At 37.1% G+C, this 115,343-nt stretch carries 119 protein-coding genes, 4 tRNA genes and 1 rRNA gene (1 of these 124 cut by a window edge); 73 read left to right on the plus strand and 51 right to left on the minus strand.

Annotated features, from left to right (window positions below):
- Nucleotides 1-22 precede the first annotated feature (22 nt).
- Entirely contained in the window at nucleotides 23-1,900 is a 1,878-nt protein-coding gene (locus D1868_RS04640) for an AMP-binding protein (RefSeq protein ID WP_156006022.1), read from the plus strand.
- A 14-nt stretch (nucleotides 1,901-1,914) separates the two neighbouring features.
- Nucleotides 1,915-2,658, plus strand: coding sequence for a CoA transferase subunit A (locus D1868_RS04645; RefSeq protein WP_156007954.1), 744 nt, complete (start codon nucleotides 1,915-1,917; stop codon nucleotides 2,656-2,658).
- On the opposite strand, the gene D1868_RS04650 is transcribed toward D1868_RS04645, so the two are convergent.
- On the minus strand, nucleotides 2,659-3,381 hold the full coding sequence (locus D1868_RS04650; protein WP_231112466.1) for a CoA-transferase subunit beta: 723 nt from the start codon (nucleotides 3,379-3,381) through the stop codon (nucleotides 2,659-2,661).
- Between the two features lie 381 nt (nucleotides 3,382-3,762).
- Here D1868_RS04650 and D1868_RS04655 point away from each other — a divergent pair, with 381 nt between their 5' ends.
- The 4 genes from D1868_RS04655 to D1868_RS11050 all read left to right on the plus strand — a co-directional run bounded on the left by D1868_RS04655 (nucleotide 3,763) and on the right by D1868_RS11050 (nucleotide 6,450).
- The gene (locus D1868_RS04655; RefSeq protein ID WP_156006026.1) at nucleotides 3,763-4,995 is read left to right on the plus strand and encodes a YeeE/YedE thiosulfate transporter family protein; all 1,233 of its coding nucleotides are present in this window, start codon (nucleotides 3,763-3,765) and stop codon (nucleotides 4,993-4,995) included.
- A 5-nt stretch (nucleotides 4,996-5,000) separates the two neighbouring features.
- Complete coding sequence (locus D1868_RS04660; RefSeq protein WP_231112467.1) at nucleotides 5,001-5,252, plus strand: hypothetical protein; 252 nt, start codon at nucleotides 5,001-5,003, stop codon at nucleotides 5,250-5,252.
- A 104-nt stretch (nucleotides 5,253-5,356) separates the two neighbouring features.
- Nucleotides 5,357-6,130, plus strand: coding sequence for a hypothetical protein (locus D1868_RS04665; protein ID WP_231112468.1), 774 nt, complete (start codon nucleotides 5,357-5,359; stop codon nucleotides 6,128-6,130).
- A complete protein-coding gene (locus tag D1868_RS11050) occupies nucleotides 6,127-6,450 on the plus strand; it encodes a hypothetical protein (RefSeq protein ID WP_231112469.1) in 324 nt (107 codons plus the stop codon). Before D1868_RS04665 ends, D1868_RS11050 begins: the two co-directional genes overlap by 4 nt.
- Before the next feature lie 686 nt (nucleotides 6,451-7,136).
- Here the strand turns inward: D1868_RS11050 and D1868_RS04670 are convergent.
- The 3 genes from D1868_RS04670 to D1868_RS04680 form a co-directional block, all read right to left on the minus strand.
- Complete coding sequence (locus tag D1868_RS04670; protein ID WP_338055769.1) at nucleotides 7,137-7,925, minus strand: MFS transporter; 789 nt, start codon at nucleotides 7,923-7,925, stop codon at nucleotides 7,137-7,139.
- A 284-nt stretch (nucleotides 7,926-8,209) separates the two neighbouring features.
- Nucleotides 8,210-8,590, minus strand: a complete 381-nt coding sequence (locus D1868_RS04675; RefSeq protein ID WP_156006030.1) for a hypothetical protein — start codon at nucleotides 8,588-8,590, stop codon at nucleotides 8,210-8,212.
- Nucleotides 8,574-9,254: a radical SAM protein gene (locus D1868_RS04680; protein WP_156006032.1), complete on the minus strand. Its 681-nt coding sequence runs from the start codon at nucleotides 9,252-9,254 to the stop codon at nucleotides 8,574-8,576. Before D1868_RS04680 ends, D1868_RS04675 begins: the two co-directional genes overlap by 17 nt.
- 232 nt (nucleotides 9,255-9,486) lie before the next feature.
- Here D1868_RS04680 and D1868_RS04685 point away from each other — a divergent pair, with 232 nt between their 5' ends.
- Complete coding sequence (locus D1868_RS04685) at nucleotides 9,487-9,927, plus strand: NUDIX hydrolase (RefSeq protein ID WP_156006034.1); 441 nt, start codon at nucleotides 9,487-9,489, stop codon at nucleotides 9,925-9,927.
- Nucleotides 9,928-10,103: 176 nt separating this feature from the next.
- On the opposite strand, the gene D1868_RS04690 is transcribed toward D1868_RS04685, so the two are convergent.
- Nucleotides 10,104-10,191 (minus strand) — tRNA-Met (locus D1868_RS04690).
- Nucleotides 10,192-11,222: 1,031 nt separating this feature from the next.
- On the opposite strand from D1868_RS04690, the gene D1868_RS04695 reads away from it, so the two are divergent.
- Both D1868_RS04695 and D1868_RS04700 read left to right on the plus strand, forming a co-directional pair.
- Nucleotides 11,223-12,197, plus strand: a complete 975-nt coding sequence (locus tag D1868_RS04695; protein ID WP_156006036.1) for an NAD(P)/FAD-dependent oxidoreductase — start codon at nucleotides 11,223-11,225, stop codon at nucleotides 12,195-12,197.
- A 60-nt stretch (nucleotides 12,198-12,257) separates the two neighbouring features.
- A tRNA-Thr gene (locus D1868_RS04700) sits at nucleotides 12,258-12,347 on the plus strand.
- On the opposite strand, the gene D1868_RS04705 is transcribed toward D1868_RS04700, so the two are convergent.
- The 9 genes from D1868_RS04705 to gcvT all read right to left on the minus strand — a co-directional run bounded on the left by D1868_RS04705 (nucleotide 12,329) and on the right by gcvT (nucleotide 19,635).
- Complete coding sequence (locus D1868_RS04705) at nucleotides 12,329-12,475, minus strand: aCcr1 family cell cycle regulator (protein ID WP_156007956.1); 147 nt, start codon at nucleotides 12,473-12,475, stop codon at nucleotides 12,329-12,331. The genes D1868_RS04700 and D1868_RS04705 overlap by 19 nt on opposite strands.
- Nucleotides 12,476-12,544: 69 nt before the next feature.
- On the minus strand, nucleotides 12,545-13,687 hold the full coding sequence (locus tag D1868_RS04710; RefSeq protein WP_156006038.1) for a SufD family Fe-S cluster assembly protein: 1,143 nt from the start codon (nucleotides 13,685-13,687) through the stop codon (nucleotides 12,545-12,547).
- Nucleotides 13,687-15,126 carry a Fe-S cluster assembly protein SufB gene (gene sufB, locus D1868_RS04715; RefSeq protein ID WP_156006040.1) on the minus strand — a complete coding sequence of 480 codons (1,440 nt, stop codon included), beginning with the start codon at nucleotides 15,124-15,126 and terminating at the stop codon, nucleotides 13,687-13,689. The genes D1868_RS04710 and sufB overlap by 1 nt, the downstream gene beginning before the upstream one ends.
- Before the next feature lie 75 nt (nucleotides 15,127-15,201).
- The gene (sufC, locus tag D1868_RS04720; RefSeq protein WP_156006042.1) at nucleotides 15,202-15,939 is read right to left on the minus strand and encodes a Fe-S cluster assembly ATPase SufC; all 738 of its coding nucleotides are present in this window, start codon (nucleotides 15,937-15,939) and stop codon (nucleotides 15,202-15,204) included.
- 25 nt (nucleotides 15,940-15,964) lie between these two features.
- Nucleotides 15,965-16,966: an AbrB/MazE/SpoVT family DNA-binding domain-containing protein gene (locus tag D1868_RS04725; protein ID WP_156006044.1), complete on the minus strand. Its 1,002-nt coding sequence runs from the start codon at nucleotides 16,964-16,966 to the stop codon at nucleotides 15,965-15,967.
- A 76-nt stretch (nucleotides 16,967-17,042) separates the two neighbouring features.
- Nucleotides 17,043-17,414, minus strand: coding sequence for a hypothetical protein (locus D1868_RS04730; protein ID WP_156006046.1), 372 nt, complete (start codon nucleotides 17,412-17,414; stop codon nucleotides 17,043-17,045).
- Between the two features lie 6 nt (nucleotides 17,415-17,420).
- Nucleotides 17,421-18,161, minus strand: coding sequence for a proteasome assembly chaperone family protein (locus D1868_RS04735; protein WP_156006048.1), 741 nt, complete (start codon nucleotides 18,159-18,161; stop codon nucleotides 17,421-17,423).
- 1 nt (nucleotide 18,162) lies between these two features.
- Complete coding sequence (gcvH, locus tag D1868_RS04740) at nucleotides 18,163-18,585, minus strand: glycine cleavage system protein GcvH (protein WP_156006050.1); 423 nt, start codon at nucleotides 18,583-18,585, stop codon at nucleotides 18,163-18,165.
- Between the two features lie 6 nt (nucleotides 18,586-18,591).
- Nucleotides 18,592-19,635 carry a glycine cleavage system aminomethyltransferase GcvT gene (gene gcvT / locus D1868_RS04745; protein ID WP_156006052.1) on the minus strand — a complete coding sequence of 348 codons (1,044 nt, stop codon included), beginning with the start codon at nucleotides 19,633-19,635 and terminating at the stop codon, nucleotides 18,592-18,594.
- A 39-nt stretch (nucleotides 19,636-19,674) separates the two neighbouring features.
- On the opposite strand from gcvT, the gene gcvPA reads away from it, so the two are divergent.
- Together gcvPA and gcvPB are read left to right on the plus strand one after the other, a co-directional pair.
- The gene (gene gcvPA, locus D1868_RS04750) at nucleotides 19,675-21,045 is read left to right on the plus strand and encodes an aminomethyl-transferring glycine dehydrogenase subunit GcvPA (protein ID WP_156006054.1); all 1,371 of its coding nucleotides are present in this window, start codon (nucleotides 19,675-19,677) and stop codon (nucleotides 21,043-21,045) included.
- On the plus strand, nucleotides 21,029-22,543 hold the full coding sequence (gcvPB, locus tag D1868_RS04755) for an aminomethyl-transferring glycine dehydrogenase subunit GcvPB (protein ID WP_156006056.1): 1,515 nt from the start codon (nucleotides 21,029-21,031) through the stop codon (nucleotides 22,541-22,543). The genes gcvPA and gcvPB overlap by 17 nt, the downstream gene beginning before the upstream one ends.
- Here gcvPB and D1868_RS04760 read toward each other — a convergent pair.
- Both D1868_RS04760 and D1868_RS04765 read right to left on the minus strand, forming a co-directional pair.
- Entirely contained in the window at nucleotides 22,535-22,960 is a 426-nt protein-coding gene (locus tag D1868_RS04760; protein WP_156006058.1) for a signal peptidase I, read from the minus strand. The two genes, gcvPB and D1868_RS04760, sit on opposite strands and share 9 nt — an antisense overlap.
- Nucleotides 22,941-23,267 carry a zinc ribbon domain-containing protein gene (locus tag D1868_RS04765; RefSeq protein ID WP_156006060.1) on the minus strand — a complete coding sequence of 109 codons (327 nt, stop codon included), beginning with the start codon at nucleotides 23,265-23,267 and terminating at the stop codon, nucleotides 22,941-22,943. The genes D1868_RS04760 and D1868_RS04765 overlap by 20 nt, the downstream gene beginning before the upstream one ends.
- A gap of 348 nt (nucleotides 23,268-23,615) precedes the next feature.
- Between D1868_RS04765 and eno the strand changes: the two genes are divergently transcribed.
- Entirely contained in the window at nucleotides 23,616-24,860 is a 1,245-nt protein-coding gene (eno, locus tag D1868_RS04770; RefSeq protein ID WP_156006062.1) for a phosphopyruvate hydratase, read from the plus strand.
- A 4-nt stretch (nucleotides 24,861-24,864) separates the two neighbouring features.
- On the opposite strand, the gene D1868_RS04775 is transcribed toward eno, so the two are convergent.
- Nucleotides 24,865-25,113 carry a hypothetical protein gene (locus D1868_RS04775; RefSeq protein WP_156006064.1) on the minus strand — a complete coding sequence of 83 codons (249 nt, stop codon included), beginning with the start codon at nucleotides 25,111-25,113 and terminating at the stop codon, nucleotides 24,865-24,867.
- 169 nt (nucleotides 25,114-25,282) lie between these two features.
- Here D1868_RS04775 and cdvA point away from each other — a divergent pair, with 169 nt between their 5' ends.
- The 5 genes from cdvA (at nucleotide 25,283) to D1868_RS04800 (ending at nucleotide 28,839) form a co-directional block, all read left to right on the plus strand.
- Nucleotides 25,283-25,999, plus strand: a complete 717-nt coding sequence (cdvA, locus tag D1868_RS04780; RefSeq protein ID WP_156006066.1) for a cell division protein CdvA — start codon at nucleotides 25,283-25,285, stop codon at nucleotides 25,997-25,999.
- A gap of 18 nt (nucleotides 26,000-26,017) precedes the next feature.
- Nucleotides 26,018-26,797, plus strand: coding sequence for a cell division protein CdvB (gene cdvB / locus D1868_RS04785; RefSeq protein ID WP_156006068.1), 780 nt, complete (start codon nucleotides 26,018-26,020; stop codon nucleotides 26,795-26,797).
- A gap of 4 nt (nucleotides 26,798-26,801) precedes the next feature.
- Complete coding sequence (cdvC, locus tag D1868_RS04790; protein ID WP_156006070.1) at nucleotides 26,802-27,923, plus strand: cell division protein CdvC; 1,122 nt, start codon at nucleotides 26,802-26,804, stop codon at nucleotides 27,921-27,923.
- Nucleotides 27,924-28,011: 88 nt separating this feature from the next.
- Nucleotides 28,012-28,686 (plus strand): ribose 5-phosphate isomerase A, encoded by a 675-nt coding sequence (gene rpiA / locus D1868_RS04795; RefSeq protein WP_156006072.1) that lies wholly within the window; start codon nucleotides 28,012-28,014, stop codon nucleotides 28,684-28,686.
- A 57-nt stretch (nucleotides 28,687-28,743) separates the two neighbouring features.
- Nucleotides 28,744-28,839, plus strand: a tRNA-Leu gene (locus D1868_RS04800).
- Nucleotides 28,840-28,843: 4 nt separating this feature from the next.
- Here D1868_RS04800 and D1868_RS04805 read toward each other — a convergent pair.
- Genes D1868_RS04805 through D1868_RS04820 form a run of 4 tightly spaced genes read right to left on the minus strand, consistent with a single transcriptional unit; the run spans nucleotide 28,844 to nucleotide 35,649 of the window.
- Nucleotides 28,844-31,009, minus strand: coding sequence for a malto-oligosyltrehalose synthase (locus D1868_RS04805; RefSeq protein WP_156006074.1), 2,166 nt, complete (start codon nucleotides 31,007-31,009; stop codon nucleotides 28,844-28,846).
- Nucleotides 31,006-33,141, minus strand: a complete 2,136-nt coding sequence (gene glgX, locus D1868_RS04810) for a glycogen debranching protein GlgX (protein WP_156006076.1) — start codon at nucleotides 33,139-33,141, stop codon at nucleotides 31,006-31,008. The genes D1868_RS04805 and glgX overlap by 4 nt, the downstream gene beginning before the upstream one ends.
- Entirely contained in the window at nucleotides 33,131-34,807 is a 1,677-nt protein-coding gene (gene treZ, locus D1868_RS04815) for a malto-oligosyltrehalose trehalohydrolase (protein WP_156006078.1), read from the minus strand. The genes glgX and treZ overlap by 11 nt, the downstream gene beginning before the upstream one ends.
- Entirely contained in the window at nucleotides 34,804-35,649 is an 846-nt protein-coding gene (locus tag D1868_RS04820) for a hypothetical protein (protein WP_156006080.1), read from the minus strand. The genes treZ and D1868_RS04820 overlap by 4 nt, the downstream gene beginning before the upstream one ends.
- 113 nt (nucleotides 35,650-35,762) lie before the next feature.
- Between D1868_RS04820 and speD (D1868_RS04825) the strand changes: the two genes are divergently transcribed.
- The 6 genes from speD (D1868_RS04825) to glyA all read left to right on the plus strand — a co-directional run bounded on the left by speD (D1868_RS04825) (nucleotide 35,763) and on the right by glyA (nucleotide 41,420).
- Nucleotides 35,763-36,152 (plus strand): adenosylmethionine decarboxylase, encoded by a 390-nt coding sequence (gene speD / locus D1868_RS04825; protein WP_156006082.1) that lies wholly within the window; start codon nucleotides 35,763-35,765, stop codon nucleotides 36,150-36,152.
- A gap of 159 nt (nucleotides 36,153-36,311) precedes the next feature.
- Nucleotides 36,312-37,358, plus strand: coding sequence for a hydroxymethylglutaryl-CoA synthase (locus D1868_RS04830; RefSeq protein WP_156006084.1), 1,047 nt, complete (start codon nucleotides 36,312-36,314; stop codon nucleotides 37,356-37,358).
- Nucleotides 37,358-38,455, plus strand: a complete 1,098-nt coding sequence (locus D1868_RS04835) for a thiolase family protein (protein WP_156006086.1) — start codon at nucleotides 37,358-37,360, stop codon at nucleotides 38,453-38,455. Before D1868_RS04830 ends, D1868_RS04835 begins: the two co-directional genes overlap by 1 nt.
- A gap of 5 nt (nucleotides 38,456-38,460) precedes the next feature.
- Nucleotides 38,461-38,874 (plus strand): Zn-ribbon domain-containing OB-fold protein, encoded by a 414-nt coding sequence (locus tag D1868_RS04840; protein WP_156006088.1) that lies wholly within the window; start codon nucleotides 38,461-38,463, stop codon nucleotides 38,872-38,874.
- On the plus strand, nucleotides 38,858-40,093 hold the full coding sequence (hmgA, locus tag D1868_RS04845) for a hydroxymethylglutaryl-CoA reductase (NADPH) (RefSeq protein ID WP_156006090.1): 1,236 nt from the start codon (nucleotides 38,858-38,860) through the stop codon (nucleotides 40,091-40,093). The genes D1868_RS04840 and hmgA overlap by 17 nt, the downstream gene beginning before the upstream one ends.
- Nucleotides 40,094-40,118: 25 nt before the next feature.
- The gene (glyA, locus tag D1868_RS04850) at nucleotides 40,119-41,420 is read left to right on the plus strand and encodes a serine hydroxymethyltransferase (protein ID WP_156006092.1); all 1,302 of its coding nucleotides are present in this window, start codon (nucleotides 40,119-40,121) and stop codon (nucleotides 41,418-41,420) included.
- 39 nt (nucleotides 41,421-41,459) lie between these two features.
- Here the strand turns inward: glyA and D1868_RS04855 are convergent, their stop codons facing one another.
- From D1868_RS04855 to D1868_RS04875, 5 genes are all read right to left on the minus strand, one after another.
- Entirely contained in the window at nucleotides 41,460-41,867 is a 408-nt protein-coding gene (locus tag D1868_RS04855) for a universal stress protein (RefSeq protein ID WP_156006094.1), read from the minus strand.
- On the minus strand, nucleotides 41,864-42,898 hold the full coding sequence (locus tag D1868_RS04860; RefSeq protein WP_156006096.1) for a phosphorylating glyceraldehyde-3-phosphate dehydrogenase: 1,035 nt from the start codon (nucleotides 42,896-42,898) through the stop codon (nucleotides 41,864-41,866). The genes D1868_RS04855 and D1868_RS04860 overlap by 4 nt, the downstream gene beginning before the upstream one ends.
- Nucleotides 42,885-44,132 carry a phosphoglycerate kinase gene (locus D1868_RS04865; RefSeq protein ID WP_156006098.1) on the minus strand — a complete coding sequence of 416 codons (1,248 nt, stop codon included), beginning with the start codon at nucleotides 44,130-44,132 and terminating at the stop codon, nucleotides 42,885-42,887. Before D1868_RS04865 ends, D1868_RS04860 begins: the two co-directional genes overlap by 14 nt.
- A gap of 39 nt (nucleotides 44,133-44,171) precedes the next feature.
- Nucleotides 44,172-44,921, minus strand: a complete 750-nt coding sequence (locus D1868_RS04870) for a hypothetical protein (protein WP_156006100.1) — start codon at nucleotides 44,919-44,921, stop codon at nucleotides 44,172-44,174.
- A 293-nt stretch (nucleotides 44,922-45,214) separates the two neighbouring features.
- On the minus strand, nucleotides 45,215-46,096 hold the full coding sequence (locus D1868_RS04875; RefSeq protein WP_231112470.1) for an NAD(P)/FAD-dependent oxidoreductase: 882 nt from the start codon (nucleotides 46,094-46,096) through the stop codon (nucleotides 45,215-45,217).
- A gap of 48 nt (nucleotides 46,097-46,144) precedes the next feature.
- On the opposite strand from D1868_RS04875, the gene D1868_RS04880 reads away from it, so the two are divergent.
- The 10 genes from D1868_RS04880 to D1868_RS04925 all read left to right on the plus strand — a co-directional run bounded on the left by D1868_RS04880 (nucleotide 46,145) and on the right by D1868_RS04925 (nucleotide 58,195).
- Nucleotides 46,145-46,795 (plus strand): type 2 periplasmic-binding domain-containing protein, encoded by a 651-nt coding sequence (locus D1868_RS04880; protein ID WP_156006102.1) that lies wholly within the window; start codon nucleotides 46,145-46,147, stop codon nucleotides 46,793-46,795.
- Between the two features lie 254 nt (nucleotides 46,796-47,049).
- On the plus strand, nucleotides 47,050-49,071 hold the full coding sequence (gene upsX / locus D1868_RS04885; protein WP_156006104.1) for a protein UpsX: 2,022 nt from the start codon (nucleotides 47,050-47,052) through the stop codon (nucleotides 49,069-49,071).
- Between the two features lie 25 nt (nucleotides 49,072-49,096).
- The gene (locus D1868_RS04890) at nucleotides 49,097-50,509 is read left to right on the plus strand and encodes a type II/IV secretion system ATPase subunit (protein ID WP_156006106.1); all 1,413 of its coding nucleotides are present in this window, start codon (nucleotides 49,097-49,099) and stop codon (nucleotides 50,507-50,509) included.
- Complete coding sequence (gene upsF / locus D1868_RS04895; protein WP_156006108.1) at nucleotides 50,472-51,965, plus strand: membrane pilin protein UpsF; 1,494 nt, start codon at nucleotides 50,472-50,474, stop codon at nucleotides 51,963-51,965. Before D1868_RS04890 ends, upsF begins: the two co-directional genes overlap by 38 nt.
- A gap of 27 nt (nucleotides 51,966-51,992) precedes the next feature.
- On the plus strand, nucleotides 51,993-52,424 hold the full coding sequence (upsA, locus tag D1868_RS04900) for a pilin subunit UpsA (RefSeq protein WP_156006110.1): 432 nt from the start codon (nucleotides 51,993-51,995) through the stop codon (nucleotides 52,422-52,424).
- Nucleotides 52,425-52,429: 5 nt separating this feature from the next.
- Entirely contained in the window at nucleotides 52,430-52,840 is a 411-nt protein-coding gene (gene upsB, locus D1868_RS04905; RefSeq protein ID WP_156006112.1) for a pilin subunit UpsB, read from the plus strand.
- 65 nt (nucleotides 52,841-52,905) lie between these two features.
- Nucleotides 52,906-53,592, plus strand: a complete 687-nt coding sequence (locus D1868_RS04910) for an endonuclease III domain-containing protein (protein WP_196770278.1) — start codon at nucleotides 52,906-52,908, stop codon at nucleotides 53,590-53,592.
- On the plus strand, nucleotides 53,543-54,142 hold the full coding sequence (locus D1868_RS04915) for a ParB N-terminal domain-containing protein (RefSeq protein WP_156006116.1): 600 nt from the start codon (nucleotides 53,543-53,545) through the stop codon (nucleotides 54,140-54,142). The genes D1868_RS04910 and D1868_RS04915 overlap by 50 nt, the downstream gene beginning before the upstream one ends.
- Nucleotides 54,136-55,518 (plus strand): glycosyltransferase family 2 protein, encoded by a 1,383-nt coding sequence (locus D1868_RS04920; RefSeq protein ID WP_156006118.1) that lies wholly within the window; start codon nucleotides 54,136-54,138, stop codon nucleotides 55,516-55,518. Before D1868_RS04915 ends, D1868_RS04920 begins: the two co-directional genes overlap by 7 nt.
- A 52-nt stretch (nucleotides 55,519-55,570) precedes the next feature.
- Nucleotides 55,571-58,195: an ATP-dependent helicase gene (locus D1868_RS04925; protein WP_156006120.1), complete on the plus strand. Its 2,625-nt coding sequence runs from the start codon at nucleotides 55,571-55,573 to the stop codon at nucleotides 58,193-58,195.
- 232 nt (nucleotides 58,196-58,427) lie between these two features.
- Here D1868_RS04925 and D1868_RS04930 read toward each other — a convergent pair whose 3' ends face one another.
- Together D1868_RS04930 and D1868_RS04935 are read right to left on the minus strand one after the other, a co-directional pair.
- A complete protein-coding gene (locus D1868_RS04930; protein ID WP_156006122.1) occupies nucleotides 58,428-59,330 on the minus strand; it encodes a CBS domain-containing protein in 903 nt (300 codons plus the stop codon).
- A 37-nt stretch (nucleotides 59,331-59,367) separates the two neighbouring features.
- Nucleotides 59,368-60,054: a DUF2192 domain-containing protein gene (locus tag D1868_RS04935; protein WP_156006124.1), complete on the minus strand. Its 687-nt coding sequence runs from the start codon at nucleotides 60,052-60,054 to the stop codon at nucleotides 59,368-59,370.
- 53 nt (nucleotides 60,055-60,107) lie between these two features.
- Here D1868_RS04935 and D1868_RS04940 point away from each other — a divergent pair, with 53 nt between their 5' ends.
- Entirely contained in the window at nucleotides 60,108-60,500 is a 393-nt protein-coding gene (locus D1868_RS04940) for a hypothetical protein (protein WP_156006126.1), read from the plus strand.
- On the opposite strand, the gene D1868_RS04945 is transcribed toward D1868_RS04940, so the two are convergent.
- On the minus strand, nucleotides 60,487-60,813 hold the full coding sequence (locus D1868_RS04945) for a helix-turn-helix domain-containing protein (protein ID WP_156006128.1): 327 nt from the start codon (nucleotides 60,811-60,813) through the stop codon (nucleotides 60,487-60,489). The genes D1868_RS04940 and D1868_RS04945 overlap by 14 nt on opposite strands.
- Before the next feature lie 53 nt (nucleotides 60,814-60,866).
- Here D1868_RS04945 and D1868_RS04950 point away from each other — a divergent pair, with 53 nt between their 5' ends.
- A complete protein-coding gene (locus D1868_RS04950) occupies nucleotides 60,867-61,733 on the plus strand; it encodes a zinc-binding alcohol dehydrogenase family protein (protein WP_156006130.1) in 867 nt (288 codons plus the stop codon).
- On the opposite strand, the gene D1868_RS04955 is transcribed toward D1868_RS04950, so the two are convergent.
- On the minus strand, nucleotides 61,728-62,927 hold the full coding sequence (locus D1868_RS04955) for an aminotransferase-like domain-containing protein (RefSeq protein ID WP_156006132.1): 1,200 nt from the start codon (nucleotides 62,925-62,927) through the stop codon (nucleotides 61,728-61,730). The two genes, D1868_RS04950 and D1868_RS04955, sit on opposite strands and share 6 nt — an antisense overlap.
- A 50-nt stretch (nucleotides 62,928-62,977) precedes the next feature.
- Here D1868_RS04955 and D1868_RS04960 point away from each other — a divergent pair, with 50 nt between their 5' ends.
- The gene (locus tag D1868_RS04960; RefSeq protein WP_156006134.1) at nucleotides 62,978-63,769 is read left to right on the plus strand and encodes a nicotinamide mononucleotide deamidase-related protein; all 792 of its coding nucleotides are present in this window, start codon (nucleotides 62,978-62,980) and stop codon (nucleotides 63,767-63,769) included.
- Here the strand turns inward: D1868_RS04960 and D1868_RS04965 are convergent.
- From D1868_RS04965 to D1868_RS04980, 4 genes are read right to left on the minus strand one after another with little or no spacing between them, the layout of a single operon-like run.
- On the minus strand, nucleotides 63,743-64,525 hold the full coding sequence (locus D1868_RS04965; RefSeq protein ID WP_156006137.1) for an alpha/beta fold hydrolase: 783 nt from the start codon (nucleotides 64,523-64,525) through the stop codon (nucleotides 63,743-63,745). The genes D1868_RS04960 and D1868_RS04965 overlap by 27 nt on opposite strands.
- The gene (gene pheT / locus D1868_RS04970; RefSeq protein ID WP_156006139.1) at nucleotides 64,522-66,153 is read right to left on the minus strand and encodes a phenylalanine--tRNA ligase subunit beta; all 1,632 of its coding nucleotides are present in this window, start codon (nucleotides 66,151-66,153) and stop codon (nucleotides 64,522-64,524) included. The genes D1868_RS04965 and pheT overlap by 4 nt, the downstream gene beginning before the upstream one ends.
- Before the next feature lie 5 nt (nucleotides 66,154-66,158).
- Nucleotides 66,159-67,553, minus strand: coding sequence for a phenylalanine--tRNA ligase subunit alpha (gene pheS, locus D1868_RS04975; RefSeq protein WP_156006141.1), 1,395 nt, complete (start codon nucleotides 67,551-67,553; stop codon nucleotides 66,159-66,161).
- Complete coding sequence (locus D1868_RS04980; RefSeq protein WP_156006143.1) at nucleotides 67,554-68,237, minus strand: metal-dependent hydrolase; 684 nt, start codon at nucleotides 68,235-68,237, stop codon at nucleotides 67,554-67,556.
- A 52-nt stretch (nucleotides 68,238-68,289) separates the two neighbouring features.
- Here D1868_RS04980 and map point away from each other — a divergent pair, with 52 nt between their 5' ends.
- The 9 genes from map (at nucleotide 68,290) to D1868_RS05025 (ending at nucleotide 76,026) form a co-directional block, all read left to right on the plus strand.
- A complete protein-coding gene (gene map / locus D1868_RS04985; RefSeq protein WP_156006145.1) occupies nucleotides 68,290-69,183 on the plus strand; it encodes a type II methionyl aminopeptidase in 894 nt (297 codons plus the stop codon).
- Between the two features lie 47 nt (nucleotides 69,184-69,230).
- Nucleotides 69,231-70,376: a DUF1512 domain-containing protein gene (locus D1868_RS04990; protein WP_156006147.1), complete on the plus strand. Its 1,146-nt coding sequence runs from the start codon at nucleotides 69,231-69,233 to the stop codon at nucleotides 70,374-70,376.
- The gene (locus D1868_RS04995; RefSeq protein ID WP_156006149.1) at nucleotides 70,373-70,567 is read left to right on the plus strand and encodes a hypothetical protein; all 195 of its coding nucleotides are present in this window, start codon (nucleotides 70,373-70,375) and stop codon (nucleotides 70,565-70,567) included. Before D1868_RS04990 ends, D1868_RS04995 begins: the two co-directional genes overlap by 4 nt.
- A 53-nt stretch (nucleotides 70,568-70,620) precedes the next feature.
- A 5S ribosomal RNA gene (gene rrf, locus D1868_RS05000) occupies nucleotides 70,621-70,739 on the plus strand.
- A 38-nt stretch (nucleotides 70,740-70,777) separates the two neighbouring features.
- A complete protein-coding gene (locus D1868_RS05005; RefSeq protein ID WP_156006151.1) occupies nucleotides 70,778-71,965 on the plus strand; it encodes an HD domain-containing protein in 1,188 nt (395 codons plus the stop codon).
- Complete coding sequence (locus D1868_RS05010; RefSeq protein ID WP_231112471.1) at nucleotides 71,962-72,666, plus strand: phosphoglycolate phosphatase; 705 nt, start codon at nucleotides 71,962-71,964, stop codon at nucleotides 72,664-72,666. The genes D1868_RS05005 and D1868_RS05010 overlap by 4 nt, the downstream gene beginning before the upstream one ends.
- Nucleotides 72,638-74,344 carry a glutamate--tRNA ligase gene (locus D1868_RS05015; RefSeq protein ID WP_156006155.1) on the plus strand — a complete coding sequence of 569 codons (1,707 nt, stop codon included), beginning with the start codon at nucleotides 72,638-72,640 and terminating at the stop codon, nucleotides 74,342-74,344. The genes D1868_RS05010 and D1868_RS05015 overlap by 29 nt, the downstream gene beginning before the upstream one ends.
- 61 nt (nucleotides 74,345-74,405) lie before the next feature.
- The gene (gene rpl7ae / locus D1868_RS05020) at nucleotides 74,406-74,786 is read left to right on the plus strand and encodes a 50S ribosomal protein L7Ae (protein WP_156006157.1); all 381 of its coding nucleotides are present in this window, start codon (nucleotides 74,406-74,408) and stop codon (nucleotides 74,784-74,786) included.
- A gap of 10 nt (nucleotides 74,787-74,796) precedes the next feature.
- The gene (locus D1868_RS05025) at nucleotides 74,797-76,026 is read left to right on the plus strand and encodes a glycosyltransferase family 4 protein (protein WP_156006159.1); all 1,230 of its coding nucleotides are present in this window, start codon (nucleotides 74,797-74,799) and stop codon (nucleotides 76,024-76,026) included.
- Between the two features lie 7 nt (nucleotides 76,027-76,033).
- Here D1868_RS05025 and D1868_RS05030 read toward each other — a convergent pair.
- Nucleotides 76,034-76,120 (minus strand) — tRNA-Arg (locus D1868_RS05030).
- Nucleotides 76,121-76,161: 41 nt separating this feature from the next.
- Between D1868_RS05030 and D1868_RS05035 the strand changes: the two genes are divergently transcribed.
- Nucleotides 76,162-78,825 (plus strand): DNA-directed DNA polymerase I, encoded by a 2,664-nt coding sequence (locus D1868_RS05035; protein ID WP_156006161.1) that lies wholly within the window; start codon nucleotides 76,162-76,164, stop codon nucleotides 78,823-78,825.
- A 38-nt stretch (nucleotides 78,826-78,863) separates the two neighbouring features.
- On the opposite strand, the gene D1868_RS05040 is transcribed toward D1868_RS05035, so the two are convergent.
- Genes D1868_RS05040 through D1868_RS05050 form a run of 3 tightly spaced genes read right to left on the minus strand, consistent with a single transcriptional unit; the run spans nucleotide 78,864 to nucleotide 80,113 of the window.
- On the minus strand, nucleotides 78,864-79,295 hold the full coding sequence (locus D1868_RS05040) for a DUF2286 domain-containing protein (protein WP_156006163.1): 432 nt from the start codon (nucleotides 79,293-79,295) through the stop codon (nucleotides 78,864-78,866).
- A complete protein-coding gene (locus D1868_RS05045) occupies nucleotides 79,295-79,777 on the minus strand; it encodes a protein-lysine N-methyltransferase (RefSeq protein WP_156006165.1) in 483 nt (160 codons plus the stop codon). Before D1868_RS05045 ends, D1868_RS05040 begins: the two co-directional genes overlap by 1 nt.
- A gap of 24 nt (nucleotides 79,778-79,801) precedes the next feature.
- Nucleotides 79,802-80,113, minus strand: a complete 312-nt coding sequence (locus D1868_RS05050; protein ID WP_156006167.1) for a hypothetical protein — start codon at nucleotides 80,111-80,113, stop codon at nucleotides 79,802-79,804.
- Between the two features lie 35 nt (nucleotides 80,114-80,148).
- Between D1868_RS05050 and pgsA the strand changes: the two genes are divergently transcribed.
- Nucleotides 80,149-80,736 carry an archaetidylinositol phosphate synthase gene (gene pgsA, locus D1868_RS05055; RefSeq protein ID WP_196770279.1) on the plus strand — a complete coding sequence of 196 codons (588 nt, stop codon included), beginning with the start codon at nucleotides 80,149-80,151 and terminating at the stop codon, nucleotides 80,734-80,736.
- Here the strand turns inward: pgsA and D1868_RS05060 are convergent.
- Nucleotides 80,718-81,641 carry a DNA primase regulatory subunit PriL gene (locus D1868_RS05060; protein WP_156006171.1) on the minus strand — a complete coding sequence of 308 codons (924 nt, stop codon included), beginning with the start codon at nucleotides 81,639-81,641 and terminating at the stop codon, nucleotides 80,718-80,720. The two genes, pgsA and D1868_RS05060, sit on opposite strands and share 19 nt — an antisense overlap.
- A 53-nt stretch (nucleotides 81,642-81,694) precedes the next feature.
- Here D1868_RS05060 and metG point away from each other — a divergent pair, with 53 nt between their 5' ends.
- Entirely contained in the window at nucleotides 81,695-83,431 is a 1,737-nt protein-coding gene (gene metG, locus D1868_RS05065; protein WP_156006173.1) for a methionine--tRNA ligase, read from the plus strand.
- On the opposite strand, the gene D1868_RS05070 is transcribed toward metG, so the two are convergent.
- A complete protein-coding gene (locus D1868_RS05070; protein ID WP_196770280.1) occupies nucleotides 83,423-85,540 on the minus strand; it encodes a V-type ATP synthase subunit I in 2,118 nt (705 codons plus the stop codon). The genes metG and D1868_RS05070 overlap by 9 nt on opposite strands.
- Before the next feature lie 69 nt (nucleotides 85,541-85,609).
- Between D1868_RS05070 and D1868_RS05075 the strand changes: the two genes are divergently transcribed.
- Genes D1868_RS05075 through D1868_RS05130 form a run of 12 tightly spaced genes read left to right on the plus strand, consistent with a single transcriptional unit; the run spans nucleotide 85,610 to nucleotide 95,852 of the window.
- Nucleotides 85,610-85,912, plus strand: a complete 303-nt coding sequence (locus D1868_RS05075; RefSeq protein ID WP_156006175.1) for a V-type ATP synthase subunit F — start codon at nucleotides 85,610-85,612, stop codon at nucleotides 85,910-85,912.
- A gap of 6 nt (nucleotides 85,913-85,918) precedes the next feature.
- Complete coding sequence (locus D1868_RS05080; RefSeq protein ID WP_156006177.1) at nucleotides 85,919-86,491, plus strand: V-type ATP synthase subunit E; 573 nt, start codon at nucleotides 85,919-85,921, stop codon at nucleotides 86,489-86,491.
- A gap of 1 nt (nucleotide 86,492) precedes the next feature.
- Nucleotides 86,493-88,274, plus strand: a complete 1,782-nt coding sequence (locus D1868_RS05085) for an ATP synthase subunit A (protein ID WP_156006179.1) — start codon at nucleotides 86,493-86,495, stop codon at nucleotides 88,272-88,274.
- Nucleotides 88,274-89,671: a V-type ATP synthase subunit B gene (locus D1868_RS05090; RefSeq protein ID WP_156006181.1), complete on the plus strand. Its 1,398-nt coding sequence runs from the start codon at nucleotides 88,274-88,276 to the stop codon at nucleotides 89,669-89,671. The genes D1868_RS05085 and D1868_RS05090 overlap by 1 nt, the downstream gene beginning before the upstream one ends.
- Entirely contained in the window at nucleotides 89,668-90,309 is a 642-nt protein-coding gene (locus D1868_RS05095; RefSeq protein WP_156006183.1) for a V-type ATP synthase subunit D, read from the plus strand. Before D1868_RS05090 ends, D1868_RS05095 begins: the two co-directional genes overlap by 4 nt.
- On the plus strand, nucleotides 90,302-90,460 hold the full coding sequence (locus D1868_RS05100; protein ID WP_156006185.1) for an ATPase: 159 nt from the start codon (nucleotides 90,302-90,304) through the stop codon (nucleotides 90,458-90,460). Before D1868_RS05095 ends, D1868_RS05100 begins: the two co-directional genes overlap by 8 nt.
- Before the next feature lie 19 nt (nucleotides 90,461-90,479).
- Nucleotides 90,480-90,776 carry an ATP synthase subunit c family protein gene (locus tag D1868_RS05105; RefSeq protein WP_156006187.1) on the plus strand — a complete coding sequence of 99 codons (297 nt, stop codon included), beginning with the start codon at nucleotides 90,480-90,482 and terminating at the stop codon, nucleotides 90,774-90,776.
- A gap of 54 nt (nucleotides 90,777-90,830) precedes the next feature.
- The gene (proS, locus tag D1868_RS05110; protein WP_156006189.1) at nucleotides 90,831-92,282 is read left to right on the plus strand and encodes a proline--tRNA ligase; all 1,452 of its coding nucleotides are present in this window, start codon (nucleotides 90,831-90,833) and stop codon (nucleotides 92,280-92,282) included.
- A 35-nt stretch (nucleotides 92,283-92,317) separates the two neighbouring features.
- Nucleotides 92,318-92,605, plus strand: coding sequence for a 30S ribosomal protein S26e (locus D1868_RS05115; protein WP_156006191.1), 288 nt, complete (start codon nucleotides 92,318-92,320; stop codon nucleotides 92,603-92,605).
- 57 nt (nucleotides 92,606-92,662) lie between these two features.
- Nucleotides 92,663-93,673, plus strand: coding sequence for a pyridoxal 5'-phosphate synthase lyase subunit PdxS (pdxS, locus tag D1868_RS05120; RefSeq protein WP_156006193.1), 1,011 nt, complete (start codon nucleotides 92,663-92,665; stop codon nucleotides 93,671-93,673).
- Between the two features lie 2 nt (nucleotides 93,674-93,675).
- Nucleotides 93,676-94,278 (plus strand): pyridoxal 5'-phosphate synthase glutaminase subunit PdxT, encoded by a 603-nt coding sequence (gene pdxT / locus D1868_RS05125; RefSeq protein WP_156006195.1) that lies wholly within the window; start codon nucleotides 93,676-93,678, stop codon nucleotides 94,276-94,278.
- Between the two features lie 44 nt (nucleotides 94,279-94,322).
- On the plus strand, nucleotides 94,323-95,852 hold the full coding sequence (locus D1868_RS05130) for a holliday junction branch migration ATPase PINA (protein ID WP_156006197.1): 1,530 nt from the start codon (nucleotides 94,323-94,325) through the stop codon (nucleotides 95,850-95,852).
- Here D1868_RS05130 and hjc read toward each other — a convergent pair whose 3' ends face one another.
- The 6 genes from hjc to D1868_RS05160 all read right to left on the minus strand — a co-directional run bounded on the left by hjc (nucleotide 95,853) and on the right by D1868_RS05160 (nucleotide 100,860).
- On the minus strand, nucleotides 95,853-96,287 hold the full coding sequence (hjc, locus tag D1868_RS05135) for a Holliday junction resolvase Hjc (protein WP_156006199.1): 435 nt from the start codon (nucleotides 96,285-96,287) through the stop codon (nucleotides 95,853-95,855).
- Between the two features lie 19 nt (nucleotides 96,288-96,306).
- On the minus strand, nucleotides 96,307-97,305 hold the full coding sequence (ilvC, locus tag D1868_RS05140) for a ketol-acid reductoisomerase (protein WP_156006201.1): 999 nt from the start codon (nucleotides 97,303-97,305) through the stop codon (nucleotides 96,307-96,309).
- Complete coding sequence (locus D1868_RS05145; RefSeq protein WP_156006203.1) at nucleotides 97,286-97,681, minus strand: ACT domain-containing protein; 396 nt, start codon at nucleotides 97,679-97,681, stop codon at nucleotides 97,286-97,288. The genes ilvC and D1868_RS05145 overlap by 20 nt, the downstream gene beginning before the upstream one ends.
- Entirely contained in the window at nucleotides 97,659-99,377 is a 1,719-nt protein-coding gene (locus D1868_RS05150) for an acetolactate synthase large subunit (protein ID WP_156006205.1), read from the minus strand. The genes D1868_RS05145 and D1868_RS05150 overlap by 23 nt, the downstream gene beginning before the upstream one ends.
- A 165-nt stretch (nucleotides 99,378-99,542) precedes the next feature.
- Nucleotides 99,543-100,076, minus strand: coding sequence for a magnesium-dependent phosphatase-1 (locus D1868_RS05155; protein ID WP_156006207.1), 534 nt, complete (start codon nucleotides 100,074-100,076; stop codon nucleotides 99,543-99,545).
- Nucleotides 100,054-100,860 (minus strand): GTPase, encoded by an 807-nt coding sequence (locus D1868_RS05160; RefSeq protein WP_156006209.1) that lies wholly within the window; start codon nucleotides 100,858-100,860, stop codon nucleotides 100,054-100,056. Before D1868_RS05160 ends, D1868_RS05155 begins: the two co-directional genes overlap by 23 nt.
- Before the next feature lie 34 nt (nucleotides 100,861-100,894).
- On the opposite strand from D1868_RS05160, the gene D1868_RS05165 reads away from it, so the two are divergent.
- Nucleotides 100,895-101,845: a hypothetical protein gene (locus D1868_RS05165; RefSeq protein ID WP_156006211.1), complete on the plus strand. Its 951-nt coding sequence runs from the start codon at nucleotides 100,895-100,897 to the stop codon at nucleotides 101,843-101,845.
- A 19-nt stretch (nucleotides 101,846-101,864) separates the two neighbouring features.
- Here the strand turns inward: D1868_RS05165 and D1868_RS05170 are convergent, their stop codons facing one another.
- Nucleotides 101,865-102,707 carry a UbiA family prenyltransferase gene (locus tag D1868_RS05170; RefSeq protein ID WP_156006213.1) on the minus strand — a complete coding sequence of 281 codons (843 nt, stop codon included), beginning with the start codon at nucleotides 102,705-102,707 and terminating at the stop codon, nucleotides 101,865-101,867.
- 43 nt (nucleotides 102,708-102,750) lie between these two features.
- Here D1868_RS05170 and D1868_RS05175 point away from each other — a divergent pair, with 43 nt between their 5' ends.
- On the plus strand, nucleotides 102,751-102,966 hold the full coding sequence (locus tag D1868_RS05175) for a PolB1-binding protein PBP2 family protein (RefSeq protein WP_156006215.1): 216 nt from the start codon (nucleotides 102,751-102,753) through the stop codon (nucleotides 102,964-102,966).
- Here the strand turns inward: D1868_RS05175 and D1868_RS05180 are convergent.
- Nucleotides 102,925-103,836: an NAD(P)/FAD-dependent oxidoreductase gene (locus D1868_RS05180; protein ID WP_156006217.1), complete on the minus strand. Its 912-nt coding sequence runs from the start codon at nucleotides 103,834-103,836 to the stop codon at nucleotides 102,925-102,927. The genes D1868_RS05175 and D1868_RS05180 overlap by 42 nt on opposite strands.
- A gap of 14 nt (nucleotides 103,837-103,850) precedes the next feature.
- The gene (speD, locus tag D1868_RS05185) at nucleotides 103,851-104,219 is read right to left on the minus strand and encodes an adenosylmethionine decarboxylase (protein WP_196770281.1); all 369 of its coding nucleotides are present in this window, start codon (nucleotides 104,217-104,219) and stop codon (nucleotides 103,851-103,853) included.
- Between the two features lie 120 nt (nucleotides 104,220-104,339).
- Here speD (D1868_RS05185) and D1868_RS05190 point away from each other — a divergent pair, with 120 nt between their 5' ends.
- Together D1868_RS05190 and D1868_RS05195 are read left to right on the plus strand one after the other, a co-directional pair.
- Entirely contained in the window at nucleotides 104,340-104,624 is a 285-nt protein-coding gene (locus D1868_RS05190) for a DUF211 domain-containing protein (protein WP_156006219.1), read from the plus strand.
- The gene (locus tag D1868_RS05195) at nucleotides 104,621-105,586 is read left to right on the plus strand and encodes a TIGR00269 family protein (protein ID WP_156006221.1); all 966 of its coding nucleotides are present in this window, start codon (nucleotides 104,621-104,623) and stop codon (nucleotides 105,584-105,586) included. The genes D1868_RS05190 and D1868_RS05195 overlap by 4 nt, the downstream gene beginning before the upstream one ends.
- On the opposite strand, the gene D1868_RS05200 is transcribed toward D1868_RS05195, so the two are convergent.
- Entirely contained in the window at nucleotides 105,562-106,095 is a 534-nt protein-coding gene (locus D1868_RS05200; RefSeq protein ID WP_156006223.1) for a cob(I)yrinic acid a,c-diamide adenosyltransferase, read from the minus strand. The genes D1868_RS05195 and D1868_RS05200 overlap by 25 nt on opposite strands.
- Nucleotides 106,096-106,132: 37 nt before the next feature.
- Between D1868_RS05200 and leuS the strand changes: the two genes are divergently transcribed.
- Nucleotides 106,133-109,006, plus strand: a complete 2,874-nt coding sequence (gene leuS, locus D1868_RS05205) for a leucine--tRNA ligase (RefSeq protein ID WP_231112472.1) — start codon at nucleotides 106,133-106,135, stop codon at nucleotides 109,004-109,006.
- On the opposite strand, the gene D1868_RS05210 is transcribed toward leuS, so the two are convergent.
- Nucleotides 108,996-109,583 carry a hypothetical protein gene (locus D1868_RS05210; protein WP_156006227.1) on the minus strand — a complete coding sequence of 196 codons (588 nt, stop codon included), beginning with the start codon at nucleotides 109,581-109,583 and terminating at the stop codon, nucleotides 108,996-108,998. The genes leuS and D1868_RS05210 overlap by 11 nt on opposite strands.
- A 77-nt stretch (nucleotides 109,584-109,660) precedes the next feature.
- On the opposite strand from D1868_RS05210, the gene hisC reads away from it, so the two are divergent.
- The 8 genes in view from hisC to hisH are tightly spaced (each overlapping or abutting the next) and all read left to right on the plus strand, a layout consistent with a single transcriptional unit that may run on beyond the window.
- Entirely contained in the window at nucleotides 109,661-110,749 is a 1,089-nt protein-coding gene (gene hisC / locus D1868_RS05215) for a histidinol-phosphate transaminase (protein WP_231112473.1), read from the plus strand.
- Entirely contained in the window at nucleotides 110,721-111,578 is an 858-nt protein-coding gene (hisG, locus tag D1868_RS05220; protein ID WP_156006229.1) for an ATP phosphoribosyltransferase, read from the plus strand. Before hisC ends, hisG begins: the two co-directional genes overlap by 29 nt.
- Entirely contained in the window at nucleotides 111,575-112,267 is a 693-nt protein-coding gene (hisA, locus tag D1868_RS05225; RefSeq protein ID WP_156006231.1) for a 1-(5-phosphoribosyl)-5-((5-phosphoribosylamino)methylideneamino)imidazole-4-carboxamide isomerase, read from the plus strand. The genes hisG and hisA overlap by 4 nt, the downstream gene beginning before the upstream one ends.
- Nucleotides 112,260-112,844: an imidazoleglycerol-phosphate dehydratase gene (gene hisBd, locus D1868_RS05230; RefSeq protein WP_156006233.1), complete on the plus strand. Its 585-nt coding sequence runs from the start codon at nucleotides 112,260-112,262 to the stop codon at nucleotides 112,842-112,844. Before hisA ends, hisBd begins: the two co-directional genes overlap by 8 nt.
- Nucleotides 112,841-113,590, plus strand: a complete 750-nt coding sequence (gene hisF, locus D1868_RS05235; protein WP_156006235.1) for an imidazole glycerol phosphate synthase subunit HisF — start codon at nucleotides 112,841-112,843, stop codon at nucleotides 113,588-113,590. The genes hisBd and hisF overlap by 4 nt, the downstream gene beginning before the upstream one ends.
- Nucleotides 113,587-114,771, plus strand: a complete 1,185-nt coding sequence (gene hisD / locus D1868_RS05240; protein WP_156006237.1) for a histidinol dehydrogenase — start codon at nucleotides 113,587-113,589, stop codon at nucleotides 114,769-114,771. Before hisF ends, hisD begins: the two co-directional genes overlap by 4 nt.
- The gene (gene hisE, locus D1868_RS05245; protein ID WP_156006239.1) at nucleotides 114,761-115,051 is read left to right on the plus strand and encodes a phosphoribosyl-ATP diphosphatase; all 291 of its coding nucleotides are present in this window, start codon (nucleotides 114,761-114,763) and stop codon (nucleotides 115,049-115,051) included. The genes hisD and hisE overlap by 11 nt, the downstream gene beginning before the upstream one ends.
- Nucleotides 115,051-115,343 carry the 5' end (the start) of an imidazole glycerol phosphate synthase subunit HisH gene (hisH, locus tag D1868_RS05250; protein WP_156006241.1) on the plus strand. It continues 319 nt past the right edge of the window, so only the first 293 of its 612 coding nucleotides appear in the window; its start codon is at nucleotides 115,051-115,053; the stop codon falls past the right edge of the window. The genes hisE and hisH overlap by 1 nt, the downstream gene beginning before the upstream one ends.

The following is a 115,343-nucleotide window of genomic DNA, read 5'->3' on the forward strand; positions in this document are numbered from 1 at the left end:
AATTCATAAGTTTATTTTTGTAATGAAAGAGATCAGTTTAAGCGATTATCTTGATATTTGGAAGCAAAGTATAAGTAATCCTCAAGAGTTTTGGGATAAGATAGCTAAGGAACTGGTTTGGTTTCGGCATTACGAAAAGATCTTAGACTATAAATCACCGGATAATTACCGTTGGTTTGTAGGCGGAAAAATTAATATAGCGTATAATGCACTGGACAGATGGATTTCTCAGGGTAAGGGAGACAAAACAGCTATAATCTGGTTAAATGAAGAAGGAAAAGAGAGGAAATATACTTACAAAGACCTATATGAATTATCGAGCAAAATATCTACATTTATCGCTCAGTATTCGTCGAAATCCGATACAATACTGTTATACATGCCTATGGTTGTCGAAGCAGGAGCAACAATGTTAGCCTCAGCGAGATCAGGTACAATTCATACTGTAGTGTTCTCGGGGTTCGGTGTTAAAGCATTAGCAGAGAGAATAAAGAGTGCTAAGCCGAAAATAATTTTCACGGCAGATGTTACATACAGAAGAGGAAAAGTCATAGAGTTGAAGAGTGTAGTCGATGAAGCGATAAAGGAAAGCGGAATTAATGTAAACAAAGTCGTAGTTTTAAATAGAGAGAACAAGGCTAGTTTTAAAGAGGATAGAGATGTAGACTTTAATGAAGTCCTTAAGCTTAACACCAGAAAGGAAGTTGTTGAGACGAATTCAGAAGATCCCTTGTTCATACTTTATACTTCTGGGACTACTGGAAAGCCTAAAGGCATAGTTCATGCAATGGGTTCTTATACTGTATGGTGTTATGCTCACGTTAAATGGTTATACGATTTCTCGAACGAAAAGAAGTTACTAACAACTGCTGACCTGGGCTGGATTAACGGTCACTCGTATAGTCTTTACGGACCCTTACTTAACTATGGTACAACGATTTGGTATGAGGGTGCCATGGACTATCCGCATCCCGGAGTTATGTGGGAAATAATAGAGAAATATAAAGTTGAAAACGTGTGGACTGCACCTACATTGGTTAAAATGCTAATGAAGTACGGGGAAGACCACGTGAGGAAGTTCAACACCTCGAGCTTAGAGGTTTTTGTTACCGCTGGTGAGAGCCTGGGAGTTGAGGCAATGAACTGGTTACGTAGAAACGTTAAAGCAAAAAAGATTTTCGAGGTGTGGGGACAGACCGAGAATTCCGGATATATTGCATCTCCAGGAGGTTTTTACTTCGGTTTCCTCAAGATCAAGGATGGAAGTGTTGGTGTCCCGTTACCGTCTATAAATATTAAGATAGTTGATGACAACGGTAATGAACTACCTAGAGGGAAAGCCGGAAATATCATAGTTACTTCACCTTCTCCCGCTTTTATGATTGGTCTGTGGAATGATGAAAGGTATAAAAACTACTACGTCAGGTTCGGTTATTATGAGACTGGAGATTACGGTTATATGGACCAAGATGGGTATTTGTATATTCTAGGCAGGAGCGATGATGTATTAAAAGTCGCAGGTCATAGGCTAGGGGTGGCCGAAATTGAGAATGTCGCTTATATTGAAGAAGTTGCTGAAGTTGCAGTAGTAGGAGTTCCTGACGAGATTAGAAGAGAGGTAATTGTAATATTTGCTGTACCTAGAGAAGGGGTTAAGGACTTATCATTAGTGAAGCAAAAGATCATTGAAAACGTGAGAAAGAATTTCGGGGCAATAGCTGTTGTCAAGGAAGTAATTTTCGTTAATAAACTACCCCACACGAGAACCGGCAAAATTATGAGGAGGGTTTTAAGGGCGTTAGCAACTGGAAAAGATGTAGGTGATGTTTCAACACTGGAGGACGAGACGAGTGTAGAAGAAGCTAAAAAAGCGTTAGCCGATATTAAAGTGGTGTACTGAATTTGAGTAAATTAATGGATATTAAAGAAGCTGTTAACTTGGTGAAGGACGGCGATTCGATCACCATTAGTGGTATGTCATTTCATAGAAATCCTATGGCGTTTATCTATGAGTTGATCAGGAGTGGTAAAAAGGGGTTATATTTTATTGACCGAGAGCCAGGTTTTGGGTTAGAAGTTCTTCTCAAGCATGGTGTGGTTAAAAAGATAAGGGCTGCTATGGCTACTCTCGAATGGTTCGGAATTCCTCCGTATTTTAGGAAGATGATAGAAAATAAAGACGTGGAATTTATTGAAGACACATGTGGTGCTTTTATCGCCGGTATTAGGGCTGGTGCGTTCGGGCTACCTTTTATGCCCGTCAAGGGGATAATAGGCTCAGACTTAGTTAAAATCCACGAAAAGTTAGAAGACTGGAAAGTTACTAAAGATCCCTTTTCTGGTGAAGATATCCTCTTAGTAAAAGCTATAGTCCCCGATGTAGCAATCATCCACGTCCATAAGGCAGATGATGAAGGCAACAGTGAAATATTAGGACCTCTATATGAAGACGAGTATAAGGCCAAAGCAGCCAAAATAACAATTATAACAGCAGAGGAAATTGTTGACAAGAGTTATTTCTACGGCAAAAGGCCTACAATAAATGGCGAATACGTGACCGCCGTAGTTCACGCTCCTAGGGGTGCCGAACCCACAAGTATGTTCGGGCTTTATGATGTAGATTGGGAAAAAGTAGTGGAAGAGTTACAGCCTATCTAGTTATGCAAGGGCAGAACGTAAGTTATAAGGATCCATACTTTTTATATATTCCCTCTCGTCATCTCTGAGCGTAATAATTCGTAAGGTATGTGACGCAGCCACCTCAAATGCTGTATTATTTAAGATCTCTTCAAGTGAGGTGTTTTCATAAATAGCAGTTATGAACCAAGTTTTCTTCTCTCTGTCGTATTTTAGAACCCCTAAGTTAGTAACTACTATTACCATATTATTAGAATATTTTGCTGTTCCCGTCACAAAGTCGACTTTTTCTACGAGAGATCTTTTTGAGTGTTTTAAATTCCATAGTATAGCTTTTCTAGCTAGGGGTAAGATAAATGCAGTTGCGGCTCCACCTGTCAGCCTTACTTTTGGATTGTGGTAGTCTCCTATTACGGAGAGATTTACGTTAGTCTCTTTGTCAATTTGAACCGGTCCTAAAAACATAACATCAAGTCTCCCCTTCTGAGCTAAATCGAAAGCGTCTGCCGTTATAAACACTGGAGTGTTTGAAACCATGAAGGGATTACCGGTTGATGGACTTACTTCTACGGACTTAGGATTATCAGCCTCAGCAACGCCTATTATCCTTATTTTCTTACCGTAAAGGTCTCTTGCCATGAATGAGGCAATAAGAGCTGGAATTGAGTTTAACCCTATGTAAACTAGCTCATTATCTTCAAGCTGTTCAGCAATAGCTTTTATAGCGTACTCTATTTGACTCATCATTAAACTATATCATTAGATGTTAATTAATTCACTTATGTTGGCATTTGTAAAATTTATTAGAAGATTCACGTTTTGTGTGAAAGTATACTAAAAAGGTTTCCTAAAAAATAATTTGGTATCTATAGTGTTTTGGGAAAAAAGAAATTCATATTGTTAGGTGTATAAACTAATTAGCATTTATCTATTTACGTTTAATAATTAAAAAGAGTACTACCAACTCAGGTTTTTTATCTTATCTTATCATTTTTTGTATTATTTTTATAATAACTTTTAATGAAATATCAGTTTTTAACTCAGTTTAATTAATTATCTACAATACTTTTAAAACTCTACTTATATTTTTCAAGGAAAAGTATTAATTTTGGAGGTGAAAGAAAAATGATAACATTTACAGCTCCTCTCTGGGTTGGAATTGTAGTAGGATTCATAATAGGAGCTGCGGCAGAAGCATGGGGCATAGGAAATCCGGAAACACTGATTAGACTTGCTAAATGGGAAGATAGACTGTTCGTGGATTGTATTTTACTAGGAGTTGCAATTGCTACTCCAATAATGTACGGGTTATACGCAGCGGGAGTGGGGTTCCACTGGTCTCCTAAAGCATTATATCTAATCGGAGTAGGTCTCGGCGGCCTCTTATTCGGTATCGGGCTTGCAATTTCGGGCTATTTCCCCGGTTCAACATGGATGGCATTAGGTGAGGGAAGAAGAGATGCAATATACGCAATATTTGGCGGACTTGTAGGAGCTGCTGCATGGACAGCTCTCTTTCAGACTCCAGCAGGACAATGGCTCGTTAATACCCTGAACTTCGGTAGCCAAGTTATAGGTGCAAGCCATCCGGCCGGTAAAGAATACTTAGTACCTTGGAGTGGTCTAACGCCTATCGATCTATTCGGAATTTCATTAGTTTATGCTGCTATACTGTTCACCATAGCATATTACATACCTAGATATAAGGGTGGTCAACACAGCTGTCTAAGGTCTACACTCAAAGGCCAAGTAAGCGATATTGAAAAAGCAAAAAGGCTTGATACAGCAATGTACTTAACTTACGGTGGTCTACCATATAATGACAAGTCAATTGCTAAGAAATTGAACGAATATTGGGCTGTAGAGAGTAACGTAACAAGGTTCTATATGATAAGCATAGGTGGTATAGTGGGCCTTACAGTAGTTGCCGAGATGTTCATGCACCAGATCTTCGGAGAGTCTACTACGTACTCTTGGATGGCAGGTCATATATTTCTTCCAGATTTCAAGTACAGTCAAATAGTGTTCAAAGGTATTGGCTGGGAACCCTTCAGTGATATAGGAACATTGCTAGGTTCGTTCTTCGCTGCGATATTCTTGACCCGGAGGTTTACTGCCTTTAGGAAGAATATTCCTCTAAGCTGGCAGAAGAGGTTTGGCGACAACGAGGCAATAAGGGCTCTTGGGTCATTCGGTGGGACTGCACTAATGATGTTTGGTGCCAGAATGGCTAACGGGTGTGCATCTGGTCATATATTAAGCGGACTCTTACAGATGTCCTTAAGCGGTTGGGAATTCTTAATTGCGGTAATGATCGGAATGCTGGTTACTGCAAGAATAGTATATGGTGAGAGGTGAGAGAGATGGCAGTAATTAAAGATGAAAAAAGATTGGAACAATTGGATAAGACTTTCAAAATAATATTCATAATAGGACTAATAGTGATCTTCGCAGTTGCTATTTTCGAAACTACGGGATATCAAGGATTTTCGCCGACAGCTTCTCAGGTAGCTACTGTAGGGTATATAGTAATCTTATTGCTGATAATAGCAGGTGTCATATATAGTCTATTCCCGCCATCAGTGTTAGGTAAGCCCATAGAAGGCTCACAGTAAAAGCATTCGTTTTTCATAAATAAGTTATTTTTTACAGTTTTTGTTTCCCCATCTTCTTTTCGCATTTACCTCATTTATTTAAGCCTTGAATTCATTATCCCATTGTGCTGGGAGAAGAGCTTTTCAAGCTCGGTGAGGCTATTCATGGTTCCAATAAAGAGAAAGTGATCCTTAACATATTAAAGGAAAGACTCTCAGGTAATTATCCTACATATCGTGAATACCCGGTGAAGACTAAGGAATGGATAATAGACGAATTCCGGTTTACAGTTAACGGAAAGGAAGTAAAAGCTAGTTTATTACCGTATACTTACGGGTACCTAAAAGGTGTAGTAGAGAAGGATATAGCCTTTAACGTAATGCCAGAGCACCCGTTTCTCGTACCTTCGATACACGAGGAGAACTTAAAAAAGAAATATTCAGCTACAGTATTCTATGATAATGGGAAATTAAGGAGGATTAGTGTAAAGGGTGAAAAACCTGCTGTTTTCAGTTCAATACCTTTAAAGCCTGGCGATGTGGTAGAAATAGAATCTAAGAGCAGGTTAGTCGACACAATATCTTACAATCTAGAGTTTACTGTACAAGAAGGTGAAAAATATATCGTTATTGGAGCTCACGTAGATCACTGGCTATCTGGATATCATGATAATATTTTTGCTGTAGAACTTCTTTCTACTATAGAATTTCCAAAGCTTAAACACGGCCTCAAAATTGTTTTCTTCTCATCTGAAGAGGGTCCCAGGTGTTGTAACGGCTCTGTTCAACAACCTAAAGATGGCGTATTTACTATGATATCTCTTGATGCTTTATACCCCGATAGAGTGGTCTTTTCAGCTACTCCTGATCTATGGGATTTATCGCGGTTTTTTACGTGAAAAGAGTGGAGATGCCCACACCTTATTCCGATCACTTCCCTTACGTAATGGAAGGTTACCCAGCTATGGTTCTTTATAACGACGATTTAATTCCCTATTATCATTCAGATCAAGACGTACCAATAGATTCGGACAGAGCGTACGCGGAAGAGCTAAGAAAATCATTGATTAGATTTCTGGTCGAATTAGATAAGATGAGAGATGAGGGGTTAAATGAGAAGTTCTTTAAGTACGCTGAAAGTAGAGGAATAAAATTTCTAGAAAGAAAAGGAAGTATAATTCCTTATGGTCTCACTTCAAAGTTGAGGGGCGAGAGATGACTCCTTCTTGCTAACTAGGGTTTTCCTCATCGATTTCCTCTTAGATTTGGAGGTGATCAAGAGAGTCGAAGACCACCATTCAAGTCCGTTGTTGTAATAATGCTATGGTTTTTTCATAACCACAAGCACATTTATATCTTGTCAGCCTTTTTTAACGGTTGCTTTAGGAGGTTAGATAAATGATAAGGCTATTGAAGAGGATAAATCACAAATTACTTGCCGTATTTTCAGTGTTTTATTATCACTTTTCGTACTACTACTCTCGATTAGTAACTTAGCCTTGGTAGATTCCTTCTGTTCGGTTTATCGTTAATTTATCTTATTCATTCATCAAATATAATCTCGTAGGAGAATGAATTAATATCTAGCAATTATAGAGCGACTGGACTCCTCTCTTTCATTTATAGTTAGGTTTTATCGTATATATACTTGTACCTCCACTAGGTATCTAATTGCTTATGAAGTTAAAACATTCTAAATACTCAATTCAAACAACTTACGATTTAACAAATGAACGTGTTTGATAATTTTATTTATTTTAGATTTAGTTAAAAAATTCAAAAAGTTTATCCATTTAATTTTTCCCAAAATTACTTACTACTACTTTTTATAAAATTCTATGTTAAACTGAAAGATTTTCTTTAATATATTTTGTATCTTTTGCAACAACTATATTAAACTTCTTATTAGAATAATTTAAAAAAGAAGAAAATTAAAAGAATAATAAGGTTAAGGATAATTGATACTGTTAGTTGTGTTCCTAAATTCATGAAAGAAAAGAGATAAATTATTAAAGAGAAAGAAAGTTCTCTAAACAGTAAATAAAGACTCATATATGAATTCCTCTCATTAGCGGTAGAGTATCTAGTTATATAAACTGAAGCTAAGGGATAAATAATACCATGAGAAATGCCAAGTATAAATGCTGCTATAATATCTACAATATAAGTCTGCTCAAAAAGTATTGCAAAGCCTAATGCTGTTAAAATGATAGAAAGTGAGGAAAGAATCTCAAGTTTCTTGGTTTTTATAGTACTAAGTAAAGTCCTTGATAGTACAGTGGATGCAAAAAATGGGATAAAAATAGAGTAAGCTATCCCAGTACTTAAGTGCTTATTAACAACAAGGTAAACTGGTAAGAACGTAGAGATAACACTAAATCCGGTAACGTAAGAGATCGTGATTAAAATTGATATAATGATTCCATAATTAACTTTTAATTTCAGGTTAAACATTTCCTTTTTATCTTCCATTCTTTGTATCAAGCTATAAGTAAAAAGAACTAATGACAATACCAGATAGAATATAAAGAGAAGTTTAAAGCCCATGAAAAGCATTATGAGTGTTTGAACCATTGGTTGTACGATAGTAGAGATACTGAGAATTAAAGAGTAAAGATAGAGATGCTCTTCACCATAAAAAGAGGCGATTGTAAGCATATAAGCTATTATAATTCCGAAAGAAAACCCAGCCATAGCATTAGATATATAAAATAGCAAAGAATTTTTTATAATTATTATAAAGATTATAGAGATAATAACAAAAAATGTAGCTAGGCGAAAAATTAACCTTCTGAATAAAAAGAAAGAGACGAATGTACCTATGAGAGAAAATATGTATAGGTAAACTTCGACTAAACTGAAGTCTATAATGTTGTAATATACTTTTGCCAATATTGGCGAAGTAGTATAAAAGAAATTATAAATAAAGCGAGAAAAGAATAGTGACAAATAAAACAATAAAATGATTTTATCTTTCATTAGTCCACCCAGCCGTTAGGTTTTTCTTGCCTTAACATATTCCATACTATTTCGTCTTGGTCTGGTTTAAATGAGAAACAAAGTGGAACATAGTTATCAAAATACAAATTGATTTGATTAGTACAAGGAGTATATTCGTTCATCTTGTGATTTACTGTTTCGTTTTGATATTCTTCCCAAGTAATTTTCTTATCATCGTAATTAGCTATGTGGTGAATTAAAGAAAGAAGTGATGAACACACTCTAAGTATCCCATTAGGGTGTATAAGAACTCTTTCTCCCATTTTAACTGGACAGTATCCATAAAACTTCTTGTTTTTCTCAAATTCTTCTCTTGTTACAAAGTGCTGAGGTAATCTTACCTTATATTTTATATTCATTATTAACTATTTTAGTTCTAATATTTTTGTATATTTCTATCCAATCATATGGATTTATCGCAACGTGTTGATCCCAAGCATCAACTTCTGTTCCCATCCTAAATATTACGTGGAAGTTTATCCTACTTACTCCTAGCTCTTCTGCAAATCTAATCATTCTATCTACTAAAGCCCACTTTTCACTCCCATCTGTTGGTATTAAGTACTTTGTAACTGTAGTAGTGATGTTAACATTATAACCTTTTTTAATTGCTCGTGTTAAATTACTAATTGCTATTTTAAATGTACCTCTTCCTCTAAGTTTATCATGAATTTCTGGTGTAGGTCCATCAATACTAAAGCTAATTTCATCAAGAAGTTTAAATTCCTCTTTATCAAGTAGTTTATCTATTAAAAGTCCATTAGTAACTATCCTAATATATTTATAATTATATACTTTTTTAGCCGCATAAATTAATGTAAGTAGACCTCTCCATTCATTAGTAATATCATATAGAGTGGGTTCTCCTCCTAGTATTGATAATTTTATTGCGCCAAGTTTTCTAAAGGTATAAATTAGTTTCAATGCTATTTCTAAGGGAATCTCTCTTTTACGTAATTTTCCACTTATTATATTAGGTTTGTAAATACAATGTTCACATAATAAGTTACAATTATCAGTCACATATAAAAAACTTGTCTGATTCTATCTTTAAAATAATTTTTTACTTTATCATCAAGATCCATGGTTTCTAATGGAATTTTATCTACTGTTATCATATTATAAATCTATTGAGTAAGTTTTTTAGTCTTTAGTTTGAAAAGAATATTTATGTCATATTAAACTCTGTTAATCTTTATAGTATTAAGACTTTCCTTAGATTAAGTTTTTTATTTTTTAGTTAATATTGTATCCTATGAACAGACATCCTCAGATACTTTCGGTTCATCTCTTTTTGGTGAAGGAAGGCAAAATTCTTCTGCAATTAAGGAAGAATACAGGATATATGGATGGCTGGTGGAGTGTAATAGCTGGCCATGTTGAAGCTAGGGAATCTGCAACAAACGCGATGATAAGAGAAGCTACGGAAGAGGCTGGAATAAAACTTAGTCGTGAGGATTTAGTGCTTGTCCATGTAATGCATAGATTTGAAAACCAAGAGAGAGTAGACTTTTTCTTTAAGGCGATTAAGTGGATAGGTGAACCCACAATTAAAGAACCCAATAAGGCTGAAGCTTTAAGATGGTTTGAGCTTAGCAAACTTCCAGAAAATGTAGTTCCTTATGTAAGACAAGCACTCGAATTAGGACTATTAAAAGGACAAATATATAGCGAATTTGGTTGGGAAAGGAATTAAATAAATTGAAAACTTACTATATTATCTAAATATCTAACAGTGAGCTTGTCTACCTACCTTTATACCCCTCCCTTCCATAAATTCATTTTACAAAATAATTGCAGTGCATAATTCTTTTTAAACCAGAAATCTTGTAATTAGGAAAAAGTTAAGGTAGATGGATTTAATTTAATTAGTGCCGCCGCGGGGATTTGAACCCCGGACAACCGGATGTCCCCTGCGCCGTATGAGTCCGGCGCTCTAACCAGGCTGAGCTACGGCGGCACTATATTTTTTAATGTTGATTCGGTTATAAAGTTTATATTCAGAAGTTTAGGGGCATATGGTAGAAGAGTCTCTCGGCTTAGTTGGGAGACAGAAAAAGTGATAATGTAACTTAATAATAGTTTTGTGGAATGTTATGTAACATTATAATTAAAATAATGATAGCTTAGTACGAAATAGAGTATGAATTATCTTTTAGATTTAGTTAAAATCTTTTAGTATATTCTATATAGATATTTACTTGATTTATTAAAGACTTAAACTACAAACGTTAAAGAGGAAAAATTCAAAAGTACAGATATACACCTATTATATTTGCAGAGGTTTTGTATCAGTATTTGCAGATACCACAATCTTTTCTACCATTCTATAAATTCTCTCTTCATACAAACATGAATTTCAGGGCTGTTATCTTCTCTCACGTCCAATAGGCTACTTTACCTCTTTTAATAAGGCCTTCAGTCGACATTCGTACAACTGAAGTTACAAAGTCTCTATTTCTAGATTCTCCTTAGTTACGACCTCCCTATTATAGTAACTTTCTCTAGCTTAATCAATGTATAAGCCGCTAAAACTAGGTGATTGACTAAAAACAATCCGTATATAGTAGTTCTGTTTTCTTTCATCATCTGTAGTAACGTGTTATCCCCCTTGCTACTTGCAGCATTACCATCAGTTATAGTATTTATTTTAGGATAGGAGATTATTTACAACTTTTTGCATAGCTTCATAAATTCCTTTTCCTTGTCGATAATTAATATTACCTATACCCGTTATTTTGATTTTCTTTTTATTTTTAATTTCTAATCTGTATCTCTTGCTATTAAAAGTTGACTCTCATCCATTTGCCTAACCCAATGTTGCCAATTCACAATACGTTAATTAATTCGAATTTATAATCAGGAAATGTCTCAAAAACTTCTAGGTATTTTTTAAATTGTCCTTTCCCCTTAATTATTCTTTGGAATAAAAAGTGAAAATTTTAAATGTTACGAAACTAGATTTAAAAAGTTGAAAGTTGATATATACATATGAGGACTATAATTTTAGGCGGAGGATTTGCAGGTTTATCTGCTTTAAAAACAAATCCTGACGCTTTACTTATAGATCAGAAAAGTTATTTTACTCTCACCCATAGGCTAGTGGATGTAATAAAGACTGGGGATCCGAAATTAGCTAAGATCCCTTACCATAAAGTGTTAGTTGCTAGAGTGAGGAATGTAGATTTTAGGAAAAAAGTAGTTATCACTGACAAGGGTGAGTTCCAATATGATAAATTGATAATAGCATTAGGATATTCTCAGAAAATTTTTCCTTTCACTGAGAAAGTCGAGGACATACAGGATTCTCTCGAATTAAGGAATAAACTGTTGAGGGCTAAGTCTGTCACAGTATTAGGCGGAGGTAATTTAGGTGTTGAATTAGCAGGGATTATTAAAGAAATGGATCCGTTGAAGGAAGTTTACCTAATAGAAGTGCAAGATAGGCTTTTACCTTTTATGAGTAAGGAGTCTTCAACTTATGCTTATGAATTGTTAACTGGATTGGGAGTAAAGGTATTACTTAAGAATAAAGTAGAAAAGATAGAGAAGAATCTAGTAGTAACTAACGATCATGAGATTAGGACTGACCTCATAATTTCATCGGTTGGATTTAAGGGGTCCCCGATGATCAGTGAGATTGGACTGACCAATATAAATGGTAGGATGATAGTAGATGATTACCTTAAGTCGGCTGATTACGATGACGTATATGGGGCAGGGGATTGTGCGACGACAAAGAAGTTCATACCAATGTCTGCTCAAGTGGCAGTCCAAGCGGGTAGGAGGGCAATGTTGAATGCGCTAGGGGAGGATGAAAAATTTAGGTTTAACCAACTAGCCATAGTTGTCAGAATAGGAGGAATTTATTTTGGTGACTTTCATGGTAAATTTGTGAAAGGTGAGCTAGCTGAATTAGCAGAAAAAGTGGGTATATTTAGAGCTATTAGGCTTGTAATGCCGTAAAAACGTTTTGACGGTATTAACGAGATAAAACTTTAAAATAATTGGGTAAAATAATAATTTGCCGCCGTAGCTCAGACTGGTAGAGCGCCGGCCTTGTAAGGTCTATCTCGAGATAGCCGGTGGTCCGGGGTTCAAGTCCCCGCGGCGGCTTTCTTTTCTCTCAGATATTTTATTAGGGCCTCTCTTATTATTTCGCTCCTTGTGTTTCTGGAATTAACTGCATAGAGGTCAAGCTCTTGGAGTAACTCTTCTTCGACTTTGAATGTGATAACTCTCATGCTCCCTCAGTATTACCTTTTACGTAGATTATAAATAAGGGATTTTTAGCTTAAGTTAGAATAGAGAGACTAGACTGAAACTAATACCTTTGCCTCCGTAAGTATTTCATCAATTATTTTCTCTAAGAACGGAGGATCATTTTCATCTATTATGAAACCTTTAATTATCATGGACTCTGCCTCTTTTCTGCTGAACCCTCTAGTCTCCAGATAAAAGATAAGCTCATCTGGTACTCTCGAAACTGAAGCTGAGTGCTTTGCTAGTTGAACCCTCCCAGTCTTGACCTCTAACATTGGAGCAACTACTGCTTTAGAGTCCTTACCGATGTTATACGCTCTACCTATTATAGATGTTGAGGAATCTAACGCCTCTTCTGACACTACTGCATCTCCTCCTATTACAGACAATGCGGAATCTGTAGATATAGCCTTTAGCACGCCATCGCTTTTACTCCTTTTACCTTTATGAATCACATTCACTCTTACGTTTATATTATCATCATTTAATCCTATGGCCTTTACTGAAAATTTTGATGCCGCATTTTCCATTAATTCAATTGAGTAATTCAAGTGTGATATAAACGACCTTGAGGTGAAAATGTTGGTGTTAAGCTCTCCTTCGACTAATGCCCTGGAATAAACGAATAAGTTAGGGGAAAGACCTATTATAGTAAGGTTTAACTGTGCATCTCTTCCTACTTCAAAGGATATAACAGAGGACGTCATTCCATCTTTCGGACTATCGCTCATGTAAACGAAGTCCATCGTGTCTCCGTCTTCTACTTTAACCTCTAAATTGAGGGGGTAAAATACTCCTTCAGAAGATGTGTGATAAAATAGGATCTTCTTTGACTTAAAATTGGACGAAGATATTGTGACCTTGTTTGATAATGCGAGGGTTAGGCTTACTAGCTTATGTTCCTCGGCTTTTATAAGTGAGTTAGTGGGTTCATCCTTTGTTTCGATCTCAGATGGATAAGTAATTTCAGTATAACCCTCTATCTTTCTTCCTTCTTTTGACGGTAAAAAATCCTTAACTTGTAGGTTCAATTTTTCAAATCTGCTCCAGTCTGTGTAGTGTTTTAGAGTGGGAGAATCGCTAATCCTCTGGTAAGGGAGGGATAAATATAATGACAAAAGTCTTTCTCTTTCACTTTTATTACTAAACTTTGAAATATATTGTTGAGCTGAGGAAAAATCTATTATGGCCATTATGCGACTGCACCTAACTTGTCGAGTTCTAATTTAATAACTTTGTTTAACATTGTAGCGTATTCGAATGGTAACTCTTTCATTATCTCGTCTATAAATCCTAGTACTAGCATTGACACAGCTTCTTTCTCGTCTATTCCTCTGTTCTCTAAATAGAATAACTGGTCTTCATTCATTCTGAATGTGTGAGCCTCGTGAGCTACGTCTGCATCTTCCTCAAACACTTGATTATGGGGGAATGTATAGGCTTTAGTTTTTTCATCTAACATTAACGAATCACACTTTACAAATGCTTTAGATCCCACTGCACCTTTGTTAACTCTTATTAGTCCTCTGTATATATTAACTCCTCCATTGAATCCGATGTTTTTACTTACGACTTTACTCTTAGTATCAGGTGCAGCATGTATCATTTTTGAGCCACTATCTTTCCACTCTCCTTCGCCACTTGCCAATGTTACTACTAAGCTGGTTGAGGTAGCATTTCTACCTCTTAGGATAGTGGAGGGATATACAAAGCTATATTTTGATCCTAAAGAGCCTTCTACCCATTCTACTGTTGCGTTTTCATCAGCCCACGCTCTTTTATTATTGAAGTTAATTATGTTCTTGCTCCAGTTTTGTACTGTAGTGAATTTAATGTATGCGTTCTTCTTAGCGTAAAGTTCGACCATTCCGTCGTGGAAGGAGAACTTCTTGAACTGTGGGGCACTACACCCTTCTATAAAGTGAATATAAGACCCCTCATCAGCAATTAGGAGTGTGTGTTCAAACTGTCCTTCCATTTCTGTACCTATTATGAAAAACCCTTCAACGGGCATCGTTATTTTTACTCCCTTAGGGACATATACGAATACTCCTCCGCTCCATAATGCTCCATGTAGAGCTGCGAATTTGTGGTCTGATACTGGGAATATTTTTGTGAAGTATTCTTTGACTATATCTGGATACTTCTGGACTGCTTCTTCAGGGGGCATCATAATTACCCCTTTCTTTTGAAGTTCCGCTTTTACGTTACTATATATCGGCTCTGATTCAAAAGTCGCTACTAAACCTCCTAGGTATTGTTGTTCTGATTGTGGTATTCCTAACTGTTCGTAATATTTTCTTATTTCTGGCGGTATTTGATCCCAGTTAGAAGTTCTCTCTATGTCTGGTTTAATGTAAATTTCCATTTTGGAAACGTCTAGCTCTGATAGGAAGTCTGGAAGCCAATTAGGCGTGGGGAGTTTTTCAAACAACTCAAGGCTTCTTAGCCTTAACCTTAACATCCATTCAGGTTCCTTCTTTATCTTAGAAATTTCGGTTATTACGTCTTTGCTAAGTCCAGATTCCACCACTCTCTTATGGAATTCTTGTTGTGTGAGTGAGTGATTTTTAGCTTCTATTGTAGCGTTTATTATTTCGTTTAGATCAACGGATATTTTCTCTTCTGGCAATTGGGATTACCTCACATTAACTGTGTTAAAGATCTAATTTAAACTTGCTTATGAATAATTTGTAAAAAGAGTCTGTCACTTGATTATTCCTTCGTAACCTTTTTCATCTATTAGTTTAGCTAACTCCATACCTCCGCTAGCAACGATCTTTCCTTTATATAGTACGTGAACTTTATCCGCGTTGATATGTTCTAAGATCCTTCTATAATGAGTGATTATCAAATACCCCGTATTGTTTTCCTCTCTGAGCTTTAATATAGCGTTTGAAATCGCTTTTAATCCGTCCACGTCCACTCCTGAATCTGGCTCGTCTAGGATTGCTATTTTAGGTTTCATGAGGAGCATTTGAAGGATTTCTGTTCTTTTCTTCTCTCCTCCACTAAATCCTTCAAAAATTCCTCTGTTTAAAAGTGAGTCTGAAACGCCTACAGTTTTGCTTAGCTCTTTAACTTGTGATATAACTTGTAAAGGTTGTGTTGAGGAGCCGTAAATTCTATTGTATTCTGCTACAAGAAGCGTAGAAAGTTTAACTCCACTAATCTCTATAGGATTTTGGAAAGCTAAGAAAAGACCTTTTCTCACTTTCTCATAAGTCTCTAGGTTTGTTATATCTTCTCCGTCGAGAAGGATTTGACCTTCTGTGATTTTATATTTAGGATGTCCCATTATAGCTAATGATAAAGAGGTTTTACCGCTTCCGTTAGGACCCATAAGTACGTGAATTTCTCTTGAGTTGATTTCAAGGTTTACTCCCTTAAGTATCTCTCTTCCTTCAACTTGCACGTGAAGGTTTTTTATTTTTAGTGTAGTCATTATTTTTCTCCATATCTATTTCTGATCACGCATTAAAATTTCTCTCGATCCACGGCAATTCTTCCAAAAATATTGAGCAAGAGGAGTTTGTTAACGCCTCCTCTAAACTTTGAACTAACTCCTCTAGATAATTTTTGATCAACGGATCTTGCATGTTAAGTTGTTCTAGCCCTTGTTTCAACTGGGAGATTATATTATAGCCGTTAGAGATCCTTTTAACGCTCGGAAATAGTATTGTCATTATGATCTCATCAAATAAGTCATTTATTTTCTGGAACATTTCCGTCAAGATCTTTACTTGTTCTTGAGTAAGGATCGGTTTAGTGTTCTTTATGGTGTTGCTTAATTTAGTCATAATGCTATATACACGGAGAATAACAATCGAGTTAATAGCTATTATGAAGTTTCTTAATGTATCTCTTTCAGACGTGTATCTGCCTCCAATACTCCTTCTTAATAACATTAATTGTACTCTCCTCAAGTCCTCTAAACTAGGCTGCACTTCTGCTAAGGGTTGTCCTTTTAAGTATCCTAGAATTTCATCAACTTTTCTTGTTGCAATGTTCAGAATACGTCTGAGAAGGGACTCGGAGCCTATTTTTTCAGTATCGAGCAAGCAGTCCAGCTTTATACTGTTTTCACTAGTTTCTGCTACTTCAATTCCTACCAAGTGCTTTGAGTAATTTATTACGTCTTCAAATTCTTTAGGATCTATGTTCTTTTTTGAAGTAAATACGATCTCGTCGTATCCTAAGATGTATAAACACGGTATTGCTGTAGTCATGGGTTGTTTATAGCTATCTATATCTATCTTTACATTCCTCCTATTGTAGTTTATCTTTACTTTTTCCGCTACTAGCCTTAGCGTCCCATCCTCAGAGATCTCCATAATAATTTTATCTCCAGGTTTTATTCCCCACTTGTTAATCCACTTCTTGGGTAATGTGATGAAAAGGGAGGATGAACCTAATCTTTGGACTTTTCTAGTCTCCACGTCTTTTGGTGTTTTATTAGTTTCCTCTGCCAAAATAATTCCCTATTATTAAACTTAAACGGCGTTTATATAAACATTTCTAACTTATTCTAAGCTTTTTAAAAAAGAATCACTGCTTCTTTTTAACCGTAATTACGATCAACCACTTGTGTCTTGTTACTTCAACAGAATTAGGATCTGCATCTGGTGGAATTGTGAATTTAAGATAATATGTATTACCGCTTTTTGTCTTGCAATAAACTCTTATAGTGTTTTCACTTGATGTGATTTTAAGGCTTGATGTATCGGCTTTCGGCATGTCTATTACATATTTGTAACAATCTTGTAGCTCCTCAACGGAGTATAAGGGAGATCTTGACTTAATGAAGTTCTCGACTTCTGCAAACTCTCTCTTAATTTCTTGCTCTATCTGCTTAAATTCCTCCTCTTGTTTAGATATTAAGTATCTGATTAATTCATCCAGATCTTTAAAAACTGGCATTTTTCATCACGCGTAGGTCATAGGTTTGCCAGATGCGTATCTTGGAAGTTCGGCTTTTGTTTGAGCCATTAAGCCTTTGATCTTCTCTCTTATCTCTTCTGCCTCTTGCATTAGTTCGTCTACAGATATGTTAAAACCGATGTATTTGGAAAGAATTGAAAGTGCTAGTGCAGATGCTTCGGGATCAGGTAGGTCTAAGAACGATTCCACTACTATGGTGAAGTTATTAACGTTCTCTTTTTTTGCCTCAATTAATAATGGAGCATAGGGACCTGCGATATAACCGTCACCGAATTTCTTCATTAAGTTAATTTTTTCCATTTCTTGAGCGATCTCTTCACTATTACCTATCCAATACGCGTTTATAGTATTAGCATTTAACCTGTCTTCTATCGGAAGACCAGTTATTGAGATGATTCTTGATATGCCGTATTTCTTAGCTATTTTTACTATCTCTCGTGAGATCGGATACAAAGCTTCTGAGGGAATTGCTATCCATGAATGGAAGACAAGTAGGTTATTTCCATGGTAAAGTTTTATGGGTGATTTAGCGATCCCGCCTTTTACGTGGGAAATAGGAGGTAGTAAACCGGGGGCATATAATGTGGCGAATTCCTTCAGACCGAGTTTTTCTATTAGATATTCTGTGGCTATGACTCCAACGAGTCCAGCGTCAGGAATTCCTACAACCATATAAGACGGCTTTGGAAAAACTGGCACATATTCTTCTAATATCTCTATTGACATTTTAGAGTCCCTCCCTCTTTTTAATTGTATTTATGTACTGCTCGTAGTTTAACAGTTTTTCGATCTCTTTTGGGTCTGAAATTTCTAGTTTGAAAATCCACCCTGCACCATAAGGTTCTTTATTTATCAATTCAGGCGAGGTTATCAGTTCTTCGTTTGCTTCCGTTATCTTACCAGAAAGTGGGGAATATATGTCGGCAGCAGCTTTCACTGACTCTACAGTGGCAACTTGTTCTCCTGCTTTGACTTCCCTACCTGGTTGAGGTAAGTCAACTCCTACAATGTCTCTTAGCTTCTTCTGAGCATAATCTGTTATCCCCACCTTCGCCACGTTATTTTCTATAGTTACCCACTCGTCTGTCTCAGTATAGTATCTGTCTTTTAAGACCTTATATTTTCCTCCTACAACGATTTCGTTGCTCATCTTTTATCACTTGATTAATGGGAAGTCTGATATTTTTACATCTATTAATTTTCCCCTTACGTCAATGTTTAAGTTAAATCCTAAGTAAAGGTGACTCGGTTTAACATAGCCCATCCCTATAACCCTGTTTAAGTAAGGACTGTAGGTACTACTTGTAACATATCCAACTTGAGTACCTAAGACTTTAAACGGATTGTCCTTTCTGGGTAAGACTCTCTCGTTCTTTTTTCCTTTAAATCCGATTCTTATCTTATCTACTCCGGTCTTTAGTTGTTCCAAGAGCCTGTCCCTTCCTATAAACTCCTTCTCTAGGGAGAAAACCCAATATCTTGCTTCTATAGGTGTAATAGTTGAATCGATGTCCTCCCCATAAAGTACAAAACCCATTTCTTGCCTCAGACTGTCCCTAGTAATTAGACCTGCTGGCTTCACACCCAAATTAACAAGCCTGGTGATCAACCTTGAGAGTGTTTCGGGAGGTCCCCACAATTCTACGCCGTCCTCTCCAGTCCACCCTGACCTACTTAATAAAAATACATCCTCGCCCATGAATTTTGTGTTTAACCTAAATTCTAAAGGTTGAAGATCTACTTTTTCAATAAAGTTCCACACATTTCTTCCCTGAATTGCAATCATAGCTAAATCGAATGTTAAGTCTTGAACATCGAGTGAGGAATTTTTCTTTATCCAACTGATTATTTTCTCTCTATTTATAGCATTAGTAACAACGAGGAACTCATCCTCTTTGACCTTATATAACATTACGTCGTCTTCAAAACCGCCCCTCTCATTGAGGAATGCGGTAGGTCCTATCATTTTTCCTTCTTTTTCCTTCTTTATATCCTTGGCGACCAGTTTGTCCAACTCGTCATTTTTTCCTTTAATTCTGAGTCTTCCCATGTGTGAAAGATCGAAAAATGCACATGATGTTCTAACAGCCATGTGTTCGTCTTGATAACTTATATATTTCATCGGCATTTGCCAGCCTGCGAATTCTCCTATATCTGCATTTAGCTTTATTTCAATATCCAAAAGAGGTGAACTAAACATTATTAACCGTGATCAAGTATAACTTGTTTAGATATTTATATGGACATGCATCCGTGGCTACCTAACCTAGCCCACATTAAGGAAATGCTTCAAGCAATAGGAGTACACGATATTTATGATCTCTTTTCCGATGTACCTAACGAGATCTTATTGAGGAGAGAGCTTAACTTACCTTATAAAGAACCATTATCGGAGTACGAAATTACGTTAAGGCTTAATGAGTTAAAAAATAAAAGCATGAAATTACTCATGTCCCCATTTATAGGTGGGGGTGTTTGTCCTCATTACGTTCCTGAGGCTGTAAAATTTATAATTAGCCGTTCAGAATTCTACACTTCTTATACTCCATATCAACCAGAGATATCTCAGGGTTTACTTCAGGCACTTTTTGAGTATCAGAGTCTGATCGCGGAGCTATTAGAGATGGAAGTAGTTAATGCATCTCTATATGATTGGGGTTCTGCTTTAGCTGAGGCTGTGATGATGGCAAACAGAATCAACAAGAGGTCTACAGTGTTAGTCCCAGAGAATATGAACCCTTATCATAAGGAGGTATTAAAAACGTGGGTATACGGTAAGGGGATGAAAATTGTTGAGATCCCTTATAACGCAAACTCTGGTCAATTAGATTATGAAAAGGCAAAAGAGATGCTATCGTCTTCTAAAGACATATCTTCGGTATACATACAGCAGCCAAACTATTATGGAGTCTTTGAAGAGAATGTCGAAGAGATAATCGAATACGCTAAAAGGAACAATGTGATAACTATTATGGGAGTTAATCCCCTATCTCTCAGTCTTATAAAGCCTCCAGGTGAATACGGGGTTGATATTGCTGTTAGCGATGGACAAGAACTAGGTTTGCCTTTAAATTACGGAGGTCCTTTGGTCGGAATTATGGCAGTTAGGTGGGACGGGCAACTTGTCAGACAAATGCCTGGGAGAATTGTAGGTCTTACTAAGGACACTAATGGGAACAGAGCTTTTACATTAATTTTACAGACTAGAGAACAGTTTGCTAGGAGGGAGAAAGCGACTTCGAATATTACTACTAATGAGGCTTTAATGGCAATTGCAAATGCAGTATATTTATCTTTATTAGGAAAGAGAGGACTAAGGGAGTTAGCCGAGGAGATTTATAAGAGAAGTCACTATGCAAAAGAACAATTGGAGAAAATAGACGGTGTTTTATCGCCCTTTAAAGGAGACTTCTTTGAAGAGTTCTTACTCAAATTCCCCATTGATTACTCCTTAATTCATTCTCATTTGCTCAAGAAGAAAATTCACGGTGGAATTAAAATAAATAGAAATGAGGCATTATTCTGTGTTACTGAAGTCCACACGAAACAAATGATCGACACTTTAGTAAATGAAGTGAGGGAGGTTATTGAAAATGTGGAGGCAAGCTAAGTGGGATGAACCACTAATAATGGAATATAAGGGGAATGGTGGTAGGATAGGAACTCTGATTCCACATGAGAAGGAAATAGAAATTAAGCTAAGGATACCTGAAAGACTTAAGAGAAGTAAAGAGCCTGAAATACCAGAGCTATCAGAACTAGAAGTAGTTAGGCACTTCATAAGGCTCTCTCAAATGAGCTTTGGAGTAGATACTGGATTTATGCCTTTAGGTTCATGTACTATGAAATATAATCCCAAAGTGGAAGAAAAAACTTCAGAACTTGTTTCTGAATATCACCCGTTACAAGATTTTGACACTGTTCAGGGAATTCTGGAAATGATTTACGAGATGCAAAATATGTTAGCTGAGATTACTGGTATGGATCAATGTAGTCTTCAAGTTCCAGCAGGTGCTGCTGGAGAATTAGCCGGTGTCTTAATGATAAAGAAATACCATGAAGATAAGAATAGAAAAAATCGCGATGAAATGTTAGTAGCAGATTCTGCTCACGGTACTAATCCGGCAAGTGCGGCCATGGCAGGGTATAAGGTAATCTACATAAGAACAAATAAGGATGGGCTTGTAGATATAGACGTATTAAGGGAAGTTACCAGTGAGAAGACAGTCGGGTTCATGCTCACTAATCCTAACACATTAGGACTTTTTGAGAGTGATATTCTAGAGATCTCTAAAATTCTCCATAGGGTTGATGCTAAACTCTATTATGATGGTGCAAACCTAAATGGGATATTAGGTGTAGTCAGACCGGGAGACATGGGCTTCGACGTTGTTCATCTCAACCTCCATAAGACCTTCGGAGTCCCTCATGGTGGAGGAGGTCCTGGTGCTGGAGCTATATGTGCTAAAGGTGAAATGGTAGACTATTTGCCTTATCCCTTAGTTCAGAAAAAGGATGGAAAGTTTACACTAGATTACATTCCGTCTAAAAGCATTGGTAAGATAGCCACCTTTTATGGAAATATTGCTAATGTTGTAAGAGCATATTCTTACATTCTAGGTTTAGGTTCTAAAGGCATTTCTATGATAGGAAAGTTGAGTACTTTGGCTACTAATTATCTAATAAGTAAACTCAAGGGAGTAAGAGGGCTCTCATTACCTTATTCAGATAGACCCAGAAAACATGAGGTTGTATTTTCGGCAAAACAATTGCTTAACGAGACCGGGATTTCAGCTAATGATATTGCTAAAACATTGCTCGATAGGGGCTTTTACGCTCCTACAATTTATTTTCCGCCTAACGTAGAAGAAGCTTTAATGATAGAACCTACTGAAACCGAACCGAAAGAAGTTCTTGATAAGTATGCAGATGCAATTAGGCAGATAGTTGAAGAGGCTTACAAGAATCCGCAATTACTACTAAACTCTCCATCAAATACCTCTGTCGGTAGGATTGATCAAGTTACTGCAAATCACCCCTCCTCAGTGACTCCTACATATAGGGTGTACAGACTTAGAAGTGAGGGGAAAATATCTATCTTAAAGTAATGAGAATAATATAGAAATATATCCGAGATAAGGAATTGAAAATATTATTCCGTGAATCTCTAACACTTTTCCTATAACTAATTGGTGGGGAACACCGTATGGCGGTTCTAAACCTATTCTATTATCAGGCATGGGATTGGTTATTGGATCTATACCTTGTGTTATATAACTATTATATTGAGGATTAATTTGAATAACTCTATGAATTACATAAGTTCCTAGAGTTGATTTATATATAATTATATCTCCTACACTAATGTTTTTTGGAGAAGTATAGAAAGTTAGAAAACCATTTTGAAATTCCGGATACATTGAAACTCCTTCTACGCTAGCCGTCTGTACTACTCCTGAAAATACTCCTATGTAGATTATTAAGATTAGTATTAGAAGTAAGATGTCACTCTTCTTCATCTTCATCGAGATCACTCAAATCAAGTTCAATTACTTCAGCTCTGTTGTCCTCCTTCTCTTGCTCTTCTCCTATCTTCTTAACTCCTTTCTTACCCTCTACCTCTACGGAGCTTCCTCCAGCCTTTATTTTTGAAACTACCGCTTTCCATTTATGCCCGCACTTAGGACATTCATAAGAGCCCATAATTGTTATGGTTATTCTTCCATATGCATCTGGTAAAGGAGATACTAGTTGCCAGGTCTTTGTTGGTTTATCAACTTTTGCTCCACAATTAGGGCATACGTCTGGCTCGCTCTGTTTTTTCCTAGGCATGAGTAATATGTAATATAAATAAACTATAAATTAATTGGCATAATATTGACGCTGTCAGAAGTAAAGGGGATAAGAATTTGTATTTTTTATTCAAAACTATTATATATCCTATAATATTAAAAAATATTAAGATTGGTAAAGTTATTATGGTTTGAAGATAAAAATACGCTACTAAAAACGGTGCTGTGACCCAAGTGATATAAAATGCTTTTTCGTTACTTATCTTTCCCCTTAGGATTCGAGCGTAAACTGGTGTTAATATCCCGTATATAATCAAAGGAATTGAGCTGTAGCAAATAGGTAACATATATTAATCTTCTCTATTTGAATATCAGTCAAGGATTTAAAATGAGCGATTCGTTCAGAATAAGAAAGGTAAAGGGTTATCAAATTCTCGACTCTAGAGGTAACAGGACAGTTAGAGTAAGGGTTGAGACTTACGGTGGGATTTCTGATTTCGGGGACGCTCCTGCAGGCGCATCAAAGGGAACTAGGGAAGCTGTAGAACTTAGGGATAAGGATGGCGGAGTTACAGAAGCTGTTCGAATAATTGATTCCGTAATTAATGATTCACTTCATGGCTTTAGTGTTCTGGATCAGTTAGCAATAGACCAAGCTCTTATTAAGCTTGATGGAACTTCGAATAAGAGTAGAATTGGAGGGAACACTACAATAGCCACTTCTATAGCAGTTCTCAAAACTGCCTCTAAATCTCTAGGGCTAGAATATTTCAAATATATTGGAGGTCCTAGGGTTAGGTATGTTCCTATACCCTTACTCAACATATTAAATGGTGGGCTTCATGCGGGTAACATGCTCAAAATCCAAGAGTTCATTGTCATACCCAAGGAGTTTGATACATTTTCAGAGGCTTTAATCGCCTCGACTTCAATCTATAAGAGGCTAAAAGAACTGATAACAGAGAGATATGGTAAACTCTACACTGCCTTAGGAGATGAAGGTGGAGTCGCTCCACCTCTCGAAAAGACTAGAGACGCTTTGGATCTCATATATACGGCGGTAAAACAGACTGGATACGACGGTCAAGTTTATCTAGGTATGGACGCAGCGGCTTCAGACTTTTTCAAAGATGATGTCTACGAGATAGACGGTAGGAGATACTCTCCGGACGAAATGATAGATTATTACGTTAGCTTAGCAAATGAGTATCCTATTCTATATCTAGAGGATCCATTCAATGAAAATGATTTCGAAAGGTTTTCTATTTTACAGTCAAAGCTTAAGAAGACTATAGTAACAGGCGATGATCTATATACCACTAATGTAGAGTATCTTAAAAAAGGAATTGAGAAGAAGTCGACCAGCGGAACTATAGTTAAACCTAATCAAATTGGTACTTTAAGCGAAACTTTCGACTATATAGAGCTGGCTAAAAAGAATTCCATAAAGGTTATAGTTAGCCATAGAAGTGGCGAGACTGAGGATTCATTTATTGCTGACCTAGCAGTGGGAGTTCAAAGTGACTTTATCAAAACTGGTGCTCCTGCTAGAGGTGAAAGGACTAGTAAATATAATAGAATCATAGAAATAGAAAGGGATTATGGCTTAGAGTACTATGGGAAAAAGTTATAGTATTTTAGGGTATTAATATTCCTATAACTAGTAGGAACGTGGCTATAACTAACATTAAGATAACGAAACCTCTGAACGGCATATTAGGCAAGGTTTTAAAAGCTTGTACTACTCCGTAAGCGATGCCTCCGAGAAGAAGGATTATTAGTATTGACAATCCTATTATAATGAATGTCGAAGCTAGCGGTGTTGGGTTTACATGTAAGAGCTGTGAAAATTGCCCCGTTATATTCTCCAGTGTTTGTAAGCTCATTGTAAATTATAACTTGCGTTAGGAATCCTTTTTTAAATAATCTATCATAATATTACCTAGCCAATGATGAGGGTTAAAAGCACTTATCCGTGATGAGCCTCTACCTGCTGAGGAGCCCAAATCCTTTTAAATAAATCATACTCAGCTGATAATTTTGAGGAGTAATACCATGCCGGTTTCAGTTGAAGTATTAACGAAGTTCATAGGGCAAAAGATAAAGGACATTTACGGTAGAGATGTAGGGATTCTACTTCACGTTTATACTGAAATCGACGGAACAGTAACTGGCGTAGAGATTTCTAAAGGAGATGAGATAAAGAGTTACGCTCCCGACAGTCTGAAATTAGATGGGGATTCATTAGTATTAATTCCTGAGTGGAGGAATGAGGCTTACAAGATTTTAGGATATATGGAAAAAATAAGAAGAAGACAGAAAGCGTTAGAGGAGTTATACTCTAAGAACGAGATCCCAAAGAGTATGTATGATGATATGAAGAGAAAGTTGGACGCCGAAATGTTAAAGGTCAGAGATGAACAAAGTAAACTCAAGGGGAAACTTAAGGATAGGTTAAACAAAATTGAGGATCAGTTATCTCAGATCGATAGGGCTACAATAGCACTTAAAATGAGTTATATCTCGGGAGAGTTACCAGAAACTGCATATAAGAATTCGATAGAGATCCTTAGGCAATCTAAAGAGAGTTATACCGTGGAAAGGGATGATATAAGAAAAACGTTAGATAAGCTAGATGGGCTTGATAAAGAGAGTTTGGATTTAAAGCCTTCTCCCTCATTACCCACGCAGACAGAACAATCTACAAAGACGGAAAGTAATAAGAGTGAAGTGCCTTTGCCAATACCAGTAAGAGTAATAAACACTTTGTAACTAATCTAGTGACTTAGGATGTTTGATAAGTTATCATCAATTTTTAACAATGATAGGAAGCGAAAAGTACAATTAGGGAAGATGATTACTGAAATATCATTGAAGCTAAAGGAACAGCAAGACAGACTTGACGAGGCAATAAGGAGGTTAAAGGAGAGGGACAAGGAGCTCTTCGAAAAAGTAGTTAGAGCCCAAATTGAGGGTGATGTTGCTAGGGCTACTATCTATGCTCAAGAGATCTCCGACATTAGGAAAATGATCAAAATAATTTATACTGCTTATTTGGCAATAGAAAAGGTCAGACTGAAGCTCGATACTGTTCAGGAATTACAAGGTGTATCCCTAGTCCTATTTCCAGTTATGAAAATATTAGGAGAGCTTAAGGATCAGATAAAGGGAGTAGCTCCTGAAGTGGCTTTAGCGTTAGACTCCATAACAAGCAGTGTTAACAGTATTGCTATAGAAACAGGTGCAATAAGTGAGAGATCTGTAGTTCCGGCAATGGTTGACGAACAAGCTAAGCAGATACTAGATGAGGCTCAAAAGATGGCAGAAGTAAAAGTTAGAGAAATCTTGCCAGAATTACCTCATCCTCCGACAGAATTACCTAAACCTAGAGCTCAGGCAATACAAATAAAGCGCCAATTAACAGAAGATATGCTCCTAGATTACATTAGAAGTACGGGAGGATTCCTTGATCTAGAATTTATTTCAAAGAACTATGGAGTAGATAAGGTAGAGATTCTAAATTTGTTAAAGAGATTAGAACAGAAGGGTCTGATAGCATTGGAGGGATGAGTAGATGTCGGCTCAGTCAATGTTAGAAGAAATGGCAAGAAAATATGCTGTGGCAGCTGTAAAAGCTGATAAGGAAGGAAACGTAGAGGAGGCTATAAATAACTATAAAAAAGCTATAGAAGTTTTATCTCAATTGATAGCGTTGTATCATGATTCTAATGCTGTCAGAGTCTATGAACAGATGATTAATGAGTATAAGAAAAGAATAGAGGTACTAAAAGAAGTAGTTCCTGCTAATGGGGGAGAATATGCTAAGACAACATCCGTTAGTATAGAAGATCTAATAGTAAAGGAAAAACCTAAGGTCTCTTTTAACGATATAGTAGGACTTGATGATGTGAAGGAGGCGTTAAAAGAGTCTATAGTATATCCAACAAAAAGACCTGACTTATTCCCTCTAGGATGGCCTAGAGGCATTCTTTTGTATGGTCCTCCAGGTTGTGGCAAAACTATGATAGCTGCAGCAGTAGCTAGTGAAATTGACTCATATTTTATTCAGGTCGACGCTGCTTCGATTATGTCTAAGTGGTTAGGTGAAGCAGAGAAGAACGTAGCTAAAATATTCAACAACGCGAGGGAACTCTCTAAAAAGGAGGATAAACCTGTCATAATATTTATTGACGAAATAGATGCGTTACTCGGTGTGTATAATAGCGAAAACGGTGGAGAGGTAAGAGTTAGAAATCAATTTTTAAAAGAAATGGATGGGTTACAAGATAAGTCTGAGACGTTCAAAGTTTACGTTATAGGTGCAACGAATAAGCCATGGAGATTAGATGAGCCATTCCTAAGGAGATTCCAGAAGAGAATCTACGTTAGACTTCCTGATTTTAATCAAAGGCTGGCGTTATTAAAGTACTACACATCTAAGATCAATTTGGACAGTAGTGTTAATTTGAATCAACTCGCAGAACTAACTGAAGGGTATACAGCGAGCGATATTAAGGATATTGTTCAAGCTGCTCAGATTAAGGTAGTTAAGGAGATGTTTGAAAAGAACTTATCGGAACCTAGACCAGTAACAACTAACGACTTCATTGAAGTTCTAAAGGTTAGAAAACCCAGTGTAAATGAAGAAATGGTTAAAGCTTACGAAGTGTGGCACGAAAAGTTCAAGGCCTTATAATTTGAAATTATTTTTAACTGTTTACAATTAAATTAACCTCTTCTTATTCAAGGGTAAAACCTATAACCTAATTAGAGATTATGCTTCTATGGATGCTAAAAGGGTTGTAGCCGAGTTCGTAGCCCCTTTACTAGCTGATTATAAATTGATCGGAATGGGTACTGGTAGAACAGTGAAGAGGTTAATCGAAGTTATGGAAGAGAAAAACATGATAAAGGGTAAAGTTTTTGTATCAAGTTCTATCGACACGGAAATAGACTTATCTAAAAGGGGAGGTATTGTCTTATCGTTAAGTTCAGGCGCGAAACCAGAGATCTATGTGGATAGTTTCGATTTCGTAACTAAGGATAAAGTTATGATTAAAGGAGGAGGTGCAGCATTACTCAGAGAGAAATTATTATACTATTTTTCTCAAAGGTCAGTATTCATTGGAGAGTATAGTAAGCTTTCAAGCTCAAATCAGTTACCTGTCCCAGTAGAAATCACTCAGGCTGCCATATCTTACGTTTTGTCGGAGCTTACTTCTCTGGGATACAAAGCGAGAATTAGGGAAACTAACGGAAAAATCGGAGGTGTAATTAGTGATAATTGTAATATAATCATAGATGTTGATGTAAATACAAACGAATTGTGTGCTTTTGAGAAGAAAGTGAAGGAGATACCTGGTGTGGTAGAGAGTGGTGTTTTTTGCGGTAAAAAGGGTGTTAAAGATTATGAGGTGATTTTAGGGAACGAAGATGGTCGTATCGAGATTTTAAGTTAAGTTATAATTTCAATAAGTGAAAAACTTAAAATTAATGACGAATATGTAGATAAGTAGGCGGGGGTGCCCGAGCTGGTCAAAGGGGGCGGACTCAAGGCCCCTGGGGATATCCGCTGGCGTAGGCCTGCGTGGGTTCGAAGCCCACCCCCCGCATACCTTAATTTTGCTTTATTAAGACTCGTGGTAAATCTTTTACGGTTACTGAATTTCTAAAGTTTTCACCAGTTAAAACATCTATAAATTCTCCATCCATTTTTACTTCTTGTTCGCTTAAACTTTGTAATGTTTTTACTATAACAAATATCTTATCTCCTCTGACAAAACCACAAAGTCCATAAGGTAAGGAAATTTGTTTATAACTTCCGTTAAGTACTATTTCACTATACTCTTTTCTTAAGTGCAATAATTTATACGTGACGTACATTTTTATCCTACCATCATTCAAGTTGTTTATCATTTCATTATCAAACTTTCTTGACCTATCTAGTAGTTTTCTGAGAGTATTAAAATCGACATTTCTTCTATTGTCGGGGTCTGTTAATAGATATCTCCATGTTTCTGTGCCTTGATAAAAGTCAGGCACTCCTGGTGAAAGTATTTTTAGTGTAACTAGAGATAGTGACTTTAGCATTCCTAATCTTCTAATTTTACTCTCGTAATCTAGGAATGATCTTTGAAAATCACGGTTGGTAAACGTCTCGTCTATAAGTTCTAAAATTTTTTCCTCATATTGGGAGTTAACGTTGAGCCATGAGGTGAATTCCTTAGCTTCTCTTACACTTTTTATCATATAATTCTTAATTCTATTTTTATATTCTTCATTGAATCCTTCGAAGTAACTTCCTACTAGAACTTGATAATATCGATATTCCGTGTTTCTATCTATTTTAGGGTTTAAGATAGAGTGCCATTCATAGATTTTTTTCCTCCACTCTTTAGGATTTTCACTGATGGCGCTTATTTTCATCCTAACGTCTTCACTGAACTTTGTATCGTGAGTACTTGTAGCGTTAAGTGACTTTGTTGAGATTCTTGATTCGTTAAACTTGTGGAACTTATCACACTCTAGTCTGTAGTATCTTAAATTGCTTCCGACTTCATTAAGGGATATTAGTCTATTAAATCTATATAAAAATGTATCTTCGTAGGATTTCGCGTATATAGCGGGCATTAACTGTTGTAATTTAGCGTATTCAGGGCTATTTTTTGCGATTTTTGAAATCTCTTTTCCTATGTCGCATTCTTCTTCTACTTCATTATGATACGTCCTATATCTATTTAGGCAGACGAGATACTCTTCTAAGGTTTCAAAACTGATACCCATTGATTTAGCTAACCGTTCTATTTCAAATTTAAATAATTCTCGTATAATAAGTCTCTTTAATCTTCTGATTTCATCCTCTATTTCTACCGGATGTCCAATAAATTCCGTATAAATTTCTGTCATATCTTTCTCATTGTGAGAAAAAAGTAAGTTGGAGAAATTGAGAAAGTCATAACCTGTAGTTCCATCCGGACCTGGGAATAATTTTTCGTCAAAGGATAGAATTTTTTCTACTAATATTATCTTGTTTCCTGATTTCTCCTTTAACTTCTTTATATACTCCTCAGGTTCGTATAATCCATCAACGTGATCTACTCTGAATCCATCCACATCAAATGATAGAATCTTTTTGTGAGTTTCCTCAAAAACGAAGTCTTTTTCCTGATTTATCGCTATGAGCTCGTTTACATCAAAGAATCGTCTATAAGTAGGAGGTTCTCTCCAAAAGGTTAACTCGTAATTTTGTTTTCTTAAAGTACTGAGCAAGTCTTCACCAAGCTTAGAAATAGGTAATCTCCAGTCATGATACACTAGGGTTAATTCTCCTTTCTTGTCTTTTTCGATCTTAATTAGCCCTTTTGAAATTATCGTGTCAAGTTTGTCCTCTAGGATCGGTAACCTGATTTTTTCGAATTCTTGAAAGAAATCGAAAAACTCGTAATATTTGCTCCTTTTTCCGTTTTTCAATACGTCCATTAGCCTCCAGTTATCTGGATGAACGGCCTCATGATTAGGAACTATATCTTGGATAATACCTATGTTCTTTTCCTTAGCTTTTCGTATTAGTTCTATATATTTTTCCTCTCCTCCCAGCTCTGGATTTATTTGGGAGTGGTCAGTCACATCATAACCGTGAGAGCTATTAGGTCTAGCTTTATATACTGGTGAAAGATAAAGGTGGGAGACTCCTAGGTCGTTAAAGTAGTCTAGATTTTGAATTACTTGGTCGAAGTTGAAATCTTTATTTAATTGTAATCTGTAAGTTGATAGAAACTTCAAGCTTCTACCCTCCTATATACTAATGCAGTCTTTCCCTCTATTTCCTTTTCAGTGTTACCCTGAACTTCTTCCTTTCTCTCATCTGGGTAAGGGTGTAGTACTAGTTCCCATTTACCTAATGGGAATTTGAACTTAACATTATTGTTTCCGCCGTTAAGGATGATCAAAAATGTATCATCAGCTATTCTTTCTCCGAATCTATTTATCTCGTCAATTGCGCTTCCTTCTAGGATGTAGGCGATAAAATTCGTATTGGATTTCCATGTTCCTTCGTCAGCTTCTGTTCCGTCAGGTTTCAACCACGTAACATCCTTCATAGGTAACCCGTGTAGTTTTCTTCCTTGGAAATATCTCGCTCTTCTGAAGACAGGGTGGGCTTTGTAGAAGTATATTAACTCCTTCACAAAGTCTCGGAACTTTAACTTTCTCTCATCTAAATTCCAATTAAACCAACTGATCTCGTTATCTTGGCAAAAGGCGTTATTATTGCCTTTTTGCGTTCTACCAATTTCATCGCCCCCTAGGAGCATTGGTATCCCTTGACTTGTAAATAAGGTAATTAAGAGGTTTCTCTTCTGCTTCTCTCTACACATGATAACATTCAGATCCTCAGTTTCTCCTTCAAAACCACAATTCCAGCTGAAATTTTCGTTCATCCCGTCCTGGTTGTTTAGTTGGTTTGCTTCGTTGTGCTTCTGATTATAACTTACAAGGTCTTCCAAGGTAAACCCGTCGTGGGATGTTATGTAGTTTATACTTGCAAAGGGTGTTTTGTTGTTACCTGCATAAAGGTCTGGAGAGCCGAGAAGTCTATTTGCTAACTCTTCGAAAGGTATCGCATCCCCTTTCCAGAATCTTCTAATAGTGTCACGATACTTACCGTTCCATTCAGCCCACAAGTAAGGGAAATTACCTACTTGGTAACCACCAGGTCCTACGTCCCAAGGCTCGGCAATCAGCTTTACTTGTGATAATATTGGGTCTTGTTGTATAGCAACGAAGAATGTGGAAAGCATGTTTACGCTGTAGAGCTGTCTAGCCAAAGCTGAGGCTAAGTCGAACCTGAATCCGTCAACATGCATCTCCAGTACCCAATATCTCAAACTGTCTAACACCATTTGTAAAACTCTTGGATGGGATAAGTTCAGTGTGTTACCAGTTCCGGTAAAGTCTAGATAGTACCTTGGATTCTTAGGGTCTAGTAGATAGTATGCTCTGTTGTCTATTCCTTTGAAGCTTAAAGTCGGGCCCAGGTGGTTTCCTTCAGCTGTGTGATTATAGACTACATCAATTATTACCTCTAACCCAGCTTCATGTAGCTTGTTTACCATTTTCTTGAATTCTCTCACTTGATCACCTAAGCATCCACTGCTTGAATATCTACATTCTGGTGAGAAGTAGTTTATGGGGTTATATCCCCAGTAGTTCCTAAGACCTTTATCTACTAAAAATCTCTCATCTACGAATTGTTGTATTGGCATTAATTCTACAGTAGTTATTCCAAGGTCTTTTAGATAATCAATCATTGTGTCCGATGACAGACCCTCATAAGTTCCCCTTATATTTTCTGGTAGATCTTGCCTCAATTTAGTAAATCCCTTTACATGAACCTCATAGATTATAGTATTATTCCAAGGCACTTTCTTCTTCATGAAAAAGTGATCATCTGTCCAGTCAAAGTGTGGATCTATCACTACGCTTTTAGGTATAAATTTATCATCCCTTCTTTCGTCAAAAGAAAGGTCCTGATTCGGATCACCGATTTTATATCCAAATACAGAATCGTCCCACGTTAGTAGTCCGTTAATTGCCTTAGCATATGGATCGATCAAAACTTTATTAGGATTAAATCGTAACCCCTCTTCTGGTTTATAAGGCCCATATACTCTGTATGCGTAGAGTTGTCTAGGTCTTACACCTGGGACAAAGATATGCCATAAATCTCCAGTTCTTTGAGTTACTTCTATTACCTCCTTTGGTTCATCTTGCTTTGCTGGTGAGTATAATAAGAGTTCGACCTTAGTAGCATTCTCTGAAAAGATTACGAAGTTTGTACCGTCTTCTTCTTCTATCCATGTAGCTCCTAAAGGATAGGGCTCGCCTGGTCTAAGTGGTCTATCTCTATTTTTCATACAATAAGTATACGCCTACTCCTTTACTAACTTTTATTTCAGAATCCTTAAATATCTTTGATGGGAAATTAACCCCAATTAGTATTTCACCTTCATAGTCAATCCTTATTTTGTTTTCACTAAACGAGGCTATAATTAATATTTTTTCGTTCTTGATACTAATCCAGTTTGAACCTGCATCTACTTTAGCAGGTCTTTTACACTTCGGTAAAAACCTTTTTCTGATCTCAATTAATTTCCGATAGTAGCTTAATACTTCTTTGTCTATATTCCATGATAGTCTTGACTTATGAAATGCCTCATCTGATTGAGGGTCGATGGTTTGACCGTTGTCCTTTAGTCTCCCTTCTCTAACTCCCTTTATTAACTTTTGGTCAGAAAAGTCAGAGAAAAATAAGAACGGATTTCTTTCAAAATATTCCTCGCCCATAAAAATCATTGGGATATATGGAGAAAGAAGGTATAATGTCGAAGCTATTAGATAGGTTTCCTTATCCGTGAGCACTGAAAGTCTTTCACCGTTACCTCTATTTCCTACTTGATCGTGGTTTTGAATATATACTACAAATTTACACCTCGATAAATCTCCAACTGGAGCGCCATGAATCTTTCCTCTGTACTTAGAATATCTTCCGTCATATACAAATACGTCTAAGAAAGCTTTCTTTATATCATCTATAGAGCCGTAGTCAGAGTAATACCCATGTTTTTCGCCCGTAATGTAAGCGTGGATTGAATGGTGGAAGTCATCAGTCCACTGGGCATCTATATTATATCCGCAGTCTTGACGGATAATTTTTGGATCATTTAAGTCGCTTTCAGCGATCACCAGCTTATTTCTCTTGTGCACGACTTCGGCTATTTCTTGAAGTATGTGCTTAGGTGAGGCATCAATAATCGCGTGAACAGCGTCTAGTCTTAGAGCGTCTACCTTGAATACGTCTAACCAATACTTAACGTTGTCAAGAATCATTTCTCTTACACCGTCACTCCCCCTATCATCGAAATTGAAGGTCAGCCCCCAAGGTGTATGATACTTGTTAGAAAAATACGGACCTAACTTAATGAGGTAATTTCCTTCCGGTCCGACGTGATTATATACTACATCTAGAATGACTCCTATATTTCTCTTATGTGCTTCACTAACAAGTTCTGCAAAACCATAGGGTCCTCCGTATGTGTTTTGGACTGCGAATAAGAAAGTACCATCATACCCCCAGTCCTTGTTTCCAGGGAATTGGGCTATCGGCATTATCTCGATTGCTGTAACTCCTAAGTCTTTTAAATAATCTAATTTTTCTATAACTCCTTTGAAATCGCCCCTTTCGGAAAATGTCCCTACGTGGATTTCATAGATTATTAAATCCTCCAATTTTAAACTGTTTATCTCAGGTATGTTAAACTTTTGGGAAATTATCATTGAACTACCGTGTATACCGTACGGTTGGAATCTAGAGAGCGGATCTGGAATGATTTCTTTTTCTTCTAATAATAGTTTATATTCTAGACCCTCATTGACGTCATCTATAACTCCTCTAAAATACCCTAAATCATCTTTTTCAAGCTCGTATTTTCCTAAACCGGAAATATCAATCTCAAGTTTTTCTATGTCTGGAGCGTAAATTGAAAACGTTAACTTATTACCGTCAAGGTTTGTCCCAATCATATTGAAACAACTTCGCCGAAGTAATATATCAATTGTTGTCCATAGAGGAACAGTGTTATATTATATACAGCTTCGTAATTTTGAACTGATATTATATTTGACGGTGGGAGACTACCGTATATGGCTACTTGCTGCCCTTGAGAAATGGTTATACTCGTAGTATTGACTAAACTCCCGTTTACGTAGAGCCTAGCAGTGTAAGAACCACTTGAGAGTTTTATGTACTGAGTATTGAGAACGAAGGCGGTTGAGTAAATTATACTTCCATTGGGATAGGCGGTTAGAGATATCGGAGCTGACTGTACGTAATAAGGATAAGCATGAGAACCCGTTATAATGAATGAAGCGTTAGTATAGAATGTAAGATACTTTGAGGACACAATGGCTCTAATAGGGTAGAAATGTGCAATGGTATTTAATTGATATATTTGTTGATTTAAAGTTATGTTGTTCTGTGGTTTTAATTGCCAATTGTAATTACCAGACCCCTCGATATAAACGCCATAGACTTGTTGTGCAGCTGGAATTGATATACTGAGTAATAACTTCTTAGAGCTGAAAGGAGCAACATTAATACTTGTAGCGTTAATATAATTCTTTGTATGTGGGAATATGCCAGATTGCGTTCCCGCGGAAATTGCCACTATTACATTAGCTGACATTGGCAGAGGACCTTTATTTAAACTAACGACGCAGAGTGAATAAACCTGGTAACCGGATTGTGATATTGATTCCTTAACTATATATGCATAAACGTGGAAATTACTAGCTTCTACGTAAAATACTGCACCTAGGCTTACAAATAATATCAGTATGACGCCAAGTAGGTAAATTCGTTTCATTGCGGTTAATACTAAAGTGTAATATATTAGTTTATTTCGAAGACTAGATAGACCAGTTTACTTTATTATCTCCTATATAGATGATAATGAAGCGGAGGGCCCTAGGAAAAAAGATGGAGCAACAAACCTATTTCCAAACCTCCTCAGAAGATAAAATAATAGGTAAGCATGTTTTCGGCAATCTATACGACCTCGATGAGGAACTTCTTACGGATAAAGACCTGCTGGAAAAAATAGTTCTTGAAGCAGTGAATATAGCTAAAATGAACTTAGTAGAAATTAAAGCGTGGAAATTCGGAGGCAAGAAAGGAGGAGTTTCAGTCATAGCTCTAGTAGAGGAAAGTCATATAGCGCTTCATACATGGAATGAATATAAATATGCTACATTGGATGTATATACTTGTGGTGAACAGAGTGATCCACAAGCTGCTTTTAATTACATCGTGGCACAGTTAAAGCCTAGACGCTACCAGATGTTTTATGCTGACAGATCATCAGCGTGAGCTGAGACGGTCATAAAGTCCCTGTGTTTTTTACTCATCATCAATAATTTTCAATTAAATCCAACTCATACCCTATATATTGTTTTTTCGACAGTTGTCGATTAGATTATAGTCATTTGTCGAAAATCTTATAATTAAAGCTCTTACATTCTATTACCAATGAAAAGTGGGATAATAGGATGGGGTAGTTATATTCCTAGGTATAGAATTAGGTCTGAGGAAATAGCTGAATTATGGGGCATTGAAAAGGAGGTTGTAAAAAGCCTCGGATTGTCGGAAAAGGCCGTTCCTTCAGCAGATGAGGATTCTACTACGATGGCATGGGAAGCCTCTAGAAATGCTTTAGCTAGAGCTAGAATTGATCCTTCAGAGATTAATCTTGTGTTGTTCGGCTCTGAATCTAAAGTTTATGCCGTTAAGCCTACTGCTACTATTTTACTAGATTCATTAGGTATTTCTCATAATACTTTAAGTGCCGATTTAGAATTTGCTTGTAGAGCAGCTTCAGCCGGTTTAAGACTTGCTTCTAGTATGGTTGAAGCTGGTAAGATTAAGTATGGTTTGGTAATTGGTAGTGATACTGCACAATCAAATCCCGGTGATGTTCTAGAACTTAGTTCAGCCTCGGCTGCAGTAGCTTATGTAGTTGGAAGAGACAACGAATCAGCAGCGGTTATCGAAGCTTCTACCTCCTTCTCTACCGACATTCCAGATTTCTGGAGAAGAGATGGTATGCCCTATCCACTTCATGGTGAGGGATTCACTGGTGAACCTGCTTACTTTTATCATATAATGTCTGCGGTGAAGAACCTTCTCGATGAGAACGGGTACAAAATTTCTGACTTTGATTACTTTGTATTTCATCAACCTAATGGTAAGTTTCCTATACAAGTCGCAAAGAAATTGAATATTCCGTTAGAAAAAGTAAAGGCCGGATTAATATCCCCATATATCGGTAATCCCTATAACGCTTCTGCTTTGTTAGGCTTGGCAAAAGTACTTGATATTGCGAAACCCGGTGAAAGAATATTGGTAGCTCCCTTTGGAAGCGGTGCAGGAAGCGATGCCTTCAGCATATTAGTAGCCGATAAAATCTCTGAGAGGCAAAAGCTAGCCCCGAGTGTAGAATACTATATGGGTAGAAAGAAGGTTATTCCTTATTCATTGTATGCGAAAACTACCCACAAGTTCAAGGTGTATGAATAATGGTCTCGATAGTAGGTAGCGGTCTCGTAAAAATTGATAGGTACTATGAATTTTCTGAATCGGATCTAGTGATTGAAGCTTACAAGAATTTAATACTAAAAGTAAAGGAAATGCCTTCATCAATCGATGCTTTAATTTTAGCCAGCACGTATAGTGATACCTTGTCTAAGAATCTTATGTTAGCCTTTAAACTTTCTAATAAGTTAGGCATTAAAACATCTATATCATTTAGAGTTGAAAACGGAGATAACGGTGGTTCAGCAATCTTGGCTGCATATTCGTTAATCAAATCTGGTATTGCTAATAGTGTTCTGCTAGTAGGTGTGGATAAGTTTTCAGATTATCCGTCAAAGTACGTTAATGATGTCATCTCTTATAATTTAGGTAACGAGTACGAGTATCAGGTAGGCTTAACACCTCATGCTCATGCTGCCTTGCTAATGAAGAGATATATGAAAAAGTTCAGCAAAGACTATGAATACTTTACAAAATGGCCCTTAAAAATGCACGAAAACGCTGTGGAGAATCCTTATGCGTATCTTAGATTTAAAGTAGATAAAAAGGTGATTATGGATTCGCAGATAATCTCAGAACCTTTACGTTTGTTTGATATAGCAGCAAGGGCTGATGGTGCTTCAGTAGTTCTAATAACATCTGACGAGTTGTCAAGGAAATTCACTGATACAACTGTAAAGATAGAAAACATAGTAAGCAGTAATCTACCTTTAGATCTTGCTAATCTGGAGGTAAACTCTGTAAGAGATGTTGCAAAGAAGCTTTCGATTAGAATGAATAGTAATCATATTTACGAGATTCACGATTCTTATAGTGTCTTAGCTGCGTTAGAGCTAGAGTCTTTAGGCCTTGCTAAGGATGGTAACGGATTCGACAATTTAGATAGTCTAAATGTGAATCTAGGCGGTGGTCTGAAGGCAAGAGGATATCCAGGCTCGGCTACTGCAGTATATCAGTTAGCTGAGTTATATCTACATTTAATTGGAGAACATCCAAGAGGCAAAATAGATGCAGAGAGAGGATTTTTATTGTCTACAGACGATCTTGGCAATTCTTCTCATCTGGTTGCTATGATGAGGTGAAATCTATGAAAATAAGTCCATCTCAAAGTTGGAGACTAAAAAATACGTTATATTCTCTAATGTTAGGAATATGCAAGAAATGTGGCAACGTGTTCTATCCATACCAAGGTATATGTGGAAAGTGTGGCTCTGTAGACGTAGAAAAGGTCAAAGCTAAGGGGACGGGTACTTTACTCGAATATACAGTGCTTTACCAAACAAGGGATGGGTTCGAAAAACAAGTTCCCATAGTAATAGGTCTCATTAGGTTAGATGAAGGTGTAGACATAGTTGCCCCCTTGACAGACGTAGAAGTAAATGAGATAAAAGAGGGTGTTAGAGTTGAAGCTGTGTTAAGAAGACTGAGGTCTGATTCTGTTAATGGTTTAATACAATACGGGATAAAGTTTAGAGTGATAGATAATGCAGGATATAATTAATAATATTGTGGAGAAGGTAGTAAGGGGCGAGATCCAACTTCATGAAATAGATAATTTTTTAGAAGCAAATGCTGCGATGGTGGCTAGAAGACTAGCTATAGAAAAATTGACTAACTCAAATTTACCTTCAATAGGTTCTACAATTTTAGATTATGCTGAAATTAAGAATAGAAACGCAGAGAACGTAATAGGAGCTGTCCAAGTACCTGTAGGTGTTGTAGGTCCCTTAAGAGTCAATGGTGATTATGCTCGGGGAGAGTTCTATGTACCTTTAGCTACAACTGAGGGCGCCTTGATAGCCAGTGTTAACCGTGGTGCAAAGGCCGTAACTTTAAGCGGAGGTACAAGTGTTAAAATAATTTTTGACGGAATGGCAAGGGCTCCAGTTTTCAAATTAGATAGTATAATTGATGTTGTAGATTTTTTAGATTGGGTAAAGAAACACTATGAAGATTTAAAACGTATAGCGGAGTCTACAACCTCTCATGGAAAATTAATTTCCTTAGAGCCTTACGTTTTAGGTAATAACGTGTGGTTGAGGTTTATTTACGACACTGGCGACGCGATGGGTATGAATATGGCTACTATTGCTACAGAGAAAGTTTGTGAATATATTGAGGAGAACTTCGGGAGGGCTAGGTGTTTAGCAGTGAGTGGAAACATGTGTAGTGATAAGAAGCAGTCAATTGTAAACAGCCTTCACGGTAGAGGGAAAACCGTAGTAGCTGAGGCTTTAATCCCGAACGATATTGTTACAAAGGTTTTGAAATCAGATAAGAACTTAATTCATGAGGTCAATTTGAGAAAGAATTGGGCTGGTGGAGCTAGGGCAGGAACGTTCTTTCAATACAACGCTCACTTTGCAAATATAATTGCGGCCATTTTCTTGGCAACAGGTCAAGATATGGCTCAAGTAGTTGAAAGTAGCAGCGGTTACACATGGACTGAAGTCAGAGAAAATGGAATTTATATTTCTGTGACTCTAACTTCTCTAGAAGTAGGAACCGTAGGAGGGGGTACGAGATTACCTACGCAGAGGGAAGCACTTTCTATAATGGGCATTTACGGTAGTGGTAACCCGCCTGGTAGCAATGCTAAGAAATTTGCTGAAATAGTAGCTTCCACAGTATTGGCTGGTGAGCTTAACTTGCTATCAGCACTAGCCAACAAAGAATTGGGGAAGGCACATCTTAAGCTAGGAAGGGCTGCGAAAGTTTAAAATTTTTATAACCTATTTTTACCTGATGCCTCAAGTTCCGGAAGAACTACAAAAAATCATAGAAATAACCAGAGAACAGAATAGGTGGCGAAGACTAGAAACGTTGAACTTAATTCCATCAGAAAACGTGATGAGCCCTTTAGCTGAAGCGGTTTATATGAGTGATTTTATGTCAAGATATGCTGAAGGTAAGCCATATAAGAGGTTCTACCAAGGTACTAAATACGTAGATGAAATAGAAACTCTAGCTATGAAATTAATGAATGAAATAACTAATTCTGTTCACTGCGATCTAAGGCCAATAAGCGGCACTTTAGCTAATGCGGAAGTATTCAGGGTCTTGGCTAATCCCGGAGATAAAGCTCTTATAGCTCCAGTTCAGGCTGGTGCACATGTAAGCCATACTAGATTTGGTACACTAGGCGCTCTAGGTATAGAGCAGATAGAACTACCTTACGATCCTGAGAATATGAATGTAGATGTTGATAAGGCAATTAAAATGATCGAGCAAGTTAAACCTAAATTTGTAGTATTGGGTGGTAGCTTATACTTATTCCCACATCCTTCTAAAGAGCTGGCACCTCATGTTCATGCTGTAAATTCCAGGCTTATTTACGATGCTGCTCACGTTTACGGTTTAATCACTGGAAAAGCATGGCATAATCCGCTATTAGAAGGAGCAGACATTATGACTTCATCAACACATAAGACTTTTCCAGGTCCCCAAGGTGGCGCAATATTTATCAATGACGATGAGCTATATAAAAAAATAAGCGATACGATATTTCCATGGTTTGTAAGTAATCATCATTTGCATAGGCTACCTAGCGTAGCGGTTACCGCACTTGAAATGAAATATTTCGGAGAGGATTATGCAAAGCAAATTGTGAAAAATGCTAAAGCTTTTGCTGAGGCATTGGCAGCTGAAGGATTTAAGGTCGTTGGAGAGCATTTAGGGTATACGAAAAGTCATCAAGTTGCGATAGACGTAAGGAATCTGGGAGGAGGAGCTAAGGTTGCAAGAATGTTTGAAGATGCAAACATAATTACTAACAAAAACTTATTGCCTTACGATCCGCCTAGTGCTGTAAAGGATCCAAGTGGTATTAGGCTAGGAGTACAAGAAATGACTAGATACGGTGTTAAGGAAGGAGATATGGCTGAAATTGCCAAGTTTATGAGAGAGGTAGCAATAGACAAGAAGGATGTCTTAGAAGTAAAGAAAAAGGTAATAGAGTTCAGAAAGAGATTCCTTTCCGTTAAGTACACATTTGATTTAGATTTAGGGCAATTCTCAAATGGTAAAGTTATTCCTCTGTTAATATAATTTTTTTCTTTCTTTATTTAAAAATTATTTAAACTAATTTTATCTAACTAGAATAACTGTAGTGGTAGCGTTAAGGGCCACGGACATAGCTACAGAGCCTATATTTAACTCGCTGTTTATTGATAGCCCTCTGGCTCCCATGATTACCGCGTCGTACGTGTTTTCACTTAAATACTTTAATATTTCGTTTGCTGTGCTACTTTCTTTACTTGAATATTTAAGAATCTTTAACTCATACTCTGCCCTGTCGTTAACTCTTCTCTTAATTTTCTCACTAATTTCTGTCTCATTACAAGTTTCACAAGCATGAATAACTGTTATCTGTGAACCGTATCTCATAGCGAAATCTAATGCTAATTCTAATGCCCTAAAGCTATTTTCTGACCCGTCTACTAATACAGCTATTTTTCTTAACCAAAAACTTACAGTGTATGTTGGTTCTGTCATATTAGATAACCTTTCATTAACCCTAATGTATCGTTAGTTATTTTAATTGACTCGTTCTTATCTGCAAGATTCATTGCAGCTCTAATGGCGTCAATATTTTCAGGCACTACTATTGATTCTTGATGAACTCCGTACATTAGGAACAGTTCGTTATTATGAGAGTACACTGAGTCCTCAAATACTACGACCTCAGGTATGTCGTTTCTGTATCTGCCTATATCCCTAGATACTTCTATGATTTCGGCAGTAGAACCTATACCAGTTCTAGAGGAATTTATGAGAACTATTCTTTCAGTATCCTTTAATGCATTAATCACGTCTTCTCTTCTAACGGGTTCCTTCATTGTTATATTCATCAGGTGCATATGCATTAATGTTGTAGGAGCTACTACTGCCATAGATATTATGTCTATTCCCTTCATCACGGTTAAAACATCTTTTGCATGGTGGCTTGGAACTGAGGCCGGATCTGGTACTATTGAGTTAATTGGGCCTTTCTTTACCTCTTTTGGGTCGGATGCCCTTCTTACCACAGTTACTCTTACTTTTTCTATTTTACTTACCTTACTGTTAATGGTACATAAAGTTCTTAATATTCCAGTTGTATTACAAGATACAACTCTAATGTAGTTCTTGTTAATAGCCTCGTTGTAGTTACATAAGGCTGAAAAAGAGACTTCTGCGACATCCGCTTTTTCTCCTCCTTGGAATATAGCTTTCTTCCCGAACTTCTGGTACAATGGTTTGTAACTTGCTCCAATTCCATTAGGAGTTGTATCTACTATTATGTCGGCTTCATTAATCATGTCTTCGATGTATCCACTAACTTGTATTCCTGCTTTCTCAAATTTGGCTGCATTTTCTTTTGGTACATAAAGCTTGTAACCTTTCTTCACGGCGGTAAATGCTTCATAGTTAGGTGAGGTTTTCGCTACTCCCACTAGTTCCATATCTGGTTGTAATTTTATTGCATCTGCTACTCTTTTTCCAATTGTTCCGTAACCATTAACAGCTACTTTAACTCTTGCCACCTTTAGACACCCATGAGAGGTGAAGTGCTTCTAATGCCGGTAATTTGTCTCCAGCTAGAAATAAAAGTAATGCTCCTCCACCAGTGGATATATGAACTTTATTCTCATTAATTTCTATTCCTTTTTCCACCATGCTTATCATATGACCTCCCCCTATTATTACATAACCGGGGCTTTCAAATGCTGATTTTAGAAGGCTTTTAGTTCCGTTCCTAAATCTCTCATCCTCTATGATTCCCATTGGTCCCCTCATGGTGATTACTTTTGCCTCCTTAATAAAAGATGAATAAATTTCTATAGTAGTTGAGCCTATATCTTTAATAATTCCGTTTATGTTATTAGCCGGTTCCTCAGATATCTCGCCATTTTGTTTCTCTGTTATGAAGTCCACAGGTATTTCTATTGGGGCTCCGCTGAGAAGCAGTTTTCTAGCCCTTGGAATTAGGCTCAACAATCCTTTACTTTCTAGCACTTGCATGTTAGCTTTTCCAAGGTTTATTCCTTTAGCTGCAGCGAATAATTCAGCTACTAATCCACCCGTTAGAATTCTATCAGCAACTCTGTTCTTTGATAAATGTTCGATTATTTTTAGTGTGTCACTAACTTTTCCTCCTCCTAGGACGAATATTTTTGGTGAGTCTTCAGGGTTAAATATCTTAGCTAATGCTGAAACTTCTTTTTCCATTACTTTGCCCGCAGCTGATGGCAAAACTATTGGGAATCCTACTAGGCTTGGTTGACTTCTGTGAGCTGCAGCAAATGCGTCATTTACATAAATATCAAATAGAGGTGATAATTTTCTTACCAAGAATGTTTTGGCTTGTTGTGCAGGAGGTGCTTCGATTAGTTCCTCAGAGACTAATCTTACATTTTCTAGTAAATAAATCTGTCCTTTTTCTATCTTCTTGACCTTCTCTATAGCATACGGTCCTATAATGTCTTCTATGAACTCAACGTTAGTACCAATATGTTTAGATAGTAATTCCGCATGTTGTTGTAGTGATATAAAGTCATCGTCACCGGGCCTACCTTGATGGGATAATATAACTATTGCATTATCTCTTTCTAGTAAATTTTTCACAGTATAAGCATGAGCTTTTATACGCGAATCATCTAATAACTTACCAGTTTTTTTATCTACTGGTGAGTTTATATCAATTCGTAATAGAATTTTTTTGTTAGATGCATTTACATCATCTAATGTGGGTATGCTTAGATCCGATACTTTAATCATAAATCTCGATTAATATTAATCTATCTAGTTAATATGATTTTAGCATACAATGTTAGAAGCTATTATATTTCCCCATAATAATGGAATCAAGTATTTAGTTTTAAATTTCTGTAATGATATGAAGATTTCAGCGATATTATTCGACGCTTTAAGAGAAATTTTAGGTGCTTCAATACTGAAGTAAGAGAAAGAGTCATATAGTAAGTGTAAATCAATTCCATGTACAAGCCTACAAGAAAACACTCCTTCGAAAGTACCGTTGTTTAGATTATATGAAATTGAGTTACACACAGTATTTGAATTTCGCTCAACTATTTTCAGAAATAAATCCTTCATAACATAAGGGATTTCGTCAACATATACTCCTTTAGGAGGGAAAAGTAATTTTACATTATCATTCTCTTCCTCTGTTTTTCTCACAAGCATGTTTATGCTAAAGAATAGAAAAGTCAGATTACAAACTCTAAGTCTACTTAACCTCATCTCACCTAAAGTAAAGTATTCATCAGAAACATCTTTGAATGCCTTGTAAAAATCAGTGTCTCTAATTTGTTCAGCAAAATATGCCATTCCTTTTATTCCAATTAGTCCCTTTATTTTCTCGTCTTCTGAAATTGAAATAAAGTTAAAATTACCGTTTTTAATCTTTAATTTTTTAAAGGTTTTATCTACGGCTTTTTTCACAGTTAATGCATAAGCGTTTTTACGTATAATTAACCATTCTCCGAACTCATCTGTAATGTTCATCTTATTATCATCGTCTCTCTTTTTGAAAAACTTCGTTATCACATTTTCAAACCTCTTTTACCATAATTGCCACACTAAGATTTAAACGTTAAATAATATTCTCTAATCGTAAATCAGGTATAATTAAGATTTTTAGCGGGTATGTGATATATAATTAGTAAGGATTACTATATAGTTTTATAAAGATAGGAGAAAATATTAGGGTTCTTAAGCATTATAAGAGGAAAACTAATTATACCCCATCTACTATATATTATTTTAGAGTATCCAGGGACCTATAGATGAAGGTTAATTATATAACCCCCGGACCCCCCATAGGTCCCTGGATACTTCACTTACAGATAATAAAGTATGCCCATTTTCCCCTTTCTATAGACATAATATTTTTCAATAAACCTTTTCATGAACGCTCTTAATCTCGACTTTTTTACACTTTCATAATTACCACCCCATAGTTTGTCACTCCTAATATGAATTGCGTAATCGCCAGTATCAATTATGTTAATAAAGACTGGTTTGAAAGGCAAGTTTAAGTTTTTCCTAATCCTTTTTCCTACATATATACCAGTTCTCATTGCAAGTTCTCCTACCTTAGGGAAACCTTTGATCAGATCCCCTATTATATAAGCACCTTTATATTGCAGAAACTCATTTACTGGAAAGAACTCAAAGGGATGTGGTGGTTTACAGGGTGGTAGTATATCTTCACAATTCTCCATGATCTTGATTTTTTTATTATTCATACTCTCTATTATTGCGTTACCTACTTTTTCTCCAAGACTGGAAAGCATATTTCCGCAATAGCTCACGTCTTTGCCTATTTTTCTTAAATAGAAGGCTAATTGTATTGCTAAGTATTCTTCTTCTTCATTTTCAATGCCTAAAGAGATTTTCTCTTTCTCGAGTAATTTTCCTATAAAGTTTATCTGTTCGTTTCTATCACAACCTACAGCTAATACTAAATTTTCTGTGTTTATTTCCGTTCCTTCTTTAGTCTTAATCCATTTTCCTTTAAGGTCAAAGTCCTTAACGGTTGTTTTCCTAACGAAACGGAGGTTAGAGGTATATCTGTTTTTTTCTAAATTTAGTAGATTTCTTAAATAAGCAGTATAGAAGATAAAATAATCTCTATCGCTTATAATTTCTGCTTCTCTTCCAAGAGTATAATATGTGTTTAAACCCGCATACCCCGCACCAACAATGGTGGTTTTCATCATTAATGATAAACTCAAATAATTAAAATAAAAAGTAGTTATAATATTGTTGTGATAGTCAAAATAGCTTACGTGAGAGAAGCGGAGTTAAAGCCCCTAATTCCTCTGTTAAAAAACGAGATTGATACCAGAGGTTTTACATTTGAGTTGATTAAAGTAGATAGAGAAGACGAATTAAAATTCTATCTAGATAAGGTAGACTTAGTATATATTCCACTTCCAATTTTAAATTTCGTACAGAATTTGAGTATATTGAGTAATGGAAGTTATGTATCAACCGGATTGAGGATTCAACTATTATCAAGCACTGCAAAAAGAGTTTTAGTACCTGGGAGTAACTCAACAGAGTTCTATCTAGTCAAAATGCTCTACAATAGTGGAATAACTCCAGTTATAAGCGGTGATTACGACGCTAAAGTAACTTACGATGCAGGAGATATAGATTTATTAAATCTTTGGAATAATGTCTGTCAAAATTCACCATTGATTCTGAAAGTTTTAGCAACTAAGAGACTCGATGAACAAATAATTCTACAGTTAAAAGTTTTGATAAGAGAATCAGCTTCCAAAATGGTAGAGAAAAACGAAGTAAGCATTTTTTCAAAGGAATTAGGATTAAAAGGTAGAAGTTCGATCGAGTGCTTCTTTAAATTGTGTAGAGAGAAAAATTTATGCTCTAATGTTTCCTACCGTTTAGTCTAAACTTTCTGGAGATTTTAACCATTTTTAGTAAGGCATACGGTGCAAATATACCCTCTATAGGATATGAAAATCCCCAAGCATAAAAGAATAAACTAACCACCAATAGTCCTACAAGTAAGATTATCTCCTTCATAAGATCTCTTAGCTTTCAATCATTAAAGTGTAAGCTAATATAATTCCTAATATTACGATAACCGTTCTTTCATAAGTATTTTCGACTATCTCTCATCCTACTTTAACATTACTTGTGTATTATGATACCTATAGTAGAGCAGGCAATATCGTTAACATTACCTTCGGATATCAACGTGTGGATGTCTAGACATGAAGATAAAATAGTTCTATACTCAGATGCAATCAAGTCTCCTTATATTGAGTTATATCCTACCTTTATAGAAAAAGGAGACTGGATTTTGTGGAAAGATAATAAGGTGGTAAGATTAGACGGGAATAGAAGGGAAATTATTAAGGAATATGACTCAAAATTACCTTTAGACATTGTTTATAGGAATGAAGAGATATTGCCAGTATATAAAGGTTTAAGAGGGACAGTATTTAATGGAGAAAAATATACTTCCTATTTTTCTAAATACGGTTTTAAAGTCTTTATAAATGACATTATAAAAATTATAACTCCTGAAGGCAAGGAAGTAGAGCTGGATAAACCCATTTATTACAGAATATTTAATGATTATGTATCGGTTGTTTATAGTGATTTCTCAATGACATTAGCTAGAGATGGAAGCATAAAGAAATATAAAAAGCCAGCAGTTTTCTTAGCAAGTACCTCTATTGGAGATATTTACCAAACTTTAAACGGCAGAATAATCTCTGATTCTCTTGATTACGACTTATTAGGTGTATGTTCTTCTGACGCTAATTTTCTAGGTGAATCCTATAGTGGTATATTTATATCATGTGAGGGAAAAGTAAAATATTTTTACAAGGGTGGATGGTCTTATTTAGGACAGATATCTAGTAATCTCCAATCTTCTGATGTTAATAAATACTTTGTGGTCTTAACGAATGATCTTACTAATGTTTATTCATATGATTTAAAGAAAATATACTCATTAAAGAATATAAGAATATTAAAATTAATAGAGGATAAAATAGTAGCTTTATCTAGAACTTATAAAGTATATATAATATCTTCTCATGACGGTGAAGGTCTTATAACAGCTCAAAAGGATACAATAAGCTATAAAGTCGAAATAAGTGACGTTATAAAAGGTGAGGTTATCCTAGGTCAAAAAGTTGTAGAGACAAGTAGAAATTATGAGAATAATAAACTGGTAATCCACGTAGAACCCTATCTTATGGATGGTAGTCGGATTGAAGAGATAGTCAAAGTAGTAAATGAAATCTATGAGTATGAGTATCCTATTCAACTACAAAGCGAGAAACTAAAGCTCAGTATTAAGGATCTGAAATTAAATGTTGCACTACATAATGGGAAGTATGCTAAAGACGAGTCGAGTAATGCAGTATTAAGAGGTACATTAGTGTATGATATTCCAACTAATTTACGCAAGATGGTAAGTATAAAGGTCAGAAATAAAGAGGTAAGTTATGAGCTCACTGAACTAAGGGGAGAAATAAATTTTGAACTACCACTTTACAAAATAGATGACTCTGAAGAAGTAGTGCAGGTAAGAATTCATAGGGGAAGTAAAGTTGAAGAAGTTTATGAATTCACGGTGAAGCCGAATTTTATAGAAAAAAAGGGAATAAGAACCGTTTCTACATACATAGAGGATTCTAAAAAGATAAGAATTGAGAAAATAGTGAATGGAGATTTTATCTGGGAGAAAAGGGAGGAACACCCAGACTTTTACAATGTCTTAGTAATTGGGAAAACAGGAGAATTCGTTAATATTGAGGGAAACACCGTACAAGTTACAAAAGGCAGGAAGGAAATAGAAATAAAGAAATCGAATATAAAGAGAAAATACGTTATATACGGGATCGAGAACCCAGTTAAGGTAGAAAGTGCAGAGATAGCAGGAGAGACCCTTTGTATTTATCTTAGGAAAAACTCGAATAACGTCGTAGTAGTCGGTATGTATGGTACGCAGATTACTGTAACAGACTCCGAAAAATTAACGTTTAAGTTAGAACCTACATATGATACTGTGTCTCTTCTAGTTAATTTGGGAGGAATACAATGGAATGAGGAGTATAAGCTACTTGATTTATTTAAGAAAGTTTTGTTCAAAGTAGTTAAAGAATCTCTAATGTTGAAAGAAGAGATCGAAACTTTCGGAGTACTCTGAGGACATTTTTAAGTTTTTTTCTTATATGAGTGAAAAGGTTCTCGAAGAATATTATGTAGGTCCCGTGAAGGTAAACATTGTAAAGAAGTCGAGTCAATGTTTTTACATTGTAGAAGAGCCTAAATTATCATCTTTAGAAGAGAAGGCTAAGGACAAGATTCTTTCAGAATTATACTACACTAAAGTGGATAACATTGAAGAAGAGATAGTAAAAAGATTACAAAGCTTTAAGTTTCCTGATGAATCAATTGAAAAGATTCTATACCACATAAAGAAATCCTTGCTTTACGGAGAACTTACTATTTTAATGCTTGACCCTAAGGTAGAGGAAATTGAATACAAGGGATACTTATATCCATTAACAGTAATTCATAGAGATCATTCAGAGTGTATTCGGCTATATACTAGTATATATATTCGAACTGAGGAAGACGCAATAAAAACTATAGAAAGGTTAGCAAATAAGGCTAACAAGAGCATAAATATAGCTAAACCCTTCCTAGAATTTTCCCTTCCAGAGGGACATAGGGTAGCTGCAACAATTTCAAAGGAGATTTCACTACCTGGCTCAACTTTTGATATTAGAAAGTTCCCTCTAAAGCCACTAAGCATAGTTGAGATCATAAAGTCTAGAATGATTAATGAACTAACGGCTTCGTATTTGTGGTTACTTATAGAGTATAAACCCTTTATCATTATCGTTGGACCTACTGGGTCTGGTAAGACCACGCTACTAAACGCTTTATTGAATTTAATTAATCCAAATTATAAGATTCTCACTATTGAAGATACTCCGGAAATAAACATTAAGAATCAAAATTGGGTAAGATTTGTGTCAAGGGCTACACTCTCTGGCAATTTCGATATTACTATGATGGATTTAGCAAAGTTGTCGCTTAGATATAGACCTGATTACCTGGTTATTGGAGAGGTTAGAGGTAAAGAAATTGAGGCGTTAGTCCATGCATCAGCGTCTGGTCACGGTTCTATCACTACATTTCACGGCTCTAGACCTACCGATGCAGTGACGAGAATCACGGACTTGTTGTCAAATGAACTAGCCAAGCTGTTTCTTCAGACAGTGTGGGCTTTTGTAGTAGTCGGAAATGTAAAAGAGGGGAATAATACCAGAAGATCAGTGCTCTCTATCTATGAAGTAGTTACTTCTAAATCAAAAGTAGGATTTAAGAGGGTAATAGAATGGTCTTACATGAAAACAATGTTTACTCCTCCCACCGTAGAAGACCTAATTAAGAAATCTTCTTTACTAAGAAAACTAAAGGAAACTTATAACGTGGATCCGCAAAGCGAATTGAACAGACGTATAAAGTTTTTACAAGATTTACAGAACTCTAAAGTCATAGACTTTGATGAAGTTAGTCAAAAGGTTTTGGAATTCTATGATAAGGGTGGTAAGGTTGAGATGGCTAGCATGTGAAATATTCGAGGAGAGAATTAAGAAAAACTTAGAGTATGTTGGAGGAGACTTCGAGGAAGTGTGTTTAAAATACAAGAAATTAATAAGAATGTTACCTATTCTCATAGCAGTAATAACTATCGTGTCATTTCTTACGGTAAGATTAGTAATGTTTAGTGAAATCGGTGTATTTTTAGTTGTCTACTTCTATCCCTTACTGTACAGTTGGTCTAAAAAGGAGGAATATAAAAAGCAAGTTAACCAAGAGGCTCCTCTTATATCTATAATTGCATATGTAAATTCGTTAATTGATAAAAATATCCTGCACACTATCGAAGAATTACTAAGTGTAAGGGGCTTAAAGGTTCCCTCGGTAGAGTACCAGATGATTAAGAAGAGTAAAGAAGTGTTAAATGAGTCAAGTTATAAGGCGGTTGAGAGGAGAGCTATTTTACACAAAGATGATTTACTTGGAAAAATATATTCTAAATTTCTAATAGCAGCTGACCTCGGAATATCTATAAAGGACAGAATGAGGGAGTCTATGAGAGAAATTTTACAGTCGTACAGAGAAGAATACAAGAATTATGTAGAGAGATCAGCGGAGCTCTCTGAAATGATATTTGCAATTTATTTATTATTGCCAATTGTTCTAGTAGGTTTTCAATTTACTTTCAAGGTAAATATCTTACAACTGCTATTTCCATTGCTGTTTACACCTGCGTTCATATTTCTCATATCAACAATACAACCTGTAGGAGACTATCAAATTAAGGCTAACTATAAATATATTTTGCCTCTGCCAGCGCTAATTCTAATTACTTTAACGCCTTTGAATTTGATTATAAAATTTGTTGCAATTATAACTATCTTGTCAATTCCTCTGTTATACATTTATAGGCAAATCCTTGTTGCAAACTATCTACTATCTCAACTACCAGATATTTTAAATCAAGTTTCGGATTACATGAAAATCGGTTACAGTGTTGTTACTTCGTTGACTAAGGTAAGAGCTAAAAAAGGCCCCGGTTATAAAATTCTTGAGGGTATAATTAGAAAGGCATCTATAGATAACGAGATTCCTGAAGTGAATACGTCATCTAAGCTGTTTAATAACGTGATGAATACGCTGAAGATATTGAGTAAATCTGGTTTGACTAGCGTGGGACTGGAAGAACTTTCGGATTTGGTTAACGATATAATTATAATGAGAAACAGTATGCTGAGACAATTAAGGCTGTTTGATGTTATGTTATTCTTAACACCTATTATGTTGTGGTTGACATTCTCTATGCTAGGGAATGTATTTACTAGCAGTAAGAACGTGGAGTTACAAGATTTAGTGATATTCTCCTACAGTTTTGCTATCGGTCTAATGTTCTCAAAAATCTCTAGATTTGTTACATTTTACTTACCGGCAGTTATTACTCCGCTAGTAATAGCAACAATACTTTCGGCTTTCCCTCATGGTATTTAAAGATAGATATTTTATGAGGGATAAAAGATGCAACATAGGAGCAAAAAAGGTATTTCATCCATATTAGGTACAGTAATAGTACTTGCTATAACTATAGCATTAGGCGGCTTACTGTATGCATACAGTCAAGGCATGTTCGGTAATTTAACCCAAAACGTTAATGTGAATGCCCAAGCACAAATAATAGTAAATCCGTCTACATCTCAAGCTTATTTACAATTAACATTGGTTAATGACGGTAATGTTAACGTAAATATAACTTCAGTATATGTTAACGGTCAACAAGTGCCTAACTTTAATCTTACCAGCTTATTGCCAGGACAGACTTACCAACACGTCTACCTTCTTAAAGGAGTATATAATGCTGGACAATACTATACTATAATAATATACGGAACTACTGGTGTAGGGAAACAATTTAGTGTAACGTTAAATGTTCTGGCATCTGAAACTACGTGATATATATGAAGGCGATATCCTCTATTTTTTCTTCTCTAATAGTTACATTAATCACTATCTCTCTTGCAGTCCCTCTGTTTGTATATTTTAGTAATCTTTATAACAATACGCAGAGTCAAGTTAGCTCGTCGTATAATGCTCTACAAGACGCCATAGATACTCAGATAACTTTGATCAGAGTCTCAAATAATTTGTCCGGGATTTTCGTTTATAATTACGGTCAGTATAACGTTACAATAAGCAAGATAATTATATATAATGTAACATATAATATTAATAATTTCGTAGTGGAGCCACTACAAATTGTATCAATATACACTATATTAAATGCAAGTGGTTATCATATTAACATAGTAGTCTCTAAAGATACTACTATAGTATTACTAGCTAACAATAATTATTACTACTTTACCTAATTTTACTTTAACTTCTAATCTTTTTTACACAATTTATTAATGTAGAGTAAAATAGTCCTATTAGGATGTGTACGGCTACTCAAATTTATGAACTACTTAGAGATGCATATAAGAGTTTAAATGAGGAAGAATTCATAGCTTATTACGTTTGTAAAAGATCTGGTGATATTTTTAAAACTCTAATAGCAACAATTCTATCTCAGAACTCTACTGATAAGTCGGCTATGATTGCGTACAAAAACTTAGAAGAAAAAATAGGTATAGAGCCAAAATTATTGGTAAACGTAAAAATAGAAGATATAATAAGTGCTATAAGAATATGTGGTCTTTCTAACTCTAAGGCTAGGTATATAAGAAACGCAGCTAAGGCATTCCTAGAGCATAAACTCGAGTTTAAGGACTGTGATACTTTTAGAAACTTTTTACTTAGTATAGAGGGAGTTGGCTATAAGACTGCAGATGTTGTATTGGTTACATGCCTTAAGTGCAAAGCGTTCCCGGTTGACACTCACATAAAAAGAGTGATTACTAGGTTGGGAATTTTAGGCAAGTCACCGAGTTATAAAGATATATCTAATTACTTCTTGGGTTTCTTAGAATCAGAGGATCTTCTTAATTTACACCATTTATTAATCTATCACGGTAGAAGAACTTGTAAAGCAAGAAAACCTTTATGTGACTCATGTGTATTGAAAAATTGTTGTGAGTTTTACACTGGAATGGCTCAACCCTCTAGCCCTCAAGCCACATGAGGACGTAATAGAAAGTATAGTCGTTGAAAATATAAATATGTTAAAGAGACGTTGTAAAATTGTTCCTATAGTGGTAGATAGGAACTCTCTTACGATATTAGATGGGCATCACAGACATCAGGCGGCTGTAATACTAGGTTTAGATAAAATACCAGTAATTCTTGTAGATTATCTTAGTGAAGATATAAAAATAGAAAACTGGTATCTTAAAATAGAGAATGAAAACATGTTTAGTCTTTTCTTTAACTCCTATTCACTCGCTTCTCAAGATGAGAGAAAAATATATTGCGCGACATTAAAAGGTAAAAGGATTATATGTGATGATAGTATATTTCGCCTTTATTGGAAAATTGAGCATTTAAAGCAAAAATTTGAAAAGTTAGGATTAAAAGTCGTTAAAGTAACTGAAGTTGACGGGATTGCATTACCACCTATAGATAAAGAGACCGTTGTCAAGTTAGCATCCATGGGTCTAAGGTTCCCTCCTAAATCCACTAGGCATATCTATAAATTTTTTATACCAAGAGAAGAACTATATCTAAAATGCTAATACTAGTATTACAACTGTTATTATTCCTCTATCCTTCTCTTTTTGTATTGTATCAACTAATACTTTATTACCGTTCTGAAAAAGTTCTCGTTTTAAATCCAGATCTAAAAGAAACAAATTTGCCCTTCCTTTCTATAATTGTCCCTACTAAAGGCGAGTCATTAGACGTGATTCAAGGTTTAATAGATAATATAAATGAATTAATATGGGATAAGCAAAAGCTTGAAGTAATCATCGTTTCAGATGATGATGAACGATACTTTTCTACCCTTAAGAGCACCTTAAAAATCCCTAAAAACCTTAACGTCAGATTGTTCAGGAGGGAAAAAAGACTGGGTTTCAAGAGTGGGGCACTGTCATATGGGTTTGAAAGGGCTAGAGGAGACTTAATTTTAACCATAGACGTAGACTCAAGGCTTCCTCGTGATGCCTTAATTAAGGCTTACGCTAAAATGATTGAGAGTAATTGCGATGCTGTCGTTTTTGAATGGAATGGATACACAAATACCGTGTATTCTAACTTAGCTAAAGGATTAGTCGCTACAACAGTCTTAGCAAGCAGAGCTTTATTTAGAGGTAAAGAAAGTATAGGTTTAAGACCATTCCCAGTAGGGAGTGGAACTATATTTAAAAGAGAAGTGTTAGAAAAACTTCATGGATGGGACTATAGTTTAATACAAGATGATCTAGAAATAGGTGCAAGAATGGCACACATAGGGAAGAGGGTATGCTCTTCAGGAGTGCCGATATATATCGAGGTTCCTGATAACTTATACGGGTTTTATGTACAACAAACTAGATGGGCATTGGGTACTGGTGAGGTGTTGAGAAACAGGATAAAATACATCTTAAACTCGCCTTATAGCTTAGCTCAAAAGATGGACATGATATTTCACCTTTTACAATATACCCCAATAATAATCACTTTTATATTAGCAACACTGGTTGCTGGTCTAGCTCCTTTTAAGTTTGGAGATATCTTGAAGACTCCTCTGTTCTTATTCTGGATGATGATATTGATTCTGTATGCAATAACCCTCTTTACATTAGCACTGAGGTTGGGGTTGGGGTTCAAGAACAGTTTAATGGCTATTGGAGCTTTATCTGCACTTACGGTAGCAATATCTCCTTTTATCACTATAAGCTTCTTCAAGGGTATTCTATCTAAAGATAAAGTTTACGTAGTTACTCCCAAAGGCAATGTGAAAGTTTCCGTTGAATCTAAGGTTAGAAGAATAAAAATCGTAATTGCTATTTTTGGGCTAATGTATTTTACAGCTTCAGTACTATACTTTCTTCACTCCTACATTATTACTGGTCTTTGGTTACTGTACTACTCCTCAGGTTACTTATACACATTATTTAGAATGAAATAAATAATACGACAAATTCTTTTAAATAAACCGAATTTTACTTAATAAGATTAGCATGGAAGTTCAAGCTTTTAACTCTATTTCTGATGAAGAGATATTCAAGCTTCTTACTCCTCAAGTAGCAAAATGGTTTAAGGAAAAGTACAAGACTTTTACACCACCACAGAGGGGAGCTATTCCCTTAATAAAAGCTGGTAAAAATGTGCTTGTTTCTAGTCCAACGGGTAGCGGGAAAACTTTGGCAGCTTTCCTTGGTATTTTAGATACCTTAATCAAAATGGGTTATGAAGGTAATCTTGAGAATACTATTTATGCCATTTACATTTCCCCATTAAGAGCATTAAATAATGATATGCAGAGAAACTTACTTGAACCTTTGTCAGAACTCAGCTCCCTATATCCCGACTTACCTAAGATAAAAGTAGGTATCAGAACAAGCGACACTACATCTTACCAAAAGCAAAAGATGCTCAGAGACCCTCCCCATATACTGATAACTACCCCTGAATCTTTTGGAATATCTTTAGTTTCCCCGAAGTTCAGAGAGAAACTTGTTAATGTAAGGTGGGTAATAATTGACGAAATTCATGAGCTTGCTAACAGTAAAAGAGGAGCTTATTTATCAGGACTTTTAGAACTATACCAGAATTTGGTAGCTAAAAACGAGTTAGTTAGGATCGGATTAAGTGCTACAGTGTCTCCTCTGGAAGAAGTAGCAAAATTTCTGGTAGGAAATAATAGAAGCTTTGAAATAATCGATGCTAGATTTGTTAAGCCAATAGACATCAAAGTTGTTTCGCCAGTAAGGGACTTGGTTCACGCGTCAGAGGAGGAGGTTAGTAAGGGGATTTATGATTTCTTGATCTCTGAAATTAAGAAATATAAGACAACTTTAGTATTTACAAACACTAGAAGTGCTGCTGAAAGGGTATCTTACAAGCTTAGAAAATTATTTGAGCAGGAGAAAATATTTGACTCAGATCTGGTAGCTGCTCATCATAGTAGTTTAAGTAGAGATGTGAGGCTTGATGTAGAGGAGAAGCTTAAAGAGGGGAAGTTGAAAGTCGTAGTTTCTTCTACAAGTCTTGAACTGGGTATAGATATCGGATACATTGATCTAGTCATACTCTTAAGCAGCCCTAAGAGTGTAAGCCGATTATTGCAAAGGATAGGGAGAGCTGGTCATCATATCAGAAATGTGAGCAGAGGAAGAATAGTTGTTGTAGATAGAGATGATTTAGTAGAATGCACCATTTTGGCACAACTAGCAAGACAGAGAAAAATAGATAGTATTCACATACCATCCTCACCTTTAGACGTTTTAGCCCAATTGATAGTAGCATCGTCCTTAATTTCTCCTATTTCAGTTGATAAACTATTTGAGATTATCACTAGATCTTATAACTATTCGAACCTTTCAAAAGAGCAGTTCTTGAGCGTAGCTAATTATTTAGCCGGTGGTTACGAACTGGAAGATAAAAGAGTTTACGCGAAAATTAGGCTAAAAGATAATGTAATTTACCCTAAAAGCGGAGCTAGAATGATATTCTTCCTCAATAGCGGTACAATCCCTGATGAGGCTATGGTTCCAGTCAAGACAGAAAACGGAAAATACGTAGGAAACCTCGAAGAGGAGTTCGTAGAAATTCTCACACCCGGAGATATATTCGTCCTTGCTGGAAAGACGTACGAATTTATTAGAAGTGAGACTAACGTAATTATCGTGAGAGATGCAGAGGGACAAAGACCTACTGTCCCTAGTTGGTTTTCGGAGATGTTACCATTAGCTTATGACTCAGCACTTGAAATAGGAAAGTTCAGAGGTATGGTTGCCGAGTATATCTCTCAGGGCACTAACGCAAGAGATGTTATAGAAAAGATCGCAAAAGAATACGAGTTATCGAAATCCGCAGCTAAGTCTATTTACACGTATATATACGAGCAATATATGTTCGCTGGTGTTGTACCGACGGATAAGCTAATCGTGATAGAAATTTATGATGATGAAGAGGGAAGAAGGAACTTTATCTTTCATGCACTCTATGGGAGGAGAACCTTAGATGCTTTATCTAGAGCTGTGGCTTACGTTATGAGCAATGACCTAAAAACTGACTTAAGAATAGCAGTTACAGATAACGGATTTATAATTACACTACCGAATATAGTTGACTATGATATAGGTTCAGTCTTAGCTAGGCTTAACCCTGATGAAATGTATGATATACTAAGTAGAGTGATAATGAGGACTGAGATGCTTAAGCGTAGGTTTAGACATTGTGCTGAAAGATCGTTTATGTTACTAAAGCGCTATAAAGGTAGGGAGACGAATGTTGATCGTAGGCAATTAAACTCGGAGGTTCTGCTTGGCGTTGTAAAAGAGTTGGAAGATTTTCCTGTCCTCAAGGAGACCATAAGGGAAATTTTAGAGGATTACATGGATATAAAAAGAGCGATAGAGATAGTAAGCAAAGTAAGAAGTGGTGAAATTATGGTTAAAGTAGTAGGCCCGTTTAATATTCCGAGTCCATTTGCTCATAATATATTACTGAAAGAATACTCTGATGTAGTATTGGCAGAAGATAAGAGAGAATTATTGAAGAAGCTTCATGAGAAGGTTGTGGAGTTCCTTAGGAATAAGGGAATTGATGTCAATCTCCAGTATACCGAGAGCAGTGAATAAGTAAGCTTTTATACATTTTTTGCTACAAATAATCCAGGGCACTTCCCATAAGCTCATGTATTGTAAGTCAGATAAGGAAGGCTCACAAGATTCCTTGTGCGTGTGAACTATTGCTTTTAGCTCATCTGTGTATTTATAGAACTCCTCAGGATCTACTTGAAATCTATCATCTCCTTCGGCCGTATTCTTCAGCTCTATTAGCTCATTATTCCTTGTAATGATTGCAATTCTTTCATGCATTTACTAACTCTTCCAATCCAGCAATAGTCTTAAGAATATCTGTTCTAGTTACTATTCCTACTACCTTTTGATTTCTAGATAGTACTAGAAGCCTACCCACGTTATATATTAGCATTTTTCTTATTGCTGTTATTATATCGTCTTCATCCCCTATACTAATTACGTTAGTCTTCATATAATCACTAACTTTCGCCTCATAGTTCCCTTCAAAGAACGCCTTTATTATGTCTGCAGTAGTAAGTATCCCTAAGATTTTTTCGTTCTCATCTAAAACCGGAGCCCCTCTTATTCCTTCTTTATAAAGTATTTGTGATGCCTCCTTGAGAGTCATGTTAGGTTTTAGAGCAATTAACTTTCTAGAAATTATATTCTTAACTTGAACCTTCGGAATGCTAATCATTCTTGTAACATCTAGGATCAATTCTTTCCTCGAATCATCAATATGTATTACAACACCCTCTATTACAAGCCTGCTATATGGTACCGGGCCTACTTTTACTGTATCTCCTACCTTTATCTTCTTTAGTTCACCACTAACTCTTAAAAGAACTTTATTCCCAGAAGGATTAGTAATATCAAGAATCTCTATATTACTTATCTTTATATCCGTTTCGAAACCATCTTTGTAGAGACTTAACTGATCCAGAATAGGTGTTATTATTGGGTTCTTTATTGTCTCATAAGCTTTGAGTGTTGGTACATATCCACCATTAGGCCCAGGCTTGGATTCAATTAATCCGAGAACTTTTAAGCTAAGTATTATGTTTCTTACGGTCCCTTCATCTTTTCCTATAACGTCTGCTACTTCCTTACTTTTTATCATTCTCTTATTCTTATTATATAGGTCGACTAGAGCTAGAAGTATCTCCCTTTGTGTAGATGATAAATTTTGCATCAATAATTATAATCTAATTATAAATTTAAAAATCATTTCATGAGCCAAAAATTTTCTTTATAGTTTTAGGACTAACACTAAACACTTTTTCTGCTATCATTGCTATATATTCTGGCTTTGGAAGAGGATACTTTATTCCTATATTGATAGCTATAGCTCTCTTTTGGGCTTCTAGACTCAACTTGTCTCTAATGCTCCTTGCTGCTATTCCCTCGGCTATCTTAAATGCTGTATAAAACCTTGCAAAACTGATTGCTGTGTGCTGGATTTCGTCTACGTTAACTGAGCTTAGAATACGTAATGCATCATATAGTGTCTGCTCGGGTTTGAAGGAGAATATTCCTTCTATAAAAATAAGCCTTAATGTTTTAGCAAGGCTTGATTTATCCTTATCCAACATCTCGTACGCTTCTAAAGGTTTATTCTCTATAATAAGCTGTGCCGCATTATCGAACTTTATTTCTGGGGAAAAGACCCTATCAAATAATTCTCGATATTCATTAAGTAAACCCAATCCGTCTTTTCCCACTACGTAAAGGCTAATTAACTCTTTCTCGTATAATTCATCGGCTTTGAAACCTCTGATCGGTTTTATACGTTTTTCCTCATAAGACTTTTCAAGTATTTTGAGAACTTGTTCTCTTGTGACGTTATTGTTCTCCAATATCTTTCCCCAAATATCGGTCAGAACCTTGACCCTCTCTTTGTATAATTCCTTAACCATGGAATTGTATTTGGCAATTTCCCTTAAAAAGGTATCAAGTAGAGGATCTAAACATGAGCATAACAAATGAAGATACTTTAAAAAATAACGTAGTATTAATTTCTGCAACAGATCTAGAAGAGGAGATAAAGGAGTTAAGGGAAAAAATAAAGAACTTAAACGATTCTACCAATCAAGAGTTTAATAACGTCAAGTCACAGTTCGATAAACTCTTTACAATTACTAGCTGGTTAAATATAGCCCGGTCACAAGGGCTGTGGAAAGCGAAAACTTGCAGGCATGTTTCTAATGATACTTGTAACGCATGGAGCATAAGTGAACCTGAAAAATTAGGGATTCCTCAAGATGCAATAGTAGTTCAAGATAACGGTAGTAAAAAAGTTGTTGTGACAAAGTTTTCTGACATTTGTATAACATGCCCTCTATATGAGCCTAAGAGAACATAGCTGAGTTTATTATCTTTTTGATCTTAAGTATTTTTCTACCCATTATGTTAGTCTCCTCTACAAACTCCTCTAAACTCTCTAATAAGTCGTCAAGAATAATATCTATGATCTCTCTCTTCTCTCGATCAGTAGCTATCTTAAAAGCCTTCTCAATGGTTTCATCACTAGGGTGAGTCGTATTGTTCAAAAACTTCGTTATTGCTGCTGGAGATAAACCCAGTTCTTCAGCTAGCTCCTTTTTACTTCTTTTCTGTAGTAGAAGTTCAATAATCTTAGTCCTAGCCTCTTTGCTGAGATTATGGATTATGCGCATTTAACTCATTTTCAGTCGAAAATTTAATAAGTGAAATACATTATTTGTTACGAATGAAGGCAATAGTATTCGATTTAGGTATTACGGTAAAAGACGTTGTAGAAAGACCTATAAATAAGGATTATGTAATGGTATCACCTTCACTAGCACTGCTAACAGGCATAGAGAATGCTATATACACGGGCTTTCTCTGGGTGGAGCCAAAGAGAATTCTTGGTAGTACTGGTATAGTTAAAATAAAAAATGTAGGAATTGAGGTCGATAAGAACATTGAGGGTAAAAAAGCCATAGTCCTCCCTTACTCTAAGAAGTATGGGGGTATCGGAACAGAAATAGATGGAATCTTAGCTGAAAACGCTGTAGTACCCAGCGATAGTTTAGTAATCTTACCAAACGATTATGACGTTAAGTATATTCTCTACCCATTTGTAAGTATTGGTTTACAACTGAGAAAGATAGTGAGAGGGTTTAACGTGTTAATTATAGGTGGAGGTCTCGTTTCATACATATCTGCATTAACGTTAGTAGGTTATGCGAATAGAATATATCTATATAACGATGAGGGATATAAAGTAAGGCTATATGGGGTAGAGGAGGTTAAAGATGGTGGTAACTGGGATATAGTATTCGCTGGTAGTATGAGGAGCTGGATAAGAATACTTTTACAACTCGGTTCTAAGGAAGGCGATATCTTAGCCCTTCCGAGATTCCTTAACAGTTGGCCATCGATAATACCTACAAGGCTAAATGTGAAATTTATTGAACCAATAAAAATGGACGGGGTCTTCGACTATATCGAAGGTGAGATAAGTGATAAATTGTTCAATGAGTTAGTAGTTACATCTGAGTCTATTGAAGCCTCGATACCTACACCAAAACCTGGAGTTATACTTAATGCAGAAAAAATTTTCATGTCATAAATAAGAAGAAATAGTTTGTCCTAAGATCTTTATCCCTTGTTCTAATTCTTCTGGGCTTGGGTAGCTGAAGTTTAGTCTCATGGTATTTCTTCCACTATAGTCATAATAAAAGCTAGAACCAGGTACGTAAGCGACTCCTCTTTTCATAGCCTCATTAAGCATTTTAACCGTGTCTATTTTCTCAGGAAGCCATGTAAAGACGAACATCCCTCCTACCGGTCTACTCCATTTAGCTGTCTTAGGGAAATACTTTTCTATAGCACTTAACATTACATCTCTTTTCTTACGATAAGTCTCCTTTATCTTGGGTATTTGCCTGTCTATAACTCCTCTCCTAATAGCTTCCATTGCTATCATTTGGGTGAACGTAGGAGTGTGAAGATCCACATTCTGCTTATATAACTCTAACTCATGAGTAAATTCTTCAGACGCCACTATCCATCCCAGCCTTAATCCCGGTGCTAAGATTTTGCTGAAAGTGCCAGTGTAAATAACTCTACCCGATTTGTCTAAAGCTTTAAGTGGTGGAGGGCTTTCCCCTTCAAAGACTAAGAATCCGTAGGCATCATCTTCCACCACTAGGAAGTCGTATTTCTCAGCTATTTCTAACAACCTTTTTCTGTCCTCTAAACTCATCGTAGTCCCGGCGGGATTTTGGGCTGTCGGAATTACGTACATTAATTTCGGTTTCTTACCGTTAGATATATTTTCCTTAACCTTCCTCTCCAGTTCATCGATGTCAGGACCTTTCTCCGTAACCTTAACTCCTATGAAATTGGGCTTCCTTGCCCTTAGAATATTTAATGCAGCTAAATAGGTTGGCATTTCTACAATTACCGTATCTCCTGGATCAACAAGCAAATTAAAGATCATAAATAGAGCTTCTTGGCTTCCCACGGTAACAAATATATTGTTCTCATTTATCCCAGTAATCCCCCTTCTTGCAGATAGGTTTACTAATTCCTTTCTGAAATCAACTATTCCAGAAGTAGTAGAATACTGTAGTGCTCTCTCAGGATAATTCTTAAGTATATCCGATGTAATCTTTTCTATCTCTTCAGCGGGAAAGGTAGAAGGGTCTGGTAAACCACCGGCTAGGCTAATGACTTTTTTCCCTTCAGTTAATTTAAGCAGGTCTCTTATTTCTGAACTCCTTAGCATCTCAGTGTCTTTAGACAAGTAACGTTCAAACATTTAACAGTTCACGCACAAAATAATTAATCTTCGCCCTTTTATCTATTTTTGTGAATGAGTGGTACGCTGAAATTATAACCGTAGGAAATGAAATACTGAGCGGTAGAACTGTTAACACAAATGCCTCCCATATAGCTAGAAGATTGGTTTCAATAGGTTTTACTATAAGGAGAATTACGGTAGTTATGGACGAACTCGATGAAATAAAACAAGCCTTTATAGAGTCGCTAAGTAGAAAACCTAAATTAATAGTTTCTACTGGGGGTCTAGGTCCTACTTATGACGATAAGACAAGCGAGGGCTTATCTCTCGCAATTAATAGACCGCTTGAGCTAAACCAAAAGGCTCTTCAAATGTTAATTGAAAAGTACTCTAGATTAGGAATACAACTTACAGAAGAAAGGAGGAAAATGGCTTTGATGCCACAAGGTAGTATACCAGTAGAGAATGAAACTGGGATAGCTCCAGGGATTTACATAAATTATCAAGGAATAGAAATACTAGTCACTCCAGGGGTCCCGAGAGAGATGGAAAACGTATTGGAAAACTTTCTTTCCCGTTACTTGAGTAACAGACCTAATAAGAAATATTATGAGGAAAACTTCATCATTAAAGGCGTGATGGAGTCAGCGTTAGCCCCATACGTGAAACAATTAGTTAAGAAATACGATCTGTATATAAAGACACATCCTAAAGGAAAAGAACTCGATAATCCTCTACTGGAAGTCCAGATTGCTGGTAGTTCTGAGAACGAAGAAGAAATAAAGAAAAAAGTTAAAAATTGTAAGAAGGAGCTTATGGAAATAGGCAAACAATTAGGCGGAAGTATTCAAGAAGGCTAAGATTTGATTAGTAAGTTCTTCTGGGTATTCGAAGTTAAGGAAGTGACCATATCCCTGAAATACCTTACTTTTCAATTTTCGAATTTTTTGTTGGAATACTTGTAAGTTTTGTACTAGCTTGTCCTCACTCCCGTACACAACTAAAGTGTCTTCATCTATTTTTTCCAAGTCATTTGAGTAATCTCTAGCGTTAAGCAAACCCTCCACAGCGTACTTATAGCCCAGAGGCGTATTTTCGCGGTATACTTCAAGGAGGTCATTCCACGCTCTAGGGTTCATATATAACGTAGGTGAGAAGTCATTTATCTTTCTTCTATATTCTGCTAGAGCTTCCATACCTAGAGAGAGTGCTATAGAAACCATCCTATCATAAGATTCTCTAAAGGGGGCTTTATATAATGCCCCTATCAAGACCAGCTTTTTTATACTATACTTTAATGCGTAATCTATGGCAATTAGAGTACCTAAAGAATGACCAATAATAATTGGGTCTTTGATATTTTCTACTTCAAGAAGTTCTCTCAAATCAGATGAATGTTCCTCAATTAAGTAGGGAGAAGGAGTTATCGATGATCTACCGTGTCCTCGTAAATCGTAAATTAAAACGTTGAATTTCGACGCTAAGATAGGATAAACATTTTTCCAACTTTTAACACTTCCTGCCAGATGATGTATCAGGACTACAGTATTTGTTAAACCAGGTTGGGACTTAATTTCGTAGTATATTCTTACTCCACTGCTTAGTAGTGTTATCATTCGTTATCGCCACTGAGTTTATCTACGTATATTTCGCTTATAACTATTGGATATTCGATCCCCAGTTTTTCTAAAACCTCCGGGTGGACTTCTCCTATTATTCCTATAACCTCAGAGTTGTCTCTTATTATTTCAGCAGTCCTACCCTTAATTAGGAGGTGATGTTCACTTTTTCTGTAGCTGAAGTTTATTTTCAAATTATAAAGGATTTGGTGGATTCTAGCTTGAAGTTCCTCGAAGCTAACTTTACTGTCCATTATTGCGTATACTGCTCTTGTTGAGTTTTTATAACCCGTATCTGTATTTCCCCTAATTACGACGTCACCTATTTCAAACACTAGTATAGGCATTCTTGAGTGTTGGTTCTGCTTCAAGAAGTATAGCGTTGTAGGAATTAAGGAGTTTCTAATAACAGTGTAGTCCACTGTTACTGGATTTAGGATTTTCACATAATCGCCCTGAATTTCTCTATCGTTAGTTAGAACGAAAGTAAATATCTCGGTGAAACCAGCCCCTATACTTAAGTCCCTTAATTTTCTGCTTATTAAAGTCTTTTCAGATGCATTTCCAATTTTCGAAAGTTTATATGTCGAAGGTTCAAGGTTTTGATATCCTATCATCATAGCTATATCTTCAACCAAGTCAATTTGTGAAATTATATCTACCCTATAAGGGGGAATAGCGACCTCTATCTCATTATAACCCATAACATTAGCGTCAAATCTGGCCATTCTTAAGTACTCTACTACCTGATCGGTTGACAAGTTTATTCCTAATTTTTTATTTACATAATCTGAGTAGATTCTCAATGTAGTGTGCTTTAGCAGTGGAGACCAGAAGTCTTGTTGTGCACTTAAAACTTTTACTTGCTCTATCTTTCCGCCTATCTCAGCGAGGTTAGTAGTTAATAGGTCTAAGGTAGAGATCACGGCATCTAGAGACGTACCGGTTACATCTATGAAGAGATTTTTGGTAGTTAGCTCAATTCTAGTTTTTTCTGAATTTATAACGGGCGGTATGCTCAGTACGCTTCCGTTATCTTCCATTATTGCTGGAGTTTTTCCGTTTTTAACCGATATATTCCCATATTGTTTTCCTTGTTCTGTAGACTCTAAAACTTCTTTGACGGTAATTTCTTTGTTTCCGTTAAGTGGTATAAATTTGTAATTTAGTGGGATCTCCTTATAAACAATATTTTTAGATGTAATCTTATCTAGGTCGTGGATGCCTATTGCAACCTTCTTCCTTTTTCTTCCTATAGTTATATGAAGTTTTTCTTGAAATTGTATCAATTCCTTTAGTGAATCCTCATCAAATTTTATTCCTCTTATTATTCCCGCTATTGCATAGGGTCTTGTATCAACGTTTTCTACACTCAATGTATATTCGCTTTTCTTTACCTCATACTTGGCTTCTCCCAGTTCTAACTTCTTTAATCCCTTAATAGCCCTTATTATTCCAGAAGAGGATAGAAGATCTGGTCTATCGTTATTAATCTCTATTTCGACATGATCTTGATCAACTGGTTTAACTTCTGACTTTAAGTTAAAAAGTAACTCTTCTAGTTCGTTTTCCTTTATCTTCAGTTGATTAATTATATCCCATTTGTAGACTACTATAGTTACCATTAGTCTCAACCCGTAAATGTTCTGAGAAACTCTATACTATTAGCATATAATAATCTAATATCTTTCAAGCCGAAAAGAAGCATTGCAAGTCTGTCTATTCCTATTCCCCATGCTCCTGCGTCACTATTTATTCCTACTGCCTGAAGAATCTCGGGTCTTAACAGTCCCGCTCCTGACATTTCTATCCAGCCGAGACCCTCAATCCTTCCGTAGACTTCAACACTTGGTTCGGTGAAAGGGAAGTAAGCTGGCTTAAATTTAATTTCCTTTATCCCTATCTGGTAAAATATCTCCTTTAAAACGCCTAGCAGATCCCTAAATGTAAACCCATTCTCTATTATAAGACCGTCTAGCTGATGGAACTCAATTAAATGGGTCGCATCAATTGAGTCTGGTCTAAAGACTTTACCGATAGTGAAAGTCCTTATCGGTGGTTTAGGATTAGAACTTAAAACTCTTGAAGTTACTGAGGTAGTCTGGCTTCTTAGAACCAATCTCAGGGCAACGCTTTCATCCCATTCGTATTTCCAGCCCTTCTTGTGCATTTCTTTAACTCTTTCAATTAACTTCTCGTCTTTAACTTCTCCCTTACCTTCGATCATGAAACTATCATGTATTTCTCTTGCGGGGTGATCTTGTGCTTGGAACAGTAAGTCAAAATTATAAAATTCAAGTTCAACGTAATTTCCATTAACTTCAGTAAATCCAAGTTCTATCATCACATCCCTTAGTCTCTCCAAGAACTCTTTGAAAAAGTGTTTCTTAGCTAACGGATAGAAAGGTGGTTCCGCTTCAACGTTGTACTCCTTAATCGGGATTTTTTTCCATTCGCCACTCCTGAGAATTTCAGGCGTGATATATGTTATAGTTTTAGTAGGCTCTGCTATGTCTTGTACTAGGGTTAAAAGGAGAAACGTCTCTTGTTTAGCAGTTATTAGCTTCCTCGAAATTAACTGTTTTGAATTCTCATTGTCTATCTTAGAAGGGTCTCTTAATAGGTCAAGTTCTGGGGAGTGGTAGTCGTTAACAAGAGGGATGACTGTGTCTTTATCTATTTTTATAAGGTTTTTCCTTCTCGCCCAACCTAAAGCGATTTCTAATTCCTCGCCTAAGACCTCTCTGAGCTCGCTTATTTTTTTACTTTGCCCGTTAAGGATCTTGATCAACTTCTCTTCGGGCATTCCATTCTGAAGTCTTAGTTTACCCTCCTCTGTTAGCTCATATTTAGTTACTTTTTTCTCTTCAGTTCTTACGTATCCCTTTTCCTTTAATAGTTGGACGAGGCTATAGATAGAGGAAATTGGGATTGATAACGCTTTGCTAATTTCCTCAGCTGAGGCAGTTCTGTCTGGTTTTGTCTTCAAATATTCAATTATTTTAATCTCGTTCTCGCTTAGCATTTATAGTTCCACGCTCTGTCCAGGCTGAAGTACTAATGCCTTATAACCTCTTTTATTAACTTCTCTTACGAAGTCATTAGGATCTACTTTAATTAAATCCCAAGTATTATAATGAATTGGTATTGCATATTTTCTAGGCTTTAGCATCTCTACCGCTATAGCTGCTTGTTGAGGATCCATAGTGAACCTTCCGCCAATAGGTAATAGAGTATAATCAGGCTTAAACAACTCACCTATTAACCTCATGTCTTCAAAGAGCCCCGTATCTCCAGCATGATATACTGTTATTCCGTCTCCGTTAATTACTGCACCAGTGGGGTCACTATGCTCACTAGAGTGAACAGCTTTTGTCAACGCAAGTTTAATACCGTCGAAATCTACGTATCCTCCTACGTTAGCCGGTATGAATTTATTCCAATCGATTTTGTACTCATTAGCTAGATAGGCTTCTAAATCGTAAGTAGCGAAGACCTTTGCTTTAGGGTTCATCTTTATCAGTTCAACTGTGTCTCCTAAGTGGTCGTAATGGTCATGAGTTACTATAATTAGGTCTAGATTATTATCAAAATAGTTTAACTTTACGGGAGATAAGGGGTTATCTTTTATTAGTGGGTCTATAATAATATGTTTACCGTTTATATAAAGTTCGACAGCTGCATGACCTAACCAACGTAGTTGTGGCATAATAGAATATTTCTAAGCTAAAAATTAAAACTTCCTTTCTTTATATACTCTCATGAATGAAGAGGTTATAGAAATACTAAGAAAGGCTGGAAAAATTGCGGCTAAGGCGAGAGAAGAAGGGGCGAAGTTAATTAAGCCTGGGGTAAAGGTTATAAGCATTTGTGAAACCGTTGAGAAAATAATAATCGAGAGTGGAGCCTTTCCTGCGTTCCCATGCAATCTGTCTATAAATAATGAAGCTGCTCATTACAGTCCCGTGATCAACGACACTAAAGTAATCCCTGAAAACGCGGTTGTTAAGTTAGATTTAGGTGCTCACATTGATGGTTACATAACGGACACTGCAGTAACAGTAATCTTAGATCCTAAATATGAAAAATTAGCTGAGGCATCAAAGGAAGCCCTAGATAAGGCTATAGAGACTATAAGGGCAGGAGTAGATATCGGAGAAATCGGAAAGGCGATTGAGAGGACGATTAAGAGTTACGGATATAAACCCATAGCGAACCTCGGCGGTCACTTGATTAGGCGTTATGAACTTCATGCAGGGATATTTATTCCAAACGTTTACGAGAGGGGAATGGGAAGGATAATCGAGGATAACACTTACGCTATCGAACCCTTCGCTACGGACGGTGGAGGAAAAGTGATAGAGGGAAAGGAGATTACGATTTTTGCAGTAAGGTCTACTGATGTTAAGGGGTTGACAGATGAGGAAAAAGACTTTCTCATGAAGATCTATGAGAAAGTAAATAAGAATCCCTTCAGCGAGCGTTGGTTTGCTAACTTGGGAGAGGCAGAATACGTAAAACAGATGATACGAACTCTCATGAGGAAAGGTGCTCTCAGAGGTTATCCTATTCTGTTGGAAGTTAAGAAGGGTTTTGTGTCACAGTTCGAACATACGGTCTTAGTTACTAGGGATGGAGTGGAAGTAATAACTTAATAAAAAATTATTATCTCTTGTGTTTATAACATAAATGTGATGGAGGAATGTTAGGCGTAACAGCTATAATAGCCTTAGCTCAATCAGGTGCGGCTAATCAATTAAACGGTGCTTACTATTTCCTTGCATATATTGTATTCTTCGCTCTCATTGCTTTGATGTCGTTACCTGGTTTTCAGCAGAGGATGTATATTTACTTTGCTTCTAGGGAAATAGAAAATAGTTTGGCTAAAATAGAGAAGTCATTAAATACTGCTAAAAGTAAAACTAAACAATTATTAGAAAAACAAGGTGCATCGAATCCAGAAGAGCTTACTAAGAGATTTGCAGACATGTTTACCATCGACCCAGTTAGTGTAGAGCCTACGGATATAATTAGTAGGATGAGGCTACTAATTAGGACAAGTGAAGACAAAATTAAAAGTATAATAATGACCACATTACCTAATGTTGACCCAGTAACTAGAAGTAAGATAGAAGTTTCCGCTGAGATTATAAATGGATTGAATAACATTTACAAGGTCATCAGACATTATCTCCTATTGGGTAAAAAACTGAATAGTTATTTTATTCTGTTGCAATTACAAAGTGTAGTTCCAATTCTGGTAAAGATGGTTGAAGCCTATGAGAAGGCTCAAGATACATTTATCCAAGGTGTTCCAGTAGGTGACTCTCTAGGTCCATTGGTTGCCTCTAGATTTCTAATGTTGATTCCAGAAAAATGGTCTCCGAGTAGAGAAGTAATAGCTGGGGAAACCTTATTCGAAGGCAGAAAACTTATAGTAGTTAAAGCTGAAGGTCCTATGGCTACAGTTGGGACTCCTGGTGAGGCGGTAGAGAAAATTGTAGAGAAAGAAAACGGAAAAGTGGCAAGAATAATAACAGTTGACGCAGCAGCAAAGTTAGAAGGGGAGACTACAGGTGAGATTGCTGAAGGAACTGGAGTTGCTATGGGAGATCCGGGTCCAGAGAAGATTGCGATCGAAAGGGTAGCTGTAAAGTATAACATACCAATAGATGCTTTGATAGTAAAGATGAGTATGGAGGAGGCAATTACATCCATGCCTCAAGAAGTATATGAAGCTGCCGATAAAGTTGTTGAATTAGTTAAGAAGCTGATACTAGAAAGAACTAAACCAGGTGATACTGTAGTATTGATAGGAGTAGGAAATACAGTAGGTGTAGCTCAATGAGCCAAAGTCAACAGCAACAAAAACCTATTGTAACTGTACTGAAATGTCTTAAATGCGGGTACACTACTGAGAGACCTTTCAGAGAGGGCGACTTTATTCCGAAAATTGAGGGTACTTGCCCCCAAGATGGTGCACCTCTTTTTATATGGGGTATATATGCTAAATCTAATCAACAGCAAAAGAACAAATAACGGCGTATTAAATCAGATACTTTTTTAAGCTTTGAGAGATTAGAATAGATTGCCCACCCGGCCATAGTGGGCGGGTAACACCCGGACTCATCTCGAACCCGGAAGTTAAGCCGCCCACGTCAGAAGGGCCGTGGGGTCCGCGAGGACCCGCAGCCCTTCTGAGCTGGGATGGGCATTCATTTTTAATACTTCTAGTTTAGTCATATATCAATGAAGAAAGTATTTGATGAGATTCACGGTTATATAACCTTAAATGATCTTGAAACAAAGATAATAGATTCTCCCGTATTTCAAAGGTTAAGAAGGATAAAACAAACCAGTTTGGCCTATCTTGTTTATCCTGGCGCGATGCATACTAGGTTTAGTCATTCCCTAGGCACTTTTTATCTTTCGCAGAAAGTAGGTGAAAAGCTTCAACAGAGCGGTATTATTACCTCAGAAGAACTTAATCTTATTCGCTTGTCCTCCCTCCTTCACGATATAGGTCAGTTTCCTTTTAGCCATGCAATTGAACCGCTTTACCTTCAATTAAATCTCAGTAATAAAATATTGAGGGATGAAATTATACGCAATGACGGTGAACTTAAAGAAATATTTGAGGAGTATTCAGTGGATGTGGGAAAAATTCTACAGATATATAATGGAGACAACTCTTTCTCAAGTATCATAGATAGCGATGTTGATGTAGACAGAATGGACTACTTAATAAGGGATTCTAGACATACTGGTGTTCAATTAGGAAACTTAGATCTGGAAAGGTTAATAGATACAATTAGTTACGGAGAAGATGGCAACATAATAGTTCTAGAAAAAGGATTATATAGTCTGGAGAATTTTTATATATCCAGATTGCATATGTATCAGGCGGTATATTATCACAAAACCATTCTAGGATACGAGATATATTTACGCCACATATTTAAACAAGTAGTAGAATTATGCTGTCCGGAATTATTTAACACAAGCTATATTAAGAAGAGTGTCAATGAAGGTTCCTTGGTGTATTGGGATGACGAATGGGTTTTTTCTAAATTATATGAGGCTTTATCAGATTACAATACTCCAGATAATCTTAAGCTTCAGATAAAGAATTTCTTAAATAGAAACGGTCCAAAGGTCGTATTTGAAGAAGTTACTTTTGATAAGCTTACTACTCCATTAGAGGAGCTGGTAAGCAAGTTAGAGAGATATGGAATCCCTAGAGATGCAATCTTCCCGTTTGAAGAAAAGATAAAAATTATCGATAAAAGTAAGATTAAGGTATTATCAAAGGGAAAATATAAATCTCTAAGAGATTTGTCTAGTACTCTACTGAAATCAATACCAGAATATATAAATATCGGGAGAATTTACGTTGACTATAAATTTGTAAATAGGGCAAGAGATATATTGAGTTGAAGCTAATACTAGTCGATGTTGACGGGACTTTAACTATCGATAGAGATACATATATTCTTGAATTAGATGCAATTAGAGCTTTAAGAGAAGTACAAAAACTTGGCTTTAAAGTAGGTATTGTAAGTGGGAATTCTTACCCAGTTTTGAGAGCACTATATACGTATTTAGGCTTTAATGGAGGAATAGTAGCGGAGAACGGATGTGTAGTCTATTATGATAGGCTCTATGAGGTTTGTGAGAAGATCGATAAAGGCCTAATTACTGAATTTGAGAAACTGTTCAACGTAAGGGGTAGTTGGCAAAATCCCTTCAAATGTTGTGACTTAACATTCACCCCACCAAAATTAACAGAGGAAATGGTTAAGTGGGCTAGAGAAAAAGGATTATACATTAAAACCAGTGGTTACGCTATTCACATCTCAAAGTCTAAAAAAGGGAAAGGTGACGGAGTTAGATTTCTCCTATCGTTATTAGGAGTAAGCAAAAATGACGTGATAGGTATAGGTGATTCAGACACTGACGTAGAGTTTTTAGAGGAAGTTGGATTTAAAGTAGTAGTAGGCAACGGTGAAGAGAAGGTAAAGAAATTGGGAAACTATATAACTAAGGAGAAAAGTGGAAAAGGAGTAGCAGAATTTGTAAATATGCTAATCGTAAATAGAGGTGATATACATGGAAGAAATAGAGGAGCTGATTTATAAATACGCTTTACAAAACGCCGTTAAACATGACGGGAAAGCTAATGTGAATGCAGTCGTGAGTAAAATATTCTCGGAGAGGCCTGACCTAAGATCAAAGGCTAAAGAAATCGTGGACTTGACTAAGAAAGTCGTAGAAAAAGTAAACTCAATGACCGTTGAAGATCAAATGAAGGAACTAAAGGACAAATACCCAGACATGCTAGAAGAGAAGAAAAAGGAGGAGGGTAAAAAAACATTACCTGCTATACCCGTTAAGGGAATACTCATTACACGTTTTGCCCCTAATCCTGATGGTCCATTACATTTAGGGAATGCGAGAGCAGCGATTATCTCTTACGAGTACGCATCAATGTATAAAGGTAAATTCATCCTAAGATTTGATGACACAGATCCTAAGGTTAAGAAACCAATTAAGGAAGCTTACGATTGGATAAGAGAAGACTTAAAATGGTTAGGGATAAAGTGGGATTTAGAGGTTAGGGCTTCAGCACGTTTGTGTCTCTATTATAAATACGCTAAGGCTCTTATTGAAAAAGGTTATGCATATGTAGATACTTGTAGCGAAGAAGAATTCAAGGAGAAAAGAGATAAAGGGATACCTTGCCCTAATAGAAATAAGGAACCTTCTTTCAATCTCGACCTATTCGAAAAAATGTTGAACGGAGAATTTAAGGAAGGAGAAGCCGTACTTAGGTTAAAGACTGATCTTAATCTTCCCGACCCCTCACAAAGGGATTGGGTTTTACTAAGAATTATAGACGTGAAGGCTAATCCGCATCCTTTAGAGGGTGATAAGTACTGGATATGGCCTACTTATAATTTCGCTAGCGCTATTGATGATCATGACTTAGCAGTTACCCACATATTCAGGGGGAAAGAACACGCAGTGAATGCAGAGAAACAGAAGTGGATATATAATTACATGGGATGGTCTTATCCTGAAGTTCATGAGTTTGGTAGGCTTAAACTGGAAGGTTTTATGATGAGCAAATCCAAGATTAGAACAGCACTTGACAGAGGAGCAGGTATTGATGACCCTAGACTTCCTACATTAGCAGGGTTGAGAAGAAGAGGAATTCTCCCTGATACTATCAGAGAGATCATAATTACTGTTGGTCTTAAAGTGTCCGATGCTACAATCAGTTTTGACAATATTGCTTCCCTAAATAGGAAAAAACTTGATCAAACTGCTAAGAGGCTAATGTTCGTTCCGAAGCCAAGGGAGTACGTAATTGATATACCAGAGGAAATAACTGCGAGAATTCCCTATCATCCTTCAAATCCATCAAATTACCGTGAAATTATAGTGAAACCCGGTTCCTCTATATTTATCGACGAAAATGATGCAAAAGAGAAAGTCCTTAGATTAATGGAGTTGTGTAACGTGATGATTGAAGGAGGAAAGTTAGTATACCATAGTAAAGGAGTCGAGGAAGCGAGAAAAATCAGCGCTAAAATCGTTCAGTGGGTAAAGAAAGATGAGGCCGTACCAGTAATAGTATACATTGCTGACCCTAATGCGGGAGTTAGTGAGATTCACGGCGTAGGTGAGAAAGAGATTGGTAATTTAGAAGAGGGCGATATAGTTCAGTTCGTGAGATTCGGATTTGTGAGAATTGATAAGAAGGAAGTAAAGAATAACAATGTAGTTGTTCATGCTATATTTTCACATGAGTAAGTTTTTTAATCTTCCGGAAGTGATATGTTATTGCGTGACGAGTTAGGAGGAGGATGAACGCATGTCTAAGCCGTCTTATGTAAAATTTGAAGTTCCGCAAGATTTAGCCGATAAAGTATTAGAAGCTGTCAAGAAGGCTAGAGAGACTGGAAAGGTAAAGAAAGGTACTAACGAAACAACTAAAGCTGTCGAAAGAGGCCAAGCAAAACTTGTGGTAATAGCTGAGGACGTACAACCAGAAGAAATAGTAGCGCACTTACCTCTTTTGTGCGAGGAAAAGAAGATACCGTATGTCTACGTTCCATCAAAGAAAGCTCTAGGTGAGGCTTGTAACCTTCAAGTAGCTGCTGCGTCAGCTGCTATAGTAGACCCAGGTGAGGCAAAAGAACTAGTTGATGAGATAATAAAGAGAGTAGAAGGGTTAAAAGGACAAGCAAGTTAAATTTTTTACAATGAATATTTTTGTTATAGGAAATATATTTAATACTTCTGGAGTTTATACACACATTAAGAACGTTACTGAGGAACTTGTTAAATTAGGTCATGCGGTAACTCTTTACACCCCCTCTTTTCTGGTAGATCCTTCAAGAAAGAAGGTCTTAGATGAGTTAAAAGGAGTTGAAATTCACCCCTTGGTTTACTCCTATTTGGAGAATGGGGTTACTACTCAAATTCGTACTTTTAGGTATTTTATTAATTCTCATACGGTGTATTTCAATTGGGGTGATTTAGGACCTGATAAAAAAATACTAGATGAATTACCCAGTAAAGTAAATATTGTATATGATATGCATGAAGATCCAATTACGTTAAGACTCTCGTATCATATTGCCAAGAAATTGGGTAAGCCGTTAGTTAAGTTATTACATGACGAGCCTTTTAGGAATTCCTTCGGAAGAGGGTATAGGCACTTTCTAGGCCTCAAAGGATGGGTATACGATACTATGATGTATTTCTTTTATAAGTTTGATAAATGGGCTTTTTTAAGGGCAATGAGAGATGGGGTTTTGAGAGGGATAGCAAGTGTGTCCCCTTCAGCATTTTACTATTCAGGCTTAGATAGGGTCTCTGAAAAATACGAAGTAAAGACAAAAGTATATAAACCTGGGAATGCATTCAATAGAGATATTCTCTTTAAATACAGAAAGACTAGAAACAAAAGCGATTTCGCAGTATTTTATGCAAGGCTTGTTCCTCAAAAAGGTCTCTATGAATTACCTAAGATAGCTCGTGAACTAAATACTAAACTCGTTGTGTGCGGAAAACTGTATAACGAAAGTGATAAGAGGTTTCTCGAAGTTGAAGGCATTGAGTATAAGGGCTATTTACCCTACGATGAGCTATATAGGACTGTGGCTGATGCTAAAGTTCTCATCTATCCCTCCCATCAGGATGGTTTTTCACTTGTAGTTCTTGACACTCTGGCTTTAGGAACTACAGTGGTAACATATGATATTCCTGCAATAAGATTTGTCTATGGAGGGTTGAAGCCAGTTAAGATTGTAAGGGAGTACGACGTTAAAGGAATGGCCGCAGTCGCTAACAAGGTTATGGAAATGAACGAACAAGAATACGAGAATGAGCATAATGACGAGAAGGTGAGACAATTTCTCGATCTTCATTCAAAGTGGGAGAATGTTGCTAAGGAGACTGAGGTTTTTCTTTCAAGTTTTGTTAAATGAGGTATAACGGACCCGCCGGGATTTGAACCCGGGACCACCGGCTTTCCTCGTATCTCCGAAGGCCGGCGCTCTATCCTGGCTGAGCTACGGGTCCTCCAAACTTATAACGTATTCCACATAATAATAAATTTGTATATGGCTAAACAAGTAACACTTTTTGATTTTACCGTCAACAATAAGAAGAAGGAAGACGAGAAAAATCCTAGAGAGGAACCTAAGAAAGAAGAACAAATATCCTATACACAGCCTAGAAAAGAGTCCTTAAAAAAGAGGGGATCATGGTTATCTGAAGCGGAAGAGGGTAAAACCTATTTCTTACTTCAGGTAGATTATGACGGCAAAAAGGGGAAAGCTGTTTGTAAACTTTACGATAAGATCACAGGTAAGATTTACACTTTATATGATAATACTAATCACAAACCCTATTTTCTGACCGATATTGAACCAGATAAGGTTAATAAGATCCCTAAGATAGTCAGGGATCCTTCCTTTGACCACATAGAGTTAGTTCAGAAGATAGATCCTTATACGGGTAAATACATTAAGCTCACTAAGGTTGTAACCAAGGATCCTCTAGCGGTAAGGAGGATGAGGAATTCAGTGCCTAAGGCTTTTGAGGCACATATTAAGTACTTCAATAATTATGTTTATGACTTAGGTCTAATACCTGGTTTGCCTTACGTAGTGAGAAAAGGTAAATTAGAACCACTTAAGCCTGAATTGAAAGGAGGAGAGGTTGAGGAGATAAAGAAAGCATTTGCTGACTCAGATGAAATGACAAAGAGGACTGTAGAAGAGTGGATACCAATATTTGAAAGCGAGGTACCAGACGTAAAGCGAGTTGCAATAGATATAGAGGTTTATACACCTTCTAAAGGTAGAATACCTTCTCCAGAGAGAGCTGAGTTTCCGATTATAAGCATCGGGCTTGCTGGGAACGATGGCTTGAAGAAGGTACTCGTCTTAATGAGGCATGATGTAAATACTGAAATTACTGCTAAGGACTTTAGCGTTGAGACTTTTCAGACAGAGAAGGAGTTATTGGCGAGGTTTTTTGAGATAGTAGCTGAGTATCCATTAATTCTAACTTTTAATGGCGATGAATTCGATATTCCTTACATATATTATAGGGCTTTAAGGCTTAATTTTAAGGAAGATGAAATACCTTTTGATATCGTTAATGACGAAGGAAAATTCCTACCAGGATTACATATCGATCTCTACAAGTTCTTCTTTAACAAAGCCGTAAGAAATTATGCATTTGAAGGTAAATATAGTGAGTATAACTTAGATGCAGTTGCAAGTGCTTTACTTGGTATGTCTAAGGTTAAACTTGACACATTTATTAGCTTTCTCGACCTGAGCAAGCTGGTTGAGTATAACTTCAGAGACGCGGAAATTACGTTAAAGTTAACTACATATAGCAATAATTTAGTTTGGAAATTAATAATACTACTAGCTAGAATATCTAAATTAGGTTTAGAAGAACTAACGAGAACTGAAGTATCTACGTGGGTAAAGAACTTATACTATTGGGAACATAGGCAATTAAATTGGCTTATACCATTAAAGGAGGATATACTTGCTAGATCTAACGAAATTAAGACTGCAGCTACAATTAAAGGTAAAAGATACAAGGGTGCAGTAGTAATTGATCCACCAGCTGGCGTTTATTTCAATGTTGTAGTTCTTGATTTTGCTTCACTGTATCCTTCAATAATCAGAAACTGGAACATAAGTTATGAAACGGTAGACAACATGGATTGCAAGAAAAAAGAATGGATAGTAGATGAACAAGGACAAAAGCTACACTTTGTCTGTATGGATCGTCCGGGTATAACTGCAGTTATAACTGGATTACTTAGGGACTTCAGAGTCAAAATTTATAAGAAGAAGGCTAAACAGAAGGACATTTCAGAGGAGCAAAGGTCACTTTATGATGTAGTTCAAAGAGCTATGAAAGTATTCATCAATGCTACTTATGGAGTCTTCGGTGCAGAAACTTTCCCTCTATACGCACCTGCAGTAGCAGAAAGTGTCACTGCCATAGGTAGATATGTTATAACTATGACCTCACAGACTACAAGGTCTATGGGTTTACAAGTGTTATATGGTGATACAGACTCTTTATTCATATATAACCCTCCTAAGGATAAACTGGAGGAGATAATTAAATTTGTAAAAGAAAAGTTCGGTCTAGACTTAGAAGTGGATAAAGTTTATAAGTTTGTAGCGTTCTCGGGACTTAAGAAGAATTATCTTGGTGTATACCCAGATGGTAAGACCGACATTAAGGGAATGTTAGCAAAGAAACGTAACACACCGGAGTTTATTAAGAAAGAGTTCAATGAAGTCAAGACACTAATAGCATCTATGAATTCCCCAGATGATATACCTAAAATTAAGGTAGCACTAGAAAACAAGATAAAGGATATATATAACAAGTTGAAAAATAAAGGTTATAATCTCGACGAGCTAGCATTTAGGATTATGCTTTCAAAACCTTTAGATGCATACAAGAAGAACACCCCACAACACGTAAAAGCAGCATTGCAGTTAGCTGCCTACGGCGTAATGGTGCTTCCTAGAGATGTAATATTGTTTGTGAAGGTAAAGAACAAAGACGGAGTAAAGCCAGTACAGCTAGCGAAGCTAAGTGAAATTGACGTGGATAAATATGTTGATGCGTTAAGAAGCACGTTTGAACAAATACTAAGAGCATTCAATATTAGCTGGGATGAGATTGTATCTACTATAACTATAGATTCGTTCTTCGCCAATAATAAGTATACAAAATAACTTTTTACTCCTAGACAAAAATAACATAAACTAACTATTTATTCTTCTTCTTCCTCTTCTTCTTCAGTATTCATTGGTTTCTGTGAAGTAGCCTGAATAGCATAGTCAGTTAATTCCTTTTCTACGTTCTCATCGATATAGGGAGACACCACGTAAACCTTCATATCACGATAATCTGAGTCCATCCACCTATTATCAAAACTTATTATATATACTGGTATTTCTGCTATAGCTTCGGTCTTTGTCCTAGATTTTAAATAGCCCTTAATTATTTCGTAAACGTTGGGTTTTAGGGGCAGGGGTATTTTAACCTCATACATGTCCCTCATTATTGTGAAGTCTGAGGAGGTCTCATTCCATTCCTTTAACGCACTAGAAGCTATCTCCCTTAATACCTTGTCAAACTCTCCCTCGACTATATCTTTTTTAGTTATGTTTCCATCCTCACTTCTTAATATCAAAACTTTCATCAAGTTTCACCAATTACGTAAAGATAAACAAGGTGTGTCATATTCCCATCCTCAACTTTTACGACTTCTTTGGGCTTCCATCCTCTCATTTCGAACTCGTGAGATACTATCCTTGTTCCAGGTTTAAGCTCTTTCTGGAGCTTAGGCATTAACATTTCATTTACATTTGTTAGCAAGAACATAGTTACGACTGTTGCTTCTGAAATATCTACCTCAAAGAAGTTTCCTTTTACAACATGAGCTATTCCTTCTACTCCATTTCTCTTTATATTCTCGATTGCTTCCTTTATTCTTTCATCGTTTATTTCTACTCCAACAGCTTTTTTAACATGGAATTCCTTAGCAGCTGTTACTATAATTCTGCCATCACCGCATCCTAAGTCATACACGATGTCCTCTGGGCCAGCCTTTGCTATTTCCAGCATCTTTCTTACTACCTTTTCTGGTGTGGGTACATATGGCACATGTGGAACGTAACTCACGTTTCTCACTTATACTAAAACTATTCAGGTAATATTTTTAATTTTGTTAAGAGCTTCTTCCTTCCCCTTCTCGGGATCAGGCTGTAACTTCTGGTTAAATGGCATTTGGGTTAGAACTGGTATTATTTTTCCATCCTCTGTTTGTATCAGTAATTGTGGTAGAAATGGCATTCCAAAGTCGTCCTTCTCGCCGTAATCTGTTAGGAAGCTGTAGTCCTCTATTTTTATCTCCTTTTCTATATTTAACTCCTTACTTAAATCTTCAGTAACTTTTAAAAATGCTTTATGCGAAGGATGAGATTCGGATGTTACCAAGATCAGTTTTTTAGCCTTCATAGTCCCATTAAAAGTTCGGTAAGTAGTTAATAACGGTGTTGGTTTTGATAACCAGAGTAAGGAAGCAATCTAAGAAGATTCTTCAACCTATTGCTAAAGCTTTAAGCAAAATGGGTCTCACTGCAAATACTGTAACTCTACTGGGTCTAGTCTTGTCCTTTGTATACTTACTAATTATATATATATTCAAAAATCCACTTCTGGGGATTTTAGTTATAGCTATATCGGCTTTTATGGATGCACTTGACGGTGAAATAGCGAGGTTGACTAATAATGCGGGAGTAAAAGGCAGCTTCATTGATAGTAGCTTAGACAGAATTGAGGATATTAATTACCTCCTAGGTTTGGTGATCCTTGGTTTTTCGCCATTCTTGACATCTCTCCTTATAGGGCTGTCATTAGTTATCCCATATGTTAGAGCTAAGGGAGAATCTTTAGGCTTAACCAAGATCGAAGGTAGGGGTATAATAGAAAGAGGGGAAAGGATTATATTTACGATAATTGTCCTATTTGTATCTTTCTTCTCGTTTAAAGTAGCTTCGATCATTCTAGTAATTTTCTGTCTTTTATCCGCAGTAACAGTAGTGCAAAGATTCTATTACGTCTATAGAAGCTTACCATAATACAATTGCAATGGGTTTTTGACTCCGCAATTACTTACACACAAGCTCAACTCTTTTATCCTTTCACAAGAGTAAACTATAACTCTATTCTTCTTAATTTCCTTTACTATCTCCTCTGGAGCAAAGTCCCTGGTATCAGCTCCTATGTCGATCATATATGTCAAGAGTATCTTCTTTTCCTCTTGAGTAAGATTTTCTTTTCTCTTCATCAACTCCATAATGCAGGGTGGAGTTTTTCTTCCTTTAATTTCATCAGCTAATTTCTTTATTTCTTCTGGAACATCAGTAAGTTGGATCTGTTTAATTATGTTCATTATCCTCTCTCTGATTCTATAAGTTATTAGGTCGACTAGTTCGCTCTTGTCTAAATATACATTACCCTTTTGTAAGACGTGTTTACGTAATGAGAATTTTTCGTCTTTTTTCCTTAACTCTTTCGAATATTTTAAGTACTCAACAAAATTAATAGCAAAAGGGAGTCTTATTGACCTTATTTTTTTACCCTGATACTCCCGTAATTCTATTTCATCAGTGTTAACATTAATTCCTAACATTTTTGCTATTTCAACTACTACGTCTGGTCTTTCCATCATTAATTGCGATTTAAAAACACTTACCTCATTCTCAACAAACTTCTCTGTAAGGATTTTACTTCCTAATGCAGACAAAATAAGTAAGGATAAATAAAAGGTTAAGACCGTGTCGCCGTGGAGCTGGGAGTATGGTACATTTAATTTTTCTTTCATAATGTTCTCTATTCTGTTCTTTGCTTCATCAAGTTTTTCTTTACTAATGATTAATAAGTCTTTTATAGTTATTGAATTGCCGTACTTTTTGAGTTCATCTTCGAGGCTTTTGAGGAAAGGGTATTTAGAGTAGTCTATTAGTGCCAATTCAAAACTCATCTGATTAAGAAATTTTATAAACTTATATTCCACGCGTGAGCAAAGTGTGATATATGAAAATATTCGTAGCTTCAGCCTGGCCCTATGTTAATTCGGTTCCACATTTAGGTAATTTAATAGGTTCGATTTTGTCTGCTGACGTCTTTGCTAGATACGCTAGAATGAAGTATGGTAAGGAAAACGTGGTGTTCGTGAGCGGAAGCGACGAACACGGGACTCCGATAGAAATTGAAGCTAAGAAAAGGGGAGTTCACCCTAAATTATTAACTGATCAAGCCCATGAATACGATAAAAAATTGTTTCTGGAAACGTGGAAGATAACATTTGACAATTACACAAGAACAGAGTCTGAAGTTCATAAGGAATTCGTTAGAAGTTTCCTGTTGAATCTAAGAAAGTACATAAAAGTGGAGGAAGACGAGATACCCTATTGTGAACATGATAAACTCTTCTTACCGGATAGATTTATCAAGGGAACTTGTCCTTACTGTGGATTTGAAGATGCTAGAGGTGACCAATGTGATAATTGTGGTAGGCTATTAACTCCTAAGCTACTGATTAACCCGAAATGTGCCTTATGTGGTAGTAAACCAATCTTTAAACGGACTAAACACTGGTTCTTTGATTTATCTGAGTTTAGCGATAAGATAAGGGATTGGATATCTTCATCTCCTTACATGCCAGAAAACGTTAAGTCAGTAGCTTTAAGTTGGGTTAAAGAGGGCTTAAAGCCAAGGAGTATTACCAGAGATAATGCCTGGGGTATTCCAGCTCCGTTTGAAGGAGCTGTGAACAAAACTGTGTATGTATGGTTTGAGGCTTTGTTGGGTTATATATCTGCTACTATTGAGTATTTCAGGAAAGAAGGCAATGAAGAGAAATGGAAGGAATTCTGGTTCGGTAATGATGTCAAGAGCTACTACTTTATAGGCAAAGATAATATTCCCTTTCATGCAGTTATATTACCTGCAATGCTAATGGCTTCTGGGGAAGGTTATGTTCTTCCTACAGTAATTGCCTCGACCGAGTATTTACTTTACGAGGGGCAGAAGTTCAGTAAAAGTAGGAAGATAGGAATATGGATTGATGAAGCCAAGGAGTTAATGGATATCGAATATTGGAGGTTCGTTTTAATAAGGCTTAGACCAGAAGAAAAAGATACTAATTTCACTTGGAGAGAAGCGGTAAGGATTGTAAACACTGAACTCAACGATGATATAGGGAATTATGCAAACAGAGTTTTATCTATGGTCAAGAGGTACTTCGGAGGAGAGGTACCTAATCCAGACGAGAGTGTTTACACTGATGATGATAGAAAGTTTATTAATGAAATAAAAGAAGCACCTAAAAAAATGGGAGAGTTGATGGAGTTAGGTAAACTAAAGGCGGGTACTGAAGAACTGTTGAAACTCGCTAGAGACGGAAATTCTTACCTAAACTTAAGGGCTCCGTGGAATTTAATTAAAACAGATAAGCAGCAAGCGGCAAACGTGTTATATATAGCTACAAATTCGCTGAGGACTATTGCCATTATGATGTATCCATTTATGCCTGATCACGCATCTAAACTGTACTCACAAATAGGGCTATCAGGAATTCAGAACGAGAAGTGGGATAACGCTGGAGACTTTGCCATCAAACCCGGACAAAAAATAGGGAATGTAGAGCCATTGTTTAAAAAATTAGACTTATCTATAGAGGACGAATTCAAACTCCAGGAAGAAATCCATAGAAAATTAGAAGAAATAAGAAAGAAAATAGAAAAAAATAGACCTGAATTATTAAGATAAAATTTCTACGTAAGTTACTTGTGGTTCGAACTTTCTTCCTTTTCCTTCATAGAACTTGCTGAACATTTCATAGAAGTGAAGCCTCATATCTTGTATAAAAACTATTAAACCTTCTAATGCTATCGCCAGTAAGTTTCCGATTATTATAATCGCCAACGCTATGGGGTTTATTATTAACGCGATAACTGTTGATGGTTGTCCAGCTGCTAGATACCCCATATAAGAGAATGCATAGAGTATGTAATAGTGGGCTACGGCAAATACTAACACTCGTATGAAGGAAATAGTGTTAGACAGTAACAGAATGCCAGCTTCAAATCCTCCTTCTATGAAACCGAAGACTATAGCTCCTACAGAAGACATCTTCTCATGTTTACGTAGAATTATTACTCTTCCAGCCCAGTTGTAAATTAACGCTAGTTCTGTCCAGATTACTAATATATCGGCAAGAGTTTGTGTAGATCCAGGGGCTGGTGAACCGGTCTTAAACAAGAAGTAACCAATTCCTCCGAGCAAAGCTTCAACTTGTCCTATGTAATTCGATAAGTTCGTTAGACCGTAGGTAAATATTATAAATGGTACTGTGTAGATCAGTAAGATAGGCAACCTATCTAACACTAAGAACTCAGGATCTTTCTTCTTTATTGCATTAATTACTCCTAGTAAGGAGCTCACGAACAAGAGTATGGAACCTAATAATAAGGACAGTATTATTGAGTTAACTATACCTTGTTCAGCTCCACCAGTAGGTAATATGTATTTTATCTGTTCGTAAACAGACTGAGGAACTGGCCATATGTTATAAAGTGGACCATTTGGATACGCCGGGTTATTTAATAACTCTCTGAGCCCTCCTACGGCCAACGGACCGAAGAATTCTCGAGCCAAAATCCCAGTGATCATTGCGATTACGCTGCCATAGATTAAAACTAAAGAAAGTTGTTTAATGTTATTACTCCCCTTCTTTTTACCGTAGTTGTAGAACCACAGCGAGAAAATGAAAATAACTAGAGCGTTACCGAAATCTGGGAACATGAGACCAAAGAGGAACGGGAAGGTAATTATTAAGAATACTGTAGGAGATATTTCCCAATAGGATGGAACACCATAAAGTTCTATTACCGATTCTAAAGGTTTAATGGATTTTGGAAGTTCAACATAAGTAGGCGGAGTCTCTCCTTCATTTTCTGCATATCTCTTAGGGTATTCATATGTGATAAACGCTAAGCCTTCTAGTTCGTCCAAGAGGTTCTTAAGTTTCTTTTCGTGCAGAAAACCTTCTATTTGTACGTAGTATTCTGATACTCTAGCCTTAGAGAGAATTGTCATCGCGTCTCTTACTGTTAGTAGCCTGCCATAGGTCTCTGCTATCCATTCTCTGTCTTGTTCTACCTTACTAATTAGTTCCTTTCTCCTTTCTCCAAGAACAGACTGAAGGTACTTAATTTTTTCCTGAACGTTATTATAAGCCTCTTGAGGTGAAATCATGTCTGGAGTCTCGAATCTTCTGACACCTATTTCCTTTAATTTAGTCTCTAGGTTTGTCCCCTTCGGTCCAGCTATGATACAAGCGTTTTTATTCTCTGCAAAAGGATTGCAATATACTGCTATTCTCTCGTTTTTCTCCAAGTTATTTCTCTGCTCGTTAGATAATATGGCGAGTGCTACTTCAAAATATTCAGTTTTGTATAGTAGTTCTAGACTTATTCCTATGTCCTTGAAGGGCTCTATTTCGCTCAACTGAGTATTGAGGGACTCTAACTCGGCCCTGAGTTTCCCTATTTCTTCCAGTAATTCCTTATATTTCTCTTCAATTTTGGTATATTCTTTGTTCACTTCAGTCGCGATCTCAAACCAGTCAGAGACTTTTAATTTACCCTTAGGTTCTATTTCAATTCCTCCAAGTTCCATTATTATCTTTATTTTGTTGATATTTTCACTGGTTTCTCCTAGCTTTCTCCTAGCCTCCTCATATTTATTTTGGGATATTGGTGCTTTGGAGTCGTCAACTTCAAATGCATTTAAATTAAGCAACTTAGTTACCACATTATTAACGTTTCGTTTGTCTGTAAGTATTTCAACCCTAACCATTGTCTCAGGCAGAATCACAGTGATTCACTATGATAAATCAGGTATGTCTTAAAAATATTTAATCTCCTTTTAAAATGATAATTCAGGATGGGTAAAGTAGTAGTATTAGGGGACAGGTATACTGTTAACCTTTTCAGGATGATAGGTACTGAGGGCTTAGTGCTTGATGATCCACTCAATCTTGAGGACACATTGGTTAAGTTAAAAAAGAGAGAAGACATAGACTTAATATTGGTCGCAAATGACCTATATAATCCAGTAAAGGAAAAAATTGAATCATTGGTAATAGATCAGAAAAAACCACTAATTACTATTATTCCAACACCCTTTAGTCAAGGTCAGCCCCTCGATGTGAAAGGCTTAATACTTAAAGCTTTAGGATTTGGGTGAGAGTAAATGAAATTTGAGGAATTATTAAATTCATCATTAGAGGACGTGAAAAAGAAGAACCAAGAAGAACTAAAAAAAGCTATGGCTGAAGCTAATACGATTGTAGATGAGAGATACAACGCTATTCTTTCGGAGTATACACAAAAGATCACGGATTATATCAGGAAGAATGAAGATAGGGTAAAAGGCGAGCAAGCGAAACTAGAAGTAGAAAATAAAAGGCTTATCAGTAAGGAGAAAGATTATTGGATTTACCAAGTGTACAATAAGGTAATGGAGAAAATACCGGACTTAGTGTCTGATACTAGATACAAGCAAGGGCTTGAAAGTATAATAGCAAGAGAGGCTAAAAACGGCTCTGTGATTTATTGTTCTTCACGTGATCTAGGAACTGTTAAAACTATTCTATCATCTAAGAAGATAAACGCTAAGGTCGAGGAGGATAAGAACATAAGGGCTGGGATTAAAATTTTCTATCCCGATCAAAGTTTGGTGAAAGACTTTACGCTTGAAACAATTTTAAATCAGATGTTCGATGATTTAAGAGACGAAATAGCTAAAGTTCTCTTCGGTGAGTAAGATGGCAGGAGAAGGTCGTGTTATTCGTGTTAACGGACCTCTAGTAGTAGCGGACGGAATGAGATCAGCACAAATGTATGAAGTAGTAGAAGTAGGAGAACCCAGACTAATAGGAGAGATTACCAGAATTGAGGGCGATAAGGCATTCATCCAGGTTTACGAGACTACTGACGGCATTAAGCCCGGAGACAAAGTATACAGAACTGGCGCTCCCTTATCAGTAGAATTAGGTCCCGGACTACTAGGAAGGATATTTGATGGTCTACAGAGACCACTGGACTACATTGCAAATGTCACTAAATCACCCTACGTTAAAAGGGGAATAAAGGTACCTGCACTAGACAAGAACAAGAAATGGCACTTTACGCCTACCGTAAAGAAAGGGGACAAGGTATCAGGCGGAGATATAATCGGTGTAGTCCAAGAGACAGAGCTTGTTCAACATAAGATATTAGTCCCCCCTAATGTTCATGGTGTTGTAAAGGAAGTTGTGGCTGAAGGTGATTACACAATAGAGGATGTTATAGCTACTTTAGATGTTAACGGCGATACGAAAGAGCTCAAAATGTATCATAAATGGCCAGTAAGAGTTCCGAGACCTTTCAAAGAAAAGTTAGAGCCTACAGAACCTCTATTGACAGGTACCAGAGTAATTGATACTATATTCCCTATGGCAAAAGGAGGAACTGCAGCTATACCGGGTCCATTTGGAAGCGGGAAGACGGTAACATTACAAAGTTTAGCCAAATGGTCGGAAGCTAAGATTGTGATCTATGTGGGATGTGGAGAAAGGGGTAACGAAATGACAGACGAGCTGAGACAGTTCCCTAAGCTAAAAGACCCATGGACTGGAAAACCATTACTTCAGAGAACAATATTAGTTGCAAACACTAGCAACATGCCGGTAGCGGCGAGAGAAACAAGCATATACGTAGGAGTTACTATGGCTGAGTATTTCAGGGATCAAGGTTATGACATATTATTAGTAGCTGACTCGACCACTAGGTGGGCGGAAGCATTAAGAGACTTAGGAGGTAGAATGGAGGAGATGCCCGCAGAAGAAGGGTTCCCAAGTTACTTACCTTCAAGGTTAGCAGAGTATTATGAGAGGGCTGGAAGGGTAAGAACTATAGGGAACCCAGAGAGGACTGGCTCAGTGACAATAGCTTCGGCAGTATCTCCTCCAGGTGGTGACTTTACCGAGCCAGTTACTAGTAATACGTTAAGATTTGTAAGAGTGTTCTGGCCTTTAGATGTCTCGTTAGCTCAAGCTAGGCACTTCCCAGCAATAAATTGGATCCAAGGGTTCTCTGCTTACGTAGATTTAGTAGCTTCGTGGTGGCATAAAAACGTTGATCCGAATTGGTATGAAATGAGGAACACTTTAGTGAAAATCCTTCTAAGGGAGGATGAACTCAAACAAATAGTGAGGTTAGTAGGTCCTGAGTCACTGTCAGATAAGGACAAGCTAGTTTTAGAGGCTGCTAAATTAGTGAGATTAGGATTCTTGCAACAGAACGCGTTTGATGAAATAGACGCTTTCGCTACACCACAAAAGCAGGCTAAAATGATGCATGTGTTATATACGTTCTATACTCAAGCTAACGATTTAATCACTAAAGGAATACCTTTGAAGAAGATATTAGAAAAAGTTGGACCATTGGAGCCAGAAATTATAAGGATTAAATACTCAGTAAAGAATAATGAACTAGCGAAAATAGATGAGATAGAGAATAAATTAAAGGCAGCTTATGACTCATTACTAAAGGAGGTGTCAGGATAATGGAAAGCATGAACCTTAGGGAATATTCGAACATCTCGATGATTAAAGGTCCTTTAGTGGCTGTACAAGGGGTAAATGACGCTTCTTATAACGAGTTAGTAGAAATTGAATTGGCTGACGGTATCAAGAGAAGGGGGCTAGTAGTAGATTCGCAATTAGGAGTTACATTTGTCCAGGTTTTCGAAGGGACCACTGGTATCTCACCCACAGGTACAAAGGTAAGGTTCTTAGGAAGAGGGTTGGAGATAAAGGTTTCCGAAGAGATGCTAGGGCGTATATTCAACCCGTTAGGTGAACCTTTGGATAACGGTCCACCAGTCATATCAGGCGAGAAGAGGGACATTAACGGAGATCCCTTAAATCCAGCAGTTAGAGAATATCCAGAAGAGTTTATCCAAACTGGAATATCTGCAATTGACGGCATGTTGTCATTACTGAGAGGGCAAAAGCTCCCTATATTTAGCGGGAGCGGTATGCCTGGTAACATGATTGCTGCTCAAATCGCTAAACAAGCTACTGTTAGAGGTGAAGAGAGTAACTTCGCGGTAGTCTTTGGTGCAATAGGAATAAGATATGACGAAGCATTATTCTTCAGGAAGTTCTTCGAAGAGACTGGTGCTATAAACAGGGTTGCGATGTTCTTAAGTCTAGCTAATGAACCACCATCGTTAAAGATTCTAACACCAAGAGCAGCTTTGACTCTAGCTGAATATTTAGCTTTCGAAAAAGATATGCATGTATTAGCAATACTCATTGACATGACAAACTATTGTGAAGCACTTAGAGAACTAAGTGCTTCTAGAGAAGAGGTCCCTGGTAGAGGAGGGTACCCAGGGTACATGTACACTGATCTAGCGACAATATATGAGAGAGCAGGTAAAGTAGTTGGTAAAAAGGGTTCAATTACTCAGATGCCAATTTTAACGATGCCTAACGATGACATTACACATCCAATTCCGGACTTAACAGGTTACATAACCGAAGGTCAGATAACCCTTGATAGATCACTATATAATAAAGGAATATATCCACCGATTAACGTCCTCATGAGCCTTTCAAGGCTTATGAGAGACGGTATAGGAGAAGGAAAAACAAGAGATGACCATAAGGACTTATCTAATCAACTGTTCGCGGCATATGCAAGGGCTCAGGAAGTGAGAGGGTTAGCTGCAATTATTGGTGAGGATAGCCTTTCGGAGGTTGATAGGAGGTATTTACTGTTCGGAGAACAGTTCGAGAGAAAGTTCATAAGTCAAGGGTTCAATGAGAATAGAACCATAGAACAAACATTAGACATTGGATGGGAAGTCCTCTCTGTGTTACCAGAGTCTGAGTTAAGTCTAATCAAGCAAGAATACGTAAAGAAGTATCATCCCAACTATAGGGGTAAGAAATGAGCTCAAGGAAGATTTTACCTACAAAGATTAACCTGATAAACCTTAGGCGACAAATCAGATTAACTAGAACGATTAAGAGACTTTTGGAAAATAAGAGAGAGGTTTTGTTGCTGTACTTACGTCAATATGCTGATGAGTACGAAAAGACCTACGGTGAGGTCAGCAAAGTTTTATCGGATGTATACTCTACGTATTTGAAAGGTGTTTCGGCTGAGGGTATAGCTACTATAGAACAGTTTGCGAGTTCTGTACCCTCCAGCCTTGAGGTTAAGAGTAATACAAAGCTCCTCTTCGGTGTTAGAATTCCGATAGTTGAGCTAAATGAGGAATCAATTCAAAAACAGCCCTTCGGTGACGTAGAAATATCACCTTATATACTAAAATCAAGGGAAGAGATTGCAGAGGCTTTCAAAAAAATACTGCTTCTTGTTGAAATGGAATCAGCTATAAGGTCACTTACTCTTGAGCTGAGAAAGACACAAAGGCTTATAAATGCTATAGATACTTCTATACTTCCTTATTATAATTCTTCAGCTAAGTACATTAAGAGCGTATTAGATGATAGAACTAGAGAGGAGTTTAGTAGACTAAAAATGATTAGGAGAGTTCTTCAGAGGAGGAGGATGGAAAGTGGCTGAACAATACGTAAATATGTTAAAGATTAAACTCGATGAGAAGAGAAAAGAAATAATGTCACAATTAAATGCTGAGTTTGAAAAGATAGTTAAACAAAGAATGGATGAGTTTGAAAACATCAAAAGAAATATTTTAAAGGAAGTAGAAAAATAGTTTAACGGAGTGTTCTACTATGAGGAAAATCCTGCTCGCAACTCTACTGATACCAATACTTGTAACTACTCTAGCTTCAGCTCAAACTAGCTCAGGTACAGAGGCTGCCGGAATTAACATCGGTGCAGGTCTCGCAATAGGTTTAGCTGCAGTGGGTGCTGGAGTTGCTGTTGGAATGGCAGCTGCTGCAGGTATTGGTGTATTAACGGAAAGGAGAGACATGTTCGGTACGGTTCTGATCTTCGTGGCTATCGGAGAAGGAATCGCAGTATATGGTATATTGTTCGCAATATTAATGTTGTTCGCAAGAGTGTGAACGTGTTAAAAGACAAAAATGCTTTTTTAGTTCCTCGTTTTCTTTCCTCTTACTATGAAAATAACAAGAGAAAAGTGGCAGACGGACTTTTCTGAATGGTTCGACTGGGTACTAAAAGAAGGTGAATTCTACGATTATGGGAGATATCCAGTCAAAGGAGTAGGAGTTTGGTTACCCTACGGTTTCAAAATAAGAAGGGCTGTAACTGACTTAATTAGGAACTTACTTGATTCCACGGGACATGAGGAAGTACTATTCCCAATGCTTATCCCAGAAGATCTGTTGCGTAGGGAGTCGGAGCACATAAGGGGTTTTGAGAGTGAGGTATACTGGGTAACAAAGGGAGGTAAGGATGACCTAGACGTTAAATTAGCGTTGAGACCTACTAGTGAAACTTCAATTACCTTCATGGAGTCTCTGTGGATAAGTAGTTACAAGCAACTACCTAAGAAATATTACCAAATAGTGAGCGTTTTCCGATATGAGACCAAAGCTACGAGACCCATGATAAGGCTCAGGGAGTTAACTACTTTCAAAGAAGCGCATACTCTACACGAGACTTATGAAGACGCCGAAAGACAAGTCAAAGAGGCAGTAGAAATCTACAAAAAGTTTTTCGATGAACTAGGAATTCCTTATGTCATATCGAAGAGGCCAGATTGGGATAAGTTTGCAGGTGCTGTTTACACTATTGCGTTCGATACGATAATGCCAGACTCGAGGGTTATGCAAATAGGTACGGTACATCATCTAGGACAACACTTTACAAAAGTGTTCGACTTCAAGATACAAAAGAAAGATGGTTCATTAGACTATCCTCATCAAACAAGTTATGGGATTTCAGACAGGGTGATCGCTGCGTTAATCGCCCTTAACGGAGACGATCACGGCCCGGTCTTGAATCCTAAAATAGCACCTATAAAAGTAGTAATAATTCCTATACCCGCTAAAGATGATGAAACTAATAAGAAAATCACAGATTATTGTGACGGCATTGCGGAGGAATTAAATAAGAACTCAATAAACGCAGTCATTGATAAAAACCCTGAGAAGACACCCGGCGAGAAGTTTTATATCTGGGAATTAAAGGGTGTCCCCTTAAGGATAGAGATAGGGCAAAGAGAGGTAAACAATAACATGGTATATATTAAAAGGAGAGATACATTACAAGGCATTTCGATAGGGAGAAGTGAATTAGTGCAAAAAGTTTCCGAGCTCCTAATGAAGATCTCGGAAGATTTGAAGAAAAATGCTTGGGAAATGATGAAGAGTAAAATAATATATACAGACGATCTAGATGAAGCTAAAAAGACGTTAGAAAATAGGTCTGGTATAGTAGAAGTACCATGGTGTGGGGAGAACGATTGTGGTTTGAAACTTCAAGAGCTTACTAACAGTAGGGTGTTAGGTTCTCCTTACGATTCAGCAAGAGATGTTTCAAATAAGTCGTGTGTGGTTTGTAAAAAACCAGCTAAGGATACCCTCAGGCTAGCAAAAACTTATTAAAAGGAGTGACATGGTTAAATTAAGGGTGTTAATTTTTGCCTAAGAAAAGAGAGAATAGAGGTAGAAGGAAAGGCGATAAGGGGCATGTAGGTTATATTTCTTGCGACCAATGTGGTGCTAGAGTACCAGAGGATAAGGCAATATGTGTAACTAAACCGTACAGTCCAGTAGACCCTGCTTTAGCAGCTGAACTAGAGAAGAAAGGAGCTATTATAATGAGATATCCGGTAACGAAGTGTTATTGTGTTAATTGTGCGGTTTACTTAGGTATTATAAAGATTAGACCTGAAGAAGAAAGGAAACAAAAGGCAAAACTTTATTGAGCTCCCCAGGTCCTCTTTTGACAAAGTTTTTTAAATTTACTTTGCTCATCTCTTTTTATGAGACTTTATGAGTTAAGTTTTTATGAGATTGAGAGTTTTTTCTATAAATTAGCTGAACTCAGGGATATCCTTAAAGATGAAAATCTGTTGACAATATCCCCAATTCTTGAGAAAGGTGATGTAGTTCAGGGCACATCAATGGTAAGGCACGCTTTTCCTATATTTCAGAAAGGTGGAGTAGTAATGGATGTAACTAACGTCACACAAGCTCAAATAGCTGAAGATGCTGGAGCTACTGCTGTGATGGTCTTAGACAAGCTACCCTACGACGTGAGGAAAAGTGGCGGTGTAGCGAGAATGGCTGATCCAAAAATTATTGAGGAAGTAATGAACTCTATTACGATACCCGTTATGGCAAAGGTAAGGATAGGGCATTATTATGAAGCTAAGGTGCTAGAAGCACTAGGAGTAGATATGATAGACGAGAGCGAAGTCCTTACACCTGCTGACGAGGAACATCACATAAACAAATGGGAATTCAAAGTACCCTTCGTTAACGGTGCGAGAAGTTTAGGAGAAGCCTTGAGGAGAATTAGTGAGGGAGCATCAATGATCAGAACTAAAGGTGAAGCCGGAACTGGAAACGTAAGTGAAGCTGTAAAGCACATGAAAATAATAAACAATGAGATAGCCCAATTGGTGTCGATGAATGAAGAGGACAGATTAAAGAAATCTAGGGAGTTACAAGTTCCTTATCAATTAGTAGAACTAACTGTTAAGCTCAAGAGGTTACCGGTTGTCAACTTTGCTGCTGGAGGAATAGCTACACCTGCTGATGCTGCCCTAATGATGTGGTTAGGTGCCGACGGTGTTTTCGTAGGCTCTGGAATATTTAAGAGTTCAGACCCAGATATGAGGGCTAAAGCAGTAGTTTTGGCCACTGCCAACTGGGAGGACCCTGAAATTGTGTTAGAGGCACAAAAAATGATAAGCGAAAGCAAGAGTATGATGGGTATTGATATAAAGTCACTTAAGCCAGAGGAGTTGCTGCAAATAAGAGGGAGTTAAGTATGAAAATAGGAATTCTTGCTTATCAAGGTAGTTTTGAAGAGCATGCATTACAGTTAAAGAGAGCAATGATAAAACTGAACGTTAGTGGAGATATACTTCCGGTTAAAAAAACAGGGGATCTGAAACAAGTTGACGGATTAATTATACCAGGTGGAGAGAGTACAACTATTGGAATTATAGCTCAGAAGCTTGGTGTCTTAGACGATTTAAAAAGTAAGATCACTGAAGGTACACCGGTGTTAGGGACTTGTGCCGGTGCTATAATGTTAGCTAAAGACGTCACAGACGCAAAGGTCTCCAAAAAGTCACAGCCTCTGATAGGGGAAATGAATATTCAAGTTATAAGGAATTATTACGGAAGACAGAGGGAGAGCTTTGAGGCGACTTTAGATTTCTCAGTTATAGGTGGCGGAAAAGGTAGGGTAGTATTCATTAGGGCTCCAGCAATCGTGAAGACGTGGGGAGAGGCTAAGTCTTTAATAACACTACAAGGTGTTACGGTAATGGCTGAGGAGAGAAATATGATTGCCACTACTTTCCATCCTGAACTATCGAATACTACAATCGTTCATGAGTACTTTCTCGATCACGTCAAGAGATAATTTATTATTTTTCCACTCACTAATTTGAAGTAGGGTATTATTAGTTGCCTCCGAAAGATCTATTACCTGATAAGTCCGCACTAATTCATGGTATATCGAAATACGTAGCGGAACAGAGGCTTTATGGTAACATCCTAATTCACAAAATATTACTTAACGAGTTAGAAAGAGATGCAAGGGAAGGTTTAGTTTCAGCTGAAATAGCATTAGAAGAAGTTTCAAGGTTAAAAGAACTTAGTGAAGAGTTGTTAGTAAGTTTCGAGATAGTAGGTGATGAAGGAAGATACTCTTCTGTGAATGAGGGTTTACGTGAGTATTGCTTAAGAAGGAGTTGTACGATCGTTACAGCTGATGCGATACAGCAGAGGTTGGCTGAAAGCCTAGGAATTGATGTAATTTTACTTACACCAGATGTTACTTCGCTTACAATCGATAAGTTGTTTGACGAAAACACTATGAGTGTACATTTAAAAGAGGGGACAACCCCAAAAGCCAAAAAGGGTAAACCAGGAAACTGGCAGTTCGTTGAACTGTCGCCTAATATTCTTACTGGTCACGAGATCAAAAAGATCGTCAATGAAATTCTTTCCGCTGTTGATTACGTTAAAGACTCTTTTATTGAAATTGAGAGAAAAGGTTCGACAATAATCCAGTTAGGTAATTATAGGATAGTGATAATCAGACCTCCTCTAAGTGATGGGTGGGAGGTTACAATTACCAGACCTGTGGCTAGAAAGAGGTTAGAAGATTACAACCTTAATGAGAAGTTATTATTGAGGTTGAGAGATAGAGCTGAAGGAATACTTATAGCCGGCTCACCAGGAATGGGTAAGACTACTTTCGCCCAAGCACTTGCGGAATTTTACATGAGGATGAATAAAGTAGTTAAAACAATAGAATCTCCGCGTGATATGCACTTACCTCCCGAGATAACACAGTATTCAAAGAACTATGCTGAAGTAGGTGAGCTACACGACATATTATTGCTTAGTAGACCCGATTATACTGTTTATGATGAGATGAGAAATGATGAGGACTTTAAACTCTACATCGATTTAAGACTAGCAGGAATAGGGATGATAGGAGTTGTCCACGCCACTTCTCCAATCGACGCAATTCACAGGTTTATTAATAGAGTCGATATAGGTACAATTCCTAATATTCTGGATACGATAGTTTTCATCCACTCGGGGAATGTAGCCAAGGTATATAGTCTGGACATGACTGTGAAAGTCCCGACTGGATTAAAGGAGGCTGACCTAGCCAGACCCGTTGTAGAGGTAAAAGATTTACTTACGGATAGAGTTGAGTACGAAATTTACGTGTTCGGTGAACAGACCATGATAGTACCCGTGGCTAGTATAACAGCAAAAGCCGGAAATTCTATACAAAGAAGATTAGAGAACTTAATTAGCAACATAATTCCCTCTGCCTCGGTCACCTATGAAAATGGGGAGTACGTTATAACAATACCGAAGGAAGGAATAGGACTGTTTAATAAACGTGTAGTTACTAAGTTAAAGAAATATGAAAAGAAATATGGTATAAAGACTAGGATTAGATTCCCAGAATGATTACATAAAGAAATCCAAGGTTTTGCTCAATTTGGCGTCTACATATCTCACCAAGTCGTCAAAAGTAAGACCTATACTTAGTGTCTCCATATCAACAACGTAATTACCAATCTCTGTCTTTCTAAGGCTGTCGAATTTAACAAAACGTAGTTCTTTATCGATTTTAGCTCCGATGAACAATTCGCCTCCGCTCCTCCTTGCAAATTCCTTTATTCCTTCAGCTTGTTCCCGTTCAATGTAAATTCTACTTCCGTTTTTTCTACTCTTCATTTCAATGAGAATTATGACACCGGATTTCATGGCTACTATATCAGGTACGTGGTCTTTTCTCTTAGCTCCGCTTGCAGGTGCTCTAATAACGGCAAAGCCCCTATCTCTAAGTTTGGAAACAATATACCTCTCTAAAGAAGTGCCCCTACTTTTATTTGAAGTCACAAAAGAATATAATAAAAATTTAGGATTTAGGTTTTCCTCTCAGAGATATTTCCCTTACTTCTCTTCCAACTTTCTCTTCTAAGCTATTTTCTAGTTCTTGAACCCCTTTAACAAGGGTCGGAGCCCCCTTTCCGTATTCTTCTATCCACTGATTAGCAAACTCACCAGATCTTATCCTATCTAAAACCTCTTTCATCCTCTTCTTTACACTTTCGTCTATGACATATTTGCCAGCAGTCAGACCTCCGTATTTTGCTGTGTCAGACACTGCTTTGAACATCCCACTGAACCCTTTTTCATAGATTAAGTCAACAATCATCTTCATTTCGTTTATAGTCTCGTAATATGCAATTTCAGGCTGGTATCCCGCCTCTACTAGGACCTGGAAAGCTGACCTCATTAGTTGTGTTATTCCGCCTACTAAGTCTACTTGTTCACCGAAGAGGTCTGTTTCAGTCTCTTCTTTAAAGGTAGTCTCTATAACACCAGCTCTAGTAGCTCCTAAAGCTTTAGCTATAGCTAATGCTTTCTCTAACGCTTTACCAGAATAGTTCTGGTGAACTGCAACTAATGCAGGGACTCCTCCTCCTTTCACGAAGTATTCTCTTACTATTGGTCCTGGTCCTTTAGGTGCTATCATATATACATCCACATCCTTAGGTGGTTCGATCAACCTATAGTGTATGTTAAATCCGTGAGCGAAAACTAAGTCATTCCCGCTTCTTAGATGTGGCTTTACTCTTTCAAGGTATACAGTCCTTTGAACCATATCTGGCAAGAGGAATATTATTATGTCAGCGTTCTTTACAGCATCTTCAGTATGCATTGGGTTAAATCCGTCTTTTTTAGCTTGTTCCCATGATTTTCCTTCTCTTTCTAGTCCTACTAAGACTTTTAGCCCAGAGTCTCTAAGATTTAGTGCCCAAGCATGACCTTGGCTTCCGTAACCTAATACTGCTATTGTTTTGTCTTTTATAGGTTCTAAGCTTGCGTCTTTATCAGTATATATTTTTACCACTTACAATCCCCCAACTTAGTGTAGTTACTTTTGAGAATGAGGGTTTAAAAACTACTATGTCATATTCTTTCGCTTCAAAAGGTTCTCCTCTAACTACAGACCCATCTCGTTTTATGACATATGTCGTAACTACAGCATCTTCTAATACCTCTACTTTCTCTACGTCTACTGTTTTGCTTAAGTTTTGTATTGCTATATCAAAATTGTTAGTATAGGGTACTCCTAGATAAATCTCGTATAGTCCGTCGTCTGAAACTTTCCTACCTTGGATCCAGTTAATATCCATTAGCAGTTTTCTGAACGCACCAGCTACTCTCTCTATATAACCTGGATCCCTATAGTAACCAATTACTCTAACTACCTTTTCTTGGGTCACGTAGGATCACCTGCTTTAGTCTTCCACCTGGAGGTAAAGTGGGTAAGGCTAATTCTTCTTTGTCTATGGGCACTCTTATTACTGCTGGCATATCTTCTCTAATGGCAGCTTTTATCGATTTCTCTATTTCTTCATAACTTGTAGCATTATAACCCAGTGCTCCGAAAGCCTCTGCTAACTTGACGAAGTCTGGTGATGGTCCATAGTCTACTCCTACTACTCGGCGGTTAAAGAACAAGTCTTGTACTTGTCTCACCAGCCCTAATGTTCTGTTATCAAATACTATAGATATTACTGGGATATGCTCGTCAACAGCCGTTGCTAAATTGGTTCCAGTCATTAAGAATGAGCCGTCTCCGTCAAGGTCTACTACCACTTTATCAGGTTTTGCCAGTTTTGCGCCCATTGCAGCAGGTAGTCCGAATCCCATCGTTCCCATTCCTGTTGAAGACAAAAACGTTCTTGGCTCTAGTACTTCCCAAAACACTTCAGCCCACATTTGATGTTGCCCCACACCGGTCGTAACAATTGCATCCCTAGGTATTGCATTCCTTATGGTCTTTAGAACTTTCCAGGGTTTTAATTTATTCGGCTCATCGTGAAAGTAAAACTGGGCATAGTATTCTTTGTACTCTTTCAATCTCTTTAGCCACGCACTATGATCATTCTTCATTCCTAACTCAATTACAGCTTTTGTCAGTTCCTTCAGTAAGATCTTAGCATCTCCCACTAGGTTTACGTCTACCTTTATAGCCCTCTCTCCATCTGAAGGGTCAATGTTTATCATAATGAACTTCTTCCTAGTTTCGATCATTTCATCGTATGACGTTATTGTCCTATCACTAAATCTGGCTCCCACTACTAACATCGCATCCGATTCCAGCGCTGCCATTGACGCTTCAGCTCTTCCGTAATACCCCATAGGTCCAAAGTATAATGGGTGATCGTGAGGTATCGCTGATTTACCGGGGAATGTTGAGATTATTGGCATATGAAGTAGTTCTGCGAGTTCCAAAACTTCTTGTATGGCGTTAGACCAAACTACTCCAGTTCCAGCAAGTATTATGGGTCTTTCAGCGTTTATCAGGATCTCGGCAGCTTTCTTTAGCTTCTGTCTGTCTATTATTGTCGGGAACTCTTTGTAACCCCTTACAATAGGCTTCTCTGGCCACTTAACCTCGTCCATTTTCTCATAGAATATATCTCTTGGAATATCAACTACAACAGGGCCAGGTCTTCCTGTCGTGGCTATATAAAACGCATTTTTAACCCATATAGGAATTTCTTCGATTTTCTTTACTTCCACCACGTATTTTGTAATGTGTTCAAATATACCCATTACATCAGCTTCTTGGAATGCCATTTTTCCAATTGAGGATCTGGGTACTTGTCCGGTTATCGCTATTACTGGTGATGAGTCCCAATAGGCAGTTATTAAGCCAGTTACAAGGTTTGTAGTTCCGGGACCTGAGGTTGCCGTGCATACTCCGGGTACTCCGGAGGCTCTTGCGTAACCGTCGGCAGCGTGAGCGGCAGCTTGTTCGTGTCTCATTAGAACGTGTCTAAGTTCTCCATTTTGTATGTCTTCGAGAAAGGCGTCATATATTTGCATGTTTGATAATCCTGGTATACCGAAGATTACCTTTACACCTTCTCTTTTTAGAGAATCGACTAGAATTCTAGCACCACTTGGCATAATCACACACCCCTAATAGAAGTAGGTTGTATGATAGAATACTCAAATACATTCTTTCTCCTATTTTCTCTTTTGATCGAGAATTTAGGAGAAAATTTAGTCGATTTGGAGGGTACAGTCACCTATCATCTTTTTCACAAACAGAAGTGAATGAGTTTTAGATTTTTAAATATTACTGTAATTCTTTTCACTTAACTTCTTCGAATTATAAATACTTTTTATTTTTTCTATGATTTGTTTGTGATTATTAATATCCCCCCACATCTCTAAACAGTTTACATTACCTACATATAACCAAGTGTTTCCGAAATGAACTCTGCGATCATCAACAAACAAAATCTCCTCAGGTTTGATCTCAATTTTCTTCGACTGTCTAAGCAAGGAGATTATATGGCTTATGTAAATGAATTTGAAAGGATACTCTCTTGAGACTATCAGATCGAAATAGTTCTTCAGCTTAAGTGTTGACAACACAATTTCGGTCTTTTCAGGAATGTTCCACGTTGCTAATACGAGATAAAAACCCATGTCTTTGAGTTCTTGAAGAGTTTCTCTTACGCCAGGAAATAAAATTACCTTACTTCCACTTGAGTCCTCTAAGCTATTCTCGTTAACTAATTTTAGAGGGGGTTTAAGGTTGGATATATTAGGGTGATCCCATAGGGTCTTGTCCGCGTCAAACACTACTACTTTTATCATCTGTCTTTACATCTGGTGGATAAGTATAATAAATTATTTTGCCATCGTGATAATCTCTAATTAGTACCTTTGCTGCTTCGTCAATATTAGGTTCTTTTGTGGTCTTGTATATCCACCCGCGCTTTAGTGCTAGTTTGTTTAAGAAATCGTAATAGTCGGAATAATCAAGTTTGTAAACGTTTTTAATCACATTAGGGTCAAATTGCTGTATTCTGTCAAAGAGAAGCTTCGCAGCTCTTACCGGGTCTTCTAGCTTGTCCACGTTAATCCCCCTTATAATTCGCTCTAATTCATTCCCGTCTGGTGGAATAATTCCCGGTGTATCCCATATGTATAATCTTGAGTCAACTCGGAAGAGTTGAACGGCTTTAGTATAACCATAGCTCATTGGAAACTTTGAGGTTGTTGCCGAGTGTCTCCCTTTTAGTGCGTTTATTATAGACGATTTACCCGTTTTAGGATATCCTACGAGTACAACTATTCCTTCTTGTTTTCCACCTAAAAGTTCCTTGATTTTATCCCTAAGGACTTTAGTACCTAAGTGACCGGTTGCGGATATGTAAACTGTTGGTATTTCATCCTTTCTTTCTATGTACTCTTTCCATTTCTGTAACACGTCTAACGGAATTAGGTCTCCTTTATTGATAACTATAAGAAGTTTTTTATCTTTTCTTCTAGATATATCTTCTATTTTCCTTGATCTAGTAAGGTCAGGTTCACGTGAGTCTACCACTTCAACTACTACGTCGGACTTATTAATGAGGGCAAGAACTTTCCTTATCATTCACTTTATTTTTGGTGGTTAAGGTATTAATAATATGCCAATTGGAAATATGGTAACATTCGATAAGGGCTCCTTTGATGGGACTATTGATTATGACTTCTTTACTACATCTACGAAACTTAGCACATCCCTAAAAGAATTTACATACGTTATAAATGTCGACAGTAAACCGGAGAAGGTTTATATAATCTTTAACATAGAGCGGGACAAAAACGTAGAGCCAAAGTGGAGACTCTGGTTAAACGATTTTTCATTAACTAAGGAGTTCAGACCTAACATAGAAGTAGAGAACGGAAGTAGAAAAATTTCGTCGATAATCTATGACATTTCCCCTTTAGTTAAACTAGGTAGGAACGAATTTCTCATCACGTATAAAGGTATCCACGAGATTTCACTGGATAGTATAGGTCACGTTGTGTTCTACAGAGCGGAAAAGTTTGAAACTAAATATGATCTGATGGCTGGGATTCTGGTCTTGAAGCCTGGGGAGGAAATGAAGTTTAACTGTTATGGAGAATGCCACTTAATAGCTAAGAATGTGGGTAAGAATGCTAGATTATTTGTAGATAGTTACCTAATAACGAGCGAAAACGAAGTTGAAGAGATTACTATGAGAAAACAAGGAGACATTTACGTTAGGTATATGTCCGAAAGTAACTCAAGATCCCTAGCTTATATTTACAATTTTTACAGTATTAATTATAAGATCCCTAGCATAATCCTTAACGTCGATCCTAAAGTAGATAAAGATTCTCTAAATGTGATAATTACTAACTTAAGCGAGATAGAACTAGATAAAGTTATAGTGAACGTTCTCTTTAACGGGCTTTCTATTAGTTACAAAATGTTTAACGACGTAAAAATTTCAGACACGCTAGATATTAAAGTAGGTTTACCTCTAAACAAGAAAGGTAATTTGGTAATAAGGGCAGTAGGTATAAAAAGTGGTTTTAGGAAGACATTTGACAAATCTTTAACTATTTGATTGAATATGGCACGTTAAACTAGAGCCTAACAGGCAAACTTCCTAGTATAAAAGCTATTATTGTTCCTAATGCATACACTTTCATCACACTCCTAGCCTTGGAAGAGTTTTCTATAGTCTCTTTAAGGAGGACAACGTAAATTAATAGGAAATCTAAGATTAAAATCGAAATGAGATATATTATATTAAAGCCTAACCAATAGGGAAGAGGAGACGTTATTATTAACCCTACTAAAATTGCCTTAGAGACTTTCCAAGCTTTGCTTATCCCTAACCTTACAGCTAGAGTCCTCACGTTATTAGCCTTATCTCCTTCATAATCCTCAATTCCTTTTATGAATTCTCTAGACAAAGTGAAGAAGAATATGTACAGAGTGGGGATCGAGACCAAATAAAGCCAATTTCCAGTAAAGTATGCCAGACCCCCGTAGAAGGCTGATAAAGCTGATGTTAAAGCTACTATCAAGTTACCTATTAGCCCGCTTTTCTTCAAGGAAGCCGCATATTCGAATAATAAGATCACCGTAATCAAGGCTACTAATGCAGGAAAGATACCAAGAATAAGGGACAAAAGTATTCCCGATATTGATGTTGCATAGGCCAAGTTTTTCGCAGTTTGTAGGCTGACAATTCCTGAAGGTATAGGTCTGTAGGGTTTGTTTATACGATCTATTTCCACGTCATACACGTCGTTGATTACATAACCACCAGCAGCGACGAGAGCAACGACTAAAGAGGAAATTATCATCCGGACTGGGATTATATGCCATTCTGAAGCTACTAAATAGCCCATTAGTGCTGACAATGCGGAACCTATAACGTTATGTATCCTCACTAATTGTAGATAAGGTTTTATTGACATAATCGAATAAATTAGATTGAAAGGATTCTTATAAGGTGAACTAATGTCATCACAAGACGACATAAATATTGCAATAAAGTACTTCAAGAACGTAATTTCAGTAGGGGAAATATTAGCTGTCAGAGAGTTGAAGGCACTAGGGGTTAAAGAGCCCGAGGCTACGATAGCTAAATTAATTGAAATGGGGGTTATTGAGAAAGGCGAAGGTTGTTATAATCTAGTGAGAAATAGGAGTGAGACTCCTCCTGACAAAAAGTGAGTGTAAGTCGAACTCCTCGTTTGCATATAGGGTTTTTCCGTTAAAAACTGTAAAACCGAATTTCAAAGCCAAGCTCCAAACTTTCTCAGCCAGAGATAATATGTTCTGTTGCTTTCTGATCTCTTTCGATAACTTTTTGAATTTTTCTCTATGTTCTTTTTCATCCCCTTCGTATACTATCTTCTTTATTGAGGGTAAAATTTCGGATATAGAGAAGATACCACCTCCAGTGAATATTTTTATTAATCCCAATACGTCTCCAATACCTCTTCTAACATAGGTCGGTTTTGGTCTAGGTATACCCCCACCATGTTTTTCTATTATTTTCTTATTAATTTCTGGGATAAAATTTTCAGGATTTTTATAACCCATCGCTCCTATCAGCGTTCCGTAAGGTAAGGGAACTATCCATGAAAAGCCTGCTTTATTTCTATCATCAAAGAAGACTTCAATTGCTTCCGAGTCTATGGGCTCTGTTAAATATTCGATAGCTTTCACCCATTTGGCATCGCCTTTCCACCCTGAGGCATTGATCACAAGTCCTTCTATCTTCTCTCCATTACAGATTACCGCAGACTCGTTAACGATTTTTGCATCACTTTTTAACCTTAAGCTAACGTTCTCCGACAAATACTTTTCTAAATTAACTCTGTTAAGTCTCACTACATTTGTTCTAATTTCAATTACCTTGTTCTTATAATGAAGAAGAATTGTCTTGAATTCTCTATCTAAAAACTCTTTAGACACATTTAATTTCTCAAATGTTGACCTACTAATTATTCCAGTGCATTTCTTTCCTACTGAATACCTTCTGTCAAAAACAACTGGGCTTACGTCCTTTACATGATATGCGGTAAGTAACCCAGCTATTCCTCCTCCTACTATCAGAACTCGGATGATCTATCAGCCTCATTCATAGTATATTTTTTTGCCTTTAATTGCTCTACTATATATTGGAAGGCTCTCTTAGGATCTGTGTGTGCACCACATGAATACACGTCAACAGTAGCGAAGTTATATTCGGGCCACGTGTGTATTGTAACGTGACTTTCAAGTACAATCGCTACAACACTAACACCATCACCTATCTTCCACGACTTTATGTCTAAAAGTGTCATATTCCCTATTGTTACAGCGTCTTTGACAATCTTCTCCAAAGCTTCCCTGTCTTTTAAGATATTAGGGTCACACTCGTATAATGATCCGTAAACTTGCTTTCCTATTACCTTAGGTGTGCTTATTACCCCCATCATACCCTAACCCCCCATTTTTAAAGGGGTGTTCGCTTATTTTTAAATTTTTAACCCTATTTTTACCTTATAAGTAGGTCAAGTTTTTAATGAGAATTTCACATATGATCAGCTGATCATAAATTGGCTATAAGAAGACTTGTCCTTGATGTTTTAAAGCCTATTAGGGGGACTTCGTTAGTAGACCTAGCCGAGAAGGTCGCTTCCTTAGAGGGGATAGAGGGGGTAAACATCAGCGTTACCGATATGGACGTGGAGACAATGGGATTGATGATAGTGATTGAAGGGACTAACATAAACTTTGAAGAAGTTAAGCAAACCCTTGAGAACCAAGGCTGTGCTATTCATAGTATTGACGAGGTGGTAAGCGGAACTAAAATGGTTGAAGGCAGAGTGAAAGAGAAATGATATGCAATGTATGTAAAGCTAGAGAAGCAGAGGTATACCAACCACATAGTGGTAAGAGACTTTGTAGAAAGTGCTTCATTGAAGATGTGAGGGCGAGGGTGAAGGAGGAGAGTTTAAAGATAGGTCTAGATAAGGCAAACAAAATACTTCTTGCAGTGTCTGGAGGCAAAGACAGTTACGTATTAGCGGACACTTTGGTGTCGTTTATAGATCCTCAAAAGTTAATTGCTTACAACATAATTGAGGGGATTCATGGTTATAACAGAAGAGAGCAAATTGAGCAGTTAAGAAAATACCTTTCCTCTCTCGGAATTGAATTAATAGAAGACAGCTTCAAGCAGAGTGTAGGTTATACGTTAGATGAAATGATGAAATATTCCATCGGTAAGGGGTTAAACGTATCAGCTTGTACTTTTTGCGGAGGCTTTAGGAGGAAATTAATTAATAATGCAGGTAGAGCGGTTTCTGCTGATTACGTAGCTACCGGTCATAATCTGGATGACGAAGTTCAGGCTATAATAATTAATTTAATTAGGGGCGACTTGCTCAGGTTGATAAGGTTTGCAGACAAACCCATAAAATTGAGTTCGAAATTCGTCCTGAGGGTAAAACCGTTAAGGAAGGTCTATGAGTGGGAGACTACACTTTATGCTTATTATAGCGGTTACCAGTTCCAAGAACTAGAATGCCCTTACATATCTACAAGACCGACGTTGAGAGCCAAAGTGAGGGAGCTCCTTTACATGCTAGAGGATAAAAAACCTGGTACATTATTGACTATTCTTGAGGAGTTCGACAAACTAGCTGAGAAGGTTAGAAATCAGACACAGTTAAAAGAAGAGTTACCTACGTGTAAGATTTGTGGGGAGCCAACCAGCTACGGAAGGGAAATATGTAAGAACTGTGAACTCTTGATATCCGCTGGTTTGTTAAATTATCACCAGAACTTGCCTATGTCGTAAACATTTTCCTCTACGCCTTTTCTCTTGTTTGCGGCTAAAGCCATTGCAAAGAGTAGTGAGGAAAGTCTATTCAAATACGTAATTATCATTTTGTTCATTTCCGGAAGTTCCTTAGAATATTTTACAGTATTCCTTTCTATTCGCCTGCATACGCTCCTAGTTATGTGGATGAGCGAGGCTTCTTCAGAACCTCCCGGTATTACAAATAACCTAACCGGTCCGGTTTCCTTCCTATAAGCTACAGTCCTATCCTCGAGCCACTTTACGTAGTCCAAAGTTATTCTCTTCTTTACACCGTTAGTTGAGAGGTCTTCTCCTATCTCAAATAACGTGTATTGAACTTTCTTGATGTCGTTTTTCATGTCCTCCCAAGGTAGTTTTGAAACTAAATAACCTAAGTACGAATTTAGTTCGTCTAAATCTCCTAATAGATTAACCAAAGGGGAATCTTTACCGACTCTTTTGTTAATTACATTAGTGGAACCATCGTCGCCTTCTCTAGTAAACACAGTATACTTTAAATATCTACAATATATAGCTCTTTTGGTGACCTTTATATCAGCACCTAAAAGGTTTTCTGATTTTCTTAATGAGATCTCTCAAAAATGGCAGAAAGCTTGGGAGGATGCAAAACTCTTTGAGGCTAATCCGGATTCTTCCCGTAAAAAATTCTACACGACAGTTGCATTTCCTTATCCCAACTCTCCCTTTCATTTAGGTCACGGTAGGACTTATGTAACATGTGATATATACGCCAGATTTATGAGAATGAGGGGCTATAACGTACTTTTTCCCATGGGCTTCCATTATACTGGAACACCCATTATAGCTATGGCCGATGACGTAGCGAAAGGCGACAAAGAGCTAATAGACATCTTTAAGAATATATATGAGATACCTGATGACGTAATTTCTAAACTGGTAGACCCGTTATTTATGGCCAATTACTTCAAAGAGGAAATTAAGAAAGCGATGAGAGAAATCGGTCTCAGCATAGACTGGAGAAGGGAGTTTACTACAATAGACCCCGAGTTCTCTGCGTTCATAGTCTGGCAGTTTAATAAGCTTCAGCAAAAGGGTTTCATAGTTAGGGATACACACCCGGTAGGTTGGTGTCCTGTTCATCATATCCCCGTAGGTATGCATGATACAAAAGGAGACATGGAACCCGAAATAGGAGAGTTTACGGTTATCTACTTTGAGTCCGACTTAGGTATCTTTCCTGCAGCGACTTTGAGACCTGAGACTGTATTCGGGGCAGTCGCGATCTGGATTAATCCTGACGTCAATTACTCAATAGTCGAAATAGATGGTAAGAAGTTTATTATGAGTGAAAGGGCTGCATTTAAGATTTCCTTCCAGATCGATAATGTCAAAACGATAACTACTTTGAAAGGTTCAGAACTAACCAAACATAATGCTACAAATCCAATCACTGGTAAAACAATCCCGATATTGGGTGCGGACTTCGTAGATCCAATGACCGGCACTGGAGTAGTAATGAGTGTCCCAGCTCACGCACCTTTTGACTACTTTTACCTCAAGAAGGTTAAGCAGGACTTACCTGTAATATCCATAATTACGGTTGAAGGGCAGGGTGATGCGTTAGCTAAAGAAGCAGTGGATAAGACTAATCCCAAAAGCAAGGAGGACTTAGAAAAACTAACGGAACAAGTGTATAGAACGGAATACAATAAGGGCAGAATGAAAGAGAATATCGTTGAGTTGACTAGACCTGAATTCAGGGAGAGCGTTAAGGGATTAGTGGGTTTAAGTGTACCAGACGCGAGGCAGAAGATAACTGAGTTCCTGATAGAGAAGAAACTTGGAAGGAAAATTTATGAGATAATGAATAGACCGGTCTATTGTAGGTGCGGTAACGAGGTCGTAGTAAAGATTCTAAAAGATCAGTGGTTCTTAGATTATGGCAACCTTCAGTGGAAAGCCCTAGCTAAGAAATTAATATCTAAAATGAATTTCATACCTCCTGAGGCCCGTAAAGACTTTGAGTTTGTAGCGGACTGGTTACAGAAAAGGGCTTGTGCAAGGACAAGAGGATTAGGAACTCCCTTACCTTGGGATAAGAAGTGGATCATTGAGAGCTTAAGTGATTCAACTATTTATATGGCCTATTATACAGTAGCTCACCTTATAAAGAAATACGGACTCAAGCCTTCACAACTTACTTTGGACTTTTGGGACTATGTAATGTTAGGACAAGGTGACCCTCTCTCTGTTTCGAATTCTACCGGAATTCCGAAAGAAGTGATTGAGGAAATGAGAAAAGAATTTACGTATTGGTACCCGCTAGACGTAAGGCACAGTGGTAAGGACTTAATACCTAATCATTTATCTTTCTTCATCTTCAACCACGCTGCAATATTCCCAGAAGAATTATGGCCTAAAGCTATCGCTGTAAACGGGTTCGTTCTTCTAGAAGGTAAAAAGATGAGTAAATCATTAAGAAACATTATTCCTCTGAGAAAAGCTATAAGAATGTACGGAGCAGATGTTGTTAGGATTGCTCTAACATCTACTGCCGATATGGGCTCCGACGTGAACTTCAGTGATAGCTATGCTAAATCCGTAGCAGACGCGTTAAGGAACTTTTACGATTTAATTGAGAAGGTAGATGGATTCAAGGGAGGTGAAGAAAGCTTTCCAGAGAAGTGGATTAAGAATAAGTTCAACCAGATGGTGATAAACGCTACTAAATATCTTGAGAACTTAGACCTGAGAAATGCCCTAAACGAACTGCTCTATAACTTCTCTTCTTATCTGAACGAGTATATGGAAATGGTAAGGGCTGAAGAGAAGGAACCTAATGGAAAATTAGTAAAGGAGATTCTGGAGGTATGGATCAAGATGATTTCGCCCTTTGCTCCTCACTTTGCTGAAGAAGTATGGCACAAGTTGGGACATGAGACTTTCGTTAGCGTAGAGAAATGGCCTGAGATACCCGAGACTTCAGTAGATATGTTAGTCGACTTAATTCATGAATATCATAAGAAAGTTCTTGAAGATATTCAGTCGATATTAAACGTGTATAAAGGAACTCCAAAAGTTGTTCGTATATTCGTGGCAACACCTCATGAACTTTCGTTATTAAGAAGTGCATTAGAGGTAGTATCAAGAGGAGGAAGTATGAAAGAGTTTATAGAGAAGAATAAGACGCAAGAGAAATTCGACGCTAAGTTGTACCAAAAAATATTCGAGGAAGCAAGAAGTTTAGATGATAAGATGCGTAAACTTGTTCTTGGGCATGACTTTAACGAAGAAGAAATACTAAGAGAAGGCGCTAATTACCTTAAGTACAAACTTGGCGGTAAAGAGATCGAGATAAGGAGCATTAAAGAAATGGACAAAAGCAAGTATAAGAAAGACGCATTACCGTTGAAACCAGCTATATTTATCGAATAAGTTTAACTGTACTTTTTTCTATCTCAACTTTTCCGGAAGTTTTTAGGAATGCGAGTTCGTTTCTGACGTAATCTTTACTGACCCTCAGCTTAAACGAGATAATATCTACTAATTCTTTTACGGTCATGGTTCCTCCGTTTTCGTTTAAAAGGTTTAGGATTTCCTGATCGATTCTGGTCATTGGCCTCTCGATTAGCTTGCCCTCTTTAACCTGGAAAGTGATAACTTCTCCATCTAGTAATATTTTATATAAGTTATTTCCGATCCTTTCTACGGTCGCTATGTCACAATTAATGTTAAAGACCTTAGCAGACGTAACGAGTCTGAACTTCAGCGGTATTTCACTGACTTTTTCCGCCTCAAAGACCAAGTTTTCTGAGTCGTTATCGCAAAGCATCTTGAATTTGATCTCGTATGGGTAAAACTCCCACTTAATTTTGTCAAAGTTGATTATACAAGGCTTTTTTCCCTCGGCGTATAACTTTTCAGCGGCGTTAATTACTATTACCAAATTAACCCCATAGTAATAGCTCTTAATTAGCCTTGGTTTCTGAAGAATCCTTTCGAGTATATCCATATAAACGGAAAAGTGGAAACGATAAAATTAAGGTTGTCCTTTTATCATGACAGAGTAAAGCTTATTTTTACAACAGAGTGATATATGTAGGGTTTCCTATTGCACCAACCGTGAAAGAACTTATATATCCTTGGCTACTGGACTCAGAAGAATATAATTTTGATGATATAAAGGATGGGATAAGGCTTCACTTAAACGAGTCTCCTTATTCACCCCCTCCGCATATATTAGAAGCTATACAGAAGTATTTACCTTACGCTAACAGATACCAGCACCCAGAATTGTCTGAGAGGTTTTCAGCCTTAGCAGCGGACTATAATAAAGTAGAGCCAGAAAATATCTTTCCTACTCCAGGTGGAGACGGGGCTTTGAGGTCAATATTTTACAATTTAGCCCAGCCTGGAGACAAAGTTGTAACTAATTACCCTGCATATAGCATGTACAAGGTTTACTCGTCGGTAAGAGGTCTCAACCACGTAAAGATCAAACTCATTGAAGGTGAAGAATGGTGGTATGAAGATAGGAAGAGACTATTAAGTGAGAGTAAAGGTGCTAGACTTGTAGTAATTGATAATCCGAATAATCCCACGGGCTCGCCGATGTTAGATGAGGAGTTGGTTAAAGAGCTCGCTACAAATGTTAGAGGATTTATAGTTATTGATGAAGCGTATTACGAATTCTACGGGAAGACTTTTGCAAGGATGATCTACGACTATCCGAATGTGTTAATAGTTAGGACTTTAAGTAAAGCTTTCTCCATGGCATCCCTTAGAGTAGGCTATTTAATAGGAAATGAAGAAGTAGTGAAAGCACTAAAGAAGACTTCGACGCCTTTCGACGTCTCACTACCCGGTCTAATCGCTGGGATTAAGGCATTAGAGGATCCTTCTTATGTAAAGGAAGTCGTTAACAACATAAACACCAACAAAGAGTATTTAATCAAAGAGTTAAGGGGGCTCGGGTTAAAAGTGTTTAACTCCTACACTAATTTCATTTTCGTAAAAGATAATAGGGATTTATTTACCCCACTTATGGCTAAGTCCATTGCTATAAGGAATTTGATTTCAGGCTATTATAGAATATCAATCGGAACAAAAGAACAGTGTGAATTACTTGTAAAAACCTTGGGTGAGATCCTTGAAAATAGCAATACCAAACAAGGGTAGGCTACAACAACCTGTCTTACAGTTCCTAAACAGTGTAGGTATTAAGCCCCTAGCTAGTGACGAGAGAGCATTAATAGTACCGACTAACTGGGAAGGAGTACAGCTAGTTATGGTCAGGACGGAGGACATTCCTAATATAGTTGAAGCGGGAGCTGCGGAATTGGGTATAACCGGTTTTGATTACGTATTGGAATCAGGTGTAGACGTCGAGGAGTTGGTGCATCTGGACTTCGGTAAGGCTAAAATAGTTCTCGCCGTGCCAGTATCTTGGGGTATTAATTCTCCAGAGGAGATTAAGGGTGAAATCAGAATAGCGACGAAGTATTTTAATATAGCCAGAAACTACTTAGCTCAAAAGGGGATAAAAGCTAAATTAGTTAAGATAAGCGGAGCAGCTGAGGTAATGCCCTCTTTAGGGGCTGCCGATGCGATAATCGATGTAATGAGTACTGGGACTACTTTGAAACTCCACGGTCTGAAGGCAATAGATACGGTTATGGAAAGTAGGGCTGTGGTAATAGGAAATAAAGATTGGATTAAAAGCGATGAAGCTGAAAGGATAAACCTTCTACTTACCCTGATGAAAGGTGCTTTATTTGCGAGAAACAAGAAGATGGTATTTATGAACGTACCTGATGAAAAGCTTGATAAAGTGCTCTCCGTTCTCCCCGCAATGCTTTCTCCAACTTTATCTAAATTGGCTAAGAGTGATGCATGGGAAGTAATTACGGTGATAGATGAAGACACCCTTCCTGAGATAATCGGAAAGGTCGTGGCTAATGGTGCACGTGATATAGTAATAGTCGACATAGAAAAGGTGATAAAATGAGTTTAGAGGTCATTCCCAGTATAGATATCAGTGAAGGTAAAGCCGTAAAGAGAATTAAGGGTCAAAGAGGCTCTGGACTAATTCTGGGAGATCCTTTGCGTATAGCTGAACAAATATACAGCGAGGGATACAAGAAAGTTCACTTAGTCGATTTAGATGCGGCAGAGGGAGTCGGTAACAACGAGGAGATTATAAAGATGATTTGTAAAGAAATTGGATTCGACCACACACAAGTAGGAGGAGGAATAAGGAGTTTAGACAAAGCCCAAAAAATAGCTAATGAATGTTCTTTCATAGTTCTATCTACTTTACCTGTTATGAATAGAGAAGCTTTCGAGAAAATCTGGAGTGAAGTGGGCAAAGATAAGATTTTACTCTCCATAGATTACAATGAACGAGGGGACGTTTTAATAAAAGGATGGAAAGAGAGGAGAGAGATAAAGGTCGAGGAAATACTATCTTTTGATGTTTACGGCTTTATATTCACTTACGTTCCCAAAGAGGGCACGAAGAGCGGGATAGACGAAAGTGTAAAGAAATATGTTAATATAGTCAAGGGAGTTAAGGAATATGCAGGAGGGGTATCCACTATTGAGGATTTGATGAAGCTTAAGGTTTTCGGTTTCGATTATGCTATAATTGGTATGAGCTTCTATAATGGTAGTCTTAGGGGTGTAAAAGTTGTATAATAGGAGTGTTAAAAAGGTCAGAGAAACAAAAGAGACCAAGGTAGAAATCGAATTAGATATTGATCAGAAAGGCGAAGTCAGGGTACAAACTCCAGTCAAGTTCTTTAATCATATGTTATCCACTTTACTGTATTACATGAACTCGACTTCCACGGTTATCGCCGAGGACAAGTTAGGTTATGATGACCATCATGTAGTAGAGGACGTTGCTATAACGTTGGGAGAAGCGTTCAAGGAGGCTTTAGGTGATAAGAGGGGAATAAGGAGGTTTGCTAACGAGATAGTTCCAATGGATGACGCATTAGTCCTAGTGGCAGTGGATATCTCGGGAAGGGGAGTAAGTAATATAGAGTTAAATCTTCAGAGAAGCGAAATTGGAGGATTAGCAACAGAAAACGTTTTCCACTTCTTTCAAACGTTTTCTTATCACTGTGGAGTAAACCTACACGTAATTCAACTAAGGGGTACAAACACTCACCATATTATTGAGGCATCTTTCAAGGCTTTAGGTATGTCTTTATACGAGGCAAGTAGAATTATCTCTCAAGACGTGTTAAGTCTGAAGGGGAGCTTATGACGGCAAAACGTATTATCGCTTGTTTAGATGTGAAAAAAGGTAGGGTTGTCAAAGGAGTTAATTTCCTAGACCTAAAGGACAAAGGGGATCCTACGGAATTGGCGGCGAGATATGAAGATGAAGGAGCTGATGAGATAGTTTTCCTAGATGTTACTGCTACAATTGAAGGTAGGAGAGCTTTATTAGAAGTGGTTAAGAACACAGCTAGCGTTCTTTCAATTCCTTTGACTGTAGGAGGTGGTATAAGGACTATTGATGACGTATCAACTATCCTTGGAAACGGGGCTGATAAAGTGAGTATAAACACTGCAGCTGTGGAGAATAAAAAATTAATTACTGAAGCGGCACTACAGTTTGGTTCTCAGGCAGTAGTAGTTGCAATAGATGCTAAAAAAGTGGATGATGACTACAAAGTCTTCACCAGATCTGGGAGTTATAACACGGGATTAAGCGCGATAAGATGGGCTAAAGAAGTTGAAGCTTTAGGAGCTGGTGAAATTCTTCTCACGAGTATAGATAGGGACGGGACTAGGGAGGGATATGATATTACATTAACTAAGATGATTTCAGAAGCAGTTAGTATTCCAGTAATAGCGAGCGGAGGAGCTGGAAAAGAAGTTCATTTTTTAGAAGCCTTAAAAGTAGCCGACGCTGCTTTGGCTGCGGGAGTTTTTCATGATGGAGTAATAAGGATACAAGACCTTAAAATGTATTTAAAGTCCCAAGGGTTGGAGGTAAGATTATGATTTCAAGTGAATTACCTAAAAACAGACCTAATGATTTCACTAAAGCAATACTCACAGTGGAGGAAATAATTAAGCTAGTTAGGGAAAAAGGTGATAAGGCATTACTTGAGCTAGAGGAGAAGCTGGATCATATGAAGTTAGATTCTGTAGTAGAAGATAAGATAGACGAACTTGCGTCAAAGATATCCCCAGAGCTTAAAGAGGCCATAGACTACATATACGAACAGCTGGTCGAATTCCATGAAACTATTAAGCCCTATAACGCTGGAGGTAACTCAAAGGGAGTAGAGTTTGGTGTAATCTGGAAACCAATAGAGAAAGTAGGCATATACGTACCTGGTGGGAATAAGGCTTACCCATCTACTTTGTTGATGGCAGGAATTCCTGCAAAGGTAGCTGGTGTTAATGAGATTTACGCAGCTACTCCACCGTCTAAGATAGACCCCGTGATATGCTATATCGCTAAGAAATTAGGCGTGAAAAAGCTCTACAGATTAGGAGGTGCACAAGCGATAGCAGCCTTTGCTTATGGTACAGAATCAGTTAAGAAAGTAGATAAAGTTGTAGGTCCCGGTAACATATATGTTCAAGCTGCGAAATTTTTAGTGAGTAGGGATATAGGGATAGACGGAATCGAGGGCCCTACAGAGTTAGTAATTATCGCGGACGATACAGCAAAGGTCGAGGACTTGATTTTAGATATGAGGGCTCAAGCCGAGCATGGATTATCGACTTTTATAGTCCTTCTAACTACTTCCCAGAATATAATTGATGAAGTAAAGCGTGAACTAGAAAGTGATAGAAACGTGTACTACGTAGTTAAAGTTAGTAGTGTTGAGGAAGCTATAAAGATTGCTAACGAGATATCTCCTGAACACCTCTCTTTATATGTTACTAACCCCAAGAGATATTTAGATATTGTTTCTAACTCAGGCGCGGTAAGTCTAGGCTCTACTCCGCCGGCTATTATAGATTATGCTGCAGGTCCTAATCATATTCTACCTACTAATCAATGGGCTAGATTTAGGGGAGGGGTTACTGTTTACGATTTTTTAAAGCCCATTATGTACGCCAATCTCGAGAAGCCGGATGAGAAATTAATACAGTCCGCTATAATCTTAGCTAAGCATGAAGGTTTCGAATTTCATGCTAAGAGTATAGGTGCCAGATATGGCAGGTAATGAGGTATTAGACAAGTTATATAAGATAATTGAGGATAGGATTTCATCGCAAAAAGAGGGTAGTTACACAGTAAAATTATACCAAAAGGGGAAGCCTTATATAGCTCAGAAGGTTGGTGAAGAAGCAAGCGAAGTAATTGTCGCAGCTTTAGCCGAAACAAAGGAGCGTCTTGTAGAAGAGGTCGCAGACCTTCTTTATCATTTATTAGTTTTAATGGCTGTATCTAATGTAAAACCAGAGGATGTTTATGAGGAGTTAAAAAGGAGGATGAAGGAGTAATGAAGGCTACCGTCATAAATTACGGTGTGGGTAACCTTTTCAGTATTTCAGCTGGGTTGAAAAGGGTAGGCTTTGAAGTTTCGGTAAACTCTCAACCCGAAGGTAATGAAGACTTGATAGTATTTCCCGGAGTAGGTTCTTTCAATGCAGTTGCAAGTTATCTGAGTTCACATAAAGAGCTATTAAAAGACCTCAGAAAAAGTGGTACTTACTTTTTGGGTGTGTGCTTGGGAATGCAGATAATGTTCGAGGAAGGAACTGAGGGCGGTTTAACCAAGGGGTTAGGTTGGTT

Source organism: Stygiolobus azoricus (assembly GCF_009729035.1).
GTDB lineage: Archaea > Thermoproteota > Thermoprotei_A > Sulfolobales > Sulfolobaceae > Stygiolobus > Stygiolobus azoricus.

Bases quoted from the DNA above. Each gene is read 5' to 3' on its own strand.
- D1868_RS04640 (WP_156006022.1), top strand. From the start codon at position 23: ATGAAAGAGATCAGTTTAAGCGATTATCTTGATATTTGGAAGCAAAGT.
- D1868_RS04645 (WP_156007954.1), top strand. From the start codon at position 1,915: ATGGATATTAAAGAAGCTGTTAACTTGGTGAAGGACGGCGATTCGATC.
- D1868_RS04650 (WP_231112466.1), bottom strand. From the start codon at position 3,381: ATGAGTCAAATAGAGTACGCTATAAAAGCTATTGCTGAACAGCTTGAA.
- D1868_RS04655 (WP_156006026.1), top strand. From the start codon at position 3,763: ATGATAACATTTACAGCTCCTCTCTGGGTTGGAATTGTAGTAGGATTC.
- D1868_RS04660 (WP_231112467.1), top strand. From the start codon at position 5,001: ATGGCAGTAATTAAAGATGAAAAAAGATTGGAACAATTGGATAAGACT.
- D1868_RS04670 (WP_338055769.1), bottom strand. From the start codon at position 7,925: ATGGCTGGGTTTTCTTTCGGAATTATAATAGCTTATATGCTTACAATC.
- D1868_RS04675 (WP_156006030.1), bottom strand. From the start codon at position 8,590: ATGAATATAAAATATAAGGTAAGATTACCTCAGCACTTTGTAACAAGA.
- D1868_RS04685 (WP_156006034.1), top strand. From the start codon at position 9,487: ATGAACAGACATCCTCAGATACTTTCGGTTCATCTCTTTTTGGTGAAG.
- D1868_RS04695 (WP_156006036.1), top strand. From the start codon at position 11,223: ATGAGGACTATAATTTTAGGCGGAGGATTTGCAGGTTTATCTGCTTTA.
- D1868_RS04705 (WP_156007956.1), bottom strand. From the start codon at position 12,475: ATGAGAGTTATCACATTCAAAGTCGAAGAAGAGTTACTCCAAGAGCTT.
- D1868_RS04710 (WP_156006038.1), bottom strand. From the start codon at position 13,687: ATGGCCATAATAGATTTTTCCTCAGCTCAACAATATATTTCAAAGTTT.
- sufC (WP_156006042.1), bottom strand. From the start codon at position 15,939: ATGACTACACTAAAAATAAAAAACCTTCACGTGCAAGTTGAAGGAAGA.
- D1868_RS04730 (WP_156006046.1), bottom strand. From the start codon at position 17,414: ATGCCAGTTTTTAAAGATCTGGATGAATTAATCAGATACTTAATATCT.
- D1868_RS04735 (WP_156006048.1), bottom strand. From the start codon at position 18,161: ATGTCAATAGAGATATTAGAAGAATATGTGCCAGTTTTTCCAAAGCCG.
- gcvH (WP_156006050.1), bottom strand. From the start codon at position 18,585: ATGAGCAACGAAATCGTTGTAGGAGGAAAATATAAGGTCTTAAAAGAC.
- gcvT (WP_156006052.1), bottom strand. From the start codon at position 19,635: ATGTTTAGTTCACCTCTTTTGGATATTGAAATAAAGCTAAATGCAGAT.
- gcvPA (WP_156006054.1), top strand. From the start codon at position 19,675: ATGGACATGCATCCGTGGCTACCTAACCTAGCCCACATTAAGGAAATG.
- gcvPB (WP_156006056.1), top strand. From the start codon at position 21,029: ATGTGGAGGCAAGCTAAGTGGGATGAACCACTAATAATGGAATATAAG.
- D1868_RS04760 (WP_156006058.1), bottom strand. From the start codon at position 22,960: ATGAAGATGAAGAAGAGTGACATCTTACTTCTAATACTAATCTTAATA.
- D1868_RS04765 (WP_156006060.1), bottom strand. From the start codon at position 23,267: ATGCCTAGGAAAAAACAGAGCGAGCCAGACGTATGCCCTAATTGTGGA.
- eno (WP_156006062.1), top strand. From the start codon at position 23,616: ATGAGCGATTCGTTCAGAATAAGAAAGGTAAAGGGTTATCAAATTCTC.
- D1868_RS04775 (WP_156006064.1), bottom strand. From the start codon at position 25,113: ATGAGCTTACAAACACTGGAGAATATAACGGGGCAATTTTCACAGCTC.
- cdvA (WP_156006066.1), top strand. From the start codon at position 25,283: ATGCCGGTTTCAGTTGAAGTATTAACGAAGTTCATAGGGCAAAAGATA.
- cdvB (WP_156006068.1), top strand. From the start codon at position 26,018: ATGTTTGATAAGTTATCATCAATTTTTAACAATGATAGGAAGCGAAAA.
- cdvC (WP_156006070.1), top strand. From the start codon at position 26,802: ATGTCGGCTCAGTCAATGTTAGAAGAAATGGCAAGAAAATATGCTGTG.
- rpiA (WP_156006072.1), top strand. From the start codon at position 28,012: ATGGATGCTAAAAGGGTTGTAGCCGAGTTCGTAGCCCCTTTACTAGCT.
- glgX (WP_156006076.1), bottom strand. From the start codon at position 33,141: ATGAAAAATAGAGATAGACCACTTAGACCAGGCGAGCCCTATCCTTTA.
- treZ (WP_156006078.1), bottom strand. From the start codon at position 34,807: ATGATTGGGACAAACCTTGACGGTAATAAGTTAACGTTTTCAATTTAC.
- D1868_RS04820 (WP_156006080.1), bottom strand. From the start codon at position 35,649: ATGAAACGAATTTACCTACTTGGCGTCATACTGATATTATTTGTAAGC.
- speD (WP_156006082.1), top strand. From the start codon at position 35,763: ATGGAGCAACAAACCTATTTCCAAACCTCCTCAGAAGATAAAATAATA.
- D1868_RS04830 (WP_156006084.1), top strand. From the start codon at position 36,312: ATGAAAAGTGGGATAATAGGATGGGGTAGTTATATTCCTAGGTATAGA.
- D1868_RS04835 (WP_156006086.1), top strand. From the start codon at position 37,358: ATGGTCTCGATAGTAGGTAGCGGTCTCGTAAAAATTGATAGGTACTAT.
- D1868_RS04840 (WP_156006088.1), top strand. From the start codon at position 38,461: ATGAAAATAAGTCCATCTCAAAGTTGGAGACTAAAAAATACGTTATAT.
- hmgA (WP_156006090.1), top strand. From the start codon at position 38,858: ATGCAGGATATAATTAATAATATTGTGGAGAAGGTAGTAAGGGGCGAG.
- glyA (WP_156006092.1), top strand. From the start codon at position 40,119: ATGCCTCAAGTTCCGGAAGAACTACAAAAAATCATAGAAATAACCAGA.
- D1868_RS04855 (WP_156006094.1), bottom strand. From the start codon at position 41,867: ATGACAGAACCAACATACACTGTAAGTTTTTGGTTAAGAAAAATAGCT.
- D1868_RS04865 (WP_156006098.1), bottom strand. From the start codon at position 44,132: ATGATTAAAGTATCGGATCTAAGCATACCCACATTAGATGATGTAAAT.
- D1868_RS04875 (WP_231112470.1), bottom strand. From the start codon at position 46,096: ATGATGAAAACCACCATTGTTGGTGCGGGGTATGCGGGTTTAAACACA.
- upsX (WP_156006104.1), top strand. From the start codon at position 47,050: ATGATACCTATAGTAGAGCAGGCAATATCGTTAACATTACCTTCGGAT.
- D1868_RS04890 (WP_156006106.1), top strand. From the start codon at position 49,097: ATGAGTGAAAAGGTTCTCGAAGAATATTATGTAGGTCCCGTGAAGGTA.
- upsF (WP_156006108.1), top strand. From the start codon at position 50,472: ATGATAAGGGTGGTAAGGTTGAGATGGCTAGCATGTGAAATATTCGAG.
- upsA (WP_156006110.1), top strand. From the start codon at position 51,993: ATGCAACATAGGAGCAAAAAAGGTATTTCATCCATATTAGGTACAGTA.
- upsB (WP_156006112.1), top strand. From the start codon at position 52,430: ATGAAGGCGATATCCTCTATTTTTTCTTCTCTAATAGTTACATTAATC.
- D1868_RS04910 (WP_196770278.1), top strand. From the start codon at position 52,906: ATGTGTACGGCTACTCAAATTTATGAACTACTTAGAGATGCATATAAG.
- D1868_RS04920 (WP_156006118.1), top strand. From the start codon at position 54,136: ATGCTAATACTAGTATTACAACTGTTATTATTCCTCTATCCTTCTCTT.
- D1868_RS04925 (WP_156006120.1), top strand. From the start codon at position 55,571: ATGGAAGTTCAAGCTTTTAACTCTATTTCTGATGAAGAGATATTCAAG.
- D1868_RS04930 (WP_156006122.1), bottom strand. From the start codon at position 59,330: ATGCAAAATTTATCATCTACACAAAGGGAGATACTTCTAGCTCTAGTC.
- D1868_RS04935 (WP_156006124.1), bottom strand. From the start codon at position 60,054: ATGGTTAAGGAATTATACAAAGAGAGGGTCAAGGTTCTGACCGATATT.
- D1868_RS04940 (WP_156006126.1), top strand. From the start codon at position 60,108: ATGAGCATAACAAATGAAGATACTTTAAAAAATAACGTAGTATTAATT.
- D1868_RS04945 (WP_156006128.1), bottom strand. From the start codon at position 60,813: ATGCGCATAATCCATAATCTCAGCAAAGAGGCTAGGACTAAGATTATT.
- D1868_RS04950 (WP_156006130.1), top strand. From the start codon at position 60,867: ATGAAGGCAATAGTATTCGATTTAGGTATTACGGTAAAAGACGTTGTA.
- D1868_RS04955 (WP_156006132.1), bottom strand. From the start codon at position 62,927: ATGTTTGAACGTTACTTGTCTAAAGACACTGAGATGCTAAGGAGTTCA.
- D1868_RS04965 (WP_156006137.1), bottom strand. From the start codon at position 64,525: ATGATAACACTACTAAGCAGTGGAGTAAGAATATACTACGAAATTAAG.
- pheT (WP_156006139.1), bottom strand. From the start codon at position 66,153: ATGGTAACTATAGTAGTCTACAAATGGGATATAATTAATCAACTGAAG.
- pheS (WP_156006141.1), bottom strand. From the start codon at position 67,553: ATGCTAAGCGAGAACGAGATTAAAATAATTGAATATTTGAAGACAAAA.
- D1868_RS04980 (WP_156006143.1), bottom strand. From the start codon at position 68,237: ATGCCACAACTACGTTGGTTAGGTCATGCAGCTGTCGAACTTTATATA.
- map (WP_156006145.1), top strand. From the start codon at position 68,290: ATGAATGAAGAGGTTATAGAAATACTAAGAAAGGCTGGAAAAATTGCG.
- D1868_RS04990 (WP_156006147.1), top strand. From the start codon at position 69,231: ATGTTAGGCGTAACAGCTATAATAGCCTTAGCTCAATCAGGTGCGGCT.
- D1868_RS04995 (WP_156006149.1), top strand. From the start codon at position 70,373: ATGAGCCAAAGTCAACAGCAACAAAAACCTATTGTAACTGTACTGAAA.
- D1868_RS05005 (WP_156006151.1), top strand. From the start codon at position 70,778: ATGAAGAAAGTATTTGATGAGATTCACGGTTATATAACCTTAAATGAT.
- D1868_RS05015 (WP_156006155.1), top strand. From the start codon at position 72,638: ATGGAAGAAATAGAGGAGCTGATTTATAAATACGCTTTACAAAACGCC.
- rpl7ae (WP_156006157.1), top strand. From the start codon at position 74,406: ATGTCTAAGCCGTCTTATGTAAAATTTGAAGTTCCGCAAGATTTAGCC.
- D1868_RS05025 (WP_156006159.1), top strand. From the start codon at position 74,797: ATGAATATTTTTGTTATAGGAAATATATTTAATACTTCTGGAGTTTAT.
- D1868_RS05035 (WP_156006161.1), top strand. From the start codon at position 76,162: ATGGCTAAACAAGTAACACTTTTTGATTTTACCGTCAACAATAAGAAG.
- D1868_RS05040 (WP_156006163.1), bottom strand. From the start codon at position 79,295: ATGAAAGTTTTGATATTAAGAAGTGAGGATGGAAACATAACTAAAAAA.
- D1868_RS05050 (WP_156006167.1), bottom strand. From the start codon at position 80,113: ATGAAGGCTAAAAAACTGATCTTGGTAACATCCGAATCTCATCCTTCG.
- D1868_RS05060 (WP_156006171.1), bottom strand. From the start codon at position 81,641: ATGAGTTTTGAATTGGCACTAATAGACTACTCTAAATACCCTTTCCTC.
- metG (WP_156006173.1), top strand. From the start codon at position 81,695: ATGAAAATATTCGTAGCTTCAGCCTGGCCCTATGTTAATTCGGTTCCA.
- D1868_RS05075 (WP_156006175.1), top strand. From the start codon at position 85,610: ATGGGTAAAGTAGTAGTATTAGGGGACAGGTATACTGTTAACCTTTTC.
- D1868_RS05080 (WP_156006177.1), top strand. From the start codon at position 85,919: ATGAAATTTGAGGAATTATTAAATTCATCATTAGAGGACGTGAAAAAG.
- D1868_RS05085 (WP_156006179.1), top strand. From the start codon at position 86,493: ATGGCAGGAGAAGGTCGTGTTATTCGTGTTAACGGACCTCTAGTAGTA.
- D1868_RS05090 (WP_156006181.1), top strand. From the start codon at position 88,274: ATGGAAAGCATGAACCTTAGGGAATATTCGAACATCTCGATGATTAAA.
- D1868_RS05095 (WP_156006183.1), top strand. From the start codon at position 89,668: ATGAGCTCAAGGAAGATTTTACCTACAAAGATTAACCTGATAAACCTT.
- D1868_RS05105 (WP_156006187.1), top strand. From the start codon at position 90,480: ATGAGGAAAATCCTGCTCGCAACTCTACTGATACCAATACTTGTAACT.
- proS (WP_156006189.1), top strand. From the start codon at position 90,831: ATGAAAATAACAAGAGAAAAGTGGCAGACGGACTTTTCTGAATGGTTC.
- pdxS (WP_156006193.1), top strand. From the start codon at position 92,663: ATGAGACTTTATGAGTTAAGTTTTTATGAGATTGAGAGTTTTTTCTAT.
- pdxT (WP_156006195.1), top strand. From the start codon at position 93,676: ATGAAAATAGGAATTCTTGCTTATCAAGGTAGTTTTGAAGAGCATGCA.
- D1868_RS05150 (WP_156006205.1), bottom strand. From the start codon at position 99,377: ATGCCAAGTGGTGCTAGAATTCTAGTCGATTCTCTAAAAAGAGAAGGT.
- D1868_RS05155 (WP_156006207.1), bottom strand. From the start codon at position 100,076: ATGATAAAAGTAGTAGTGTTTGACGCGGACAAGACCCTATGGGATCAC.
- D1868_RS05160 (WP_156006209.1), bottom strand. From the start codon at position 100,860: ATGATAAGGAAAGTTCTTGCCCTCATTAATAAGTCCGACGTAGTAGTT.
- D1868_RS05165 (WP_156006211.1), top strand. From the start codon at position 100,895: ATGCCAATTGGAAATATGGTAACATTCGATAAGGGCTCCTTTGATGGG.
- D1868_RS05170 (WP_156006213.1), bottom strand. From the start codon at position 102,707: ATGTCAATAAAACCTTATCTACAATTAGTGAGGATACATAACGTTATA.
- D1868_RS05175 (WP_156006215.1), top strand. From the start codon at position 102,751: ATGTCATCACAAGACGACATAAATATTGCAATAAAGTACTTCAAGAAC.
- speD (WP_196770281.1), bottom strand. From the start codon at position 104,219: ATGATGGGGGTAATAAGCACACCTAAGGTAATAGGAAAGCAAGTTTAC.
- D1868_RS05195 (WP_156006221.1), top strand. From the start codon at position 104,621: ATGATATGCAATGTATGTAAAGCTAGAGAAGCAGAGGTATACCAACCA.
- D1868_RS05210 (WP_156006227.1), bottom strand. From the start codon at position 109,583: ATGGATATACTCGAAAGGATTCTTCAGAAACCAAGGCTAATTAAGAGC.
- hisA (WP_156006231.1), top strand. From the start codon at position 111,575: ATGAGTTTAGAGGTCATTCCCAGTATAGATATCAGTGAAGGTAAAGCC.
- hisF (WP_156006235.1), top strand. From the start codon at position 112,841: ATGACGGCAAAACGTATTATCGCTTGTTTAGATGTGAAAAAAGGTAGG.
- hisD (WP_156006237.1), top strand. From the start codon at position 113,587: ATGATTTCAAGTGAATTACCTAAAAACAGACCTAATGATTTCACTAAA.
- hisE (WP_156006239.1), top strand. From the start codon at position 114,761: ATGGCAGGTAATGAGGTATTAGACAAGTTATATAAGATAATTGAGGAT.